The sequence below is a fragment of the Dokdonia sp. PRO95 genome (genome assembly GCF_000355805.1).
Lineage (GTDB): Bacteria > Bacteroidota > Bacteroidia > Flavobacteriales > Flavobacteriaceae > Dokdonia.
Window position 1 is genome coordinate 2416100 of the sequence record NZ_CM001837.1, and the last position, 115343, is coordinate 2531442.

At 37.0% G+C, this 115343-nt stretch carries 94 protein-coding genes and 1 tRNA gene; 56 read left to right on the forward strand and 39 right to left on the reverse strand.

The features are described from left to right. Positions 1 to 6324, reverse strand: a 6324-nt coding sequence (locus D017_RS15000; RefSeq protein ID WP_225969298.1) for an Ig-like domain-containing protein, incomplete at its 3' end; no start/stop codon positions are given. Positions 6325 to 6899: 575 nt separating this feature from the next. On the opposite strand from D017_RS15000, the gene D017_RS10955 reads away from it, so the two are divergent. Genes D017_RS10955 through D017_RS10970 form a run of 4 tightly spaced genes read left to right on the forward strand, consistent with a single transcriptional unit; the run spans position 6900 to position 10616 of the window. Continuing rightward, positions 6900 to 7679 carry a HipA family kinase gene (locus D017_RS10955; protein WP_035336527.1) on the forward strand — a complete coding sequence of 260 codons (780 nt, stop codon included), beginning with the start codon at positions 6900 to 6902 and terminating at the stop codon, positions 7677 to 7679. Then, positions 7669 to 8052: a DUF3037 domain-containing protein gene (locus D017_RS10960; protein ID WP_035336528.1), complete on the forward strand. Its 384-nt coding sequence runs from the start codon at positions 7669 to 7671 to the stop codon at positions 8050 to 8052. The genes D017_RS10955 and D017_RS10960 overlap by 11 nt, the downstream gene beginning before the upstream one ends. A gap of 50 nt (positions 8053 to 8102) precedes the next feature. Next, entirely contained in the window at positions 8103 to 8699 is a 597-nt protein-coding gene (locus tag D017_RS10965) for an NAD(P)H-dependent oxidoreductase (RefSeq protein ID WP_035336530.1), read from the forward strand. Between the two features lie 3 nt (positions 8700 to 8702). Continuing rightward, positions 8703 to 10616 (forward strand): monovalent cation:proton antiporter-2 (CPA2) family protein, encoded by a 1914-nt coding sequence (locus D017_RS10970; RefSeq protein WP_035336531.1) that lies wholly within the window; start codon positions 8703 to 8705, stop codon positions 10614 to 10616. A gap of 249 nt (positions 10617 to 10865) precedes the next feature. Here the strand turns inward: D017_RS10970 and D017_RS10975 are convergent, their stop codons facing one another. The 5 genes from D017_RS10975 to D017_RS10995 form a co-directional block, all read right to left on the reverse strand. Continuing rightward, the gene (locus tag D017_RS10975; RefSeq protein WP_035336532.1) at positions 10866 to 12287 is read right to left on the reverse strand and encodes an efflux transporter outer membrane subunit; all 1422 of its coding nucleotides are present in this window, start codon (positions 12285 to 12287) and stop codon (positions 10866 to 10868) included. Next, complete coding sequence (locus D017_RS10980; protein ID WP_035336533.1) at positions 12287 to 15430, reverse strand: efflux RND transporter permease subunit; 3144 nt, start codon at positions 15428 to 15430, stop codon at positions 12287 to 12289. Before D017_RS10980 ends, D017_RS10975 begins: the two co-directional genes overlap by 1 nt. A 23-nt stretch (positions 15431 to 15453) precedes the next feature. Further along, entirely contained in the window at positions 15454 to 16590 is a 1137-nt protein-coding gene (locus D017_RS10985; protein WP_035336534.1) for an efflux RND transporter periplasmic adaptor subunit, read from the reverse strand. A 6-nt stretch (positions 16591 to 16596) separates the two neighbouring features. Beyond that, complete coding sequence (locus D017_RS10990; RefSeq protein ID WP_035336535.1) at positions 16597 to 17100, reverse strand: transcriptional regulator; 504 nt, start codon at positions 17098 to 17100, stop codon at positions 16597 to 16599. A 297-nt stretch (positions 17101 to 17397) separates the two neighbouring features. Then, entirely contained in the window at positions 17398 to 19467 is a 2070-nt protein-coding gene (locus tag D017_RS10995; protein WP_051583879.1) for an ATP-dependent helicase, read from the reverse strand. Positions 19468 to 19485: 18 nt separating this feature from the next. On the opposite strand from D017_RS10995, the gene D017_RS15005 reads away from it, so the two are divergent. From D017_RS15005 to D017_RS11020, 6 genes are all read left to right on the forward strand, one after another. Further along, a complete protein-coding gene (locus tag D017_RS15005; protein ID WP_051583880.1) occupies positions 19486 to 20847 on the forward strand; it encodes a GIY-YIG nuclease family protein in 1362 nt (453 codons plus the stop codon). Between the two features lie 267 nt (positions 20848 to 21114). Continuing rightward, positions 21115 to 21237 carry a hypothetical protein gene (locus tag D017_RS15520; protein ID WP_262485441.1) on the forward strand — a complete coding sequence of 41 codons (123 nt, stop codon included), beginning with the start codon at positions 21115 to 21117 and terminating at the stop codon, positions 21235 to 21237. Between the two features lie 89 nt (positions 21238 to 21326). Continuing rightward, positions 21327 to 21803, forward strand: a complete 477-nt coding sequence (locus tag D017_RS11005; RefSeq protein WP_035336537.1) for a PA2169 family four-helix-bundle protein — start codon at positions 21327 to 21329, stop codon at positions 21801 to 21803. A gap of 67 nt (positions 21804 to 21870) precedes the next feature. Further along, positions 21871 to 22323 carry a BLUF domain-containing protein gene (locus tag D017_RS15010; protein ID WP_225969342.1) on the forward strand — a complete coding sequence of 151 codons (453 nt, stop codon included), beginning with the start codon at positions 21871 to 21873 and terminating at the stop codon, positions 22321 to 22323. A 164-nt stretch (positions 22324 to 22487) separates the two neighbouring features. Further along, positions 22488 to 22886 (forward strand): VOC family protein, encoded by a 399-nt coding sequence (locus D017_RS11015; protein ID WP_035336539.1) that lies wholly within the window; start codon positions 22488 to 22490, stop codon positions 22884 to 22886. A 65-nt stretch (positions 22887 to 22951) separates the two neighbouring features. Beyond that, a complete protein-coding gene (locus tag D017_RS11020) occupies positions 22952 to 23476 on the forward strand; it encodes a YetF domain-containing protein (protein WP_035336541.1) in 525 nt (174 codons plus the stop codon). Positions 23477 to 23542: 66 nt separating this feature from the next. On the opposite strand, the gene D017_RS11025 is transcribed toward D017_RS11020, so the two are convergent. The 3 genes from D017_RS11025 to D017_RS11035 are packed head-to-tail and all read right to left on the reverse strand — an operon-like array spanning position 23543 to position 25560. Further along, the gene (locus D017_RS11025) at positions 23543 to 24304 is read right to left on the reverse strand and encodes a patatin-like phospholipase family protein (protein WP_035336543.1); all 762 of its coding nucleotides are present in this window, start codon (positions 24302 to 24304) and stop codon (positions 23543 to 23545) included. A gap of 58 nt (positions 24305 to 24362) precedes the next feature. After that, positions 24363 to 25016 (reverse strand): uracil phosphoribosyltransferase, encoded by a 654-nt coding sequence (gene upp / locus D017_RS11030; protein WP_035336544.1) that lies wholly within the window; start codon positions 25014 to 25016, stop codon positions 24363 to 24365. A 43-nt stretch (positions 25017 to 25059) separates the two neighbouring features. Continuing rightward, positions 25060 to 25560 carry a hypothetical protein gene (locus D017_RS11035; RefSeq protein WP_035336545.1) on the reverse strand — a complete coding sequence of 167 codons (501 nt, stop codon included), beginning with the start codon at positions 25558 to 25560 and terminating at the stop codon, positions 25060 to 25062. Between the two features lie 138 nt (positions 25561 to 25698). On the opposite strand from D017_RS11035, the gene D017_RS11040 reads away from it, so the two are divergent. The 3 genes from D017_RS11040 (at position 25699) to D017_RS11050 (ending at position 27513) form a co-directional block, all read left to right on the forward strand. Further along, positions 25699 to 26268 carry a hypothetical protein gene (locus tag D017_RS11040; RefSeq protein ID WP_035336547.1) on the forward strand — a complete coding sequence of 190 codons (570 nt, stop codon included), beginning with the start codon at positions 25699 to 25701 and terminating at the stop codon, positions 26266 to 26268. 98 nt (positions 26269 to 26366) lie between these two features. Beyond that, a complete protein-coding gene (locus tag D017_RS11045; protein WP_035336548.1) occupies positions 26367 to 26666 on the forward strand; it encodes an HPF/RaiA family ribosome-associated protein in 300 nt (99 codons plus the stop codon). Positions 26667 to 26676: 10 nt separating this feature from the next. Then, complete coding sequence (locus tag D017_RS11050; protein WP_035336550.1) at positions 26677 to 27513, forward strand: universal stress protein; 837 nt, start codon at positions 26677 to 26679, stop codon at positions 27511 to 27513. A 75-nt stretch (positions 27514 to 27588) separates the two neighbouring features. On the opposite strand, the gene D017_RS11055 is transcribed toward D017_RS11050, so the two are convergent. Together D017_RS11055 and D017_RS11060 are read right to left on the reverse strand one after the other, a co-directional pair. Further along, a complete protein-coding gene (locus tag D017_RS11055; RefSeq protein WP_035336552.1) occupies positions 27589 to 28488 on the reverse strand; it encodes a DUF3298 domain-containing protein in 900 nt (299 codons plus the stop codon). A 160-nt stretch (positions 28489 to 28648) separates the two neighbouring features. Then, on the reverse strand, positions 28649 to 29053 hold the full coding sequence (locus tag D017_RS11060; RefSeq protein WP_035336554.1) for a hypothetical protein: 405 nt from the start codon (positions 29051 to 29053) through the stop codon (positions 28649 to 28651). A gap of 272 nt (positions 29054 to 29325) precedes the next feature. Between D017_RS11060 and D017_RS11065 the strand changes: the two genes are divergently transcribed. From D017_RS11065 to D017_RS11120, 12 genes are all read left to right on the forward strand, one after another. Then, positions 29326 to 30831 carry a PAS domain S-box protein gene (locus tag D017_RS11065; RefSeq protein ID WP_035338201.1) on the forward strand — a complete coding sequence of 502 codons (1506 nt, stop codon included), beginning with the start codon at positions 29326 to 29328 and terminating at the stop codon, positions 30829 to 30831. A 3-nt stretch (positions 30832 to 30834) separates the two neighbouring features. Continuing rightward, entirely contained in the window at positions 30835 to 31881 is a 1047-nt protein-coding gene (locus D017_RS11070) for a response regulator (RefSeq protein ID WP_035336555.1), read from the forward strand. 75 nt (positions 31882 to 31956) lie between these two features. Further along, on the forward strand, positions 31957 to 32763 hold the full coding sequence (locus D017_RS11075) for a universal stress protein (protein ID WP_035336556.1): 807 nt from the start codon (positions 31957 to 31959) through the stop codon (positions 32761 to 32763). A 71-nt stretch (positions 32764 to 32834) separates the two neighbouring features. Continuing rightward, positions 32835 to 33680, forward strand: coding sequence for a universal stress protein (locus D017_RS11080; protein ID WP_035336557.1), 846 nt, complete (start codon positions 32835 to 32837; stop codon positions 33678 to 33680). Between the two features lie 12 nt (positions 33681 to 33692). Then, complete coding sequence (locus D017_RS11085; protein ID WP_035336558.1) at positions 33693 to 34550, forward strand: universal stress protein; 858 nt, start codon at positions 33693 to 33695, stop codon at positions 34548 to 34550. Beyond that, positions 34550 to 35395, forward strand: coding sequence for a universal stress protein (locus D017_RS11090; RefSeq protein ID WP_035336560.1), 846 nt, complete (start codon positions 34550 to 34552; stop codon positions 35393 to 35395). The genes D017_RS11085 and D017_RS11090 overlap by 1 nt, the downstream gene beginning before the upstream one ends. 58 nt (positions 35396 to 35453) lie before the next feature. Continuing rightward, entirely contained in the window at positions 35454 to 36302 is an 849-nt protein-coding gene (locus D017_RS11095; RefSeq protein ID WP_035336561.1) for a universal stress protein, read from the forward strand. 63 nt (positions 36303 to 36365) lie between these two features. After that, on the forward strand, positions 36366 to 37217 hold the full coding sequence (locus D017_RS11100) for a universal stress protein (protein WP_035336562.1): 852 nt from the start codon (positions 36366 to 36368) through the stop codon (positions 37215 to 37217). Positions 37218 to 37305: 88 nt separating this feature from the next. After that, entirely contained in the window at positions 37306 to 38145 is an 840-nt protein-coding gene (locus D017_RS11105; RefSeq protein WP_035336563.1) for a restriction endonuclease, read from the forward strand. A 90-nt stretch (positions 38146 to 38235) separates the two neighbouring features. Then, positions 38236 to 38640, forward strand: coding sequence for a hypothetical protein (locus D017_RS11110; protein WP_035336564.1), 405 nt, complete (start codon positions 38236 to 38238; stop codon positions 38638 to 38640). Between the two features lie 135 nt (positions 38641 to 38775). After that, on the forward strand, positions 38776 to 39225 hold the full coding sequence (locus tag D017_RS11115) for a hypothetical protein (protein ID WP_035336565.1): 450 nt from the start codon (positions 38776 to 38778) through the stop codon (positions 39223 to 39225). Positions 39226 to 39271: 46 nt separating this feature from the next. Continuing rightward, positions 39272 to 39886, forward strand: a complete 615-nt coding sequence (locus D017_RS11120; protein ID WP_225969299.1) for a hypothetical protein — start codon at positions 39272 to 39274, stop codon at positions 39884 to 39886. A gap of 78 nt (positions 39887 to 39964) precedes the next feature. On the opposite strand, the gene D017_RS11125 is transcribed toward D017_RS11120, so the two are convergent. Together D017_RS11125 and D017_RS11130 are read right to left on the reverse strand one after the other, a co-directional pair. Further along, complete coding sequence (locus tag D017_RS11125; protein ID WP_035336566.1) at positions 39965 to 40189, reverse strand: hypothetical protein; 225 nt, start codon at positions 40187 to 40189, stop codon at positions 39965 to 39967. Between the two features lie 114 nt (positions 40190 to 40303). Further along, on the reverse strand, positions 40304 to 40723 hold the full coding sequence (locus D017_RS11130; RefSeq protein WP_035336567.1) for a CBS domain-containing protein: 420 nt from the start codon (positions 40721 to 40723) through the stop codon (positions 40304 to 40306). Between the two features lie 227 nt (positions 40724 to 40950). Between D017_RS11130 and D017_RS11135 the strand changes: the two genes are divergently transcribed. From D017_RS11135 to D017_RS15430, 12 genes are all read left to right on the forward strand, one after another. After that, positions 40951 to 43371 (forward strand): heavy metal translocating P-type ATPase metal-binding domain-containing protein, encoded by a 2421-nt coding sequence (locus D017_RS11135; protein WP_035336568.1) that lies wholly within the window; start codon positions 40951 to 40953, stop codon positions 43369 to 43371. A 1-nt stretch (position 43372) separates the two neighbouring features. Then, a complete protein-coding gene (locus D017_RS11140) occupies positions 43373 to 43762 on the forward strand; it encodes a hypothetical protein (protein ID WP_035336570.1) in 390 nt (129 codons plus the stop codon). A 178-nt stretch (positions 43763 to 43940) separates the two neighbouring features. After that, positions 43941 to 44147, forward strand: a complete 207-nt coding sequence (gene ccoS / locus D017_RS11145; RefSeq protein WP_035336572.1) for a cbb3-type cytochrome oxidase assembly protein CcoS — start codon at positions 43941 to 43943, stop codon at positions 44145 to 44147. Positions 44148 to 44158: 11 nt separating this feature from the next. Further along, a complete protein-coding gene (gene ccoN, locus D017_RS11150) occupies positions 44159 to 46363 on the forward strand; it encodes a cytochrome-c oxidase, cbb3-type subunit I (protein ID WP_035336574.1) in 2205 nt (734 codons plus the stop codon). Between the two features lie 4 nt (positions 46364 to 46367). Continuing rightward, positions 46368 to 46565, forward strand: a complete 198-nt coding sequence (locus D017_RS11155; protein ID WP_013751852.1) for a CcoQ/FixQ family Cbb3-type cytochrome c oxidase assembly chaperone — start codon at positions 46368 to 46370, stop codon at positions 46563 to 46565. After that, a complete protein-coding gene (locus D017_RS11160) occupies positions 46562 to 47506 on the forward strand; it encodes a cbb3-type cytochrome c oxidase N-terminal domain-containing protein (protein WP_035336575.1) in 945 nt (314 codons plus the stop codon). The genes D017_RS11155 and D017_RS11160 overlap by 4 nt, the downstream gene beginning before the upstream one ends. 11 nt (positions 47507 to 47517) lie before the next feature. Then, positions 47518 to 47814, forward strand: coding sequence for a hypothetical protein (locus D017_RS11165; protein WP_051583882.1), 297 nt, complete (start codon positions 47518 to 47520; stop codon positions 47812 to 47814). A gap of 4 nt (positions 47815 to 47818) precedes the next feature. Further along, positions 47819 to 49240 (forward strand): cytochrome c oxidase accessory protein CcoG, encoded by a 1422-nt coding sequence (ccoG, locus tag D017_RS11170; RefSeq protein WP_035336577.1) that lies wholly within the window; start codon positions 47819 to 47821, stop codon positions 49238 to 49240. Between the two features lie 34 nt (positions 49241 to 49274). Then, positions 49275 to 49409: a hypothetical protein gene (locus D017_RS15525; protein ID WP_261375735.1), complete on the forward strand. Its 135-nt coding sequence runs from the start codon at positions 49275 to 49277 to the stop codon at positions 49407 to 49409. Beyond that, positions 49406 to 49852, forward strand: a complete 447-nt coding sequence (locus D017_RS11175; protein WP_035336578.1) for a FixH family protein — start codon at positions 49406 to 49408, stop codon at positions 49850 to 49852. The genes D017_RS15525 and D017_RS11175 overlap by 4 nt, the downstream gene beginning before the upstream one ends. After that, the gene (locus D017_RS11180) at positions 49852 to 50559 is read left to right on the forward strand and encodes a sulfite exporter TauE/SafE family protein (protein WP_035336579.1); all 708 of its coding nucleotides are present in this window, start codon (positions 49852 to 49854) and stop codon (positions 50557 to 50559) included. The genes D017_RS11175 and D017_RS11180 overlap by 1 nt, the downstream gene beginning before the upstream one ends. Before the next feature lie 22 nt (positions 50560 to 50581). Next, on the forward strand, positions 50582 to 50728 hold the full coding sequence (locus tag D017_RS15430; protein ID WP_192816515.1) for a hypothetical protein: 147 nt from the start codon (positions 50582 to 50584) through the stop codon (positions 50726 to 50728). 222 nt (positions 50729 to 50950) lie between these two features. On the opposite strand, the gene hemN is transcribed toward D017_RS15430, so the two are convergent. After that, entirely contained in the window at positions 50951 to 52312 is a 1362-nt protein-coding gene (gene hemN, locus D017_RS11185; protein ID WP_035336580.1) for an oxygen-independent coproporphyrinogen III oxidase, read from the reverse strand. Positions 52313 to 52556: 244 nt separating this feature from the next. On the opposite strand from hemN, the gene D017_RS11190 reads away from it, so the two are divergent. The 8 genes from D017_RS11190 (at position 52557) to D017_RS11225 (ending at position 61471) form a co-directional block, all read left to right on the forward strand. Then, a complete protein-coding gene (locus D017_RS11190; RefSeq protein WP_035336581.1) occupies positions 52557 to 52973 on the forward strand; it encodes a response regulator in 417 nt (138 codons plus the stop codon). Continuing rightward, positions 52973 to 53515 carry a heme NO-binding domain-containing protein gene (locus D017_RS11195; RefSeq protein WP_035336583.1) on the forward strand — a complete coding sequence of 181 codons (543 nt, stop codon included), beginning with the start codon at positions 52973 to 52975 and terminating at the stop codon, positions 53513 to 53515. Before D017_RS11190 ends, D017_RS11195 begins: the two co-directional genes overlap by 1 nt. Next, a complete protein-coding gene (locus D017_RS11200) occupies positions 53508 to 55484 on the forward strand; it encodes a PAS domain-containing sensor histidine kinase (protein WP_035336584.1) in 1977 nt (658 codons plus the stop codon). The genes D017_RS11195 and D017_RS11200 overlap by 8 nt, the downstream gene beginning before the upstream one ends. Before the next feature lie 4 nt (positions 55485 to 55488). After that, on the forward strand, positions 55489 to 56619 hold the full coding sequence (locus D017_RS11205; RefSeq protein WP_035336585.1) for an FIST N-terminal domain-containing protein: 1131 nt from the start codon (positions 55489 to 55491) through the stop codon (positions 56617 to 56619). Continuing rightward, entirely contained in the window at positions 56620 to 57663 is a 1044-nt protein-coding gene (locus tag D017_RS11210) for an ATP-binding protein (RefSeq protein ID WP_035336586.1), read from the forward strand. 2 nt (positions 57664 to 57665) lie between these two features. Further along, the gene (locus tag D017_RS11215; protein ID WP_051583883.1) at positions 57666 to 57983 is read left to right on the forward strand and encodes an Hpt domain-containing protein; all 318 of its coding nucleotides are present in this window, start codon (positions 57666 to 57668) and stop codon (positions 57981 to 57983) included. Between the two features lie 38 nt (positions 57984 to 58021). After that, positions 58022 to 58741, forward strand: a complete 720-nt coding sequence (locus D017_RS11220) for a LytTR family DNA-binding domain-containing protein (protein ID WP_035338207.1) — start codon at positions 58022 to 58024, stop codon at positions 58739 to 58741. A 129-nt stretch (positions 58742 to 58870) separates the two neighbouring features. Next, the gene (locus D017_RS11225) at positions 58871 to 61471 is read left to right on the forward strand and encodes a T9SS type A sorting domain-containing protein (protein ID WP_035336588.1); all 2601 of its coding nucleotides are present in this window, start codon (positions 58871 to 58873) and stop codon (positions 61469 to 61471) included. A 452-nt stretch (positions 61472 to 61923) separates the two neighbouring features. Here D017_RS11225 and D017_RS11235 read toward each other — a convergent pair whose 3' ends face one another. Beyond that, positions 61924 to 62490, reverse strand: a complete 567-nt coding sequence (locus D017_RS11235) for a hypothetical protein (protein WP_192816516.1) — start codon at positions 62488 to 62490, stop codon at positions 61924 to 61926. A 229-nt stretch (positions 62491 to 62719) separates the two neighbouring features. Then, on the reverse strand, positions 62720 to 64741 hold the full coding sequence (locus tag D017_RS11240) for a tetratricopeptide repeat protein (protein ID WP_035336590.1): 2022 nt from the start codon (positions 64739 to 64741) through the stop codon (positions 62720 to 62722). A 1057-nt stretch (positions 64742 to 65798) separates the two neighbouring features. On the opposite strand from D017_RS11240, the gene D017_RS15530 reads away from it, so the two are divergent. The 4 genes from D017_RS15530 to D017_RS11255 all read left to right on the forward strand — a co-directional run bounded on the left by D017_RS15530 (position 65799) and on the right by D017_RS11255 (position 69066). Then, positions 65799 to 65933, forward strand: coding sequence for a hypothetical protein (locus D017_RS15530; protein ID WP_262485442.1), 135 nt, complete (start codon positions 65799 to 65801; stop codon positions 65931 to 65933). A 9-nt stretch (positions 65934 to 65942) separates the two neighbouring features. Continuing rightward, on the forward strand, positions 65943 to 67181 hold the full coding sequence (locus D017_RS11245; protein ID WP_035336591.1) for an oligosaccharide flippase family protein: 1239 nt from the start codon (positions 65943 to 65945) through the stop codon (positions 67179 to 67181). A gap of 342 nt (positions 67182 to 67523) precedes the next feature. Further along, a complete protein-coding gene (locus D017_RS11250; RefSeq protein ID WP_035336592.1) occupies positions 67524 to 67823 on the forward strand; it encodes a hypothetical protein in 300 nt (99 codons plus the stop codon). A gap of 40 nt (positions 67824 to 67863) precedes the next feature. Continuing rightward, complete coding sequence (locus tag D017_RS11255; RefSeq protein ID WP_021779323.1) at positions 67864 to 69066, forward strand: glycosyltransferase; 1203 nt, start codon at positions 67864 to 67866, stop codon at positions 69064 to 69066. Here D017_RS11255 and D017_RS11260 read toward each other — a convergent pair whose 3' ends face one another. From D017_RS11260 to D017_RS11270, 3 genes are read right to left on the reverse strand one after another with little or no spacing between them, the layout of a single operon-like run. After that, positions 69067 to 70581 carry a glycoside hydrolase family 2 TIM barrel-domain containing protein gene (locus D017_RS11260; RefSeq protein WP_035336593.1) on the reverse strand — a complete coding sequence of 505 codons (1515 nt, stop codon included), beginning with the start codon at positions 70579 to 70581 and terminating at the stop codon, positions 69067 to 69069. Further along, the gene (locus D017_RS11265) at positions 70578 to 71777 is read right to left on the reverse strand and encodes a hypothetical protein (protein WP_152023892.1); all 1200 of its coding nucleotides are present in this window, start codon (positions 71775 to 71777) and stop codon (positions 70578 to 70580) included. The genes D017_RS11260 and D017_RS11265 overlap by 4 nt, the downstream gene beginning before the upstream one ends. 38 nt (positions 71778 to 71815) lie before the next feature. Further along, positions 71816 to 74905, reverse strand: coding sequence for a membrane protein (locus tag D017_RS11270; RefSeq protein WP_035336595.1), 3090 nt, complete (start codon positions 74903 to 74905; stop codon positions 71816 to 71818). A 187-nt stretch (positions 74906 to 75092) separates the two neighbouring features. On the opposite strand from D017_RS11270, the gene D017_RS11275 reads away from it, so the two are divergent. Both D017_RS11275 and D017_RS11280 read left to right on the forward strand, forming a co-directional pair. Further along, positions 75093 to 75902 (forward strand): dolichyl-phosphate beta-glucosyltransferase, encoded by an 810-nt coding sequence (locus D017_RS11275; protein ID WP_035336596.1) that lies wholly within the window; start codon positions 75093 to 75095, stop codon positions 75900 to 75902. 57 nt (positions 75903 to 75959) lie between these two features. After that, the gene (locus tag D017_RS11280; protein WP_035336599.1) at positions 75960 to 76928 is read left to right on the forward strand and encodes a type I phosphomannose isomerase catalytic subunit; all 969 of its coding nucleotides are present in this window, start codon (positions 75960 to 75962) and stop codon (positions 76926 to 76928) included. Between the two features lie 338 nt (positions 76929 to 77266). Here D017_RS11280 and D017_RS11285 read toward each other — a convergent pair whose 3' ends face one another. From D017_RS11285 to D017_RS11310, 6 genes are all read right to left on the reverse strand, one after another. Further along, on the reverse strand, positions 77267 to 77902 hold the full coding sequence (locus D017_RS11285) for a hypothetical protein (protein WP_035336601.1): 636 nt from the start codon (positions 77900 to 77902) through the stop codon (positions 77267 to 77269). After that, positions 77892 to 78890 carry a YHYH protein gene (locus D017_RS11290; RefSeq protein ID WP_035336603.1) on the reverse strand — a complete coding sequence of 333 codons (999 nt, stop codon included), beginning with the start codon at positions 78888 to 78890 and terminating at the stop codon, positions 77892 to 77894. The genes D017_RS11285 and D017_RS11290 overlap by 11 nt, the downstream gene beginning before the upstream one ends. Positions 78891 to 79011: 121 nt before the next feature. Beyond that, a complete protein-coding gene (locus D017_RS11295) occupies positions 79012 to 79299 on the reverse strand; it encodes a hypothetical protein (protein WP_035336604.1) in 288 nt (95 codons plus the stop codon). Positions 79300 to 79615: 316 nt separating this feature from the next. Then, positions 79616 to 80308, reverse strand: coding sequence for an SCO family protein (locus D017_RS11300; RefSeq protein ID WP_035336605.1), 693 nt, complete (start codon positions 80306 to 80308; stop codon positions 79616 to 79618). Next, complete coding sequence (locus tag D017_RS11305; RefSeq protein ID WP_051583884.1) at positions 80286 to 80825, reverse strand: hypothetical protein; 540 nt, start codon at positions 80823 to 80825, stop codon at positions 80286 to 80288. The genes D017_RS11300 and D017_RS11305 overlap by 23 nt, the downstream gene beginning before the upstream one ends. A 75-nt stretch (positions 80826 to 80900) precedes the next feature. Further along, positions 80901 to 81671, reverse strand: a complete 771-nt coding sequence (locus tag D017_RS11310; RefSeq protein ID WP_225969300.1) for a YHYH protein — start codon at positions 81669 to 81671, stop codon at positions 80901 to 80903. A gap of 306 nt (positions 81672 to 81977) precedes the next feature. Between D017_RS11310 and D017_RS11315 the strand changes: the two genes are divergently transcribed. Together D017_RS11315 and D017_RS11320 are read left to right on the forward strand one after the other, a co-directional pair. After that, positions 81978 to 82916 carry a histidine kinase gene (locus tag D017_RS11315; RefSeq protein ID WP_051583957.1) on the forward strand — a complete coding sequence of 313 codons (939 nt, stop codon included), beginning with the start codon at positions 81978 to 81980 and terminating at the stop codon, positions 82914 to 82916. Further along, on the forward strand, positions 82913 to 83593 hold the full coding sequence (locus D017_RS11320) for a LytTR family DNA-binding domain-containing protein (protein WP_035336609.1): 681 nt from the start codon (positions 82913 to 82915) through the stop codon (positions 83591 to 83593). The genes D017_RS11315 and D017_RS11320 overlap by 4 nt, the downstream gene beginning before the upstream one ends. 106 nt (positions 83594 to 83699) lie before the next feature. Here the strand turns inward: D017_RS11320 and D017_RS11325 are convergent, their stop codons facing one another. The 7 genes from D017_RS11325 to D017_RS11360 all read right to left on the reverse strand — a co-directional run bounded on the left by D017_RS11325 (position 83700) and on the right by D017_RS11360 (position 104513). Next, complete coding sequence (locus D017_RS11325; protein ID WP_035336611.1) at positions 83700 to 84932, reverse strand: PepSY domain-containing protein; 1233 nt, start codon at positions 84930 to 84932, stop codon at positions 83700 to 83702. Positions 84933 to 84986: 54 nt separating this feature from the next. Next, positions 84987 to 87317 carry a TonB-dependent receptor gene (locus D017_RS11330; RefSeq protein WP_051583885.1) on the reverse strand — a complete coding sequence of 777 codons (2331 nt, stop codon included), beginning with the start codon at positions 87315 to 87317 and terminating at the stop codon, positions 84987 to 84989. Between the two features lie 625 nt (positions 87318 to 87942). After that, a complete protein-coding gene (locus tag D017_RS11340) occupies positions 87943 to 89526 on the reverse strand; it encodes a PfaD family polyunsaturated fatty acid/polyketide biosynthesis protein (protein ID WP_051583886.1) in 1584 nt (527 codons plus the stop codon). Between the two features lie 569 nt (positions 89527 to 90095). Further along, positions 90096 to 96803, reverse strand: a complete 6708-nt coding sequence (locus D017_RS11345) for a type I polyketide synthase (protein ID WP_035336613.1) — start codon at positions 96801 to 96803, stop codon at positions 90096 to 90098. A gap of 48 nt (positions 96804 to 96851) precedes the next feature. Then, on the reverse strand, positions 96852 to 99341 hold the full coding sequence (locus D017_RS11350) for an SDR family NAD(P)-dependent oxidoreductase (protein WP_225969301.1): 2490 nt from the start codon (positions 99339 to 99341) through the stop codon (positions 96852 to 96854). Between the two features lie 5 nt (positions 99342 to 99346). Then, a complete protein-coding gene (locus D017_RS11355) occupies positions 99347 to 103891 on the reverse strand; it encodes a type I polyketide synthase (protein WP_035336614.1) in 4545 nt (1514 codons plus the stop codon). A gap of 4 nt (positions 103892 to 103895) precedes the next feature. Next, complete coding sequence (locus tag D017_RS11360; protein WP_035336615.1) at positions 103896 to 104513, reverse strand: TetR/AcrR family transcriptional regulator; 618 nt, start codon at positions 104511 to 104513, stop codon at positions 103896 to 103898. Positions 104514 to 104632: 119 nt separating this feature from the next. On the opposite strand from D017_RS11360, the gene D017_RS11365 reads away from it, so the two are divergent. Beyond that, positions 104633 to 105274, forward strand: coding sequence for a 4'-phosphopantetheinyl transferase superfamily protein (locus D017_RS11365; RefSeq protein ID WP_035336617.1), 642 nt, complete (start codon positions 104633 to 104635; stop codon positions 105272 to 105274). Positions 105275 to 106166: 892 nt separating this feature from the next. Here D017_RS11365 and D017_RS11375 read toward each other — a convergent pair. Next, positions 106167 to 106240: transfer RNA gene (locus tag D017_RS11375), tRNA-Arg, on the reverse strand. 203 nt (positions 106241 to 106443) lie between these two features. Here D017_RS11375 and D017_RS11380 point away from each other — a divergent pair. Further along, positions 106444 to 106956, forward strand: a complete 513-nt coding sequence (locus tag D017_RS11380; protein ID WP_035336620.1) for an adenine phosphoribosyltransferase — start codon at positions 106444 to 106446, stop codon at positions 106954 to 106956. Here the strand turns inward: D017_RS11380 and D017_RS11385 are convergent. Genes D017_RS11385 through D017_RS11395 form a run of 3 tightly spaced genes read right to left on the reverse strand, consistent with a single transcriptional unit; the run spans position 106953 to position 110697 of the window. Continuing rightward, positions 106953 to 109247, reverse strand: coding sequence for a TonB-dependent receptor (locus tag D017_RS11385; RefSeq protein WP_051583887.1), 2295 nt, complete (start codon positions 109245 to 109247; stop codon positions 106953 to 106955). The genes D017_RS11380 and D017_RS11385 overlap by 4 nt on opposite strands. After that, positions 109240 to 110139 carry a FecR domain-containing protein gene (locus D017_RS11390; protein ID WP_035336621.1) on the reverse strand — a complete coding sequence of 300 codons (900 nt, stop codon included), beginning with the start codon at positions 110137 to 110139 and terminating at the stop codon, positions 109240 to 109242. Before D017_RS11390 ends, D017_RS11385 begins: the two co-directional genes overlap by 8 nt. A 39-nt stretch (positions 110140 to 110178) precedes the next feature. Further along, on the reverse strand, positions 110179 to 110697 hold the full coding sequence (locus D017_RS11395) for a sigma-70 family RNA polymerase sigma factor (protein ID WP_035336622.1): 519 nt from the start codon (positions 110695 to 110697) through the stop codon (positions 110179 to 110181). Between the two features lie 95 nt (positions 110698 to 110792). Between D017_RS11395 and D017_RS11400 the strand changes: the two genes are divergently transcribed. After that, entirely contained in the window at positions 110793 to 112796 is a 2004-nt protein-coding gene (locus D017_RS11400; protein ID WP_081804682.1) for a LamG domain-containing protein, read from the forward strand. Positions 112797 to 112984: 188 nt separating this feature from the next. Here the strand turns inward: D017_RS11400 and D017_RS11405 are convergent, their stop codons facing one another. The 3 genes from D017_RS11405 to fahA all read right to left on the reverse strand — a co-directional run bounded on the left by D017_RS11405 (position 112985) and on the right by fahA (position 115276). Further along, a complete protein-coding gene (locus D017_RS11405; protein ID WP_152023893.1) occupies positions 112985 to 113497 on the reverse strand; it encodes a DUF3575 domain-containing protein in 513 nt (170 codons plus the stop codon). Between the two features lie 280 nt (positions 113498 to 113777). Beyond that, positions 113778 to 113969 carry a hypothetical protein gene (locus D017_RS15280; RefSeq protein ID WP_152023894.1) on the reverse strand — a complete coding sequence of 64 codons (192 nt, stop codon included), beginning with the start codon at positions 113967 to 113969 and terminating at the stop codon, positions 113778 to 113780. A 14-nt stretch (positions 113970 to 113983) separates the two neighbouring features. Beyond that, positions 113984 to 115276, reverse strand: coding sequence for a fumarylacetoacetase (gene fahA / locus D017_RS11410; protein ID WP_035336626.1), 1293 nt, complete (start codon positions 115274 to 115276; stop codon positions 113984 to 113986). Positions 115277 to 115343 lie beyond the last annotated feature (67 nt).

Here is a 115343-nt window from a genome sequence, read left to right on the forward strand (position 1 = left end):
TGTAGAGTCGTTTGTGGTTTGCCCAGTAACCGTTGGAGTGGTAGGCGCAGTTACGTCAATGACTAATTCATCTGTAGTAGTATCAGCAGCAGTATTTCCAACCGTATCTTCCACCGAAGCGCCTACATCATAAGTTCCATCTGGTAGTTCGCTTCCATCAGGTATTTGTAGTGACCAAGTATCATCACCGTTATCAGTGAGGTTTGTATCACCTTCGGTGTAGGTTATTCCGTTTACAATTACCGTCAGCTCATCATCGGAATCTGCCGTTCCTGTAATCAGCGGCGTAGTGTCATTTGTAGTTTGTGCTATAACCGTTGGGTTAGTTGGCGCAGTTGCGTCAATGGTTAATTCATCAGTTGTTGAATCCGAAGCAGTATTTCCAACCGCATCTTCCACCGAAGCGTCTACATCGTAAGTTCCATCTGGTAGTCCGCTTCCATTCGGTATTTGTAGAGACCACGTATCATCATTATTATCGATTAGGTTTCCATCACCTTCAGTGTAGGTTGCACCATTTACAATTACTGTTAGCTCATCATCAGAGTCTGCTGAACCAGTAATCAGCGGTGTAGTGTCGTTTGTAGTTTGTGCTATAACCGTTGGAGTCGTTGGGGAAGCAGAGTCAATGGTTAATTCATCTGTTGTAGTATCAGAGGCAGTATTTCCAACCGTATCTTCCACAGAAACCTCAACATCGTAAGTTCCATCTGGTAATTCGTTTCCATCAGGTATTTGTAAGCTCCACGTATCATCTCCATTATCTATGAGGTTTGTATCACCTTCGGTGTAGGTAACTTCATTTACAATTACCATCAGCTCATCATCAGAATCTGCTGTACCTGCAATCAGCGGAGTGGTATCGTTGGTGGTTTGTGCATCTACCGTTGGAGTTGTTGGCGCAGTTGCGTCAATGACTAATTCATCTGTGGTTGTATCAGAAGCAGTATTTCCAACCGTATCTTCCACAGTAACATCAACATCATAAGTTCCATCTGGCAGTTCACTTCCATCAGGTATTTGTAGAGACCAAGTATCATCACCATTATCGATGAGGTTTCCATCACCTTCGAAGTATGTAACACCATTTACAATTATGGTCAACTCATCATCCGAATCTGCTGTTCCTGTAATCAGCGGTGTGGTGTCGTTGGTGGTTTGCGCAGTAACCGTTGGAGTCGTTGGCGCAGTCGCATCAATTACTAATTCATCGGTCGTGTTATCAGAAGCAGTATTTCCAACCGTATCTTCTACCGAAGTGTTTACATCATAGGTTCCATCTGGTAGTTCGCTTCCATCCGGAATTTGTAAGCTCCAAGTATCATCTCCGTTATCGATGAGGTTTCCATCACCTTCGGTGTAGGTGATTTCATTTACAATTACCGTCAGCTCATCATCAGAATCTGCTGTTCCTGTAATCAGCGGAGTGGTGTCGTTGGTGGTTTGTGCATCTACCGTTGGTGTCGTTGGCGCAGTCGAATCAATGACTAATTCATCTGTTGTAGTATCAGAAGCAGTATTCCCAACCGTATCTTCCAAAGAAACATCAATGTCATAGGTTCCGTCAGGTAATTCGCTACCATTAGGTATTTGTAGAGACCAAGTATCATCACCATTATCAGTGAGATCCGCTCCAGTTTCAAGATAAGTAACACCATTTACAATTACCGTCAGCTCATCATCAGAATCAGCAGTACCTGTAATCAGCGGAGTGGTGTCGTCTGTGGTTTGCGGATTTACTGTTGGAGTAGTTGGAGCAGTAGCGTCAATTACTAATTCATCTGTAGTAGTATCTGAGGCAGTATTTCCAACCGTATCTTCCACAGAAGCATCAATGTCATAGGTTCCGTCAGGTAATTCGCTACCATTAGGTATTTGTAAGCTCCACGTATCATCCCCGTTATCTGTGAGATCCATTCCAGTTGTCAGATAAGTAACTCCATTTACAATTACTGTTAGCTCATCATCAGAATCTGCTGTACCAATAATTAGCGGAGTGGTGTCGTTTGTCGTTTGTGAAGTAACCGTTGGCGTAGTAGGCGGAGTAGCGTCAATTACTAATTCATCTGTTGTATTGTCAGAAGCAGTGTTCCCAACCGTATCTTCCACCGAGGCGTTTACATCATAAGTTCCATCTGGCAGTTCGCTTTCATCAGGTATTTGTAAAGACCAAGTATCATCTCCGTTATCTGTGAGGTTTGTGTCACCTTCGGTGTAGGTTACTCCGTTTACAATTACCGTCAGCTCATCATCAGAATCTGCTGTTCCTGTAATCAGCGGTGTGGTGTCGTTTGTAGTTTGTGCTGTTACCGTTGGAATCGTTGGGGAAACAGAGTCAATGGTTAATTCATCAATTGTATTGTCAGAAGCAGTGTTTCCAACAGTATCTTCTACAGAAGCATCTACATCATAAGTGCCATCTGGTAGTTCACTTCCATCCGGTATTTGTAAGCTCCACGTATCATCACCGTTATCTGTAAGATCAGCTCCAGTTTCCAAATAAGTTACTCCATTTACAATTACTGTTAGCTCATCATCAGAATCAGCAGTACCTGTAATCAGCGGAGTGCTGTCATTCGTAGTTTGTGCATTAACCGTTGGAGTCGTAGGTGCAGCTGCGTCAATTATCAACTCGTCTGTTGTAGTATCAGAAGCAGTATTCCCAACCGTATCTTCCACCGAAGCATCCACATCATAGGTTCCATCTGGTAGTTCGCTACCATCAGGAATTTGTAAGCTCCAAGTATCATCACCGTTATCTGTAAGATCCACTCCTGTTTCCAGATAAGTAGCACCATTTACAATTACTGTTAGCTCATCATCAGAATCTGCAGTACCTGTAATCATCGGAGTGGTGTCATTCGTAATTTGTGCAGTAACTGTTGGCGTAGTTGGAGAAGTAGCGTCAATGATTAGTTCATCAGTAGTAGTATCAGAAGCAGTATTTCCAACCGTATCTTCCACAGAAGCACCTATATCATAGGTTCCATCTGGTAGTTCGCTACCATCAGGAATTTGCAGAGACCAAGTATTATCACCGTTATCGATGAGGTTTCCATCACCTTCGGTGTATGTAACACCATTTACAATTACGGTCAATTCATCATCCGAATCTGCTGTTCCTGTAATCAGCGGAGTGGTGTCATTCGTAATTTGTGCAGTAACTGTTGGCGTAGTTGGTGCAGTAGCATCAATTACTAATTCATCAGTAGTAGTATCAGAAGCAGTATTTCCAACCGTATCTTCCACAGAAGCATCTACATCATAAGTGCCATCTGGTAGTTCGCTACCATCAGGAATTTGTAAGCTCCAAGTATCATCTCCGTTATCAGTGAGATCTGCTCCAGTTTCAGGATAAGTAATACCATTTACTATTACAGTCAGCTCATCATCAGAATCTGCTGTACCAGTGATTAGCGGAGTGGTGTCGTTTGTGGTTTGCTGATTTACTGTTGGAGTAGTTGGAGCAGTAGCGTCAATTATTAGTTCATCGGTTGTGGAATCAGAAGCAGTGTTTCCAACAGTATCTTCCACAGAAGCATCTACATCATAAGTTCCATCTGGTAGTTCACTACCATCAGGTATTTGTAAGCTCCATGTATCATCTCCGTTATCTGTGAGATCCGCTCCTGTTTCCAAATAGGTAACACCATTTACAATTACAGTCAGCTCATCATCAGAATCTGCTGTTCCTGTAATCAGCGGAGTGGTGTCGTTGGTGGTTTGAGCAGTAACCGTTGGCGTAGTAGGCGCAGTCGCGTCAATTATTAATTCATCTGTAGTAGTATCAGAAGCAGTGTTTCCAACAGAATCTTCCACCGAGGCATCTACATCATAGGTTCCATCTGGTAGTTCGCTACCATCAGGTATTTGTAAGCTCCACGTATCATCACCGTTATCTGTAAGATCTGCTCCAGTTTCCAGGTAAGTAACTCCATTTACAATTAGCGTCAGCTCATCATCAGAATCTGCAGTACCTGTAATTAGCGGAGTGCTGTCATTCGTAGTTTGTGCATTAACCGTTGGAGTAGTTGGCGCAGTAGCGTCAATTATTAATTCATCTGTAGTAGTATCAGAAGCTGTATTTCCAACTGTATCTTCTACCGAAGCATCTACATCATAAGTTCCATCTGATAATTCACTTCCATCAGGAATTTGCAGAGACCATGTGTCGTCTCCATTATCTGTAAGATCCGCTCCAGTTTCCAAATAAGTCACACCATTTACAATTACAGTCAGCTCATCATCAGAATCTGCTGTACCCGTAATTATCGGAGTGGTGTCGTTGGTGGTTTGAGCATCTACAGTAGGAATGGTGGGATTGTCAATATCTACCGTGTAAGCCTCACTATCAATAGCTGTGGCAGTACATAATGTACCGACAACCGTTATCGAAGCGTCAATGGTTGAATCTGCGTCAAGTACTAATTCAGCACCTGGAATGTCTCTAGCAAAGTTTAAACCTGCATCCAATAATGTAGTGTACTCTGTATTATTTACAGTGATCATTACTTCATCATTTTCTTGAGCATCTCCCGAAACTGTACCAGTAATGGTGATGTCATTATTTTGCTCAATACTATTTATAGTATCATCGGCTGTAATATTCTCTGTAAGATTTATAGAGATATTAGGAGTGTTTGCAAGAATAATAGAGACTTGTCTTAAATCGCCAGGACTATTCTCACAGCCAGTAGCTGGTTCTGTTGTAGAAATAAATATATTATCAGGATTGTTAGCATCATTTAATCCAGTTATTTCAAGCTTGCTATCATTGATTACGTAAACGATTCCATCTGCAGTAAGCCCATTAGTAATCTCTACATTTTTATTAGGATCAAAGTAATATTTGAAGTCATTTGAGATCGTACTTGACGGTACAATCTCTAGTACTTCAAGTAAACATATGGCAGTATCAAAACCTGCTACTAAGATATCTGAAGATTTTGGAGTAGGGTTAATTGTTACTAAAACTGGAGTTCGTACAGACGCTACAGTACATCCATTTGCCGTAGCAGCGGCATAGAAAGTGGTGCTTTCTGTCAATGATGAAGTGGTAAATGCCTCACCACTATCTACCGTAGCTAGTAAATTTCCACCTTGCTCTTCATCATACCACTCTTTTTGTGAGTTTGTAGTATCAGTAGTAGCAATAAGTTCTGCGGTGCTATTTTCACATAAAGTGATATTTTGAGAAGCTGCAGCAATTTCAGGAATGGCAGGAGTAACGGCTACATCGTATAAATCAAGTCGCTGACTTAATGAAGTGTTCAAGAGTGAGGAATAACTAACGACAATTCTATCTACAGGCGCAGATACATCAAGGCCAATGTCTACAGGAGTATTACTTTGTAATAAATTTATCAATTCCAGATTTAATAAGGACCCTAAGTCTCTCGATGCAATTAGATTTGAACCGTTATATGCTTCAAATTGGATATTATTTGCCACTCCAAGCGCTAATAAACTAGGATCGACAGCAAGTCTAATTTTGAAATCTTCTGTAGGTTGTGAAGCATTCTGAAAATAAATTACCTGCTCTACAGTCGCCGCTACAGATAATACACCTAAGCTTAACTCTGAGAATGTAGCGAGATCTCCATCAATTGCATTTTCAATATTTGTAACCCCAGCGCCTCCTAGATTTATTAAATCTAGATTAAGCCCAGTCCCGTCAAATGAGGTAAATGAAGGAGTGTTACAAATAGGTGCATCTGCCCCATAGAAAGCTCCATAAACTTTTAAAGAACGTTCTTGATTTAATCCAATTAAGGAACCTATACTATTTGTAATTTCTATACTGCTATATGGTTGGTCTGGTGTGAGTGCTATATAATAATCTCCCTGTGCATCGGTCACTATTTGTGTTCTAGCACCGCTAAATGTATTAGGGTCTGATGATACTGCACTTAGCACGGTAGTATTACCATTTAATGCCTTTACAGTAAATTCTTGATTACCTATTAGTACAATCCCCAATACATCTGCAAGTAAATTACCGAGACTACCGCCTAATAAGGATGGTAACAAATCATCTTCTGTTTCTATTTTAATGTATGATGTTGTATTTGCAGGCAGTAGTTCTCCATATGATAACTCAAGAACACCATCATATGCACCAAAAAAAAGTGTTCCAGAATTTGCTCTAACCTCGGCGAAATCTGTTAAATCTTGATTGGTAGCCAGATTGGCATCATCAACATTTTCTTGATTGGTTATAGTTGTCGCAAAAGTTTGTTCTTGCGCACTGACAGAAAAGCAGGCAAATAATAAAATAAATAGAAAGCCGCTCAGGGATGATGGAAAAGTAATTTTTCTCTTCATGATAGTAGTCTTAAATTATTTTAATAAAACATCTAACTAATGAATGTCGAGTACACATCATTAAAAACAATAAAATTGCAATTTGATTAATCGTATAAGAGTCCGCTTAATCAAAGTAATACCAGACTTCAGTTTTGTTTAGGACTGTTGTGAGGTATTTTAGTAATTAAGAACTTTTACTTGTATAAAATTGGTTGTAGATCGTTGATTTATACAAGTTTAATATGTAGGAAAATTATTGAAATGATTTCTTATTAGCAAGACTAAATACAACTAATGTGAATTAATTAACACTTAAACGTTATAAATTAGCATTTGACAGAATTTTACAAGTATAAAGCAATAGCATCAGTCACTTAAATTTAACCTATAGGTAATAAACTTTGCTTTCGCGAAAGCGTAATTAAACAAAATTGTTAAAATACAATTGTTTGTTTATCAAATTGTACTTGTATAAAAGTTGATACACATCATTTATAAGTTGAAAATGATCCATAATATTAGTAGATAAGACCAATAAGTAATCACTTAAATTTGCAGTAAGAGGAAAACCTCAGAAAAGAGAATACTGTACTATGGATATGCTACAATTAAGAACTGTAAATGTTGTGCAATACTTGCAACCTTTACGAGAAGGAGGATCACTTCCAGCTTTAGTCAAGGCAGACGATGATTATTTATATGTGCTCAAGTTTAGAGGAGCTGGGCAAGGAAAGAAAGCACTTATAGCCGAACTTCTAGGAGGCGAAATAGCCAGAGCGATAGGACTTCATGTTCCTGAGCTTGTTTTTATGAATCTAGATGATTCTTTTAGTAAAACAGAGCCAGATGAAGAGATTCAGGATTTATTGAAGTTTAGCGTAGGGTTAAACTTTGGGCTTCATTTCTTATCAGAGGCGATTACTTATGATCCCCTGGTGAGTACTGTGGATGCGCTTACAGCATCAAAAATAGTATTACTAGACTGTATTATCAGTAATATAGATAGAACCGCAAAAAATACAAATCTCCTGCAGTGGCATAATGAGATATGGGTGATAGATAATGGTGCGAGTTTTTATTTTCACCATGACTGGAAAAACTGGAAAAATCACCTAGAGCGTACTTTTCCGCTTGTAAAAGATCATGTATTGCTAGAGAAAGCAACACGCTTACCAGAAGCGGCAACTGCAATCAAAGAGCTATTAACGCAAGAAAAGCTAGAAGATATTATAGCACATATTCCAGAAGACTGGTTAATATCTGAGTTTGATACGATGATTCCAAATGATATGAGAGCTGCCTATCTTGAGTTTATAAATTCTAGATTATCAAAAATTGATATCTTAGTAAAAGAAGGAGATGATGCAAGATAAATATACCTTTGAGTACGCCACCATTAGAATTGTGCCTAAAGTAGAACGAGAAGAGTTCTTCAATGTAGGTGTTATTGTCTTTTCAAAAAAGAAAAAATATCTAGGAATAAAGTTTCATATATGTCCAGATAAGTGGAAAGCCTTCTGTACAGATGTAGAGATTGACAAGTATCAAGCATATCTAAAAGCTTGGGAACAGGTGTGTAAAGGAGCACCTTCCGGAGGTCGCATAGGCGCTATGGAACTATCAGACAGATTTAGATGGCTTACTGCTTGTAGAAGCACTATTATACAAAGCTCCAAAACGCATCCGGGTTTATGTGAAGATCCAGCGAGTATGCTAGAAGAGATCTTTGCTAAAAACGTGTTGTAACCTTATAAATCTTTTTAGTTGGCTTTCGCCAAAATTAACGATACCCACCCATGAAGAAAATACTTGTATTATTCTCGCATCCTAAATTTGAAAAATCTAGGGCAAATACGTCACTAGTATCACACATTCAAGATATGGAGAGTGTTACTTTTCATGATCTTTATGAGCAATATCCAGATTTTCATATTGACGTAGATGCCGAAAAGGAGTTGCTTGCTGCACATGATATCATCATATGGCACCATCCGTTATACTGGTATAGCTGTCCACCTTTAATGAAGCAGTGGATTGATATGGTGCTAGAATTTGGGTGGGCATATGGACCAAATGGTAATGCCCTTAAGGGAAAAACTTGCTTAAATGTGATTACCACAGGTGGATCAAAAGAGGTGTATTGTGCTCAAGGAAGCAATAGCTTTACCATCAATGAATTTTTAAGACCCTTTGAACAGACAGCAATCTTATGCGGGATGCAGTATTATCCACCATTTGCAGTCATGGGTACGCACCAATTGAACGACAATCAATTAGACACTCACTCAAGAACTTACAAATCATTATTAGAGTTACTGCAGAAGGAAGCTGTTGTACTAGGCGTAGATAACTGCGTATTTTTAAATGATTTACCAGAATTAAAAACTCACTAAATTATGACAGGAAGTATTCTTTTTGAAGCGATAGTATTTCTTGCGGGAGCAATAATTTGTGTGTCTATCGCAAAGCGACTAGGGCTGAGTTCTGTAATAGGTTATTTACTAGCGGGTGTGCTCATAGGTCCTTATGTCTTAGGTTTTATAGGTCAAGAAGGAGAAGATATATTACACTTTGCAGAGTTTGGCGTAGTTGTAATGCTCTTCCTGATAGGCTTAGAAATTGAGCCTAAGAATTTCTGGAACATGCGCAAGACCATCTTGGGCATGGGCGGACTGCAAGTAGGAGGGACTATGCTCTTAACATATTTCTTATTTACCTTCTTAGGTTACGACTGGAAGGTGTCTCTTGTAATTGCGATGGCAGTAGCACTATCATCTACCGCGATAGCCTTACAAACTATCAAGGAGAAAGGAATGATGGATACGACCTACGGAGCCTCTTCTTTTTCTATTTTACTTTTTCAAGATATTATAGTGATTTTCATGCTGGGAGCATTGCCATTACTTTCTACTGCGACCACTGTTGCAGGTGGTGAAGGTCATGGAGCATCTGAGAATTTACTGGATGGTTTGCCTATCGCTTTTCAAACCCTAGCAATTATACTATCTGTTGTAATTATTATCGTTGCTGGTAAGTATTTAATTGTACCTATGCTGCGTAAAGTGGCAAAAACTGGAGTGCGCGAGCTTCTCATCGCAGCTGCACTATTGATTGTATTCTCTATATCCTTTTTAATGGAATACGTAGGTCTCAGTCCAGCGCTGGGTGCATTTTTAGGCGGAGTGGTATTATCAAACAGCGAATTCAAACATGAGCTGGAGAGTACGCTAGAACCTTTTAAGAATCTACTGCTAGGTTTGTTTTTCATGGCAGTGGGAGCCTCTATCAATTTTATTGTGATTGCTAAAAATCCGCTAACTATTGGTGGGATATTAATTGCTATTGTAATCGTAAAGGCGATTGTATTATTTATTACTGGTTATATTTTTAAGCTAAAATTAGATCAGAAATTGCTACTAACTTTTAGCCTATCACAGATAGGAGAGTTTGCCTTTGTCTTGCTTTCTTTCGCGTTCAGTTTGCAATTATTAGAGCAAGATCAAATGGATATGATGCTCGTGATTACGGCACTTACCATGTCACTTACACCTATCACAGGGATGATCAATGAGCGATTTATATTGCCAAGAATAGGAACCAAAGAATCTATAAAACGACCTATGGATCACATCGCAAAGTCGCAAAATGTGATACTTGTTGGTTTTGGACATTTTGGGAGTACGATAGGGCGCTTTTTAAGATCTCATGGAGTAGAGGCGACTATATTAGATCAAGACTCAAATCGTGTAGATTTTCTTCGTAAGATGGGTTTTGAGGTGTATTATGGAGATGCCACGCGCATAGACTTACTAGAATCTGCAGGAATCGCTCAGGCAAAAATTCTAATTTGCGCCATAGATAACCCTACAGTAACCACACAAGTGACAAAGCTTGTCAAAGAAAAATACCCACACGTAGAACTCATGATACGTGCAAAAAATAGAAATGACGCCTATGACTTACTCAACTTAGGCATAGAAAATATTTACAGGGAGTCCCTAGATACCTCGCTCAGTATGGCCAGCGATGTATTGCATAAACTCGGTTTCAGAAAATATACCCTTAATAGGCAAGTGCAAAACTTCATAAAATATGATGAAGCTATTTTAAGACGTCTTGCCAAAGAACCTAAGAGAGGCACAGACAGTTATATTTTTGTCGCCCGTCAAGAATTAGAAAAGCAAGAACGCTACCTCAATGAAGATTTTAATCGAGGCATTGTTGCATATGATAATCACTGGGACAGTGAGCACATAAGAAAAACACTTGAGGAGCAGCAGCATGACGAAGATGAGGATCCTCAGATTTAAGGTCTAACCTTATTTAAATAAAAACTGCTCAAAGCTCCCTTTCGGGAAAATTTGAGCAGTTACTATTAATGCTATTAAAATGATTTAGTTCTTTTGGTTCTATTAATTGTCACAACTGGGATACGCATCAATCACATTGGTCAATATGAGTGCCGAAAAGTAGACGGCTATTTACAATCCTAGGATGTAACTTTCTATATTATTAGAAACCTGAACGATAAACCACAAAAGCAACCTAACGGTTACTTATTATCTCCATCCGCCACCTAAAGCTTCATATAAATCAACAATAGATACAAGTTGCTTTAGTTTACTGTCGATAACGTTAAGTTCGGCATTAAGAGCACTTTGTCTAGCCGTAAGTAAATCTAGATAAGTTGCATAACCGTTTTTTAAGAGCTCATCAGAATTTGCCTCTGCTGCGCGTAATGCAGTAACTTCTTTATTAATAAATTCGAATTTTTTAGTTTCTGCTTCATATTCAAATAATGCATTTGATACTTCAGTTCCCGCAACGAGCAATGTCTTTTTAAATGCTAGTAAGCTCTGTTCTTGTTGAGCAATAGCAACCTCACGCTGCGTTCTCAACTTTCGCTGATTCAAAAGTGGTTGTGTTAATCCGCCTATGACTGTTGCAAATAATGAGTTTGCACTCAAAAGCTCATCAATTTCAAGACTCTGGAAACCTCCTGCTGCAGTTAATCTTAATGAAGGATATAAGTTACTCTTTGCAACATTAGTTAGCTCAAAAGATTGAATCAGATCAAACTCGGCTGCCATGACATCAGGTCTATTAGTTAATAGTGATGCGGGTACTCCTAGTTTTAATTCTTCATCAAGTATTTGACTATCTAATGTGCTTCTCTCAAAGCGTTGTCCAGGTTTACCCAGTAAAATACTAAGGATGTTTTCAGTTTTAAATAGTACTGTTTCAAGATCTACTTGTAGCGCTTTTGCATTGTTATACTGTGCTATATTCTGGTCTACAGCAACCTGTGTAACCTGTCCAGCATCTTTTAAGGCTTTTATAGTTTCTACACTACGTTCTCTAGTTGCAACCGTTTCTTCTGTGATGGCTATCTGAGCATCTAGAGCAAGTAAGTTATAATAGGTGTTTGTAATACTTGCAACAAGCTGTGTTTTTACAGCTTGGTGACCCGCTACACTTTTTAAATATGCTGCTTGCGTAGCTCTTTGGTTACTTCTTATTTTTCCCCAGATGTCTGCTTCCCAAGATAGATTTGCTGTGATATCAAATTGATCTGTAGCTCTGTTGGTTAAAAACTGACCAAACTGCGTGTTCTCAGAGAGTACTTGGTGTGTGAAATTTGCTCCCACATTTACGGTAGGTAAATAACCAGCCTTTCCTTGTTTCGCGTAAGCTTGTGCAGCAACCATCTGTTGTATAGCGATGCGCACATCCATGTTATTTTCAAGTCCTTCTTGAATGTAAGACTGCAACTGCTCATCTGTAAATAAGGTTCTCCAGGATACATTTGCAATAGAAATACTATCTGTAGGAAGGTTATCTGTTCTATACAGTGCCTCTGTCTCAGCAGTAATATCTGGCTGTACATAGTCTTGCGCTACAAAGCAACTTTGAAATATGACAGCGACTACTAGCAAGAGTATAGGCTTGCTTATACTTTTATAGGTGATAGGTGATTTCATTATTCTTGTGTTTCAATAGTTTGTATTGCTGGTTTACTAGAAATGCGTTCTTGTAACCACTGAAAAAATATAAATAAGATTGGGATAACAAATACTCCTAAGATGGTTCCTATGAGCATTCCGCCTACGGCTCCTGTACCTATAGAGTTGTTTCCTTCAGACCCAACACCTTTAGCTAATACCAATGGCATTAATCCTAAAATAAAAGCAAAGGAGGTCATTAAAATAGGTCTTAGTCGAGATTTTGCACCGTTTATGGCGGCACTCACGATGTCCTCGCCATTTTTGCGCCTAGCGAGGGCAAACTCAACAATAAGAATAGCATTCTTAGCGAGTAGGCCTATCAGCATGATCAAAGCAATCTGGAAATAGATGTTGTTCTCTAGACCAAATAATTTGGTACTTATGTAGGCTCCAAAAACTCCAAATGGTAAAGAAAGTATTACCGCAAATGGCAATAAGTAACTTTCATATTGCGCACTTAATAAGAAGTACACAAAGAGAATACTCAACCCAAATATAAAAGCGGTTTGATTTCCTGCATTTACCTCTTCTCTTGTAAGACCAGAATATGCGACAGTATAGTTGTTAGGTAGCTTTGCAACCTCTTCATCTATTATTCTAATAGCGTCTCCAGTACTAAAACCTTCATTTGTAGCACCAGTGATAGAAGTAGAATTAAATAGGTTAAAACGAGTAACAGATTGTGGTCCATACACACGTTCTAAGTTTACAAACTGTGTGATAGGAGTCATCTCTCCAGAGTCTGTTCTTACATACATACTATTTAAATCTTCAACGCCAGCTCGATCATCAGGTAGAGCCTGAATATAGACTCTAAACTGCTTCCCAAACTTAGAAAAATCTGATGCATAAATACCTCCTATATATCCTTGTAATGTGGAGAAGATACTATTAATAGGCACTCCTTTTTCCTTAGCAAGAGGGACATTTATCTCCATCTCATACTGTGGATATTCTGTGCTAAAAGAGGACTGGGCATATTTAATTTCTGGATGTGACATTAATGCTGCAGCAAATTCTTTATTGGCAATGTCTAAGTCTTTAAACTCACCTCCAAACTTGTCTAATAAGTTTACTTCAAAACCAGATGAGTTACCAAATCCTCGAATACTAGGAGGAGAGAAGAAAATAATCTTAGCCTCAGGAATGTTTGCAACTATACCAAAGAGTTTACCTGTAATAGCAGTCGCAGATAGTGAAGGATCTTCACGCTCATCCCAATTTGCTAGTTTTATAATTCCAAAGCCGTAGTTACTTCCTGCACCATTTATTAAACTTCTACCTTTAATAAAGTTGACACCCACAACGCCTTCTAAGCTATCAATTCTATCATATAAGTCTAGCGTTACAGCATTTGTTCTGTCTAGTGATGATCCCGCTGGAAGTTCAATATTTGCAAAAATTATCCCTCTATCTTCATTAGGTACAAAACCAGTAGGAGTTGTTTTTGATGCCCAAACAATACCTACGATAGCAAGTGCTAATAATAAGACAGGCATCCATTTTTGTCTGTATAAGAATGAAAGCGAGTGACCGTATCTAGTTACTGTAGCGTTAAAACCTCTATTAAATAAGGTATAAAATCGCTGTAAAGGTCCTTTTCCTTTGAGTTCCTCATCATCTTTGTGTGACTTTAAAAGTAACGCACACAACGCTGGACTCAGCGTCAAAGCATTTACCGCCGAAATAAGTATAGATATAATAAGTGTAACCCCAAATTGCTCATAAAATACTCCCGTAGGTCCTGTAACAAAGGTAACTGGGATAAATACTGCTGCCATTACTAAGGTGATTGATATAATCGCCCCAGAGATTTCATTCATGGCAGTAAGTGTCGCTTTTTTAGGATCTTTTTCCCCTTCATCCATTTTAGCATGCACAGCTTCTACTACTACAATAGCATCATCTACTACAATCCCAATGGCGAGTACGAGAGCAAACAGGGTAAGTAAGTTGATAGAGTATCCAAAAACACTTAAAAAGAAAAACGTACCAATAATAGAAACAGGTACCGCAATGGCTGGAATAAGTGTAGATCTAAAGTCTTGTAAGAATAGAAATACTACTAAGAAAACTAATATAAAGGCTTCTAATAAGGTCGTAAGTACTTTATCTATAGATGCATTTAAAAATAAACTAGTGTCGTAAGGAACAAAAACTCCTAGCCCTTCTGGTAGATCTTTTTCTACAGATGCTATGGTTACTTTAATATTCTCAATAATCTCTCTTGCGTTAGATCCCTTTGTTTGGAAAATTCCCATAAAAACTGCAGGATGTCCTAAACTCACTGCATTTGATGCGTAAGATTGTGCATCTAGCTCGATCGTTGCTACGTCATCTAGACGTAAAAACTGTCCGTTCCCTAAAGCTTTGATGATAATGTCACCATATTGCTGTTGATCTTTAAAGCGGCCACTATATGTTAGTGTATATGAAAAAGCTTCTCCATTATTTTCTCCTAAAGATCCTGCTGCAGCTTCCAAGTTCTGTTCTTGTAATACCGCCTGTATATCTGATGGAATTAGTCCGTATGATGCAAGCTTCTCTGGCTTTAACCAAATACGCATTGCATAATCCTGTTGAGAAAATAAACTTACATCACCTACACCGCTTATTCGCTGCATCGCTGGAATTACGTTTATTTTTAAATAGTTCTGGATGAATGTTGCGTCGTAATCTTCACTTTCAGAATACATGGAGATAAACATCAAAGCACTTGTTTCTTGCTTTTGTGTAGTAACACCAGTTTGCACTACTTCTTGTGGCAGTAGTGGTGTAGCTCTAGAAACACGGTTCTGTACGTTTACCGCTGCAATATCTGCGTCAATCTCTTGATTAAAATAAACTGTAATCTCGGCAGTACCATTGTTTGATGCAGTAGAGGTGATGTAGGTCATCCCTTCTACACCGTTAATTTGTTCTTCAATAGGGATAATTACACTTTCTAATACTGTTTCTGCATTTGCTCCTGGATAAGAAGCAAGTACTTTTATGGTAGGTGGTGCAATATCTGGGTATTCTTCTATAGGTAAGCTAGTTATGCTTATAGCACCTAGTACCACTATGATAATAGAAATTACCGTTGAAAGCACGGGTCTTTCAATGAATGTTTTTAACATGTCTTGTGTTTTTTAAGTGTAACCTAGTTCTTAAATAGCGTTTGTATAGGCTTAGTAGCTTCCTCAAATGGAACTTCTTGCGGTGTGATAGTCATACCGCTTCTTAATTTTCCTACACCAGAAACGATGATAGTATCTGTGAGCTCGATACCTGATTCCACAACATATAGGTTGTCTACTATCGCTTTTACTTTGAGTATTGAAGTAGCTATTTTATTCTCATTGTCAACTTTAAAGAACATGATATTTCCTTGTTGTTCGTAGGTAGCTTCTTGAGGAATAACAATGGCATCCTCGTATATCGTTGGGATTTGAATTTTACCACTATTACCGTTTGTTAGTAATTGGTTAGGATTGTCAAAAACTGCTCTTAAACTTACGGTACCTGTACGTTGATCAATTTGACCGCTACTAGTTTGTATAGTTCCTTTCTCAGAATAGGTTGTACCATTTGCAAGTATTAAACTCACATCAGAAAAGTTTGCAAGCTTTTCGGCGAGATCTTTTCCTTCTGCTTGTTGTAAGAAGTCTAAGTACTGTTTTTCATTAAGACTAAAGAAAGCATAAACCTTACTTATATCACTTACAGTAGTGAGCGGTTGAGGATCTGCAGGACTAACCAGCGAACCTTCTCTATACGTAATGGCACCTACAAATCCATCTACAGGGCTTGTGATAGTTGCATAACCTATGCTTGCTGAGATACTGCTATAATTTGCTTTTGCTTGCGCTAGATTTGCTTTTGCAGTTTCTAATTGTACGGCACTTATGATATTCTTTTCTACCAGTGGCGTCAATTTATCAATTTCAACCTGAGCAACATTTACTCTTGCTTTTGCTGCACCAGCATCTTGATTAAGTGATTGTGTCTCAAGTCTAAATAATACTTGACCCTTACGTACTTTTTGACCTTCGTCTACTAGTACTTTCTGAATATATCCAGATACTTTTGCTCGTACAGCACTATTTACAATTCCTTCTAGACTTGTAGGGTATTCTTGGTAAGCGGTTACGGTTTTAGGCTCTAACTTCATTACTGGAAATGGAGCTGGAGGAGCTTGCTGTGCTGTAGCAGCGGTATCTTCTTGATTACCTCCACAACTTATTGTAATGAATAGCACAACAAGTGCAAGCAGGGTGAATGATGTATATTTTTTCATAGTACTTTATATTTCAAATTTGGCGTCTGTTAACTTTGTTCTTAGTATTTCTATAGAAGCGGTGGCTTCATCTAAAAATTTGATGTAATCATTATGAAAATTCAAATCAAACTTTTCTGCATCGTCACCATCATTTTGGAGATTTATTGTTTCCTTATAAGTCTTTATCTCTTCATGTAACTCTCGTACTTCTTTCCATTCATTCATGAGATTATCTACATGGTGTACTACCATATCCTTATTGATAATAAAGTACTTCTTACGATCACCCGTTTTTGTGAAATACTCTATTTTATTAAGGTCTTGTAGGTGATTGAGGTGTGTTGAAATCGTACTCTTACTAGCGCATAGTATATTAACCATGTCCTCAAAAGTGCTTCCTTTTTTTCCTGTAAGTATCGTATATGATAGTATGCGAGCTGCTACTGGAGCTAGTTGCTCTCGCTTTTCGATATGTACACCTAGTTTTTCAACGAGGGACATTTTTTCTTTACAAATTTTGTCTGTCATTATTCCTTCATTTATTCTCATCGCTCTATTGAACAAACAGATGAGATTCAAATACACGGCAAAATTAACCGTTAGTTCGGAACAAACCGAACCAATCGAAGTTAAAAAAAACATAATTAATATAGCTTTCGCGAAAGCGTAACAAAAACAAGGATATGTACCTTTTAAAAGAACAGCACAGCTCTGCAATCACTACATGTAGTTGGTACTAATTATTGAAATGTACCCAAATAGGTAAGCCATCCTCTTGAGAAAAGGACGGTACAGCGTGAATTTGCGGAATAGAACAGTAGAAGATTAGCTAAAATCCATTCCCAAATCTAAGTCAATATCATTTTTTACAGCAGTATCTTTATGAGCTGTAAATGTAGATTTTGGGGAAGTTTGAGTAGCAAGATGATCTGGAAGTTCCTCTAGAAAGTAGGCGCTATTTTCTCCTAGTTCTTCTTGCGTATCTGTTTTATGATGAAAGGCGTTAATGGATTCCGTAGCTCTTGTGATAATGAGTTCATTTTTTGCTCTGGTGAGCGCTACATATAGCACACGTCTATCTTCTTCTACTTCATCTAGATTCCCTAGACTGTAGGAGGAAGGGTAGGACTTAGGTGATACATTAAGAACAAAACAAACGTCTGCTTCAAGACCCTTAGCCGAGTGTACGGTAGAGATGGTGACGTGATCTTGATGATCTGTAGTAGTTAATTTACTGCCTTCTAAAGTGTTTTGACCTGAAACATGTGCAGCATTATCTAGAATCCCTTCTGAGATAAAAGCACCAAGCGTCGCATAGTTTTCAGAAAGCATTTCTAGTACAGGAAAATCTCCTTTGCGCTTTTCTGTCCAGTCTTTGCTGTACTTCATAGCAAGATCAAACTCCATAGCGTTGTACAATTCTTTGATGGCTTGTTTTACATTTCCTTTATTATCAAAAACTGTTTTGTAAAACTTAGATACTTTTTCTCCTTCGGTTCCAGAGATGATAGAGGTGAAGGTATCTGGTCTTATATCTTCTGGTGCGATTTGCATCACCTCCGTCATATAAGACGTTGCTTTTACAGCGCCAATACCGTGAATAAAAGTAAAAAAGCGAATCCACGCAATCTCATCTAGCGGATTATTAATCACTCTCAATACCGCTACTAAATCTTTTATGTGAGCAGCTTCAAGAAACTTCCGTCCGCCGAAGGTTTGATAAGGAATCTTCTTTTGCAGAAACACGGCTTGCAGTGGTCTTGTGTAGTATTGCGATCTGCTTAAGATTAGAAAATCAGAAAAGGAGCTTCCGCCACTAGAAAAGGCTTCTAGAATTTTATTGGCTATATAATTTGCTTCTTCAAATTGGTTATTCACATTCAAAATCACAGGCACTTTCCCAGGTCCTCTGCTTGAGATTAATTTTTTATTGTACTGTACAGGTGATTTTTCTAGTAACCAATTTGAGATATCAAGAATCTCCTGTGTAGAACGATAATTTTTGTCCAGCACTTTTACCGTCGCATCTGCTACGCGTTCCTTAAATAAGTGAACATTCTTAAAATCTGCGCCACGGAAACTGTAAATAGATTGGGCATCATCTCCCACGCAAAAGAGATGACAGATATGCTCAAAAGGCTTTAATAAAAACCATTGCAGCGGATTAGTATCCTGCATCTCATCAATCAAAATATGCTCGTAGGAGGAAGCCAGAATCTCTCTTGCTTTTTCATCTTTATTCAATCTATTTGCTATAACAAGCAGTAAATCGTCATAATCAAGGTACTGCTGTCTCTTCTTTTGTAGCTGGTACTCTTTAATAAGATGCTCAAGTTGTGGTCGCAGTGTGGCGATATCTTCGGTTACTTGGGGATCATCTTTTCCCTTATAAAGCAACTTACGTATGGTATCTGTGAGATTACTTCTTGTGTTACGTGCAAAGGAGAAGATATCGAGAATTTGCTGCGGCTTGATTCTTACTTTTCCATATTCCTCACTGGCATTACCGCATGCCATTTTCATCAAACTTAACTGATCATCGGGATCAATTACCGTAAAACTTGCCGCACCAAAGAGATTTGGGAACTTCACAATAAGCTGGTTACACCAGCTATGAAAGGTGCTACCATTAATCGCGCCGCTTGTACCAGCAGGTAACCCTGCTTTTACACGCTCTACAATCTCGCTCGCAGCTCTCTTTGTAAATGTGAGTATCTGTATCTTTTCTGAACGCACGCCAGATTTAATGAGATACTCCGCTCTACCTACAATAGTTTTAGTTTTACCAGTACCTGCTCCTGCAAGTAGGAGTAAGTGTTTACCATCAAAAGTAATGGCCTCACGTTGCTTAGTGTTATATGAATCTATAATAGCAGTTTTTTTATTTTCAAAGATAGGAAATTATTCATAATTTTGGATTTTATCCTACACTTCAATATATTGAGAAGAGCCTTCTTAGATCTACAAACTAACAGCAATAATTTAAAAATAGCGAGCGCTATTGCATTTTCTGTGGTCGTTTTTGATGATGAAGAGGAGCTGTATTATCATGAAAGCCTTATTAAACCGCTTCAAGTACTATCTCCAGATCAGGAATTCACTTACGGAATCACAAATAAAGCACTTAGAAAAGCGCCGTCTTTTATAGATATCGCGAGTTTACTCATCGAGAATTTAGAGGATTGTGAGATTGCATATTTTGATAATTTCTCACAGCAGTTGTTACGCAAGTGTTTTAGGGAGATTGGCTATCCACTAGGGAAGTCATCTCTTATTTTTAATGGGACTTCCTCCAGAAAGAGTAGCAGCGCTGCACAACTATCTTTTGAGGAAACTGCAGCTGTTCATTCGGTGGAATATGATTCTTCTAAGCCCGGTATGAATGCTAGAGGACTGGCTCAATTGTTTCAAATTAAGGCTGGTGTAGATGATAATGAGAATTACGCTTTCGCGAAAGCGGGAAATAACACCATCGCTACCACAAGCCTATATGACCATTTACCTAAAACAAGTGGCGTGTACTACTTTAGGAATGTAAACAACGAGGTGATTTATGTAGGAAAAGCAGTCAACTTAAAAAAGCGAGTGATTTCGCATTTTAAGAGCAGGTTAGTTTTTGAAAAGACCCTATGCAAGGAAACCGTCGCTGTAGAATATGTAGAAACTGGAAACGAATTAATTGCTTTACTCAAAGAGTCGGCAGAGATTAAACAGTTGACACCGATTTATAATTCGCAACAGATAGAGACCAACAACCCTTGGATTGTGGAATCTAAAATAGATGCCAAAGGAATCTTGAGAATTGTACCCACAGAAAAGAACTACACAGACTCCTGTCATACCGTTTCTTTTAATAGGAATTCTGTAATCCAGCAACTCAAACTATTACAAATAATGCATGCGCTATGTCCAAGATTTATGGGTGTAGAACGTACTGCTGGTTCTTGCTCTAGCAAAGCTTGTAAAGGCGTATGTAGGGGAGAAGAACCCAAGGAAATATACAATGCAAGAGTGTATAAAGCGCTGGAAACTCTCACAAGCAAAGAAGAAACCTATTACCTAGATCTCATAGGAAGAACCAGCAACGAGCGATCATTTGTGCTTGTGGTAGACGGGATTTATATGGGATATGGATATATTACAAATCAAGAGACGGTAAATACCATAGAAGACCTTGAGGCGTATCTTATTCCTCAAGAACACACCTATTATACGAGCAGGAGTATCCTTACTCACCTTAAAAAACGCGGAGTTATTAAAAATTTCTTAAGATAGCGCGCTTCAATTCCCATCATCTACTGACTTTTTAATGCGTTTATGTTCATTAAAAGGCACTTTTTTTATTTCGCTTATCTATTTGTTAGCATTAGCTACTAGTAGTTCACGCAAGATTTATTGCCTGTTGAACCCCTCTTTTTCTTTCCTCTTAATTAATCATATTTAATTTTTTTAAGCTTTAAGAACGCTCTAACACATGGCGTTAAATAAGATTAAATGTCATTTTTAAAGAAGGCATCCCTTGTAATTTTATAAAAAAAAGAGATGGAAAAGGATACAATAACGAAGACAGACATAAAGGATACAGATGAACGTCCTAACGGATTAGGGTATGGCGGAAGAGATAAACCATCATCCAAAGATCTTAATCAGAACGAGGAAGAGTAGCAAGAGTAATGGCTACAATGTACCGATAACGTACACATATTAACTAATCATGTGTTTCTCTTAACGAGACACTTTTAAAACTAAGAATTATGAAACAGACAACAGCAGAAGCAGCAAGAGAACAATCTCACATAGATATCGTAAATAATTTACAAAGTATTCTAGAGAAGAATTACGATGCAGAAGAAGGATATAAAGAAGCAATGCTCAAGGCAGATAATAGCTACTTAAAAGACTACCTCAAAAATAAAGCAGCAACAAGAGCAACATTTGCCACAGAGATCAGTGATATTATTTTAAAGCTCAATGAAACTCCAAAAGCTTCTGGAAGTACTACAGGAAGTATACACAGAACATGGATGAATATTAAGGATGCCTTTAGCTCAAACTCAGACGAGGGAATCTTAGAAGAGTGTATCCGTGGAGATAAAGCGAGTATAGATGAGTATAATGAGGTGATGGAAAACCAAGCATTTCCAGTTGAAATTACAAGCGTACTTACAAATCAATTGCTACAGGTAAAAAAATCTGTAAATGATATTAAGAAGATAGAAGACCTATTTTAAACCCTATCAAGTAAGAAAAAAGCCACCCTAGGGTGGCTTTTTTTTTGCTACCTTGGGTAGCAATATGATGTTTGGCAAATTTTTTAAAAAGATTAGTCGTTCCCAAAAGAGGTTCAAAACTGTGTGCTATATAAGCGAGCATACATCTGATTTAACTCATATGGAAATAAGTGCTCTTCTTAAGAAATCTCAAAAATACAATCTTGCTCACGGCATTAACGGTGTCCTTATAAGTGCGTCAAATAGATTTTTTCAAATCTTAGAAGGGGAAGAAAAGGATATTAATGCACTGTTTGAAAGAATACAAGCAGATGCTCGTCATACAAATATTATAAAGCTTTTCAATGCCAAGGTTAATCGGCCATTTTTCTCATCGTACAATAGTTCTTTTAGAGTAGGTCTAGGGAGTGATGAGATTACTGAGATAAATAAATACCTTTCGATTACTTCAAACCATCCCTTTGAAGCAAATGTTGTAGGTATTCTCAATTCTATGGCGCTATCTGCAAGAATAGGATAGAGGGATGAAGGTGGTGATTTAAACAGACACAGCTTTAATCAAACTGTTAATAATCATGGCTACCTTAACACTTCTCTTATTTCCCGTTAAAATATTCTTTAGGTTGTTATAATGTGTATTGAGACAATGCTTTGTGTTTTTAAATTTATATAAAACCAATTATTATGAAAGCACAAGCATATTTATCATTTGACGGAAATTGCCAAGAGGCATTAAATTTTTATAAAGGAATTCTAGGTGGAGAGGTAGTAAACCGCGAGACTTGGGAAGGAAAGGAAACAGATATTCCAGAACATTACCGCAACAAGTTGCAACACGCAGAACTTAAAGGAAAAGGATTTCACTTTATGGCGTATGATGCAGCACCAGATACACCGCTTACTTCAGGTAATAAGGTGTGTATGAGTCTAGATTTTAACGATACATCTGAGGCTCAATCTACATTTGAGGCGTTAAGCGCGCAAGGAAAAATTAATTCACCATTCCAAGAAACTAGTTGGAACGCTCATTATGGACGTTGCACAGACCAGTTTGGAGTAGAGTGGATGGTAAATGCCAAATAAATCCACAGAAAAAGCAAAGTAAAGCCCTCACTAGAGGGCTTTTTTAATCTTAAAAATAAAAATACATGGAAAACTGGATAACCGCATCAATGCCCATTTTAGGTAAAGTATTAATATCAATAATAGCCATATTTACAGTGATGATTATCATCACGCGCATTTCTGGCTTACGCACATTTGCAAAGATGTCAAGTTTTGACTTTGCATCAACTATTGCTGTAGGTTCTGTACTTGCATCCATTATTCTCAACCCAGACCAATCACTTCTTAAAGGAGGAATCGCATTAGCGGGTATTATTGCTTTTCAAACTTTATTTGCCTTGCTAGTAAGAAAAAGTTCATTCTTTAAAAATCTTGCTACTAATGATCCATTGCTGTTGATGAAAGATGGTAAGATTCTTTATAAAAATTTAGAAAAATCAAACGTAGGTGAAGGAGACCTCATTGCAAAACTAAGAGAAGCAAACGTGCTTGACTACAGTGAGGTAAGAGCTGTTGTGCTAGAAAGCACAGGAGATATGTCTGTACTTCACGACGATGGAGATAACAAGTTAAATGATAGTCTTTTAGAAGGGGTGAGGATTTGCTAGAAGTATCCGGTGTAGTTATTACGCTTTCGCGAAAGCGTAACTATATCCTTACAACGTCTGTAATATCTACTTGAACAGTGTTGAATTTTCTAGCTGTTTGCTCGCCTCTTCATAACCTATCTCAAATATTGCAGGAATACTACGCATACTGAAAGTACCAAACTTGGCTAACTTTTCTGGGCATATCAACAAATCACAATCCTTAAATTTATTGAGGCCTCTATGATGGAGATTAATCTCATACGCCCTGTTAAGAACTTGGTATGAATATTTTAGATTCTTCATAGTTATTGCCTCGAGCGGATTTACATAGCTACCTATGATAACATCACATTGAGGAACTAGAGGTTCTATAGGGAAGTCATCTATCACACCGCCATCAAAGTAATGAACGTCGTCTATCTCTATGGGAGTGAAAATCCCCGGAAAAGACGCCGAAGCAATAACAGGATTTATTAAAGGGCCTGAGTCAAAGGTGCGCAGTTGTCCAGTGAGTACCGTAGTAGCCGTAATGGATAATGGAAGCTGTAAAGACTCAAAACTATCTTCTATAAAATATGCCGATAAGTCCTTGTGAAACAGTGCAGAATCTAAAAAGCCTGGTTTCCTTCTCGCAAACCGCTTTATTGAGAAAACAGGCGTCGTTTTAAAAAACTCATATATTTTTTCCCAATCGTGACCAGCGGCATATAACGCACCTACAATAGCTCCAGCACTAGTACCAGAAATATGAGTGGGTTTAATGTTATGTTCAGACAGTGCTTTGAGCACTCCTAGGTGAGCAACACCTTTAATACCACCTCCAGAAAAGGAAAGTCCTATATTCATTTTTGAACTATTATAATGCTAAGATAGTAAACCTTTTAGCGGTTTATATCAATAGAATTTACAACTTTGCGCCATAACTCAAATCACCAGCATCACCTAGGCCTGGAATAATATATCCTTTTGAGTTAAGCTTATCATCAATAGCCGAAATCCACAAGTGGGTGTTGTCTGGAAATTCATTTTGTACATACTCAACTCCTTCTTGAGACCCTATTACAGCTATTATATGAATCTGTGCTGGTGTACCATGAGGTTTTAATGCCTCTAGTACATTTTTGAGGGTCTTGCCTGTTGCTAGCATGGGATCTATAAGAATCAATGTCTTTCCTTCAAGTGAAGGAGCAGCTAGGTAGCTCACGATTACCTCAAACTCATCATCATTATTAGGATGCTCTCTATAGGCAGATATAAAAGCATTTTCTGCACCGTCAAAATAATTGAGCAGTCCTTCATGTAATGGTAATCCCGCACGTAATATAGAACACAACACAATGTCTTGTTGTGGTAAATTCATTTCCTTTTCGCCTAATGGAGTTTGTACTTTCTTAGTTTCAAACTTTAATGATTTACTCATTTCATAGGCTAGAATTTCTCCTACACGTTCAATATTTTTTCTAAAGCGCATCGTATCTTTCTGAATATCATGGTCTCTCAACTCATAAATAAACTGATTGAGGATAGAATGGTCTTTAGAGTAATCGTGTATGTGCATGTCAATAATATTTTATGAGAGATAAAGATATAGAAAGGCTGGCTTATAAGAGCTTATTTAACACCGAGTACAAAAAGGATTGCAGTTTGTACATTTCTGTTTTACCAGTCTTTTTTCCTATACTTCCTGCAATATAAAGACCTATCCAAACAAGAAAAAGAAGTATCATTCCTACTAATGGAAAAGTATAAGATAATGTCAATGTGATATTTGTGTACAACCATACAGCACTTGCCATAAATAGAATGAAAACTATAAAATGAAAAAACATAAATAGCGTCCAGACTGTGGGGCTAGGTCCATAAAGTCCTCTTATAACTGTAGGTTGTGTTTCTATTTTATAAATCTCTAGATGTAATTGTGGAGACCAGAAATGCTGCTCCTTCTTGGGTAAACTTATAAAAATATGATCATCTGAGCGATGCACTAAAAAGTCTCTGGAGATCGCCCCTGCATTTTCGTAAGCACGTAAAATTGTCTCTGGAAGTATAGCACACTCAAGCTTGAAGCGCGGTCTTAACACAATATCGTTAGAAAGTTCCATAAGCTAGTTTTATTAGAAGAGCGATGTATTTTATAAATATAGAGCTATTGCTAAGTACTGTACTATGATTAATATCATGATATATCCTCTTAATACCCAATAACTTTGAGAGGTAATCTTTCTTCACAATCAGGGTATATGAAATGTTTTTTTCAACTACTATTATTAGGCTTTACAATATCTAGCTATGCTCAAGTCTGGAGTGTAGAATTACGACCCACATTACATATCCCTACTCGTGAGGTAGTAAATCAAAAGTTGCGCATAGGAAATGGACTAGAAGTAACAGGGGTTTTATCTATAGGTAAACATACAGATGTATATGGCGGGCTTATCTGGAATCGCTTTGATACAGATGAAAGTTTTGAAGAGTCTGATATAGAATTTATACAAAAAGGTTTCCTCTTTGGAGGGATGGTGTCGTTCTCTTTACTTGAAACGCAGAAAAATCCATTTTATGTAAGAGCAGGCTTAACACTAATGACGGTAGACGCAGAGCATACAGAGGGAAATTTGATTATTAAAACAAATCCCGCAATTGGTACCCATCTAGGCCTAGGGATGAAAATCATAAGTTTAGGAAACTGGCATGTGCTTCCAGAAGTGCGATACGGAAACTCTTCACACAGATATCAAGAAGCAGGTGAATATCGCCATATCTCCTTTGGTAATTTTTCTATTACAGCAGCTTTAAGAAGGAGCTTTTAATAGGATTAATGATGATAAAAAGTAAGTATACAACAGCTGATAATTATCATAGTATAGACTGCTCTTTCTTTCTAGATTTACGGTAAACACAACATATTATGACAATTACATTTCAATACGTAAAAATTCAAGAGAGTGAAACGTTAAGTGCTGCTACGGTTGAGCACCTCAATAAACTCAATAAAAAGTACCCAGAACTTATAAGAGCTCAGGTTTACTTTAAGGTAGAAAATACTTCTGCAGCTGCCCACCAAATATGTGAGATAGAAATAAGTGCTCCTGGGCCTAGAATATTTGCCACTACGACTGCTGTACACTTTGAAACAGCAATGAAGGAAACCATCGCAGAACTAGATAAACAGCTCAGTAAGCGCAAAGGAATATTAAACACACACTAAACCCATTGTTATGAAAAAGATATTAGTACCTGTAGACTTTTCGGCGCATTCAGAATATGCACTTGAGACGGCTTCCGCTTTCGCGAAAGCGCACAACGCAGAGATTATATTGCTCCACATGTTAGGCTTATCAGATAGTATTCTTCCTAAGGATGAAAGCGAAGGAGTAAACCAAGCGGTGTTCCATATGAAACTTGCCGAAAAACAGTTTAAAGAGTTTAGAAACAAACCTTATATGAAAGGTATTACAGTCACAGAGAATGTCCAAAACCATACCGTTTTTCAGGATATTAATGAGCTGGCAACGGAACAAGAGGTAGATTTAATTGTAATGGGTTCGCATGGAGTCAAAGGACTTAGAGAAGAGTTTATTGGGTCAAATACTGAGAGAGTAGTGCGTAGCTCATCGATTCCTGTGCTAGTTGTCAAAGAAAAAATGACCTCATTTATACCTAAAAATGTTGTTTTTGCCTGTGATTTTAAATTAGAAAATGTTAATGCATATCGAGAAGCTATTCCACTATTTGAAGAGATGGAAGCTCGTATACATCTTGTATATGTAAACCTCCCTACAGATCGCTTTAAAAGCACCAAGGAGATAGAAGAAACTATGACAAATTTCATGCATGCAGCCGAGTTTGGGACAGGGTTACATCAAGAAGATCTCGTGATTGTAAATGGTTACACCATCGAAAGTGGTTTATATGAATATGCAGAAAAGGTGGGAGCAGATGCACTTGCAATGCCTACGCATGGGCGTAAGGGGCTTGCACATTTCTTTGCAGGGAGTGTAGCAGAAAATGTAGCAAACCATGCAAAACTTCCCGTATTTACATTTAAAATGTAGGTAACAGGTGGAAGTAAGAAAAAGGGTGAGTTTCTCAAGAAACTCACCCTTTTTTATGCTCGGCTTTAAGATGGATTATCTTGAAGCTAGTAGTAAAGGTTGTTGATAGCGTTCTATAAGATGCATAATTTCTATGAGCGGAATCACAACGCTATATTGGCCAGTGTATGAAGGGCAAATGATACAGTCATCAAAGTAAAACTCAATAGCGTTATCGTTAATTACAAAGTTATTTTTATAGGCTTTAAAGTCGGTATCAGATATTTCCCAGCAGTCATAAAACATTTCGCCAGAGTGAATTTGGTCGTAAATGGTTTGATTAATTATATCAAATACTTTCTTCTCGGCTCCAGCGATAAAAAAGTCGTCAAAATAGATGAACTCCTCCTTATCTACATTGTAATTAAGACAGTCAAACATGTAAGTAGAGTGTAACATACCAGAGTAATAATTTTCTTTGTAGAGCAGTATACTTACAAGATTTCTATCATTTGCATGCAGTTTAAAATCTATAATTCGCTTATCTCTATAACGTTTAATACTCAAGGTATCGCATAGCAGTTCTTTATCCTCGAGAATCTCATTTACGGTACGCTCCACATTTAAGTAACTCTCTGTCATAAATGCGTTAAATGTCTTGTATTTAGGGTCTACAGTCTCATTAAGATAAGGATAGGTGTAATCTAGAAGATAATCATCTGTCTCTTTATGTAGTTTTTTTGACTCCACGACGGCTTTTAAAATCGTGCGATCATCTGGTATTTTCATCAACGCTTCTTTTTTTGAAAGCTGATTTTTAGCCTGTATTTCCATGATGTCTTTATCTGTGAGGTACAGAGAATCTGCAGAGTCTGGGTCTAGTAATCCAGCCTCTTTTTGAGGTTTGGTTTTAGAGGGTTGTATTCTTAATTTTTCTGTAGGTTCTTTACAACCAGCAATAATTAAGAGCGCTAAGACAAAGATGTATGCTTTCATGATATGGTTTTAGTGAAGTAAATGTAGTTTGGATAGCGCATCTCTACTATGATATTCATCAGTTTTCTCAATTGAAATGATCTTAGGAGTATGTAATGTTTTGTTACGCTTTCGCGAAAGCGTAGTACATCACTCTATGTTTATTATCCTAGTAGAATGGCTAGTGTGAAAGTGCAATTTCTAATTTACCCAGCATGACAAGTTCTGCCTTGTTAACGCCAGAAAATGAACGAGCAACAGACCATGCCGTTTGAATTATTATATTTTTAACTTCAAGCGTAAAAAAAAGAGGATGCTCATTTTTATAGTTAATAAAAGCATCATACATATCTTGTGGATCTTCATTAAATGCCTCTACACCTTCAAACACGATAGAAATTAAATGCGCAGCATCATGACCCAAGGAATCTTTAAGATTATCAACTTCTAGCCAGTAATCTAGTATACATTTTTTAAGCTTAGAAAACTCTTCATTTCTTACAACCTTATCGCTAGCAGCGACGGCATAAAAAAGCTTGCCTAATTGTACATAAAAGAGCGTGTTTTTGTTATTTGTGTTGGTCATAATTATAGTGTTTAATCAAATTTAGAAGATTGATAATCTGTAATCTATGATTAATATCATTATATAGGGTCGAACGTTTTTTAATTGAGATAAGTATTTATGAAAGATGTTATATTTTTCAATGTGTTATTTAGTTTTTATAGCGATTGTAGCCACTACATTTAATTAATAGAGATGGTTAATTTGTTAAGAACTAGTCTATCATTTTTTAGAAAGGTTATTTTCTGTATTTGCTGCTTTCTACTCTCTATTATTCTTGTACTTTTATGGGTATGGAATTTTTTGAAGAAAGTATTGAAGAAGCATTTATGATTCTCTTTGAGGGAGCGTCAGAAGGGATTGTAGTAGTAAATGAAGCCCAAACGATTGTGGCGACAAATCAATCTGCTCGTGATATTTTTGGTTATGAAAAAAAGGAGCTAGAAGGCAAGCCACTAGACACGCTTATCCCTATGCGCTTCCATAAGAGGCACGGTGGTCATTTTGACAAGTTTATGAATCACAGTGATAAGCGCGAGATGGGTATGGGGCGTGATTTATATGGCCAGTGCAAAGATGGACGGCAAGTTCCTGTAGAAGCGGGTCTCAATCCTTTTGTTTTACATAATAAGAATTATGTAATGGCGCTAGTAACAGATATTACCGTGCGTAAAAACGCAGAAAAGGAACTTAGACAATGGGCAAACATTTTTAATGAGTCGCTCAATGAGATTTTTATTTTTGATGCGACAAGTCTAAAGTTTATCAATGCAAATCTAGGAGCGCAAGAAAATATAGGGTACACCCTTGATGAGCTCACATCAATGACTCCTGTTGATATAAAGCCAGAGTTTACAGAAACTCAGTTTCGTGATTATATCGCTCCATTACTCAATGGAGTAGAGAAGAAGTTAATTTTTAAAACAACGCACGAGCGCAAGGATGGTAGTCATTACCCAGTAGAGATACATTTACAACCTTCAAACGCTGACGATACTAATACGCTTGTTGCAATTATACTTGATATTACAGAACGAGTACATTATACCGATAAATTAGAAAAAACGGTAGTAGAGCGTACACACCAACTAGAAGAGGCACTGCGCACGGAGATTGAGCTTAATGAGCTTAAAACTAAGTTTTTGTCATTAGTTTCTCACGAGTTTAAAACACCGCTAAGCGGTATTTTAACATCGGCTACACTAGCAGGAAAGTATACAAAAGAGGAGCAGCAAGAGAAAAGAGTAAAGCACTTAACAACCATACAGAATAAAGTAAAATACTTGAATACTATTATAGATGATTTTCTCTCTATAGAAAGACTCGAGACTGGAAAGACTAATTATGCTTACACAACGTTCCCTCTTAGTAAAGTGCTTAACGAAGTGATTTATGATGCAAATATGCATCTTAAAGATGGACAGAGTATAAAATACCCTACAGATGCAGATGAGTATATTATAGAGTTTGATGAAAAAATAATGGAGCTAGTACTTAGTAATTTACTTTACAATGCTATAAAATATTCATCTGAAGGAACTATTGTAGATATACAACTCAAAAAAATGTCTAGCGAACTTGAAATCAAGATTATTGATCAAGGGATAGGTATTCCAGAACATGAACAAAAATTCATTTTTAATCGATATTTTAGAGCAGAAAATGCGTTATTAAATGCAGGAACTGGTATAGGGCTCAATATTGTAAAAACGCATCTAGAAAACCTGGGAGCCTCCATAAGTTTTACTAGTGAGTTAGATAAAGGCTCTATATTTACAGTGATAATCCCAACTTCTTAATTTATGAAAAAAGTACTATTAATAGAAGATGATATGGCTTTGCGTGAGAATACTGCAGAGCTGCTAGAGCTATCTAATTATGATGTGGAAACGGCACCTAATGGTCGTATAGGGATAGAAATGGCAAAAGCAAACCCTCCGCAAATTGTAGTATGTGATATCATGATGCCAGAAGTAGATGGATATGGAGTACTTGAGGCACTGTCTAGCGATCCTGCTACTAGTCATATTCCTTTTATTTTCCTTTCGGCAAAGACAGAGCATAAGGAGATTAGAAAGGGAATGGATATGGGAGCAGATGACTATCTCACAAAACCTTTTGAAGAAGAAGAACTCATAAGTGCCATAGAAAGTAGAATAGCAAAGGCCATGATACTTAACAGCACTACTAAGGATGACGCGCCAGTTCTAGAAGAAGATTCATTACGAAGCCTTAATGAACTTAAAAACTTTTTTGATGATGAGGGTATAGAATACTCATTTAAAAAAGGAGCCTTAATTTACAAAGAGGGAGCTCACTCTAATATGATATATCTTATCTCAAGAGGTGTGGTAAAAACCCATAAAATGGATGAGAATGGAAAAGAATTAATTACCGCTCTTTTTAAGGCAGATGATTTTTTGGGCTTTACCTCATTTGTAGATAACATTGCTTATCAAGAGTCTGCTACAGCTATAGAGGAAACTGCAGTTGTAGGCGTGAGTAAGAATGAACTCAAAGACGTGCTTGAAAATAGTAAGAATGTTTCTTTGCAATTGATGGAGTTACTTACTGATAATCTCGCAGAGATAAAGGGGCAATTATTACAAATGGCATATAGCTCTGTGCGTAAAAAGACAGCACAAACTATCTTGCAATTTGCTGCCATTCTCAATAAAAAACCAGAAGAAGGAATCAGGATAGCTCGCAATGATCTTGCTAGTGTTGCTGGTATCGCTACAGAGAGTTTAATAAGAACGTTATCTGGCTTTAAAAAAGAAGGACTTATAGAGATAGAAGGACGTAACATTAGACTACTAAATGTCGAAGGTCTTGCGATGATTGATTAAAATATCAATAACTGACTTTTATCATATTTTACACGCTGCTCGTAAAATACATTTGTACTATTATATATAGTACTCATGAAGCATATTCTTATACCTGTAGATTTTTCAAGCCAGTCATGGAACACAGCCTTATGTGCAATAAACTTATATAAAAGTCCTAGAGTGCACTTTTATCTCTTTTTTTCTGAAGAGCTTGATTATAGTGCAGATCATGAGACAACAATCTGTGAACCTCCTACGCAGCAGCTCACTTCTTGGGTAAAAAAGTTGGATAAAGTAATAGCGGGAGGACAAACAATTATACCACTTACCTGGAAGAGTGACTTTATAGGTGGTATGCGTAAGGCGGTAGCAGATAATCACATAGACCTTATTGTGATGAGCACAAGCTACCCTAATATTTTTAGTGAATTTTTACAAGGAAGTCATGTACGTGAAGTTATCACTCGTTTAAAGTGCCCAGTACTCATTGTGCCTAGAGAGTTTTATTGTAAAAGTCCAGAGCAAGTGGTATTAATCACAGATTATAATTTTAATCATAGAGCAGAGCCCACTTCTATCATTAATAATTTTGTTCAAAAGGCAGGTGCACACCTCAATGTATTACAATTATCAAAAACGGGTAATGCACTGAGTGAAACCCAGCAAACCAATAAATCCTTTTTACAGTCGGCATTTGATAGTATTCCTCATAGTTTTCACTTTGTGATGGAAAAAACTATGGATGAGGCGTTACAATTTTTTATAGATATACAGAAAGTTGATATTGTAGTCTTATTCGCAAAAAACATCAATCTGTCTGAGAATATCTTGTTCTCTCCAGCTCTTACAGAAGAGAAGGATTACCATAAAAACATTCCCTTTTTAATAGTACATGAATAACCTGCAAGCTGATAAAAGTCATAGTTTGCTTACTGTTAAGTTTCTAGTTTTGAGTATAAACACTTACGACTATGAGAGTTATTATCGTACCTACAGATTTTTCAGAAAATGCTTTTAATGCGCTTAGCTGCGCACAACAGTATTTTAATTATGAAAAAAGTAAATTCATACTGGTTCATACTTATGCAGATGAGGTTTATGAAAATAAGGATGTGCTCTCAAGAGATATTCTAGAAGAATATAAAGCAGTTAAACATAAAGAAACAGAAGAATCTCTAGCCTTGGTCTTAGAGCAAGCGATGGCCCAAGAGCCTAACCCGCGGCATGAATTAGTATCTCATGCGATATTTGGAACCTTAGTTGATGAGGTTAATAGTCTTGTAAACAGCGAGAATGCAGATCTTGTGATAATGGGGTCTCAAGGCAAGACAGCAGATCGTAATATCACGTATGGCAGCAATACTCTACAAGTAGTAAAATATGTAAAATGCCCTGTTCTAGGTATTCCGTTAGGGTACAAATATGAGCGACCAGAGCGTATTTTATTCCCTTCAGAATTATTGATTCCTTTTAACAATAGAGAGCTAAAGCTCATAAGCTGTATGGCAAATAGCTTCCGTTCTGAGTTGCACTTACTTTACATATCAAACTTTGATAGATTATCTCTTAGACAAGAAGATGTCAAGAGTGGTTGGGAATACCGCTTTCGCGAAAGCGAACAACTCTACACACGTCATGACGAAGGAGATATTGCTCAAATTATAAATGAGCACATAAGTAGCCATAAGATCGACATGGTGGTGCTGGTAAACTCAAAGCACACTTACATGGAAACATTGTTACATACTTCTACCATTGATAAAGTAGGTCTCAATACCAAAATTCCATTTTTAATTTTACAGAATCTCTCACGCTAAACTATCTTTTTTATGAAACGTATCCTTATACCAACTGATTTTTCTGAGGCATCCTATAATGCACTAGAGTATGCCGTACAGTTATTTATAAACGAAGCTTGTACTTTTTATGTTGTAAATACATATACACCAGTTGCGTTGTATACAACTACGATTTATGATAGTCATACATCACTTAATGTAGACTTAGGCGAGATGTATAAAAAGGCATCTCTTGAGAATCTCGACAAGATTATAACCAGAGCAACAGATGCCTACCCTAACAATAAGCATACATTTAACCCAATTTCTAGTTATAATGTGCTTACAGTAGAAGTAAACGAGATAGTCGCAACCTTAAAGATAGATGCCATTATTATGGGTACTAGTGGAGCTTCTGGTCTCAAGGAGGTATTTATAGGATCACAAACTATGCAGGTTGTAAAAGATGCAAAAGTACCGGTGATAGGAGTTCCAGATAACTATAAGTTTAAGGCTCTCAAGGATATTCTATTTACTACAGATTATCGTTCTGGCACTAATCAAGTAGGACTCTCTTTGCTAGAAGGATTATGTAGAAAACACATAGCTAGGCTTATTTTTTTAAATGCTTATTATGGTATTGAGTTAGATAGGGAACAGCTAGAAAACAAAGAGTTGCTTGATGAGTACTTTGAGAGAGATGCACACCTTAACGAAGTTGCAGATGGGATGGATGTACTAGAAGCTGTAGCAGACTTCCAGTCTAAACATAAGATAGACTTACTTGTGCTAGTGCATAACAAGCATAGCTTTTTTGAGAACCTCTTGTTTACACCAGTAGTGCGCAATATAGTGCATCACGCTTCTGTACCTTTTATGATTTTACCTCCATCTAAAACTACCTTATAATGTTGCATATTTTAATACCTACAGATTTTTCAAATAATGCACTCAATGCGCTTACCTACGCACAGTATTTATTTAAGGGTAAAGAAACAACATTTACACTCTTTCATGCTTATGAGCCATCTGCATTACAGTTATTAGCTAATAAAAGTCCGCTGGCGCTTTCTAAGATTTACAGGGATTTACAAGACGAGTCAGAAGTACGCTTATCTGTATTTCTATCAGAAATTCTAAGTAGGGATAAGAGTACGACTTTTTATTATAAAACGTTGAGTTACTCGGGACATCTCAAGGAGGGTATTAGCTCGCTAGAGAGTCAGGCTTATGATTATATAATTATGGGAACAAAAGGCGCCTCAGGTCTTAAAGAAATATTTATGGGCAGTACTACCTATGAGATTGTCTCCTTGAAACAGAGAATACCATTACTTATAATTCCAGAACAAGCCGCTTTTGTAAATCCAGAAAACATAGGCTTTGCCACAGATTTTAAGAGAGGATATAGTAAAGAAGAGCTGGAGCCACTCATTACATTAACTAAGCTATGGAAGTCCACCATACGCATGGTTGAGGTGTACAAGAAAACAACGCTCTCTCCTGATAAGAAAGCACATTTGCAAGAGTTAGAAGATTTACTAGCAGCGGTAGACTATAGATTTCATGTGGTTCCAGAATTTTCATCATTAGAAAATTGTATCAATATTTTTGATAACGAACTTGACATTGATTTACTTGTGATGATTGATTATCCTAAAACATTTTTTGAAAGTCTCATGCGTGAGCCAGTTGTCAAGAAAATGTCTTTTCATACCACTTTACCGTTTTTAATATTGCCAGCTCAAAACTGATTATTGTCATAGAATAGGAGGTGTTTAGATATTAGTTTAGACCTATAAAACTATTACTATGGCACATATACTCGTACCTACAGATTTTTCTAAAAACGCTCACAACGCATTATGCTATGCAACTAGATTGTATCCAGATGAGAAGTGCACCATAACACTAGCACACTCATTTGAACATCTATTCTCTACAAATACAAGTCGTATAGACATAGGTAGAAATGAGCAATTATATAATGAACTAGAAGCCGATAGTTTAAAAAAGCTAGCCGCTATAAAAGATAAAATCATTGTTGATAGCGATAGCATTGAGCTAGAAGTAAAACTAGTAACTGGAGCACAGTCATTATATAAAATGATAAACAAAAGTATCATTAATGACGCTATAGATATAGTTGTGATGGGTACAAAAGGATCTTCTGGAGTACAAGAGATTTTCATAGGGACGCAAACGGTAAAGCTCATAAATAATGTAAAACCCATTCCTGTTGTGGTAGTGCCACAACAAGCAACTCCTAGTAGGCCTACAGAAATAGCTTATGCTACAGATCTTAAAATTAATTATGCTCAGTATCCACTGGAAATCATTAAGGAACTAGTAAGAATTCATAACTCAAAACTGTACATCACCCATGTGTACAGTCAGATGAGTCCTGGTGAGACTGTAGAGACTAATTATAGAAAACTCAAGAATAAACTAGAAGATATCTCTTATACTACACACTGGTTGTCTAGTACCACTAAGATGGAAGATGCACTAGGCGTTTTTATTAAGGAACACAATATTGATTTATTAGTGTTGATGTACCATAAAAGTGGCTTTTTAAAGAAACTTTTTAAAAAATCGTTTGTAGATAAGTTAAGCTTCCACTCAGAAATACCCTTATTGATATTACCAGAATCGTTCTGATATATATCATAGTTTTTATAATAGTACTCCTGTATTTTTATTTCATAATCAAACACTTACACGATGAAAAAGAAAATTCTAATACCTACAGATTTCTCAAAAAATGCTTGGAACGCGCTCACCTACTCAGCCGATCTTTTTAAGAATGAAGAATGTTCTTTCATTGTTCTCAACACCTATAGAACTAAAGGTTATAACTTAGGCGATTTGATGGTTCCAGAACCTGGAACACCGTCTTATGAGAGTGCAAAAACATCATCAGAGAAGCACATGGCTAAGCTGGTGAGTATGATAGAATTTAGAGATACAAACCCTAAACATGAATATGAGATTATCACAAAATTTGGTGGTCTTATGGAGGTAATGGAAGCTATAATTGAGCAACGAGACATAGAGCTAGTGGTGATGGGTACTAAAGGAGCAAGTAATAGTAGGGGAGCTCTTTTTGGTACAAGTACCATTCTCGCGATGGAAAAACTACGCAATTGCCCTGTGATGGGAGTGCCTCTCGATGTACGAGTAGCCAGTCTCAAAGAGATTGTAATGCCTACAGGATATAAAACTCATTATAAACGCAAAGAGCTCAGCAATCTCACAACGATTGCAAACCTTCAAGACGCAAATATCTGTGTGCTTTATGTAAATCCAGATGAAGAACTGAGTAAACAACAAGAAGCAAATAAAGAGTTGCTGGCAGAGTGTCTAGAAGATGCATCATTTAGTTTCCACCATCTGAGTGGAGTAGATGCTACTATTGGTGTGAGAAATTTTGTAGAGAGCCGTGACAGTGATATGGTCGCAATCATTAATAGAAAACATGCCTTTTTTGGCAGTGTTTTTACTACACCTATGATTAAGGAGCTTGGTATGTTCAGTAAAGTGCCATTATTAGTGATGCATGATTTACGTAATTAAAATTGTGATTAATCCGCTTTCGCGAAAGCGTAACCTTTAAAATAACATAAAAATACATTTATAATTAGCTCTAAAATCAGTTCACCTCGTGGTAAGAAAATCTATTAAAATAAAGAAATATTCTGGTGAAGAGGTAGACTTTTCTATAGATAAACTTAGGGCTTCATTATTATGCAGTGGTGCGAGCGAGGAAGATATTTCTCATATTATACAGATAGTTTGCGATGAGTTATACGAAGGGATTTCTACTAAAGAAATATTTAATCGTGCTTTTACTTTGCTTAAAAAAAAGAAGTCTGTATTTGCATCTAAGTATAAATTAAAAAAAGCAATTTACGAGCTCGGTCCAACTGGATTTCCCTTTGAAAGATTTATAGGGCAGATATTCAAGTATAGTGGCTTTGATATTGAGGTAGGTGTCGTGGTAAATGGAAAATGCGTACAACATGAAGTGGATGTGATTGCAAGTAGCGAAACGCAAACATTGTACATAGAGTGCAAGTTTCATAAGGAGAAAGGAAATAATTGTAATGTGAAAGTCCCACTTTATATTCATGCGAGATACAATGATATCGTTGCAAGTACAAAAACCAAAGTATCTAAAAGTACTGAAGGATGGGTGATTACTAATACTCGTTTTAAAAAGGACGCTATAGATTATGGTACCTGCGCAGGACTTGCTTTATTGAGCTGGGATTATCCTAAAGGTAAGGGGTTAAAAGAGCATATTGAAGCACTGGGTTTATATCCCGTTACCGTCTCTACACTTCTTACAAAGAGAGAGAAAAACTTCTTACTAAGTAGAGATATAGTGCTATGTAAACAATTGCTGGGAGATAGCTTTTACCTAGATCATTTAGGAATTTCTGAGACTAGAAAATCAAAAATTTTAAAGGATATACAATTTTTGTGTAACGTAGGTGAGTGATATTTATTGCTCGATAGCTGATAATTGTCATAGTTTGATTAGATATAGTGAGCTATTTTTGAGTTAGTTAACACATAAAATTCTTTTAGTATGGAAACGACACTGCCACTTACAATAGACCAGTTTCATCAAGATGTAAAAGTCTGGAAATCTAATATAGCACTCGCAAGTGATGAAATTCACTTTATAGAAAATCTAATCCATTCTTACATCTTTGAGCCTAGCTCACCTAATCTTTTTGAGAGGTTAGAGCAGTATAAAACAGAGGTTTCTAAAATTAAAGTGCATCTTAAAAGCATCCAGACGCTTCTTGTTAAACATGATGCAGAGTTAAGTGGGATGCTAGAGTGCGATACGGTTTCCTGTGATGTTTTTTTTCAAGAAAAACATCTAGCTATTAAAGATCAATACAGACAATTTATTGATAGTTACAATAAAACTAAGAGTGAGATTTTTAATTACTGCGGTAATATTCTTAAGACAAAAAAGAAATAAAGTATAGATATATAATTCTTCATTTCAAATGGAGATTACATGGAGAGCCATCTCCTGGTTAAAGGGGAATCAGGAGTGGTTTTTCTACGCTTTCGCGAAAGCGTTTTTTCTATATTATCAAAACCCTAGGCTATTATGAAACATTCATTCTTTAACCAATATAAGTTTAAATACCTTGAGTGGAATGATGCTCAGTTGATACACGAGGTCACATTACAGTGGAAATCACAAGTAGAATTTACACGTGTAGAACAAGGATTTCTTGCAGAATTACTAGCAGAGCATACACTCATGCTTCTTGACGATAATGCTTATGAACACGCAAAACATCTCGTTGTAACACTTAACAGCCTAGAGCAAGAAATAGCTAAAATACAAGATAGAATTTCCACACATCTCAACGACATCAAGGTCCTTACTGATGGTAAAGACGATTTTGAAACAGAGCGTACATTTCAAGATGCACACCTATTGCTTGAAATGAAAATTGAGAGCTATTTAGAAAAATACAACCTTCTTAAAAAAGAAGTTTTTACTACAATGAAATCAGTATTTGCAAAAAGTAAACACAAACAAATTAAGTAAAATGAAAATGATGAGATCCCTAATACTATGCGCAAGTATTTGTCTAATGAGTTTGTTACAAAGTTGCAATAGCTCTGAGCTTATAGAAAACTGGAAAAATCCAGAAATCGATGTTTTTAAAGCAGAGAAAGTACTAGTACTAGCAATGACAAATGATGTAAAAAATCGAGAGCTTTTTGAAAAACGACTAGTAAACCAGCTTAAAGACAAAGGGGTAAATGCAGTAAAAAGTGATGTATTCTTTAACTCAGACTTCACGTCCCGTCCGCGTACAGAAGAGGAGCTAGGAGCGCTAGAGAGAGCTATGCTTTCAAAAGGGTTTGACGCCATTCTAGTCTCAAAAGTGTTAGGAGCAGAGGACAAGGTGACGCTAGTACAATCTTACCGCAGTTGGGATAAAAGTTTTAATGGTTTTGAAGATGATTATTACTCAAGTCAAGGGCTTTATGTAGAGGACGAAGAGATGCAAAAATATACCGTATATCATGCTGAGAGCGCATTATATTGTATTTGCCCTACAAAAGAACGTGAGATTATTTGGAAAGGTGCTATAGATGTTACAGAGCCAGATAATGATCGTAAAGCAATCAAAGATTATATAAGTATGCTAGTCTGGGCGCTTGAGGATCAAGAACTATTAATTATAGGAGCTCCTGATTAGTAAGGAATCATAGTAATTGCGCTATCGTGTTGTAAATTATGACTACATGATAGCGCATTTTTATAAGAAAAATAAACATTAAGAGCGTCCTCGTTGTGGGAAGTCTTCATACCTATCCTCAAAGGTTTTATTTGTAACATAATTGTCTTTGAGTACTTTGTAAACCATTACAACCACAGACGCTTGACCTAGCATTGTGATATAAAATACCCAGTTAAAAGCTAGATTCATTGTGGCAAAAATGGTGACTGTGATCAAAAGTAGGGTAGTAATCGCTACCCAATGCATCGCTGTAATTTTCATAGTTATCTTTTTCTACTAAATATAACGATTTTTGTAACTATTTAAAAATGAGCAAAGAAAAAGAGGATAAGTGCATGTAGCAATATCCTCTTTATAATTTTATAATGCTATGTTCTAAAATTGCTCTAGTAAAAACTGAATTAAATCTGTGGTAGTAACAATCCCTACAAGCGTACCGTCTTGCAATACTGGAAGCGCGTGAAATTCCTTATTAGCCAGAATTTCTGCCACTTCTTTAATGGTTGTTTCTGGAGTAACACTTACAAGTTTTTTTGCCATTACTTGCTCAATGGTAAACATATTATAGACAACGGTATCAACCTCTTGTTCATCTTCATCTATTGCATCTGCAAAGCTTATTCTTAATAAATCTGTATAGCTCAACATCCCAATGATATGCGTTTCTGCGACAACGGGAATGTGTCTTATTTGATGCTCTTTAAAAAGTTGCTCAGCATGCTCTAAGGAATCTGTTGTTTTTAGAGTAACCAGATTCGTGGTCATAATGCTAGAAATAGGAGTGCGCTTTTTCATTGTTGTGGGTTTATTTATATCCCAAAAGTAACCGAATCATAAAGTGTAAAAGATGATATTAATCAGCTTTATAAATGATTAAGGAAGTTGTTTATTCCCTCAAAAATGAGGTGTACACAGCCTTAAAATAATCTAAAGCTGATATTTATCATAATTTAAAAACCAACATAATCTCAAATTTGCCATAGGTATAATGGACTTCTTGTAAGTCTGAGCAAATTAGAATTATGGATAATTGTTTCCATTGTGGTGATCCCTGTACAACAGTGATACACCACCATAAAAAATCCTTTTGTTGTCACGGCTGTAAGACGGTATATGACATCTTGAGCGATAATGATATGTCGTATTACTACGACCTTGAGAATACACCAGGTACGTCTCCGCTACTTCAAGAAGGTAAGTTTGACTTTTTAGAAAATGAACAAGTAGTTGCCCAACTTTTAGAGTTTGATGAGCAAGGAACACAAGTGGTGTCTTTATTAATCCCTACTATACATTGCAGTTCTTGTATCTGGGTACTAGAAAATCTAAACAAATTGAATCCTGCGGTCAAAACCGCGCAGGTAAACTTCCCTAAGAAAACCATAAGAATCACCTACTCATCTAGTGAGCTGTCACTACAAGATCTAGTAATCCTTCTAGCGAGGATAGGCTATGAACCTTACATCTCACTTGAAGATACCACAAAGAAGAAAAAAACAGTAGACAGAAGCTTGACATATAAGCTGGGTGTTGCAGGTTTTGCTTTTGGAAATATAATGTTCCTTTCTTTTCCAGAGTATTTTGAGGTAAGCGAGTTTTGGCTTGATAAATTCAAGTACATTTTTAGATGGTTGATGTTTGCCTTTGCAGTCCCTGTAGCGTTTTATTCTGGCCGTGACTACTTTGTATCTGCATACAAAGGGCTTCGATCAAAGATTTTAAATATTGATGTGCCCATAGCTATAGGTATTTCGGTACTATTCATACGTTCTACAGTAGAAATCGTCATGGACTGGGGAACAGGATTTTTTGATAGTATGGCGGGACTTGTATTTTTCTTGTTGCTAGGTAAATTCTTTCAGCAAAAGACCTATGCATATCTCTCTTTTGAGCGAGACTATAAGTCGTACTTTCCTATTGCTGTAACACGATTGTATAGGGATGATAACGCTTTCGCGAAAGCGCAACCTTCAAGAAAAGAGGAGCAAACACAAGTATACGACCTTAAAAAAGGCGACCGAATTCTAATACGCAACAGTGAGTTATTACCTGTAGATGGCGTCTTGATTAACGGAAATGCACTCATAGATTACAGCTTTGTCACAGGAGAAGCCGAGCCTGTAGCCAAAAAATCTGGTGATCAGTTATTTGCTGGTGGAAGGCAACAAGCCGGATCCATAGAAGTAGAAGTGCTCAAGCCAGTGGCACAAAGCTATCTCACGCAATTATGGTCTAACGAAATATTCTCAAAAGGAAGACAGACCGTTTTTGAAACGCTCACAGATAGTATAAGCAGGCGTTTTACGGTGAGTTTGCTCATTATTGCAATAGTAGCAACTAGTTGCTGGTTATTTATAGATACATCAAAAGCACTTCAGGTATTTACGGCAGTTCTCATTGTGGCTTGCCCTTGTGCTATCGCACTGGCGGCACCATTTACATTAGGAAATGTGCTTCGTATTTTTGGTAGACATAAGCTATATTTAAAAAACAGCGGTGTTATTGAGCAGCTTGCTCACATAGACACGATAGTTTTTGATAAAACGGGAACGCTTACTACGAGTGCAAAAAGTGTAATCACTTATGAAGGAGTGGCGCTTACACCAGAAGAGGAAGCACTGTTAACAAGCACACTGAGAGCTTCAAACCATCCCTTGAGTAGATCTCTTTATGACTTACTCGAATCTCATGATATAAAAACGCTAGACTCATTTACAGAAGAGGTAGGGCAAGGAATTACAGGAACGCATAACAATCACACCATTAAGGTAGGATCTTATGGTTTTGTGGCGACTAATCATGCTACTTCACCAGCAGCTGGCGCCCAACGTACTGCTGTGCATATAAGTACGGATAACGAGTACAAAGGATGCTATATTTTTTACAATGAATATAGAGAAGGTGTACAATCGCTTTTTAGTGAGTTAAAAAGTAATTATGACTTAATAATACTTTCTGGTGATAATGATGGAGAGCGCACTTTTTTATCACAGCTATTACCAGAAAATGCAACACTACTTTTCAATCAGAAGCCTGGAGATAAATTAGACTTTATAAAAAACTTACAAGAGCAAGGTAAGAATGTGCTCATGGTGGGTGATGGGCTTAATGATGCTGGAGCACTTGCGCAGAGCCACGTAGGTATTTCTATCTCAGAAAACGTCAACGTTTTTTCGCCAGCCTGTGATGGGATTCTAGACGCTTCAAAGTTTACAGATATTGTTACTTTTTTAAATCTTTCTCACAAGGGAGTGCGCATCATTAAGTATGCTTTCATATTCTCATTATTCTATAATCTTATAGGCTTAGGCTTTGCAATTACGGGCAATCTTGCTCCCGTAGTTGCCGCTATTTTAATGCCCCTTAGTTCCATTAGTATCGTCTTATTTACAACGATTGCTACTCATTTTATGGGTAGAAATCTCACATCAAAAAAACTATAATATGAATAGTATTACTCATATACAGGCTACACATCAACTAGCTCAAATTGCATTTAAAAAACAATCTTACACAGAGCGTGATCTTATGGGATTGTTCCATAAGTCGGCACATAAACGAGCAGATCAATCGGTTTTTGATACCTGGGCACGAGATACTGAAAAACAAATTTATAGTTTGCAAAATGGCTTAAATGGGGTGTCTTGTGTATGTAGTACAGTAGGCTTAAGTATTACAACAATGTTACATATGTATGTAAGAGTAATTACTCGTTTTGAACAACAGTTCATGATGAGTTGTCCATGCGCCACTACTAGTGCAAGCCCTATACTCAATAGACTTAAAAAAATATCGAAGAGTGCGCAAGAAACACTCATATCTGTGGGGGTTTAATTATCGCTTGCATTATGACTAGTCACGTTTGCCAAGATTGTTCTACATCTAAAAGGAGATGCTTTATGGGAACGCAATTTTTCGCGTAAGCATATCTAAAACTATTTATCCAAAACTGACAATTGTCATAATTAGAAAAAAACTTCAATCTTAATTTTACACCATAAATCAGGTAGGTATGAGTATTATTTATATGCTTCTCGCAATTAGTGTTGTTGTTGCTCTCGTCTTCTTTTGTGCATTTGTAATATCTGTGCAAAAAGGACAATATGACGACACCTACACGCCATCTGTGCGTATGCTTTTTGATGATGAATTAGTCAAAGATAAAAGTACCGATACCACACCTGAGCCAACTGAAAAATCCATCCAAATAAAAGAGTAACTAATCAAACTATGGAAGTACAACAATTCTATTACGATAATAAAATCGTACGAAAATTTATAGTGGCTACAATGTTCTGGGGCATCGTAGGGATGAGCATAGGGCTACTTCTAGCCTTTATGTTTTTATTCCCTAATGTAACAGACGGCATCTCGTGGTTAAGTTTTGGACGTTTACGTCCTTTACACACTAATGCAGTCATCTTTGCCTTTGTAGGTAACGCTATTTTTGCGGGTGTCTATTATTCTTCACAACGTTTGCTTAAAGCTCGTATGTGGAAAGACTGGCTCAGTAATTTAAACTTCTGGGGATGGCAAGCCATTATCGTGGGAGCAGCAATTACACTTCCGCTAGGGTTTACTACATCAAAGGAATATGCAGAGCTAGAATGGCCATTTGATATTGCCATTGCTCTTATATGGGTAGCATTTGGAGCCAACTTGATAGGTACTATCCTTAAAAGAAGACAGCGACACTTATACGTTGCTATCTGGTTCTACCTAGCAACCTTTGTTACTGTTGCGGTACTACATATTGTAAATAGTATGGAGCTGCCAGTAAGTGCTCTTAAAAGTTACTCAATGTATGCCGGTGTACAAGATGCGCTAGTACAGTGGTGGTACGGTCACAATGCGGTAGCATTTTTCTTAACCACTCCTTTCTTAGGATTGATGTACTACTTTGTACCTAAGGCAGCAAATAGACCTGTGTATTCTTATAGGCTTTCTATTGTACACTTCTGGTCACTTATATTTATCTATATCTGGGCGGGACCTCACCACTTGTTGTATTCTGCACTTCCAGATTGGGCACAGAATCTTGGTGTAGCATTCTCTATCATGCTTCTAGCACCTTCATGGGGAGGAATGATAAACGGACTACTTACACTACGTGGAGCTTGGGATAAAGTACGTACAGATCCTGTTCTTAAATTTATGGTTGTTGCGATTACTGGTTATGGTATGGCAACCTTTGAAGGGCCTATGCTCTCGCTTAAAAATGTAAATGCGATCGCTCACTTTAGTGATTGGATTATTGCTCACGTACACGTAGGTGCACTTGCTTGGAATGGTTTCTTCACATTTGGTATGGTGTACTGGATGGTTCCAAAATTATTTAAGACAAAATTATGGTCAAATAAACTAGCTAACTTCCACTTCTGGATAGGAACATTAGGTATCATATTGTATGCACTACCTATGTATGTTGCAGGTTTTGTACAAGCATTTATGTGGAAGCAATTTAATCCCGATGGAACGCTTACCTATGGTAACTTTTTAGAAACAGTAAGTGAGATTATCCCTATGTACTGGATGCGTGCAATAGGTGGTAGTATGTTTATTGTAGGAGCACTTATAGGAGTGTATAACCTGATCATGACTGCTCGTGCAGGAAATAATGTTACAGATGAGCTTGCAGAAGCTGCACCTTTATCTACAGTAACTAAAAAACGTACCTCAAAAGAAGGATACCATACATGGTTAGAAAGACGCCCGGTAAAACTTACCATTTTTGCAACTATCGCAATTCTTATTGGAGGTATGGTGCAAATTATACCATCGCTTATTGTTGATGATTATATTCCAGTGATATCAAGTGTGAAGCCATATTCACCACTAGAGCTACAGGGTAGAGACATTTACATACGTGAAGGCTGTGTAGGGTGTCACTCTCAAATGGTACGACCATTTAGAAGTGAGGTAGAGCGCTATGGAGAATACTCAAAAGCGGGAGAGTATGTGTATGATCACCCATTCTTATGGGGAAGTAAACGTACAGGGCCAGACCTTATGCGTGTGGGAGGAAAGTACAGTGATAACTGGCACTTGAATCACTTCTATGACCCGCAGAGTACTTCGTCTGGTTCTATTATGCCATCCTACAAATGGTTACTACGTAGAGAGCTTGACAAAGATCTTACAGAAGAAAAAATGGAAGCCATGGTTACGCTAGGCGTTCCATATAGTCCAGAAGATATTGCAAATGCGCAAGAGTCTATGACCGCACAGGGAATAGCGATAGAGAAGAACCTCTACTCAGATCCAGACTTTGCCAAAACTTACGAGGCAGATAAAAAGTATGCCGAAGAAAACGGTGAAGACTTTGTAGAGATGCGCAACCGTGAGGTGGTAGCTCTTATAGCATACATACAGCGACTAGGAACAGATATTAAAGTTAAAAACGCAGATGGTACTACATCCATCTTAAACGACTAGCACCATGTTTAAATTTATAAAAGGAAACTTAGAAAATATAGATGGAGTGGAGATCTATCCTATAGTATCATTACTCATATTTTTCATCTTTTTTGCTGCACTATTCTTTTGGGTATTTACAGCAAAGAAAGCACATATCACAGAGGTAAGTAACATCCCGCTTAATGATGATACACTCAACGTAAATACTATAGAAGAATGAGAACGACTGCATCATTTTTAAGAATATTAGGTTTTTCACTATTAGGTTATTTTCTAATTGATTATGTGGGGACTACAGGTGAGACCTCTATATTTCTAGAGCAACCGTGGGTCTGGGCTATATTAGGTGTAATCATGCTTTTTTATACTGCAGGAGAAGTAAGCATGGCTGCGCTGCGCAATGTCCTTTACAGAACGCTTAAGCCAGAAGCACAAGCCAAATTTGATAAAGAAGAGGCACTTGCAGAAGCAAATCAGTTTAAATGGATTAAAGAAAAGTATAAAGCATCTCTAGGAAGTAAAGAGATAGCTCAAGAGCATGAGATTATACTGGATCATAACTATGACGGTATACAAGAGCTTGATAACAACTTGCCACCATGGTGGGTATATATGTTTTATGCTTCGATAGTCTTTGCAGTTATATATCTGGTACGTTTTGAAGTACTAGACGACTATAACCAAGCCGAAGAATATGAAGTTGCTGTGGCCGAAGCAAAAGCAGAAATAGAAGAATGGAAAAAAACGGCAAAAGATCTTGTAGATGTAAATACGGTAACACTGCTTACAGATGCGAGTGATATCAGTGCTGGTAAAGCCATTTTTACAAATAACTGTATTGCTTGTCACAAAGCAGATGGAGGTGGAGGTATAGGACCTAACCTCACAGACCAACACTGGATACTGGGTGGAGGAATCAAAAATGTATTCAAAACTATATCAGAAGGTGGTCGTGATGGTAAAGGTATGATCTCATGGAAATCAGAACTTAAGGCTGCAGAGATGGCGCAGGTAGCTAGCTTCGTGTTAAGCTTACAAGGCACTACGCCTGCAGAGTCTAAGGAAGCAGAAGGGGAGTTATGGATAGATCCAGATGCACCAGCCATGCCGGTGAAGGATGTTGTTACAGATAGCACAGCAGTGCAGTTAACTAGTAACTAAAGTTCACGCAGATGATACAAGATATAGCGATTGCATTAAGCACAAGCACTACTCCAATAATACAGCCTTATTATGAAAATGATAAGACTAAAATTATAGCAATAGGACTTAAAAAGGATGTGGTGCTAGAAAAACATACAGCACCTAGCAAAGCGCAAATCTTGATCATACAGCGAACGGTCACTTTTAGAACAGCGACTTTCTCAAAATCAATAAATACCTATGAGACGTATGAAATACCACTAGAGGTAGAGCACGAGGTCATAGGTGATGCAGATAGTATTTTTCTGTTAATCTTATCTAAGTAATAATATGGCAGAGCAAGGAAAAGATAACTTTAGAGATACCATGGGGACCCTTGATAAAGAAGGGAAGCGCGCATGGGTATTTCCTAAGAAGCCTAGTGGAAAATGGTACGAGTACCGTAAGTATGTGAGTTATTTATTACTTGCTATTTTACTTAGTTCACCGTTTATAAAAGTAGGAGGGAACCAGCTGTTCATGTTTAATGTGCTGGAGCGTAGATTCAATATTTTTGGATACCCATTCTGGCCTCAAGATTTTCACCTCTTTGTAATCATGATGATCATTGGGGTAGTATTTGTAATTCTATTTACGGTAGCATTTGGTAGAATATTTTGTGGCTGGATTTGTCCTCAAACTATTTTTATGGAGATGGTTTTTCGTCGCATTGAGTATTGGATAGACGGCGATCGAGGTAAGCAAATACGCTTAGATAAAATGCCATGGAATAAGGAGAAAATCAAAAAGAGAGTTTTAAAATGGACTATATTTTTTATCATCTCATTTCTTATTGCAAATGTATTTCTTGCTTACCTCATAGGTAGCGACCAGCTTATTAGGTATATCACAGATGGACCATCAAAGCATGTTAGTACGCTAGTATCACTTCTCATATTTACTGGAGTTTTCTATTTCATATTTGCATGGTTTAGAGAGCAGGTTTGTATTATAGCTTGCCCCTACGGAAGATTGCAAGGAGTCTTGCTAGATAACAAATCTATTATCGTTGCTTATGATCATAAACGTGGAGAGAAGGAAGAAGGAAGAGCTAAGTTTAAGAAAAATGAAGACAGACCATCTACTGGAAAAGGAGATTGTATAGATTGCTTCGCATGTGTGCATGTATGCCCTACAGGGATAGACATACGTAACGGTACACAGTTAGAATGTGTAAACTGTACCGCTTGTATAGATGCTTGTGATCATATGATGGAGGCGGTAGATCTCCCTAAAGGTCTTATACGCTATGCTAGTGAAGATAATATTGAAAAGAAAGCGCCATTTAAATTCACACCTCGTCTTAAGGGGTATGTTGCCGTACTAGGTATTCTTACTGCGGTACTCATAGGGATGTTGTTTTTACGTAATGATGTAGAAGCTCGCATTCTCAGATTACCAGGACAGCTTTATGAGCACAAAGACAATAACATGATTAGTAATGTCTACACCTTTAAGTTGGTTAATAAAACGGTAGAGGAGATAGAGGACGTACACTTTGAGCTACGCTCTCACAAGGGAACCATAGAAGTTGTTTCTGGTAATGAATTTAGTGTAGACCCACAAGGACTAGCAGAGGGAACGCTATTTATAGAAATCAATGCAAGCGGTATTAAAAGTGATAAAGAACGTTTGGAAATAGAAGTTTACAGCGGTGATCAATTAATTGAGACTACAACAACGGCATTTTTAGGCCCTAGAAGTTATAAGTAAGAGTACGCTTTCGCGAAAGCAAAACAAAAAAACTATGAGTACAGAGCATAAAAAATGTTGTGACGGTTGTAAAAAAGGACAGCCAGGAACTAACGAAGCATGCAGCGCAAAGTTGATGATGGAAGCGCTGAAGAATAATCAAGAAATCACTAAAACACAAGAGTTATGAAATGGAACTGGGGAAAGGGTATTGTAGTGGCGATGGCTTGTTTTATGGGCTTTATTCTGTATATGGTTATCACGATGAGTACAGATGATAATTATAGTCATGATCTTGTGACAGAAGAATATTATGCCAAGGAAATGGCTTATCAAACCGAAATAGATGCAGAGACCAATGCGCGCAATCTCGTAGGTGAGATTAGCGGAAAACGTACGCCAGAGGGATGGTTACTTACCTTCCCAACGTCTATCTCAAAGAGCACAAATAAAGGAAAAGTGTTTCTATACAGACCGTCTAATCAGCAACTTGATTTTGAAGTGCCTATGGTTATTTCAGGGTCTAATTTGCTCATACCTGACAAACAGCTGATAGACGGTCGATGGAACATTATCATAGAGTGGACAGACGGGGTAGAGGAATACATGTATAAAAAGTCAATCGTTTACTAATGTTGTGGTCTGCACTCATATTTGGTCTTTTGGGCAGTTTCCACTGTGTGGGAATGTGTGGTCCCATTGCATTTATGTTACCCGTAGATCGTAAAAGCCCTGTAAAAAGAGCTTTCCAATTAATGAGTTACCACGCTGGGCGTATACTTACTTACAGTGTTCTGGGCTTAGTATTTGGGATTGTAGGTAAAAGTTTCAATCTCTTTGGTATCCAGCAGCAACTATCTATAATCATAGGTGTACTCATGATTGTAGTTATTCTCATACCCACTAAAATTTTCAATAAATACAACTTCTCAAGACCGTTATATAAGGCAGTTGGGAAAGTAAAGAGCTCCATGGGAACCGCTCTTAAGAAAAAAGATCCAGGTACGTTTTTTACTATAGGATATCTCAACGGACTGTTGCCTTGCGGACTTGTATATATGGCGATTTTTGGCGCACTTGCTTCTGGTGGTGCTTGGGAAGGAGGATTGTATATGGCAGTTTTTGGGCTAGGTACTATTCCATTAATGACTACTGCTATCTATTTAGGTAATTTTTTAAAAGGAAAAGCAAAGCAGCGCATCGTTAAGGTGATTCCTGTTTTTGTAGTCATTGTAGGAGTCTTATTTATAGTACGCGGCCTTGGTCTTGGTATACCATACGTATCACCATCAAAGATGGTAAGTGTAGAAAAAGTAGCTGCACAACATTCTTGTCATTAATAACAACCAAACAATTATAATTATGGAACAATTTTTAATACTTCTCGTAAACTGGGGAATGGGAGCACTACTCATAGGAGTATTTGCCTTAGTTTGTATTACACTGATACTTATTGTAGTAAATATGATTAAAGCAGACTCAAAAAAATCTAAAACCGATGAAAAATAAAGGTTTACAATTCATAAAAGAATACACAAGTACTTTATTAAACATTATAATTTTTAAAGGTCTCGACCTATTTATATCATTGCAATGGCTTTTAACTTACAAGAGAGATCGTATTAGTTCACATAGATAATCAAGGACTTACTGATGTCTTACAATCTTCAAAAGCGTAAAAAAAAGGGAAGCAGTAGTGCTTCCCTTTTTTAGTATATGTTGAGGTGACTTTTAAACCGTCATAGAAAATAACTGAGTCTCCGGCTTATTGCGCTGTAATCTCATATCAAATGGAAGACATATATTTCTCACAAATGGACGTCCCTTTTCTGTAACAATTAATTTTCTTGCATGTATTTCTAGAAGTCCGTCGCTTTCTAATTCCTTTAATTTTATAAGTACATCTGGAAGCTCTGCAAAATTTCCTTGATCATCACCCCATGAAGTCTCAAATGAGCACATCAAATTAAGAATATGTTGTCTTATGATAAGATCTTCTTCAGTAAGGATGTGACCTCTAAAGATAGGTAGAATTCCATCCTCAATAAGTTGTTGATACTCTTCTATATTTTTTACATTCTGAGCAAAACTATACCAGCTGTCACTTATAGCAGAGACTCCTAAGCCTATCATTACTTGGGTTTTGCTAGCGTTATATCCCATAAAGTTACGATGTATAGTTCCCGCTTGCTGGGCTTCAAATAGTGCATCTGTTTTAAGTGCAAAGTGGTCCATACCTATCTCAACATAGCCTGCTTTAACTAGCATCTTTTTACCTATCTCATACTGCATTCTCTTTTGGTCTGCACTAGGTAAATCTCCATCCTTAAAGCCTCGCTGCCCATTACCTTTTATCCATGGTACATGAGCATAGCTATAAAAAGCGATACGGTCTGGATTAAGGGATATGGTTTTATTTATAGTATTTATAACATCATCTTGCGTTTGGAAGGGTAGCCCATAAATGATATCGTGCCCTACGGAGTTATAACCCGTGGCACGAGCATTTTCTGTAGCGCTTTGAACGTGTGCGTATGGTTGTACACGATTTATAGCTTTCTGTACAGTTGTATTGTAATCTTGAACTCCGTAACAAACTCTAGTAAATCCTTTATTGTACAGTGCTTCAAGGTGTTCTTTTGTGGTATTATTAGGATGCCCTTCAAAGCTCAGTTCAAAAGTGCTAGCTTTTTTTGTAAGTGCAAAAATCCCATCCATAAGACGTTCAAGGTGCGCTGGTGAGAAAAAGGTAGGCGTTCCTCCGCCTAGGTGTAACTGTTTAATCACCGGTTTATCTCCTAGTAACGTCACGTACATCTGGAGCTCCTTAAGAACAGATTGTATATAAGGAATCTCAACATCATGATTCTTTGTAATACGCTTATTGCAACCACAAAAAGTACACATACTCTCACAATAAGGTAAATGCACATAGATACTTATTCCTTGTGAAGTTTTGCTTTCGCGAAAGCTTTTTTGTAAAGTGTTCTTCCACTTTGTTAGTGTAAAGTTATCTTGATCCCAGTAAGGAACAGTAGGGTAACTTGTATATCGTGGTCCTGCCACATTGTACTTAGATATAAGGGTACACATTGATTTTGAATTTTTTCAAAATTAACGTTTGATAAAAACAGAGAATATGATGAATATCAGCTTTTGAGAAAACACTATTTAATGACGGATATGGAAGTCCATTTAAAAATGATAAATTATACATGTAAATTACCACTCGTCGACACTTAAACGTCATCCGTCTACAGTAAAGGACTCGTTAAGCTAATTTTTGGAGGTATTTTGACATTTAATCACCAACTTTGGAAACATAAAGATCAATACTTTGGGGACAAGAAAATTAAGAATACTGCTCGTTGAGGACGATGCCATTGAGGTAATGAAACTCAAGCGAGCCATAGCAAAGCTAGACATGAACCATGAGCTCATTGAGGCAAAAAATGGTGAGGAAGCACTTGAAATACTTAAAGACCACTCGGTCTTACCAGATGTGCTGTTTCTCGATCTTAATATGCCAAAAATCAACGGCATAGAGTTCTTGAAGATTTTGAAAAAAGATGAAGTTTTACGATTTTTACCTACAGTCATGCTTACTACTTCAAGTAATCGCAAGGATATACTTGCTTGTTACGATACGGGAGTCGCAGGTTATATTATTAAACCTTTAAAGTACGATCACTACGTTGAGAAAATAAAATCGGCGTTAGAGTATTGGAGTATGAATGAATTAATCAAAGCATAATGAAAGGAATTGTATTTACAGAGTTTTTAGAACTTGTCGAAACAAAATTTGGCTTAGAAATGGTGGATACCATACTTAATGAATCTGAGTTACCTTCTAATGGTGTTTATACAGCAGTAGGAACCTATAGCTTTACAGAAATGGTGAGCTTACTTACTAATTTAAGTAAGGAAACGGGACTTGTAATTGATGATTTATTGTTGGTATATGGAGAGCATTTTTTTACGGTAGTAGAGAAGAGCTACCCATCATTTTTGAAGCAATATACAGACCCTATAGAGATGCTTTCATCTATAGAAAATCACATACATGTAGAGGTTAGAAAAATTTATCCAGATGCAGAGTTACCTACTTTTTCAATAGAGGAGAAGACTCCAGAGAGTCTTGTAATGATCTATAAGTCAAGCAGAGCCATGCATGCCTTTGGTCGCGGATTAATGAATAAAACTTTTGAGTTTTTTAATACAAAAGCAACTATCTTAGTTGAAAAATTAAAAGAAAACGGAACCGAAGTAAAATTCAGCATAGCAACATATGAGTGACCCCAAAATCAAGATGTATGAAAGAGCACTAGCACGTGAAAAAGCAGCTAGAAAAGAAGCCGAGCGTATTCTTGAGGAAAAGTCATTAGAATTATATCACAAGTCTGAGGAGTTAAGAGTTTCAAACTCAAAACTAGAAGATATTATAAAAGAACGCACTTCTGAACTTGAGGGAGTGTTTGAAAACATAGTAGATGCCTATGTAGTTATGGAGTTATCTGGTAATGTTATCAAGATGAATGATGCTGCCATGACACTCCTTGGGTATAGCCTAGAAGATAACTTCAATCTTTGGGATATTGTCCACCCAGATGAAAATGACAAAGTTGTTGAGGGCTTTGAGATCCTAACATCTAAAGGTGCAATAACAGATTTTCAAATAAAAATTATCATCGCTTCAGGAGCTATTAAGTTAGTTCATATTAATGCAAGCATTGTCTTTAATGCAGATGGTAAGCCTATAGCAGCCCAAGGTATTGTAAGAGATATTACACAAGTAAAGGAAGCAGAGCAGCGTCTCATAGATTCAGAAAATCGATTATCTGCACTTATTTTAAACCTAGAAAGTGGTATTCTCCTAGAAGATGAATATCGCAATATTGTAATCACAAATAATCGCTTTTGCAATTTTTTCAATATTACTGCTACTCCAGAACAACTTATTGGAGTAAACTGTGAGAATGCAGCCATAGAAAGCAAACATCTTTTTAAAGACCCAGAAGAATTTTTATCAAGAATAAATGCGCTTACGCGAAAAAAGGAACAGGCACTATCTGATGAGCTTAAATTAATAGATGGACGTATTTTAGAAAGAGATTTTATTCCTATTTATGAAGATGGTGTTTATAAAGGACACCTATGGACGTATAGAGACGTTACCTTGAGAAGAAAATTTCGCGAAAGCATAGAAGCAGAACGCCAAAAATATAGTGACATTATTGCAAATATGAACCTAGGCCTTACCGAGGTAAATCTTGATAATGAAATCTTGATGGCCAATAATAGTTTTGAGTTATTATCTGGTTACAAGGAACAAGAGATACTTGGCAAAAACGCAAAGGAATTATTACTTACACCAGCATCTCAAGAAAAACTTGCAAGACAAAAAAAGAAACGATTAAAGGGAATATCAAATTCTTATGAAGTAGAAGTTATCACAAAGAGCGGCGAGTTAAAACACCTATTAATAAGCGCGGCACCTAATTATAATATTAATGGTAAAGTAATAGGTTCTATAGGAGTTCACCTTGATATTACAGAACTCAAGAGTCTAGAGTTGGAGAAAGAAAACCTCTTAAAGAAACTTGAAAAACGTAATGATGAGCTACAGGAGTACGCACACGTAGTTTCTCATGATCTTAAAAGTCCGCTTAGGAGCATTAATGCGCTTGTAAACTGGATTAGAGATGATAATGAAGACGTTTTTACAGAAGAGACAAAGAGTCATCTAGAGATGATAGACACTACGCTAGAAAAGATGGAACAGCTCATTTCTGACGTGCTAGAATATTCAAGCGCAGGATCTGAAAATACAGCTTCCCAAAGAGTAAACTTGCAAGAAGTACTAGCAGATATAAAAACTTTGCTTCACTGTCCAGAACATATTACATTGAGTATTCATCCAGATTTACCTACCGTAAATGGAGATAAAGTCAAGTTACAACAGTTGTTTCAAAACTTGATGAGTAATGCGATACGTTATTGTGATAAAGACAAAGGTCTCATAGAGGTAGGTTTTACAGAAAGTAAAACACATTATACCTTTACGGTCAAGGATAATGGAATCGGGATTCCTAAAGAGTACCACGATAAAATATTTAAGATTTTTCAATCACTTAATAACCATAAAGACTCTACGGGTATAGGACTTTCTATTGTGAAGAAAATAGTAGACCTATATCAAGGAAATATTTGGCTAGAAAGCACCGTAGGGGAGGGCACAACGTTCTTCTTTACATTACAAAAATAACACAATGAAAACTGTACAATTACAACGCGACTCGTCTGGCTCATGGCACTATTTAAGTGAATCAATAGCACTTGATAATCCGCTGGTGCTTATTCTAGGTAACCGATTTTTACTAGAGAAAGAAGGCGTTTATGAGGAAGTAAGAGACTTATTTCCTTCGGGGCATCTTGTATTTGGATCTTCTAGTGGTGAGATTGTGGCTGGCGCTGTAAATGATAACCACATTACAATAACCGCAATAGAGTTTGAAAAGTCCTCCTTTGAGATTCAGACTTTTAATATTCATGAGGTAGGAGATGATAGTGAGAAAGCAGGATCTACAATTGTAAATAAGTTAACAGAAGAAGGTCTTAAGCACATATTTGTATTATCTGAAGGAAGTTTTGTAAATGGATCTGCTCTAACTAAAGGGATGCAAGAGGCGTTGCCTAAAGTTCTAATCACTGGCGGACTGTGTGGAGATGATGCACGTTTTGAAAAGACACTAGCCTCTTATAATGAGGCGCCAAAGGAAGGCGAGATTGTAGTCATAGGTTTTTATGGAGAAACCTTTGAAGCGTCATTCTCAATTTATGGTGGGTGGACCCCTTTTGGGCCAGAAAGGCTTATCACAAAATCTGATGGTAATATCTTGTACGAGATAGATGGTAAACCAGCATTAGATTTATACAAGACATATCTAGGCGACAAAGCAGAAGAACTACCAGGCTCTGCGCTTATCTATCCGCTCAATGTAAAAAGTGCAGAAAACGATCAGTCATTTGTACGAACTATTTTAAATATAGATGAAGAGAAAAATGCGATGATTTTAGCTGGCGATGTACCGGAGCAATCTAAAGTACAACTCATGATGACTAATATGGATAGTATCGCATCGGCATCAGAAACGGCTGCATTACGAGCGATGGAAGGAAGAAATAATCCTCCACAATTAGCCTTGCTCATAAGCTGTATAGGACGTAAGCTAGTACTAGATCAACGTATAGAAGAAGAGGTAGAGGAGGTAATGAGTGTGATAGGTGATGATGTCGTGATAGGAGGGATGTATTCTTACGGTGAGATTGCCCCTTTTTACGGAGAACGTAGTTGTAAATTGCATAATCAAACGATGACTATCACTTTAATAAGCGAATAGATGAACCCACTCTTAAAAAGACAAATACGTAAATATCTTCCTGATGATTTAAAAGATCGTGAGGATATGCAAGTCTTTTTTGATGCCGTGGGAAGATCATATGATAATTTTGACAATCAATTTAAGATGACCCAAAGGGCTATGAAAGTAAGTTCAGACGAGCTTTTTGAAGCCAATAAACAACTAAGAGAAGAGTCTCAAAGACAACAAGGGTTATTGATACGCTTACAGTCTGTAATTAATGCAGTGCAACCCTTTGGAGAAGATCAAGATGAGGGTATAGATATAGGCGATGCAAATCTAGCCGAATATATAAGCCAGCAGGCAGAGCAGCTCATCCTAGTAAACAGAGATCAAGAATTACTGGTAAAGGAACTAGCATTGCAAAACCAAGAGCTCAATGATTATGCACACATTGTATCTCATGACCTCAAATCACCATTGCGCAGTATTGAAGCGTTAGTAAGCTGGCTCAAAGAAGATTATGGAGACGCGATAGGCGAGGAGGGAAAAACGCAAATAGGGCTCATTGTAAATCATTTAGAAAAAATGGACGCCCTTATTACAGGTATTTTAAACTACTCATCTATTGATAAGGAGGTTCGCACAGAGCGACAAATAGATTTAAATGTACTCGTAAAAGAGACGGTAGATCTCATGCATTTACCAGAGCATATTACTATAAAAGTACATAAAATGCCTACTATTCTTGCAGACCGTTTTAAAATACAGCAGTTATTTCAAAACTTGATAGGCAACGCTGTAAGCAGTATAGATAAGCCCCAAGGACTTATAGAAGTTATTGCACGAAATCTTGATGACGTTTTCCAGTTTGAAATAAAGGATAATGGTAAAGGAATTAATCCAGCCTATTTTCATAAGATTTTCCAAGTATTTCAAAAGCTAGAAAATGATTCTGAAAGTACGGGAATCGGGTTATCAATCGTAAAGAAAATTGTACACTTTTACGACGGTAAGATTTGGTTAGACAGTACTGAAGGCGTCGGGACCACATTTTACTTTACGCTACCTCAAACTACATAATTATGGAAAAGCCCAATCTCAATTATATCAAAGAACTTTCAGGGGGAGACGCAGGTTTTGAAAAAAAGCTGATAGGAGTGGTACAAGCAGAATTACCTCAAGAAATTGCCGAATATGAAGGTAATATGAAGGATTCCGCTTTCGCGAAAGCGGCCGAAAACGTACATAAGATAAAACATAAACTAGGAATCGTAGGATTAGAAAAAGGATACGAGCTCGCTATTGCCTATGAAGATGAGCTTAAGGAAGGAAAGTCTACCTTGAAAGAAGAATTTGATAACATTCTAACCGCCGTAATCCATTTTATAAAAGATTTATAATCTGTAAATTGCATATTAAATCATAAAATTTTTAAATGTTGAACTGTATTATTGTAGATGATGAAACTGCGGCACGTACAATCGTATCGCATTTATGTAGCCAGGTAGATGAACTCAATGTAATTGATGAGTTTCCTAACGCGATGCAGGCAATCAAGTTTTTAAATAAGAACGAGATTGACCTCATTTTCTTAGATATACACATGCCAGATTTTACTGGTTTTGACTTTATAGATTCGCTTAAAAATCCGCCAAAGATTGTTCTCACCACGTCAGATCGTGACTTTGCGATTGAGGCTTTTGAGTATGATTGTATTGTAGATTACTTAGTAAAGCCTATAACCCTGCCTAGATTTCTTAAGGCAATGCAAAAGGTTGAAAGTTTTAAAGCTCCTAAGTTGCAAAAAGCAACTCCAGATGCACAAGAAGCAAAGCAAGAAGAGTCAGAAAAGGAGATGTATGTAAATATAGACAGGCGTCTCATTAAGATTGAGTTTGATAAAATCTTTCTTGTAGAAGCAAAAGGTGACTACGTACTAATAAAAACAGAAGGAAAAAATTACACCGTACACTCTACACTTAAAAAAATAGAAGAAAAACTACCAGATAGTCTTTTCTTAAAAATCCATCGCTCCTATATTATTAACATTAAAAAAATAGTTGATATTGAGGATAATAGTGTCCTGATAGCTAGAGATGTAATACCAATAAGTCGTTCTAACAGACCTGAACTTATGAAGCGTCTTAACTTGCTATAAAACAACAAATTCCATTCGTCTACAGTAAATTACCACTCAACGATACAAGTATCAGTGCGGTCGAATAAATTGAAAATCAGGATATAAACAGCCTAATTTTGTTTCTATAATCACATCAATAGAAGCAATATGAAAGCAAATTTCTACTCTCTTACAAGACAATTAATCGCACTAAGCTGCTTGTTGTATTCATTTACCGCCAGCGCACAAGATGTACCTTTTAATTGTGATTACAGCGCTTATTTGTTTCAATACAATGATGTGTATGCAATTGACCTTGCTTCTGGAAACTCTTTTCTAGCAGCAAAGGATATCACAACAGGAAACATAAACGCAGCAGCATATAATCCAGCAGATGGTTACATCTGGGGATACTTATCAAGCCCTGCAAAATCTATTGTTAAAATAGGCAAGAACTTTGAGACTACTACCATCACTATTGATGCATTACCTACTGGCAATAAATATGTAGGTGATATAAGCGCTACAGGACAATATTACTTTAAAGCTGGTGGGAGCACATACTACACTGTAGATCTTGATCCAGCATCAGAAACATATACAGAACTTACTGCAACTGCATCATTATCACAAAATTTAAGTGTACATGACTGGGCTTTTAATGCAGTAGATAATCAGCTGTACGCCGTTGAGAAAGGAACAAACATCTTGTATAGAATCAACCCTGACAATGGCCAGGTGCAGGCTTTAGGCGTCGTACCTATTTTATCAGGACTAAACTATACCTATGGAGCTGTATATTTTGATGCTTCAGGACGATTCTACATATCTGCAAATCAAACAGGGACTATCTATGTAATACAAAGTGTTCAAGACCTTGATGGGATAGGAGTTATAGATTCAAACCTCTTTGCTTTTGGGCCATCAAGTGCTAGTAATGATGGCGCTCGATGCCCTACTGCACCTGTGTTACAAGAAATATGCGATAACGGAATTGATGATGATGGTGACGGTCTTATAGATTGTGAAGATCCATCATGCTCAGGATACGGGATGTGTGCCACTATAGATCCAGAAGCATCTACAGGAAATAAAGGAGGATTAGAAAGTAATAATAGACTCTCTAACGCTATTGCAAAACGTAATTTTAACCGTGCAAAAGAGAGCTATGAGTTTAATAAAGACCTTGCACCACTTGTAGGTAAGAAGGATAGCTATGCCGTAAGAACTGCTCAAACATTTACGCTTGCAGATCTTATCCCGCTTGAAGAAATTAGCGAAGATTATGTAGTTGAATCTACACCTGCAGATCTGGTAGGTATTACAAATGCAACCGAAGTATATGCTGTAGACTATATAAAAGGAGAACTCTCAACCGCATCTATACTTGCTCTTAAAACAGAAAATGGCGTATATGAGCATACAAAGTATATCTGTGATCGTTTACTAGGAGCAGAGCTTACCTCTGTGTCTACCATAGAGATTAATGGACAGCAGTTTATTAAATCTCTAATAAGAAATATAGACGGCAGTGTAGAATTTGTTTTAAGCCTTTCGGCGAAAATGGTAAACAATGAGACTGAGTTTATTGTAGAAAGCCACTGGAATCTTGATCGTTATGAGGATGATGTCACTTTTTACAACTTCCAAATATGGGCAAACTCAATAGATGATTTACACAAACTAGGACAACAAGTTTTGAATCTTCTAGAAGTACAGAAGCCAGTAACTTCATATAATACCTCGACACCACCTACCGTATTTGTAAAAAAAGGAAACTATAACAACGGAGCGTTACAACTAGAAATCATCAATACAAATGCAACCGAGAGTGTAACATTTGATGCAGGAATAAGAGCAACAGAAACAAGCGAGATAGTAACAACCACATCGAGCATCTCACTTGGCGAAAATTACATCACAGAGGTTACTATTGACACAGGATATTTATTTGACATAGGCTTTAGAATAGGAGATGGTATAAACACACCAGATGATTTATTTCTATCTGACGGGCCATGGGGAGTAGATGCATCTCAAGTAGGGACAGATGTAGTAACCTATGAGATTTCAGAAAATGAAGAAACATACGGAGATGACACCTATGCTATAGAACGCAACTTGTCACTCACAGCAACAACAAATAGCTATGTTGCGGCATATAGAGCACTTACACCACGTTTTCAAGCAGTAGATGTAAGTATGTTTAATGCATTACAAATGACAGCAAAGGGAACAGGAAACTTAGAAATAACCTTTGTAAAGGAAAGCATAGAAATCTGGGAAGATCAGTACAAAGCAACGATAGCACTTACAGACAACTCTCAAGATTTTGATATTTTATTTGACAACTTTACAAGTCCGTCGGGAACACCGTTGTTGCTTAATGATCTCGTAACTGTGGTATTTACCATGGTATCTCAAGATGGAACGATGGTTACAAAGGAAATGGACATTAATGAGATACAATTTGCAAACTCAGAAGTACTCTCAACCGAAGAGAATATCATGGTAGCAGATGCATTAATAAATTACCCTAACCCATTTATATCGCAGACTACAATAAGATTGCCACAAGCAAGTGCAACGGTACAAATTACAGTAGTAGATATGTTAGGACGCATAGTAGACACGCAAGATATAACAACAAATAATGGAGGGTTAACAGCTGTATACACAGCTCCAAACCTACAGACAGGCATCTATACCTATAAACTAGTAGATAGTGCCTCACAACAACACAGTGGCAAGTTTGTCATAAAGAGATAAGTAAGTAGTTTTTTTGATTTGATTTGATGTTTGGCCATCACCGGGGACGGTGGTGGCTTTTTTTGTGGGTGGGAGCGTGTTTTTTTTGACTTGCTAAAAATGATTAAACTTATGTCTTAGTAATGACCTTCACTATTTTATATATGAGATGTTTTATCTGGTGTTTTAGCTCTGTTTACTACAGTAATACTTATAATTTGGATAATTCCGTAAATACATAAATGTACGATTGGAAATAGAATACCATAAAATAATACCACTAATGAGCCACCACCTTTGAAATTTTCTTCACCACTAGAGATATAAACCATAAAAGCTGTGTAAAGTAAAAATACGAATAGATGTAAATAAAAGATTCTTTTTTGTTTAAACCATAAACCTAATAGAATTAGCAAGAATACAATGCCATAGCTCAAATACATTATCGTAAATTCAATATCCGTTGAAATCAATTATTCTCGTTTTTTAAGTTCAGTCATTAATTCAATACGCTTGTGCTTGATACTCCTACAAACTTTATTAAAGCTCTCACTCTTTTCGTCCGATATGAGTTCCGTAATTAGCAATTTAATTTCATTAATGCTCAATTCGTTTGGCTGTTTGAAATACAAATTCGTATCAAATGCAGCTTGATTGGTTTTTTCATTTTCGAGTTGATTAATTCGTTGGATTGGCTTTTCAGTGATGACTTCAGTAAGTTCATAATCAGCTTTTGGTAATTTAGTCTTTCTGATAATTTGGAGATACTCACTTAAAATTCGTTTTTCTACGTAGATTTTTCCTCCGTCGAATTTGTGACGATCAGTCATATCTTTTTTAACACCTGAAATCCAATATTCATCTCCATTTTCCAAGTCATAATAATTTCCGTTAATTCCCAGCCCGTTAAGACTCTGAAATGCCTTACCGTTAAAGTAAATTGTCTTTCCGCTTTTTGAAAATGAAACAAGACCAATCCAGGCATTTTCATTATTTGAAAGCCTGCTTTTCAATTCTATATATTTTATTTCTGCCTTCAAAGTTTTTTTTGTAAAACAGTGGCATTCCACAACGGAATTTATCCTCTAGATAGTAAACAAACGTGATTCCAGTCGTGTTAGTTTGACCTAAATATACAATGAATATTTTAGTTCTATGCTTCTTAAAACTAACAGTATACTAACTCTATGAAGAAGTATAATCTGTATGTTATAACAAAAAAAAACGCCCAGCTGGGCGTTTTTTTAATATCAAATAGCGTCTTAAAGATTACATCTTTATAATTCCTTTTTCAAGTACTTGCCATCTCAGCTTTAAACCTACTTCCATAAACTCAAATCCTGCTGCGGTTGCAGAGGCAATGTTACTGTACTTACCGTAAGCACCCATCTGGAAGCGGTTTGATATCGCATACTGTACTCTGGCTTCTACGCGAAAAAGTGTAGAAGCCTCATCCTCTTCTACTACTTGTAAACCTCCTGCAGCGTTTGCTGCATAGCTCCACTTTCCTGCTTGACCAGTAAGATCTAAAAACAACTCAACTGCTTGGTATTTTGATGGGCTAAAATATAACGTAGGTACTTGATCCTTAAAACCTACATACTGGTAATTGATACCACCTTTAAGCGTTGGGTTTTTTGTAAAGTTGTAGTATAAAGAAGTGAATAATAAGTTACGAGAGTTTCCATCTGTTTGCTGCGTGTGCATTAAACCAGTATACCAACCTAGATTTATGTTTGTTCCCATATTGTAGTTAAGGGAATAGTTATTCATAAATATCTTTTCGTCTAGTAATGCGGCGTTAAAATCTTGTAACGTCCTGCTGTAACCCACCTCTAAAAACTGAAGCGGAAAAGGTCTTGACTTTACAAAAATAGATCCGTTTACATCTGTATACTCATTTGCATCTGCATCTGCTTTTACAAACCCTAATGTACCTTCTAGCCAGGTATTATTTATGACTCTGTAATGAGCTCCAAGGCTTGCATTTGTGTTATAAGCCATCGTGTTTGTGGTCATATTTTCGGTAGTACGGTAGTTGTAAGAAAATATAGCCTTAAACCTACTTGTAAATGGCAAGGTAGCGGTCAGACCAGCCGAGTATGCTTGGTTATCACCATTATCTTTGGTGTATGCAGCTCGTTTTTCGATCACGGGAGCGAGGCTACTTTCTATTGTTTTCATTAACCCAGTAGCATCTTTCTGGTTTGGGTAGAAGGTTAAGGTATTTTTCGCGAAAGCGTAAGCCTCATCTAGATTACCCTGTGCACGGTACGCATTTGCAATCCCGAGATTTCCGTCAAAAGAGGCGCTGTCCTTCTCAAGGATACCGTTATACACCTCGATACTCTTTTTAAAAGTCCCCGTGTACATTCCTAAAGTTGCCTTAAGTGCAGCCACGCGCGCATTAGTCGGGAAGGTGCTTTTAAGATCTGCAATGGCAGTTCTTGCTGTGGCATATTTTCCGTTCCAGATGAGTGCTTGTATGTAGCGCTCGTTTGCAGTAATGATTTTTGTAGTGTCCGCTTTCGCGAAATTAATACTCTCCTGCGCCAGTGATAATGCGAGCTTGTCGTCCTTCTGTAAGTGAGCAACTAATGATTTACCCACTTGCGATGTTAAGGTATCTGAAAGCTTACTGTACATCGTGTTTGCGTTGTCAAAATCCTTCTTTGCGATATAGGTATTTGCAAGCGCGCTTATGATTTGCTGATCGTTAGGCATATCCTCAAGAGCACTTTTAAGTAATTGTATTGCCGCATCATATTGAAAGGCAGTTGTTAGTTGGTTTGCCTTACCTAAACGCATAAACTTTTTTGACACCGCAGCATTTGCATTACCAGGTTGTACGGTAAGTGCCTTGTTTACATAAGCGATTGCCGCGTCATATTCTTTAAGGTTAGAAAGCGTGTTTGCATAGCCGAGTAGGGCAGAGAAGCTTGTACTATCTTTGGCAACGAGGGTTTCATAAAAGTCTTTTGCAGCGCTAAAATCACTATCCCATAAAAGAGACTCGGCATAGTTTAAGCCCACTTCAAAATCTGTAGGGTAGTCTGCTTTAAGGTTTGTAAAAAGTGTTCTTGCTTTGCCACTCTCACCACTCAACCCTAGAGCACGACCGTAACAGAGTCTTGCCGTTTTATTATCTGGGTAGTCTTCAAGCACATCTCCAAAAAATGTTTTTGCCTCCTCATATTTCCCAGTTTCTAATAAAGTGAAACCTGCAGACATATCTTGGCTGTATGCTGTTGCACCTAGTAGGAAAAGAATAATATATGTTAGTTGTCTCATTGCGTATGTTTTACAAGTGCAAGTTATGGCAATATACAAAGGATTCAATCTTAATGTATCTGCAATTCGTCGACACTTATCGTCGACTGGTGGAGGTTGCCTAAAGTGTGAATGGAGTTTTGAGGGAAGTGAGCTGTGAATATCTCCCCAAGGTTCTATTTATTGTTCCTAAAGTCACTTGCCTCCAACATCTCCCCAAATGGGCCTTTCTTCAATTTTTAATATCACCACCGCGAACATCTCCCCAACCCCTCTTCGAAGAGGGGCTTCTTTTTTCACTCCTCCTCTTCGAAGAGGAGGCTGGGTGGAGATGTTTTTGCGTTTGAGTAAGAAGATAGCTGCCAACATCTCCGTAAAGGTGCCTTCCTCTCATTGATACTTCACTCGTCGGAAGCAATTTCAAAGAGGGGCTTTCATCTTTGTGTACTCCTCCTCTTTGAAGAGGAGGCTGGGAGGAGATGTTTTGAGTTTGAGTGAGAAGTTAGTAGCCAACATCTCCCCAAATGTGCCTTCCTCTCGTTCATACTTCACTCGTCGGAGGCAAGTTCAAAGAGGGGCTCCAAGTTGTCACTCCTCCTCTTTGAAGAGGAGGCTGGGAGGAGATGTTTTTTCGTTTGAGTGAGTAATATATAAATGCCAGAGGAGATGTTTTTCCGTTTGAGTGAGAAGATAGTTACTAACATCTCCCCAAATGTGCCTTCCTCTCGTTCATACTTCACTCGTCGGAGGCAAGTTCAAAGAGGGGCTTTCTTCGTTGCGTGCTCCTCCTCTTTGAAGAGGAGGCCGGGAGGAGATGTTTTTGAGTACGAGTGAGTAATATATAAATGTCTAGGAGGAGATGTTTTTGCGTGTGAGTAAGAACCACACCCCAACTCCCCAAAAACCACTCCTTATATAGTATCACATTAAACTTTCGCGAAAGCATTATTACACCAATATATACTTTAAAGATAAAACACGACCACTCGTCTACAGTAAAATTCTACTCATCGAAATTTCAACCGAAAGCCTCTTAATTGCTCGCATATTTGTACCAGAAACAAACAACAAAACAATTATGGGACTTACAGTAATAAATAACTCAAACACATTAAGAGTAGTACACAACGCTAGAAATACACAAGCTAGTAATACATTAAGTGTAGTACACAGAAAGGTAGATAAGCCGGTTATCCAGTTAATGACTTATTAATCATTAGTTATGATCGCTATACAACACAAAATCAAAAAGATACTCTCTCCCGAGCAAATATTTATGCTCAGTGCCTTTGTGGTAAATGGAGGAAACTACCTCTATAATTTAGGACTGGGTAGAGTACTAGGCCCTGGCGCCTTTGCAGATGCTGCTATACTTATCACCTTACTACTTGTATTATCATTTGTTGCAATGACTTTTCAGCTAGCAGTTGCAAAGTTTACAACGGAGTTTGACAAGTCAAAACAAGAAGCATTTGTACAAAGAGCTTATAAACAAGCTACCACCTTTGGAATCATATTGGGTGCGGCAATTGTAGTTTTTGCAGGATCGCTGCAAACACTTTTTCAAACAGAATCTTCTGTAATGTTTACCATTTTTGGAATAGCAGTCCCACTTTATTTCATAATGAGCGTAAACAGAGGAAATCTTCAAGGACGTAAATCCTTTATTGCATTATCTATCACCTACCAATTTGAAATGGTATGCAGACTCGCACTTACTTTTGCATTATTACTTTTCTTCAATATAGAATCGTCTGTCGCGGTAGCTACAGCAATCGCAATCTCTTTTATAGCAGGTGTATTTCCATTTAAAAAGTTAACGTCTAAAAAGGCAGTGCAATCTGCCCTTACCTCAAAAGAGAGCAAGGCAGTTATGAACTTCTTTGTACTTACTGCGTGCTATGAGCTTACCCAGATCATTTGTAACAACAGTGATATACTCTTAGTAAAACACTATTTTCCATCTTATGATGCAGGATTATATGCATCTCTAGCCCTTATAGGTCGTGTAGTTTACTTTGTAACCTGGATGTTTGTGATGTTACTATTACCTACGGTAGTATCTATGCGCAAGGAAGGTAAGAACTCTGTACCTGTACTTATGAAGTATGTAGGGTACATCACAGCCCTTGCTAGTGGTATCGTGTTATTTACATTTCTGTTTCCATCATTTGCAGTACAAATATTATTTGGAGAACAGTATATGTCTATTGCTCCATTATTAGGTTGGTATGCACTTGCGACATCTTTTTTTGCCCTATCAAACATTTTTGCCTACTACTATCTATCCCTAGATCATTATAAACCTATTGTAATTGCTGCCATTTTTGGAGTGTTACAAATAGTGTTAATCATATTATTCCACGATTCATTGTTTGAAGTTGTTTTAGCCCAAGTAGTTGCAATGGGAAGTTTACTCATTGCTCAATTACTTTATTTCTGGAAGATGCAAGTAAAGTAACAGTTTCCCCAAATTGTAGTTGCCCTCTTACATAAGCATTTGCTTTTGTGAGAGGGTTTTTGTTTTGACTAACTGAAGCCTATTAGGGAGGTCTATAATATCCTTTTATATACTCCTTATCTATATCAAATCTCTATCTAGTGATATCTAATCTTAGCAGCTGCAGTATAGTAACTTAGCCTATGTAAGCTGTAATTGTAAGAAAGTGCAAAATCGTTTATCGAAGGTCAAATACCATTCGTCTATACTAACGGTCGAGTAAACGTTTTTCGTCCGCTTTCGCGAAAACAAAGCCCCATATTTGTACTATCAAAAAAACATAACTACTTAAAAACAAATATTATGGCACTAGAAATAAACAACATTTACGGAGTAACTTGTATCAAAGGAAAAGTATCAAACACACACGTACAAGAAGTAAAAGGATACTTTAAAGCACTATTATCTGTAGAAGATAATGTCATCATAAATTTATGTGAGGTTAAAAAAGGAGCTAAGAAACTAGTAAGAGTTTTAGAAAGCTTACAAGCCGAAATCTCAGAAGAAAAATCACTTAAGTTTTTCAGCTATCCAGAGCCAGCAGTTGCCGAATTATATGCGCAAATTAATAATCAGTCTAACTATTACCAGGCAGCAGCATAAGACTACACAAATTACTATAACAACATCAAATCTATATATTATGAAACTAGCAATCGTAACGGCCTATCCACCGAGCAAAGTAACTTTAAACGAATATGCATACCATTTAGTAAAGCACTTTCGTCAAAACCAAGAAGTAACAGAACTGGTACTTCTTACAGATGTAACTCCAGACCAAGCAGATATCACTTTTGAAGAAGATGGATGCGAGATTACAGTAAAGCAATGTTGGAAATTCAATAGCTTAAAAAATGTATTCTCTATTGCAAAAGCCGTAAGAGCAACACAACCAGATGCAGTACTTTATAACCTACAGTTTATGAAGTTTGGAGATAAGAAGGTAGCTGCAGCGCTAGGATTGTTTTCTCCTTGGGTATCAAAAATGATGGGAGTAAAAACAACGGTATTACTTCACAATATAATGGAAACTGTAGATCTTGATAGTGCAGGTTTTACAAGTAATAAATTAAAAATAAAGGCATATAACTTCATAGGCGAGATGCTTACTCGTGTGGTACTTAAAGCAGATACAGTAGCGCTTACCATCAGTAAATATGTAGACATACTAGAAGAGAAGTATAATGCAAAAAATTGTGTACTGATCCCTCACGGTACCTTTGAGATTCCAGAAGAGCCATCTTATGATGTAGCACCAGGTCCTTTAAAAATAATGACGTTCGGAAAATTTGGAACCTACAAGAAAGTAGAGATACTTATAGAAGCTGTTCAAATCGTAAGAGAGCAAACCGGTCGTGATCTTGAGATTGTAATTGCTGGTACAGATAGTCCTAACACACCAGGATACCTAGCAGAAGTTCAAGAAGTATATAAACACGTTCCTAATCTTACATTTACAGGTTATGTAGAAGAAGAAGATGTACCTGTAATCTTTTCAGAAAGTGCGATGGTTGTTTTTCCATACACATCTACTACCGGAAGCTCAGGAGTGTTACACCAGGCTGGAAGTTATGGTAAGGCAGTAGTAATGCCAGACCTAGGAGATCTTGGTATTCTTGTAAAAGAAGAAGGATACAGAGGTGAGTTTTTTAACCCAGAGAGTTTACATAGTCTAGCTACAGGAATCCAAAACCTTGTAACAAACGACGCTTACAGAACAGAAATAGCAAAAGCAAATTATCAAGCAGCAACAGCATTACCTATGAGCCGTATTGCTCAAATGTATATAGATGTTTTTAATGGCACATCAAGAAGAACAAAAAACACCACATTAATGGCAGCATAATTACCGGTTCTTAATGATCAAATAGGCATCGTCTTTCACCCCAAGTGTATTAACAATTCCAAAAAAAGCCTGTTTGTTCTTTCGCCACGGTAATCTACCAGCCACTTCACTCGGTATATCCCTAAAATCATAAAGTGTCCAAGAGAGATAGTGTATACTATCTCTTTTCTGGGTTTTATAAAACTCAGTATAATAAGCAGCTTGATCTTCTTCATCTGGACCTATGGGATTCCATAAACCGTGATAAGCGGCAAGACCAAATTCTTGTAAAACCACAGGTTTACTAGTTACATCTGTTATTAATTTGTGAGCAGCACTTAGGTCCTTGAGGTCTTTGTAATAATGATAAGAGATAATGTCTACTTTATTTTCTAGATATAATGCGGCCTCTGGCGAAGACCAGCCTATAGTTACTGGGTGTGTATTATCTATAGTCTTGAGATAATCTATCGTTTGACTCAGCCAAGATAAAACTTCACGTTGCCCGCGACTTTCAAAATCTAGATTAGGCTCATTTTTTATATCCCATCCTAATAAAGCAGGATGGTCTTTTATATGTGTCACGATACTATATAGATGAGCATTTGTAATAGTCCAGTCTTGTATGCGATAATCTCCATAAAAGTCAAAAAGGGTGACCACAACCTTAAGATTTGCTGCTTGTGCTTCATCTAGAAGTGATGTGAGTTTCTCAAGCTTTTCTCGCGGAACACGCGCTTTGCCAAAATCCTCAAACCCCACAAAGACTCTTATAGAATTAAGCTTAAGATCATTAATAATTTTAAAATCTGTGGTGAGGGTATCTTTACTAAACGTAGCTCCAAAGGTATCCCAAGGGCTCCCTTGTGGGTAATAGTTAATTCCTTCTAGCATTGCAAGATCAATCGGGATAGTCTCTTTTTGAGCATCATCTACTGGATGTGAGGCTACTTTTTCAAAATGTCGCACTCTCCAGAAGCCATCTTCTAGTAATAGTATGATTTTATAATCATCATTAAAAGAGCGCTCTACTAGAAATTGCTCATTTTTAAAAACACGTTCTACACCTGTGACATTGCGATCTGTAAGTACAACCAGTGTACCGTCTGCACTATAAAATTCTAGCGAGAGGTGATGGGTGAGGGTCGTACTTTCTATATATACGTTTGCCTCATTATTTAATGTGATTAAGTCCTCAACCTTTCCGCGGGCTTGCTCTGTAAAATGATCAAAAACTCCAGCATTTTCACCTGTGTAAAAAGCTCTATTCTTTACATACCAAGCGTCTAGATAATCTTCTTCTATGCTTTTAAGATTTGCTTCTTCCATAGGTCTTCCAGGATTTTCAATAGACTCCCACTTCACCTGGGGTACATAGTGACGCTCTTTTGTTTCATCTAGGTGAAGCATCTTACTTCTGTCTGCACCCGTGTTTAAAAAAGCAATCACCTGACTTATACCATAGAGGATACCCGCATTTATGAGAATAAATCCAGCCAAAATTAAGATACGATATAGCGTTTTATTGGTTTTCAATCTGTAATTGTGATTTTGTATGTAGCCTCGAGTCCTAGGGTCTCAATGTTTACAACATATGTTCCTGCGGGATAGTCTTCTTCTTTGAGATAAAAGACGGCAGATCCATTTTTTGTTAAGCCGTTGTAGGTGTTATTGTTTATAGTAATTTGAACGTCTATTCCATTTTGCACTAGCTGGCCTAGGTAGCTCGTAAGTGGGCCTACAGTTAGATTTCTTTCGGTGATTTGTGGTGCTGGGATGCTGTCTATGATAGCTGTAAACTCTTGAGTAATGGTTTTGCTCTGTGCAATACCTGTCGCTGCTGCCCGTACACTCCAAGTGGTAGGGAAATGTGGGTGTAACGCTTTCGCGAAAGCGTACCCATTTATAGTACTCGCTGTAATCTGCCAGTGGGCACCTCTAGCATTTGTCATAAAAAAGGTGACGAGTGTCCCGTCTGTCATTACATTACCGTGTGCATCGCGTATTTGCGAACTTTTAAATGTGATGATTTCATTACCATCTGCATAGTTGTGATTACTACTTGCGGTGATAGTAAAATCTTGAGCAACATCTGGAAATACATCTGCAACCAACTCCTTAGACGATATATTTTCAATCGTACTTCCCGTACTTACTCGGCCGGTCTTAAGTGGAGCATAAATGCGTTTCCATACAAAGCCAGATGTAACCCCGTGAGATGTAGTTGTAATGTTAGATTTAAACTGCGACTTGAGAGCCACTTCTGTATTATCTGGCAGCGTGTTATCTAGTGTATCTGTAGGGATACTAACTAGCATCGTGTAGTCACGCACATTTGCAACAATACTACGTGGCCCAAGATAAGTTTCTACAGTGCCTAGTTGAGTAGCATTGGGCAGTAGTCTAAAACTTCCTTCTTGCGTAACCTTATCATTAAGATATAGGCTATAATTTACCACACCACTACGTTTTGTAAAACTAGGAGGAATATAAAACTGTGGTGTATTATTAATTGCTTCGGGCTCTATAACAATCGTAGCATAGGTACTAGAGACAATGAGATAAGCCTGTCCCGTGGCAATAATAGTGTCACCCATCGTGGTAATGTAGATTCCCTTTTCTGTAACTGTAGTATCCTCTATGTCATTTATAGATAGTGTTATAGGCGTAGCTGTTACTTCAAAGGGTTCTTCTTTACAACTAGACATACCGAAGCATATGAGTATACTCATATATAAAAGTAAATGCGATATGTGGGTGTGGCGCTTCATTATTTTGGATTACCTACATAGTTATTTGTGATGATGGTGATATATGCATACGGCATACCTGCTACAGGTATAAACGTACGGTTAGTCCCAGCATCATTCCGTTGAGGCACCACCTTATCAGAGATACTCTGGTTAGGTAGTCCATTTACAGAGGCCGTAGCTAGTCCAGACGCAACCTCTTTAGGTAATGCATCTGTATAAAGTACTTCAGAAAAAGGGCGTTTGCGTTGCTGGCGCACACTCTCATCTATATATCTGCTTTCTACCCATAGCAACTCCTTGTCTTCATTATAGTAGCCTATGAGTAGTTGTGGTATGGTCGCTTCTTCTATACTTGTATTAAAGAGAAAACCATTTAAGGTTGTGTCTTTTTGTGTGACATTAAAAAGGTCTGCAGCTTGGTAAAGATCTGTAGTTGCTACGTTTGCACTTACTTGTACCTCAAAGTTTACTGGGATGTCTGTAAGATCTACCTCTGTAAATGTATCTGGCTCGTAGGTAGTGGGCTTTTCTTCTAGCGCAGATGCCCAAGCAATACCCTCAAAGTTTATACGATATAGCGTTGTTTCCTTAGGCAGTAGTTTATGCTTTACTACATCTTTTGCATTAAATCTTGCCAGCTCCTCATTTTCTTCATTATACAAAGCTCCTGTCACAGAGATATCTGCAGGGATATTATCTACATTCTGTATTTCGCCTACAATAGCATAGGTTGTGTCTAGCTGTACCAGTCTTGCAGAGAGTACCTCTACAACGGGTTGTTTAAGTACATCTTCGTGAAAGGTTTGCTCTGAGGTGACGGCACGCTTACCGTGATTATAATATCTAGTGCCACTTTGTATGAGTAATTGCTCTGGTGGGATGTCTGGATCTACCTTTTGAGGTATAATGTACCATTTGCTCTTCTTTTTAATGAGCTCTAGCTCATCTTGAGTTTGTATCTCCTTGAGTGGTGTAATCCAGGTGGCATCTACAATACCTTGTGCAGTTGTGTCTGTCTTAGGTGTTATATCTATGTGCAAGCTATCTAGCTTTGCATATGAACTTAACAGGCCATCTGAGACCGATATCTCAAGCATAAACTGTGAGAGTTTTTTATCACTCTCTGGATCAAGATAAGAGTGCGCACGCTCAAATTCTTTAAAATCTACAGCATCATAATAGGCCGTGACCACATTTCTTGCAGAGAGTTGTGTGGTGTTTTTTACATAAAATAGATATCCTGCATAGGCTATAATAATGAGTAAAACAATCGTCCATAATATAGAAGCCCAATATAATAAGGAGGGCGCTCGCTTGTATTTTGCAGCAAATGCAAAATATAAGGGAAGCTCATTTTTTCTATTAAAAGATCGCGTCCATAAGGCACCTAGATGCAATAGTATTGCGAGTATTACTGTTGAGAATGGAATGATGCCCCACATAAGTTTTAAAACTAGCGGTGCATCTTCTCTAGGCAGCACACTAGGTAAGGGAGCAATACCTGCTTTTTCCCAAACCATAATACCGTTTTCTAGTAAGCTCAATCTGTGCCAGCCAGCAAAGTAGAGTAGTGGGTCATAAAATTTATCATTAGAAAACACATATTTTAAATGATACTTTTCTGGTACCGTAAGAAACTGCTGTAGCGAGCCTATTCCTTCTATACCTCTATATTTTGAGTTTTCGAGACGCTCTACCGCTCGTGTGGTAAGCTCTGGCAGCCTTCTAGCAGAGTGGTAATCTCCATCTACCGTGGTTGCCTTAGTTTGTGCAGAGAGCCACGCCATCTGGTCTCCAAAACCTAGTGGTAAGTATCGCCATTTATAATGCTCATCTTCATTTAAGAAGTTTACAATAGGCGTCATCTTAATTACATCTGGCTGGCTCGGTCTAAATTTTCCTAGGGTAATTGTAAAAATGGCAATAAAAATAAATAGTAGCGATAAAAATGCTCCAGATGCTCTATGCACCAGCGTTCCCCATTTTTCTTGCAAGTAATCCTTATAATCTCCCTCTACAAAGCGGTAACAAAATTCGCCAAAAACCGGCAGTGCCATTATAGATGCCCATAATGTAAAGCGGTCTAGTGTAAGGATATTAAAGGCATTTTCGCCTAGCATTGCCAGCGGAATAGGTGTAGTACCCCCAGTACCCAAAATAAAAAGTAAGGTAAATGAGATGCCAAAAAATAGAAGGCGCTTGCTATAATATCTATAAAAGAAATAAGGAAGCAAGAACATTAAAAGTCCCCAAGGGATCACAAAAAACACCAGTCCAGAAGAGAGTACTTCAAGAAAGCTGTCACGCGACCCGTGCGGTATAGGCACCTGCGTGATCGGATTATTTTTAGTATTTACCCAGTACGGTAAGATGCACGTGATGATAAGAAACAAGGAACATCCTCCAAATATGATGATGCGTCTTAGGTGGGTCCATACCGCTTTCGCGAAAGCGATAACAGTCACCTCCTTTGTACTATTAACCTTTTCTCTCGCAGCATCCATTACCACCATTCCTAACAGTGGGAATATGAAGAAAACCATACCAAAGATAGGAGTCACGTGATGTGAAGTAACCGTTACCGAGAGTAATGCCAGTGCTTTAAAGAGGTGTCGTTTACGCGCAGTTTTTACCCAGAGATATATCTCCGGCAGGCAATGCATTAATACAGAGATACCTATAATGCTAGGAAGTTGCCCAAATATATGGAGCGTTTCTACAAAGGAAGAACTAAATACGGCTAGCACCGCAGCATAACCAGCGACCTTTTTATTAGGTATAAGCACCATCGTAAAGCGATACACTCCAGTAATAAATAGTACGACTCCCGTGAGGGCGACAGTAAACATCCCAAATTTAAGACCACCTATATAAGAGAGTGCTCCTATAGTTTGATGCACTAGTGGTGGGTATCCCATTACTGTAAAGCCAGTATACCAGCTATAACTCCAAGGCTCAAACCAGTTAGTCGCATAGTGATTTGCAAAAAACAGGTGTATAAGAGCGTCATAAGTGCGCTCTACAGTAAAAAACATAGCCGTCCCGTGGAAAATCATTCCGAGGAGTACGGCACTTACTAAATATTTGTTAGTTCTAGACTGTTTCATTTGGGAGTGAAAAGATACCCTTTTTAATATTCTGATTCAAAGATAGTTCTTTCGATGAATGGTTCATCCTTCGACGAATGGTAACCGTCGATACAAAGAATCCAGCCATCGAAAATTCAAAAAAATAGCTGCAATCTGGAGGTATGTTTGTCTTGTAAAACAATAACAACACACAAAAACACACATTATGAAAACTGGAATAATCATCCCTTGCTACAACGAAGAAAAGAGACTTAACACAGAAGCATTTGTAAAATTCATTAAAGAAAACCGCGATTACCACCTATGTTTTGTAAACGATGGAAGTAAAGATAAAACGCTAGAGGTTCTTTATAGTATGAAAGAACAAGCGCCTAATGCAATAAGCATTGTAGATGTAAAAAAGAACTCTGGTAAAGCAACCGCTGTAAGAGCAGGAGCTAGATTCTTATACAGCAAGTCTACTATCTCTACGATAGGATTTATGGATGCAGACCTTTCTACAGACTTCAGAGATTTTAAGGACCTCGTTAAAACTCTGAAGACTGAGGGAAAGCTCGTAGTTTTTGGTTCTAGAAACGCTTTAGGAAGCGGTGAGATAGAGCGTAACTTTATGAGAAATATGTTTTCAAAATTTGTGAAGCAGTTTATCTTATTAATCTTAGGATTACCTATAAGAGACACGCAGTGTGGAGCAAAAGTATTTACAAGAAGCATCGTGCCTGTAGTATATGACAATGCTTTTACTAGCAGATGGTTGTTTGATGTTGAGATCTTCTTACGTCTTAAGAGCTACCTAGGAAAAGAAAATACAATGACGAACATCTTTGAGCAGCCACTTATGAGATGGGTACACGTAGATGATTCTAAGTTAGGAATGAAAGACGCTTTACAAATCCCAATGAATCTTACACAAATCTGGATGAACTATGCTTTTCAAAGCAATACAGCAGCCAGCGCAATCCCTACAGAATTTGCACTAGACACTATGTCTCAAGAATTTTCTATAGCAGCATAATAATTACTGTTTCCTAGTCCCCATAAAACATCATTTATCCACATCAAATCTACTATTATGAACATCTATCCTATAAAATTTGAGCCTATCCTTCAAGAAAAAATCTGGGGAGGATCTAAACTACAATCGGTACTTAATAAGAAATGTACTAGTGATACGACTGGTGAGAGCTGGGAAATATCTGGAGTAGAAGGAAATATATCACAGGTAGCAAACGGATTATACGAGGGAGAATCACTGGTTTCTCTTTTAGAAAACCACACCAGTGAGTTTGTAGGAGCTGCAAATTATGAACGATTTGGAAATGAGTTTCCGTTGCTTATAAAGTTTCTAGATGCAAAGACAAATCTTTCTGTACAAGTACACCCAGATGATGAGATGGCACAAAGAGATCATAACTCATACGGTAAAACCGAAATGTGGTATATCATGGACCATGAAGAAGAAGCAGAAATTATATTAGGTCTTAAAGATAAAAACGCAAATACAGAAATCTTACGTGATGTGACAGGAGATAATGTATATGACGTATTTAATAAAGAAAAAGTAACAAGAGGTGATGCATATTTTATTCCTGCAGGAAAGATACACGCCATAGGAGCAGGTGTACTGGCAGCAGAGATACAGCAAACCTCAGATATCACCTATAGAGTATATGACTGGGATCGCACAGATAAGGAAGGTCAAAAAAGAGATTTACACCTTGACCAGTCTGTTGCAGCTACTAAGGAGTTTACTGAAGAATGTAAGAAAGAATGTAAAGTAAATAGTAATACCTCGTCAAATGTTGTTGCCTGTGATTACTTTACCACAAATGTGCTACGAGTAAATAAAACTTTTGAGAAATCTTATGCAAACCTTGACTCTTTTGTAATCCTTATGTGCGTTGAGGGTTGTGCCTCAGTAACCGTAAATAATAAGACAGAGATTGTATTTAAAGGTGAAACCATCTTACTTCCAGCAAATTCTAAAGAAGCTTTTTTCTTTGCAAAGGATGCTCAATTTCTAGAAGTATATATTGATTAATAAATTAAATCTGTACGCAAATCCCTAAGTAAATCTAGGATGTACGTTGTTGTTATTGTTACTTCTATTAGATTAAGCAATACTAAGGTTACGTATAGATTATATAATAAATCCTCATTGTCACTTGACGATGAGGGTTTTTTGCGTTATCATAATTTATTAGAAAGATCCTGAGTGATTATATGAATTAATAATACTTTTAATAGTTACGCTTTCGCGAAAGCGTACCACGATTATACAATAGTCTTATATACAGAAAGACAAAAGCCCCATACAACATACGGGGCTCTAACCAAATAAACAAACCAATCAATCAATCATTCAATAATCATTTCTTTTTAAGGGTTAATAGTACTCTTTCTGCGCACTAGTGCAATAAACAGTAGTCCAGCAATGAGTATGAAAACAAATGCCATAATAGGCGGAAATAAGCTAGCACGATGTGCTGTTACTTCAGTAAAGTTTTTACCATCTACTCGCAGTGATAAGGTGTGATTATTATCATCATTAAGTACAAAGTGTTTCTTATTAAACCCTTCTTTGAGTAGGATTAATGCACTCTGGCTTTTGTGAATATCTACAAAAGCTGTGTTTTCTATAACTGCACTTTGTATAGTGGTAGGCACTCCAATCACTTTAAAAACTACCTTAGTTTCATGTCCTAATTGTACAATGCCGTTTAATAACAATACTTCTTTATTCTCGTCAAAACGTATATGCAAGTTGTTCTTAATATGAGTAAGAACCATTTCTTTAAACTCCTCTGGAGTGGTATAAGGCGTGTCTGAAAAATGCGTGTTTATCTCTTGCTGAAAAGCAGTGAGAGATGCACTCACTTGTAGCACCCATGTTTGATCTTCTTGCTGCACTAACATTGTAGTGGAAGCATCTGATTGATGTGCAAGTGCTTTAAAAGAAAAACACAATATGCATAGAACAATCAATAACGATTTCAGTTTTTTTCTAGTTTGCATAAGCTCCGTTTAAACAGTTGATAAAGTTATTTGCTCCAGCTGCATCTACATGGTAATGATATCCTCTCACATCATCCTCATGACCTCTACAAGCATCTAGGTCGCTAGGCTCGTTACCATCACTATTAAGTTGTGCATATAGCCCATGCCCATCAATTGCATAGCCTATCATTGCAGCATGTCCATCTTCTTGGGCTAGCTGGGTAGTAACTCCTGTAGCTGCATGATAGTGATAACCTGCGTTAAGATTGATGTGACCTCCAGCATCATCAAATGGTGCTAGTGTATATGCTCCTAGTATTGCATCTGTAGGTGCTGGTGCGTCAAAAACTACTCCATTAAAAGCTACACCTCGCTGTGATGGGCCGTTTCCTCCCATAGGACCTCCGCCACCAAAATTAATGGAGCTAGAAACTCGTTGAGGTGTTACAGGGATGAGGTACGTTCTAGTGAGGTCTGCCACATAAGAGGGCAAACATTCTACACAAAAATTCTCATATTCTTCTCCCACGTTTGGGTTTGCGGCATTTGCACAGTCTTCTAGTGAGTCTGTTGTATAAATATCACCATTGTCGTCATACATAAGCCATGTAGTGTCATTGTAAAAGGAAGCCATATTTTCAATAAATGCTCCATCTACATCATATACTTGACCGTTTTCTAGCCAGATTCCTCCTGCCTCAGCATCATCTGCAATATTATCTGGACACCATGGACCCATATTGTGATCTGCTGGTGTACTTGTAACAACAAGTTCGTAGCAATCTGTAGTTACTCCGTTAGATAAAGTACAAGGAACCGTAGTAATAGTAACAGAATTGTCACTAGTATAAAAGAGTGATGCATCTACATCTATTACGACACCATCTGTATCTGTAGTTTCTCCTGTTTGAGTTGCATTATCATCGTTTGAGCAAGAGTTGCATCCTATTAATATCATTGAGGATATAAATAATCCTATGAGTGGTAATTTTGAGAAGTATGACATTTTTTTTTGATTTTATTGGTTGAAGTTTTTTGAAGTTAGATAGGAGTGATGTTTGTTTTTAAAAGCTCTGTGATTACTCACAGAGCTTTTGGCTAATTAAAAACAATTCACTTTTTACATATTACTTTTTTTCTCTGCGTTGTGGTTTTGGTGCTTTTTTAAATTCTTTTTCAGAGATGAAACCATCTTCGTTTGTATCTACTTTATCAAAGTCATTTTTTAGTGGACCTTTCATTTCAGATTTTGCAAGTTTGCCATCTTCATTCTTATCCATTTGCTCCAATAGTTCAGCATACGTAGGTGGTTTTTTTCTATCGTTTCCTCGTTGTGCCTGTGCCATTGAAACACTTGCAAATGCTACACAAAATATAGCCGTTATTACCGCCGTTTTAAATTTCATAGTTTTCATATTTCTAGTTTTATGTTACACTTATTTGACATCAAATGTAATAGGTAGTTTAATGGTTATGAGTCACTTTAAGTGAATGGGCGCTAGTTTTCTGTGAATGGCATTATCTAGCCTTTTTTTATAATTTGATACTGTGTAAATGCGATTATTCTAGCCTATAATAGCTATTCATAAAGGTTTCTTTAATTTGTTGGATGCGTTGTTTTCTTAGATAAATAAGTTGAATTAGCGCAAAAAAAAGCTGGGTAATGTTTTCTCATTACCCAGCTTTCTATAAATGTTTTGTTGCTCTTTACAAAGAGCATGTTTCAGTAAGTTACTCGAGTTTTAACGTCTTTATATCAGTAATAAGTTGAGCAATAGATGATCTATTTAAACCATTATATATTCCTCTTATGTGCTTATTACTATCAATGAGGAGAAAATTTTCTGTGTGAAGGAAGTCGTCTATCGTTTTTTCTTCTCCTAAGTCATTTTCTACAAAATAGAAGTCTCTTCCTAGTGAGTATATATCCTTCTTATCTCCAGTAACGAGATGCCATTTATTATCTATAACACCATTGTCTTCGGCATACTTTTTTAATACATCGACAGTGTCTGAGGTAGGCATCACGGAGTGAGATAGCAATACTACGTTTGGGTCGTCTTTAAATGCTTCTTGCACCTTGAACATATTATCTGCCATTTGCGGGCAAATCCCTGGACACACAGTAAAAAAGAAGTCTGTTACATAAATCTTATTATCAAATGTTTTTTGAGTAATAGTTTCCCCTAGCTGATTAGTAAGCGTAAAATCAGGAATTGTATGAAAGTCTTTTTCCTCTTGTGATCCTGGTACAATCCAGTTAGGTGTAAATGACTTCTCATTATAATAGGGTAGATACTCTGTTCTACTAGTTTCTACTACTTTGACGTTTTCCTTCTTTACTTCTTGATTACAACTAGTGATAGTGATAAGTACCAGAAGTAACAAGAGGCTCATTAGTTTATTTTGTGATAATAACTTCATCTTCTAATTTATAACAGGAGTTAGCTTTTCTCATTCCAAAAATTCGCCCATCACGAGCTTCATAATTCACGTATAATGTTCCGTTCTCAAGCCAGGCTTTTTGCAAACCGCTTTCTTGTCCATTGTCTAATTTCCTTTGCTTTGCAAGTACGCCAGTAGCATACCATTCTCTTTCAACACCTTCCTTCACTCCTTTAGTGTAATTGGATTGAGAAGCCAGAACTCCATTTTCCCACCAGCTTTTATAAATACTATCTAGCCGATTGTTTTTATAGTAAGATTCAATACGTAGTGTACCATTTTCAGACCATTTTTGAGCTATTCCTTCTCGTTTACCTTGGATATATCCTATTTTCTCGGCAAGTGTATCGTTAGGATAAAACCTTAGTGAGTATCCAGAAAATAATTCGTTATTATAATACCAAGCACCTTCTAGCGGATTCAAAACCAGCTCTTCTTTTAATACCTCTATATCGCTGATAGTTCTAGGTTTATCAGAATGTATAGCAATATCCACTTCCTGTAACGAATTGTCATTACAGGAAATTAATAGGATGCTTAGTATGATAATAAATGATCTAACACACATGATTTAGTATCCTTGGTAAGGTCCAGCAAAAGCAATGTATGAGCCCGTGTTAGAATATAATTCATTAATAATGTGGTAGTGATATTCCTCATCTCCTTGTGTAAATTGTGTGGTAGTCGTGTGACCTCCAGATGCATCTAAATCTGTAGGATACGTTCCTGTAGCATCACATTTTCTACCATAAAGGAAAACACCGTCTAGCAATACACCTACAAGGTTATCATCGTCATTTGTAAATGCTTTTGGTTCTAGGTGATAATGATATACTCCAGGCCCTATGTGAGCTCCTGTCCAATCTAAACTTGCTGCAGCTTGATCTAGCGCACCGTTTCCTTCTTGATCATTAAATATTGATGCACCACTCACTGCAATACCAATAGTATTTAATTGAGTCACAACAGTGCTACCAGTTAGGTTAGGCGTACCATCTACAGTAATAGTTGTTGCATTATTATTACTAGTCATAATAGAAGGCGTCACGGCAACGTCTGGCTCTTCTCTATACAAGGAATTGCCTTCTCCCCAGTATACGGTCTCGTGGTTAGGTAAACCAGTAGTCTCAATCACTACGTTAGATCCATCAATGTAAATGGTAGTTGCTTCTGTATCAAAAGCAGTGTATGCCTGGTGAAGCTCTGTGAGTGCAACTTCGTCATCATTATTTGATGCTGTTGTCACATCTCCCTCATCACTATTACATGCTAGAATTGTGAAAGCAGTAGTTGCTACGATTACAGATAGCGGGACGATTTTGTTCATTAGATTTTTTTTCATCACAAATGGAGTTTTAGCTGTTATCATTAAATCTGAATCTTCGAAAAAATCATTACATAAAATTCTTAAATTCAGTCTTTTGTTGAGTTAAATGTACGTCTTAAAGAGATTTCGATTTGCTATCATTCAGCGAACCAGCGTAAGTTTTAAGTGAATGACCGTAATTGATAGTTGAGTGCCGATTCTAAGCACTCAAAAATGGCTTATATTGAGAAATGTTACTTGAGAATAGCTTTAATTTGCGGTATGAAAAGAGCATCTTACATTCTAATACAGATTATATTTTGGGCCGTCGTTTGGTACCTTATGAGTCTTAATCAAAGAAATACTAGTCAGTTTATTCTTGATACAATACCTACATTTCTATTTCAAATAGGTGCGATAATCTTTGCTACTTATTATCTAATACCACGTTTTCTTTTTACTAAGAAATACCTCTATTTTTTGGCAATCTCCGTTCCTTTATTATTAATTTTTGCCTATTTATCTTCTCTTTTTATTAATCCTATAAACCCTGAAGATATAAGGCCTATGGGTCCAAGAAGGCCTTCGCCAGTACTGTTACATTTTCTAGCAATCGCCTTGGCATTTATATTTAATATTCTCATTGAAACCTTTATTTACGTACAAGAAAAGGAGAAGATGATCGCTTTCGCGAAAGCGGAATTATTAGAAAATGAGCTTAAAATGCTTAAGATGCAGATCAACCCACATTTTCTATTTAATGCGCTTAATAATATTTATGCACTCTCTGTAACAAACTCAGATAAAACCCAAGAAAGTATAAGTACGCTTTCTGAAATGCTGCGATATGTCATTTATGATTGTGAGCGACCGAAGGTAACTTTACAGAAAGAGGTGGAGTATATTGAAAATTACATTGCTCTTTTTAAGTTGAAAAGCAGCAAACCTTTTAATATTTCGTTTGAAAATAATGTGATTAATGCGGGAATGTTTGTAGCTCCTATGTTATTTATACCTTACATCGAGAATGCTTTTAAACACAGTGGTATAGAAAAAGGACAGGAGCGATTCATTAATATTGCTCTTACTACAAGTGATAACCAGATTGAATTCATAGTAGAAAATAGTATTCCAGAAACGCCACAGCATATCGATGGAGTAGGAGGAATAGGATTGCAAAATGTAGAAAAAAGATTAAACATCTATTACCCAGGGAAGCACTCACTACATATTGAGACAACTCCAAATTATAATGTACACCTTAAAGTAACCGTACAATGAAGAAATTGAGATGTATCATCGTAGACGATGAGGAACTAGCAAGAACACTACTCACGACTTACGTCGCTAAGGTTGCCCATATGGAACTACTGGCTTCTTTTGAAAATCCATTACATGCATTATCATATCTCAAGGAAAATGAGGTAGACCTAGTGTTTATGGATATACAGATGCCAGAACTTAAAGGAACCGATTTTGCCGAACTTATCATAAACGATAATATAAAAGTAATATTTACTACTGCATACTCAGAATATGCTCTCAAAGGATTTGAGCTTAATGCACTAGATTATCTAGCTAAACCCATCACTTTTAAACGTTTTGTAGCAGCAATCAACAAGTTTCCTGTGGTAAGCAAGGAAGTAAATACCTCGCTAGTAATAAAATCTGGTTATGACTTGCATAAAGTACTTTTTCAAGACATTCTATACATAGAAAGCGATAGTGAGTATGTAAATTATCACTTTGAAGATGGTAAGAAGATTATGGCAAACCAATCTTTGCGTAAATTATTAAATGAATTGCCTTCTCAATTTATAAGAGTGCATAGGTCATATATTGTAAATAAGAACAAAGTCACTAGTCTTAAAGGTAGGTCTCTTATGCTTTCTACTGCAGAGATTCCTGTAAGTGATAGTTATTTTGAAACAGTAAAGAATACTGTTTTTAATAATTAAATTTACTAGGTGTATGGTACTAAATTATGGTATATAAAAGGCTCTTTAAACAGTAATTTCAAAGAGCCTTTTTATTATCAGTATATCTTGTGAAGATATGTTTATTTTATATTCTAGTTGCTCTTATTTTCTCTATAATCATTATTACAAGAACAGAAAGTCCAAATAGGGGGAATAGTATTCCTAACAGAATTATAAGTCCTATCACAATTATAGAAGGGTTAAAGGTCTTAGGGGTTTTAGGTACAATCCATTTCCCCTTAGGTTTTTTAGAGAAATAGGAGAGTATAGCTGCGGTACTTGAGATAATTAGTAAAAGCGCCACACAAAGCATCAAATACCAATTCCATTGTCCAAATTGGCCTTGATGAAAAGCCATAACCCACATACGACCTCGCATTAATATTCCCACATCACTCCATTGTTGTGATAAAAGCTGTTCACCTGTATATTGATTAAAATGAAATTTCTGTTGCTTTTGTAGGTCTTGATAATAAGTATTACCCACACTGTAAACACCCGCAGGTCCTTTTGGGAAATCAAGTGTTATTATTCCTTCTATGGGAAGCGTAGCAGCTTTTTCAACCATAAGGTCAAGTGCTATTGTTTTGTCACTTGAAGGCTTACCAATACCTATACCATGCCACGAGATAGGAAATCCTGTATCTGTAATTTCTTGAAGAGTTTTGAAGTTTTTCCCCACAATATTTGTCCAAGGAAAAGCACCTGCCAGTACGAGCAGTAAAAGTCCTGAGATCCAAAAGGCTATAATAGCATGTAAATCTCTCAATAATACTTGTTTTCCTTGTTTCCATCTCGGGATAAAAAAACCATGTAATTTAAATCCACGAGCAGGCCACCAAATAAAAATACCTGTGATGAGAAGAACTACCATCCAGCTTGCAATAAGTTCAACGGCAAGTGTGCCTGGAGTTCCTATAAGTAACTCTCCGTGTAACTTACGCACCTTATACATTATACCATCACTCGCGGCAATCATTCCGGTTTGTGTATTGGTATAAGGGTTTATAAAAATACTTCTTTTATGACCAAATCTTCCAGAAACAAATTCTGTTGCCAAAGAATCACTAGTAGGTATAATCATAGCATTATGAGGTTTACCTAAAATAGCATCTGCTGTTTTACGTTGCTCTTCATAACTATATCTATAATTACTAGGGGAAACAACAGTAATACGTTCTTTATGTGACTTTTCATACTTCTCTTTAAATAAGTAAATTCCTCCAGTAATGGCAAAGAGTATTATAAATGGAGTAGCAATTAGTCCGGCAATAACATGCCATTTCCATAACCACTGATTAATTTTTTTGTTTTTCATATGTATTGATGTATCTGCCACTTGTATGAAGTGACAGATACAGTTTATAGATTATTAAAAATGTAATCGACCACCTATGTGAAAGGCTCGAGGGTTTCCAATAGTATAACTATTCTCACCGCTAAATTGGTTGAAAGAGGCTCTAGCGGCATATAAATCATCAAAAATGTTGAGTGCTTGTGTCCAGACTTCAAAATTTTTGTACCTGTAGGATATCAAAGCATTAAAAATATTATGTCCATCATAAGTAGCTGTACTTAGCTCGTCATTATCACCTATTACTTGATTTTCAAAACTTGTATTATAACTACCCACAAGCTCGTGCTCTAATGCTATACTAAAGTCTGCAAAGGGTGTATAGGTAACTCTTGTTGATCCAAGTAAATTAGGAGCTGTTTCTCTATCGGTATCTGAGTAATCGATGGCATTATCAAAGAAACGTACATATCTGTGTTTTGCATAACTCCCATTATGTGTAAAAGATATCTTTTCAGATGGCGTATATGTAATTCCATACTCAATACCATATGATCTTGTTTTACCCGCATTCGTATTAAAAAACACATCCTGATCATCTCTTAAAGTAATAAGCGTATTTTTACCTTCTAGTAGATAGATTGCACCATCAAATTTCCACTCATTATTGATCTTGACATATCCTCCTATCTCATAATTGTCATAGGTACTAGGTTTAATATCTCTTAACTCATTGCGATTGCGATATAATGTTGAAACCTGTGGAGGAGTAAAACCTCTAGAATAGTTGATGTATAATCCTTTATTATTCTCAAAATTATAGTTTAGACCTATTTTAGGAGCCCAGTTATCATATGTGTCTTTTGAGGTTGATATTGCGGCATCTGCTATGTTATTACTATAATTATATTGAAATCTATCATATCGAAGTGCGGCTGTTGCTTTGAGTCTCTCAAGAAGGTTGGTTTCAAACTGAAAGAAACCAGCATAGTTTAAAATATCTGCATTGTAGTTTAAGATAAAGTCATTTTCATTAATTGTAAAATTAGTGTTTTGACCCGTATCTTGATTTACACTTACAGACGTGCTCAAAGCTTTATAATCTTGTGGTGAGTAGTCTAAAGTCCCACCTACAATTAATGATGAGTTGTTAAACTCAAAATTAACTTTATGTTGTGCCAGAGCCATGTAACTATTGAAAGCATTCGTATTAACCTCACCAGAGCCAGCACCATTTAGCTGCCCCATATTTCTAAACTGTCTTATTCTATAAGAAGGGTTTTGATCCATTGTGTTATCTCTAAACACTATATTGAAAGTGGTGTTATTATTTTCATTCCATTGTGCAGCAAGTGTACTTCTATATCTAAAAGCAAGCGCATCTCTTTCAGTAAATGTTTGATCACTTTCAAAGTTACCTCCCGTATAATCAGCCTCAGATAGTGACCCTGTCATATCTGATCTATAATCTACTAAGCTCAGTACATTTGTCCATTTAAACCTATTTGAAAAATCATAGACAGTCTTTAAGGTAACAGCAAATTTTTCATAATCACTATGCTCAATAGGGCCGTTATTACGTGTCACGTAGTGTGCTCCTAGATAAAATCCAAACTTATCATTAGTATAATTAGACAACTCCAGCTCATAACGACTCAAGCCTACATCATTTACTTGATAACCCAAGGTTCCAGAAAGCTCGGGAGTAGGAGATTTTGTTATGAAGTTAAAACTTGCACCTATAGCCTCGCTACCATATATACTAGAGGCAGGTCCTTTCAAAACTTCAACTCTATCATAAGTGAGATCATTTAATTCAAGTAAGGCATTATGATTAAAAACCGATGTAGGACGCAGTTGTAATCCGTCTTCAAGATATAAAAACAGTGCCCTAGTAGATATAGGACTTCTTACAGCCATAAAGTGTTGTTCATTACTTGCTGCTCTTGATGTAGACATGTAAACACCAGGAATTTGATTTACTAATTGATCTATTCCTACTGCTTTAGTTTCATCTATAGAGGCTCTATTTAGGATACCGATTGCTGCTGGAACTTCAGATCTAAGTTGGCGTTCACGACTAGCCGATACTATGACCTCGTCTAGTTTAGATTGATCCTCTATAAGTTTAATAGACAAGTCTAGTATGTCATTTTGATTGTTTATCGGTATCGTTTTTGAGACGTATCCTAAGTAAGTAATATATAATTTGTGAGTACCAGCTTTAAGATTTAAGGAAAAACCACCACTTTTATTTGTAGTGGTACCAATATTTGTATCTAGAGCTATAATATTAACGTCTTCAAGAGCTTTACCACTTTCGTTTGTAATGGTACCTGTTATTTTTTGCGCAAGGCATAGCTGCGCACTGAGGCAAAGCCCAAGGGCTGCCAAAAATACTTTATTCATTAGATTGTAATTAATTGTTGGCCTATACAAATAGGCATAAAAAGTCTAGGGTCTCATAAAATAAGACCATGTCAATTTTTATATAATCAATTACACACGTGGAGGGTGAAAAACATCCCAAGACTTTAGCATACCATAAAAGTTTGTATACGAAGAGAAGTTGTCTTGTTTTTGGGATATTAAAATATTGTGTGTTACGCTTTCGCGAAAGCTAAAAACCACAAATTCGTATTTACTGAGAACCAGCTGAGGAAGCTCCTTTTCTTGTTTAGATTTTTGATCCTCTAATTGAAGCATCAAATAACACTTACCATTACAGCTAAGCTTAGGCTTTTCTTTATTTATACATAAAAACTCCTTTATATACTCTTGGTTAAGTAAATAATCTCCCCATATAGAAATGTTAACCAATGGTTGCACGTGGAGGCAAATGAGTAATATGATGGTGCTTAAGCGCTGCAAGTAGCAATTTTTGGGCAAATATATATATTACTTACCGTGTAAGTAGATTAAAACTAACATAGTATCGAGCTCATGTTAAGTTATTTTTTTTTAAGAAAACTAAAATTCCCATCACGATAATATACGTTTTGAGAATTTTAGTTGTGTTTTGAGCTACTAATATCTAGTTATGATTAACAGGTAATTGCAATAACTCAAGTGGTAAATCTACCCCTTGATCTTTAATCGTGTTGATTCTATGTAGATAAGCTGCACCTTCTAATAAATGAGTAGCAACATCTGCTACTTTTCTATTTTTGACCTCGCTTAGATATGAGTCTTTTGTCCACTCATTAAAAGCACCCATCGCTGGGCCACACCATATTTGATAATCCATTACTCTATCTGGAGTTCCTGCATTTGCCCAGTTTGAAGACAAGCCTAGGTACCAACGGAAAATCAAGGCCATTTTACGCTTTGGATTTCCTTGTGCTTTTTCTATTTGTTCTGGATCTCTTTCTTGAAAGAAGCTCACACAGCCATTCCACACCTCTTCTAATGACATTTTAAAAGTTTTAGTCTCCAGTTTAAGTCGTTCTTCTGCTGGGATATCATCAATCCCGTCATAACGTGTGTAGACCTCATAAAGTTTTTTTGCTCTAGCACCGAAAAGTGTACCACGCTTTAACACTTGTAATTCTACACCAAGTTCAAACATATCTGATGCTGGAGCCATCGTGACATCTGTTGAGGCTACTTTAGAAAGTAATTCCTTTACAACATCAGAAGTTCCAGACTCTACACAGGCCTGATTAATCGATCCAGTCACTACATAAGCAGCTCCCATAGAAAAAGCGGCTAGGGCAGAGGCTGGAGTTCCTATTCCTCCTGCGGCGCCCACTCTAATTTGTTTTTTGTAGTTATATGTTGCCTGTATTTCATCTCTCAGTTGTAAAATGATAGGAAACAACACCACTAGAGGACGATTATCTGTATGCCCACCAGAATCTGCCTCTACCGTAATATCATCTGCCATGGGTACTTTTTGAGCGAGTTCGTATTGTTGCTGGGTGATTTTTCCAGCAGCCAATAATTTATCTAAAAACTGAAGCGGAGCAGGGGACATAAAACGTTGTGCGACTTCTTTTCTAGAAACTTTACCAATTACTTTGTTGCCAATCACAATTTCGCCTTGAGCGTCAAGACTCAAACCTACCGCTCTATATTTTACAATTTGCTCAGATAAGTTCATATATGCCGAAGCTTCTACCACCTTTACACCATGTTCTATATACAAGTTTACAGCGCCTTCTTCTAGCGCCTTTTCTATAGGACTGTGGATAAGGTTACACGCATAAGCTTGCGTAGGTAAAGCAGTCTGAATGGTTGCAATGGCTTCTTTTACACGAGCAGGAATCATCCCAGCAGCACCAAAAGAACCTATCATCTCGTTCTTTCCTAAAGCGATTACCATATCAGTTGACGCAATTCCATTTGCCATAGCGCCTCCTTTATAAGCGTATTTTAACTGGTAATCTTCTTTAAACGAAGTGTCCCCAAAATCGGCAGCAGTAAATGCGGGTACGATGGCTTTTAAAAACAACCCCTTTCCTTCAGACTGGATAGTGCCAGTATTTGTAACGCCAGTGCGACCTGATAAATCCTCAACAATGTAACAAGGAGTGGCAGTGTTTTTCAATTTTTCAGACATTCCTTGGATGTCAAATGAAATCTCTCTCGGAGATCCTATCCATTTTAAGTCAATCATTTCTTATTTTTTATTTCAGCACTTTCGTGAAAATCTTAGATTTTTTGAAGCACTGTGTTGTTTTAAAATTTAATCATCGAATAAGCATTCCCCAACCCTAAAGGGCGGCTTATTCTTCACTTTTGATTTTTGCTCCCTTCAGGGCTGGGGAATCAAAAATTTAATCATCGAATAAGCTTTCCCCAACCCTAAAGGGTGGCTTATTCTTCATTTTTGATTTTTGCTCCCTTTAGGGCGGGGAAAGCAAAAATCAGTTCTATATTTTATTTTTTTTACGCTTTCGCGAAAGCGTACTCAAACTACTAGATTCCGAATAGGCATTCCCCAATCCTAAAGGGTGGCTTATTCTTCATCTTTAATTTTGCTCCCTTTAGGCCTGGGGAAACAAAAATTTAATCAGTGAATATGCTTTCCCCAAGTCTAAAGGGTGACTTATTCTTCACTTTTGAATTTTGCTCCCTTAAGGGCTGGGGAAACAAAAATCGGCTCTACGTCCTTTTGCTCCCTCTAGGGCAATATATGTAGCTCCTCCTCTTTGAAGAGGAGGCTGGGAGTAGATGTTCACTTACCTACCCCTCTTGAATCCCCAAGGCCAAATCTGTCAATTGGTAAATTCTCGTTCCTTCATTCCAGAGATATGCATTTGCAATTAATACCAGTGTATCTCCTCGTTTTTCGATGTTTTTAAAATGCACTTCTAGATGCATATTTTCTACATTCACTTTTATTTGTCCACGGTATTTCCATTCGGTTTTATTGTTCTCTACTTGTACAAAACGCGGATTTTTAAAATCCTTACCTAAATCTTGTTGTAACGCAAATAATTGCATCGCTTGTGAGATTGCTTCTACACCTAAAGACCCTGGCATTACTGGGTCAGAATAAAAATGACAGGTAAAGAACCAGTCGTAGGTATGTATTGCTTTAGAGCAATGAATGTAGCCTTTGCCAAACTCTCCTCCGTTTTTAACTACCAAACCACTATCTAATAGATCTAATTGATTTTCGGCTAAGCGGAAGGTGTTTACTTTATCATTTTCTTTATACAATTTCATTTTTGCATAAAGAGAATCAAGCTTGATTTGGAAGTAATCTTTGGTGGTCAAGTTGTTTTGCACATACCAAGCTGCAACATCCTCTCCTTTATCGAGACCGACTTGCTGCGCTAAGGCTTCCTTAGGGAAGAATCCAAAAGAAGAAAACCCTTTATAAAACACGTGCCCGTCTACCGATACTTCAAACAAGTATTTCTGAATCACAAAACCTCCTAATGAGGTAGAAGACGTTAAAGTCGATTTATTTGCGATTACTTTTCCTCTAAAATCTGTGCCAGCTGGCAAGTCAAACATTTCTCCATCACCATCCAGATTTCTAAAGTATAAATCTTTATCTGGAAACTGTAGCGTGCTTCCTAGATATGCACCTAGTAATCCACAAGGTTGTAAGGCAATTTCCATCAATACCGCATACGGCATTGTCATCGAGGTATTTTGCTTGTAATACCAAGCATCTCGAGGCACATCATATTCTGTCCAGATATTTGTTGGCTTTGAAAAATCAAAACGCTCTCCGTCTATTTTTATCACACGACTTACCACTTGTAAGTCGGTATTAGGTTGGCGCGATAATGATCTGTTATCATACACCGCATATTCTGGACCAAAACAATCTGCAAGTCTACCTAAAGCAAACGTTTCAATATCATTCTCGTTTAAAAGTACATTCTCGGTTATTTTTTTTGGTTGCTCTAAGTATTTTGGATTATCTTTTTCTCTTAACTGCAATCCTAGATTTTCAAAATGTACGGTAATCACACCATCTACAATAATCTCTAAATCTCCTATCACATAAGGGTCAGGTAATAACCCGATATCTTTTATGACTAAGCGGTACACTAGTTTTTTATCAGTAGGCGTCACCTCTTTTCTACATCGTACTTTTTGCTTTACTCCATAAATAGGTTGGAAACGCGCATCTTTTTTGAGACGTTGTAGTCCGAGCATCATCATGAAGAAACGCAATAAGTTACCGCCGCCCTCTGCTTGCAAAGAACCTGCTAGCACTTGGTCATCTCTAAAGTGACAAGGAAAATACCAATCGTCTGGACTTAAGTCTTTTTCGGCTATAATTTCTCCTAATCCATAGGCGCCTCCGTGCACATCTGCCTTGGTAATGCGATCTAGCATCAACATTTTTTCTGGAGCTAGACGTATAGATTCATTTCTACCATTTGGGAAATATGAAATATCATCAAAACATTTATGCGCATCTCCATTGATGAGATGTCTTAAATCTTCTATGTCAAAAGCAGTTTTTTTGGTGGTCAAAAAAGGAATGAATTTTTTCTTTTCTACACCTGCCAGTACTTTCCTTTCACTGTCTGTGTATACCACTCCGTTTCCTTTACTTAATTCTTCATCAGTAAAGAAACCAGCCACACCATTGGTCATTTTTAAGACCATACGATCTTCTACAAAACACTCGTAGCTAAAGAAAAACAGCAAGTTTCCACCATTTCTTACAAATGAATTGATAGATATATCATAGCGTAATGTTTGTCCTTCAAAAGGTAAATCGTCTAGAAAAGTAAGCGTACAATCTAGAAGACGGTATACATACTCTCCTTTATTTTCAAGATCAATTCCCAGATAAGAAATCAACATTAAATCACACTGCCCAGACTCTACAGAGACTGCCCAAGGAATTTGGGTGTCTGTTGCATAGCCAGAATTGTATGGGATATCATATTCGGTTTGCATTGTAGAAGGCTTGTATTCTCCTAGTTTTGCATCAAGACCTGTTACTCTACTCACCAATAAATATGGGTCCATAGGTAACATTACTCGCCTTTTATACTGATCAATCACATTGTATTCTGCTCCAAAAACATTACCTATTTTTCCTTCAGAAAATTCAATAAGATCATCTTTGGTGAAAATGATGTTCTTATCTTTTAGATGATTTGGATCATTGTAATCTTGTAATTTCAAACCATTTTCTCCGATTTTAGTCGCAGTTTTTGGCTGTTCTGTATCTATCATACTAGCTATTTTTTCTACTCTATGTGTTGTGGTGGTTGGTTTTACGCTTTCGCGAAAGCGTATACTTGCATCTCCAGTTGTTTCTAGAGAGGCTACTTTTTCTTTTCGTTTGATCGTGGTAAACTGTTGCCTCATCTCCTCAGACAAGAGCACGTCATATACTGGCGTACCACCTGTTTTTACTTTTTTAGTGAAACGTTTTTTAGTGGGGTCTTGGTTGTTATTAGGATATAGCAAGCTCAAATCAATGTCGATCCCGTTTGAGATTAATTGCGCTAGACACTCGTATAAAGACTGTATAGAACTCGTGCCTTTTTTATCAATCGCACAAGCGGCGTGATTGTTTTGATCTAGTGTATCTTTTATCCAGCCAGTACACGTACTATTAGGACCAAGTTCTACAAACGTGCTAAATCCGTTGCTAGACATTTTTTTCGCGAAAGCGGGAAAATCAACAGTCTTATAGCACACTTTTGTCGAATTCTCTGCTATTTTCAGCGAATCCATAGGGATTTTCTCTCCTGTTAAGCTAGAATAAAAATCAATTTCCGGCTTTTTTTCTAATGGGAAATTATGCATTTCAATTAACCCATCGTACTCTTTTTTACAGAACTCATTATGGATAATATTTTGAAAAGGCACTAATACCGATGGACAATTAAGCGCAGCAATCAATGCTTCGCACTGGCTTTTATCACCAGAAACGATTAATTCTTTTTCAGAGTTTACAAAAGTGATGGACACTTTATCAAAAGCTGAGATTTGTGCTGCTACTTTTTCTTTAGTTTCTAATAAAATCCAACTTTGCCATCTGGCTTTTGCTTCTTCTGAGCTGATATCCCATTCTTCGGCTAAGAGTTCTAGATTGCCAGAAAACTTGTTTTTAAAAATAGGGGAGTTGCGGAATACTTTTGTTCCCTCACCTGGATTCCAAATACCAAAGGAGTACCACATAGAGCTACATTCTCCCATAGAATAGCCCATCGCAGCTTTGGGTTGTACACCAAAGTAGGTCGTCAATATGTGCGTGTATAGGGTCGAGTACAATACTCCTGCAGACATCATGGAGATGGCATTTTCTTGTATGTTGGGCGAAGGCGTAGCACTATCTTGCTTTTTTGGGAATAAATAGTCTAAGCCAAAGAAGTCTTTCAAGTTGGCAATACGATTCTCAAAATCACTTAGCAGATTAGGGAAAAACTGAAATAAATCTTGCCCCAAGCCTTCATAAGTAGTTGCCGAACCTGGATATACAAACGCCAAATCACCTTTTGTATCACTGGGGTTTGGGCTAAAGAAAGAACCGCTAGGTAATTTTATATCTGTATTTTCTGCAAAGGATTGCTCGAGTTTTTTATTAATAAAAACGATGTCTTGCGCTATCGATTTTGGGGTTGACGCAATGAGAACAATGCTGTAGGTTGCTTTTGTGGTTGCTGCTTTATCAAAGCAAGCTTGTGCAACAAAAGCTAAGTCATGAGTAAGTATTTCCTCATTAAGTTTTTGTAACTGTTCCTTAAGTGCTGCTGCTGTATTTCCTTTTAAAACAAATAAATGCTTGTTCAAGAAATTGTCAATGTTGTGAGGTTTAGGTTGTGTACATTCTGATAATTTTACACGAGAATGTGCGCTCAAATTGACTAACGCTTGCCTGGGTTGTTCTGTTTCATTAACCCAAGGTCGTGATAGGCTAGGGAAGTAGTAATTACTGTTTTTGAAAGCATCATCCTTTGCCGATTGCCAATTCGGAATTCCAGGAATAAATTGATGATATACACATAAGGCTGTTTTTACAATAGAAGCGAGTCCAGCCGCCGCAAACGTATGGCCAATGTTTGTTTTTACAGATCCTAAGGCAATTTTTCTGGCAGGATTAATAGCTAATAGCTGTTCTTGTTCCAACTGATCTTCTTGGTCAAATCCAGAAGCAACTAATTCTTGTAAGGCGATATTCTCTGTTGTCGCGATATCTCCTACGGCTTCAATTTTTGCAAAGACCGTATCGTTCTCATCAATGTGTTCACTTGCTTTCAATACAATCGCAGATGCTCCTTCACCAATTAACCATCCATAATCATCTATATTAAAAGATAAGCTAGGTTTTTTATTTTGATTTATGCTAGTAGCTAGATTGCGCAACAGTACGGTTTCCATACCAGCCGAAAAATCAACAGCTCCCACAACCACAGCATCTACTTCGCCTAGAGAAAGTATATTTTGTGCAACTTCTAGTGCTCTCGTTGTTCCGTTATCACCGTTTGTAATCGTAAATGAAGGCCCATTAAAATCCCATAAAGCAGAGATACGACTCGACATAATATTCCCCACAAAACTGGTGTGCTGACTAGGCGTTTGTACGTTGCCTATCTGGTATAATATATTGCGACACTCGGCAAGTAATGTTTCTTTTTGTGTTTCTTCTAGTGCAATACCCGCACTGTCCAGCGCCTTGTCTAATTGCCACTCGCTATCCCAACGAGCAAGATAATGATGTATCGCAAGCTCAGGATTCATAGCAATTAGTACGGCTACGTTTTCTCCTCTTTGTAGATTAGATTTCTGAATGGCTTGATCTGCAACTTTTAAAATAAGGGCCTGTTGCGGCTCCATTGTACTAATCTCATTAGGCTGGATTTTATAGCGCATTAAATCCATATCAAAATCCTCTATAAAATTTCCTTTGATAGGGTTTTGAGTATCCAAACCAAACGTATTAAGCAGCTCTTCATTTTTCTCAAAGCCCTTCCATCTCGTAGTTGGCATTGCAGAGAAGTGCTGCTTTCCATTAAAAATGGATTGATAAAATGTTTCCAAATTATCACAGTCTCCAAAATGAACTTCCATGCTTGTAATGGCCATTTCCTTTAGAGAGACATCCGTGTGTGTGTTAGTTTCCTTCGGTTGATGACTTTCAACAACAAGGTGTGCATTAGTCCCCCCAAAACCAAAAGAATTTACTGCCGCTTGTTTATCATTTGTCTTCCATGCTAGCGGCTCTTCTATGATTTGATCTTGTGTAAACCAACCATTTTCAGATTGGATTGCCGTTTCCATATTAATGCCAGGCGGAATGCTATTATGCTCCATAGAAAGCAATACCTTCATCAAGCTAGGCATTCCTGCCGCCGTAAGCATATGCCCCATATTTGACTTTACAGAACCTAGACGTACTTTCTCTGGATTGTCACCAAAGAAGGTTTCGAGCGAATTGATTTCTGTAACGTCACCCAGTGGAGTGCCCGTTGCGTGACATTCTATGTAAGAAGTGTCCTCTTTTTTAATGGTGCCATTATACGCTCTTTCATAAGCGAGTGTTTGACCTTTTGGGTTCGGACTCAATAAGAATTTACCTGCGCCATCGTTTGATAATCCTATTCCAGAAATAACACCTATGATATTATCTCCATCTCGCTCTGCATCAGATAAACGTTTTAATAGAATCATTCCAGCACCTTCAGAAGATACGAGTCCAGCAGAATCTTTATCTAGTGGCGAGTATTTTTTATCGTGTGCCGCATAGGCGTGAAAAATTGAAAATCCCATATGGATAAACAACTGATCAGAGGAGCAAACAGCTCCTGCGAGCATCATATCTGCCTTTCCTGTCAATAGCTCATCACACGCCATTTTTATGGCATATAAAGAAGAAGCACACGCAGCATCGAGATCAAAATTGGTTCCTTTTAAACCAATGGTATTCTTCACTAATTCTGAAACATCACCCTCTATCGGATTGTTTTTTGGAATTTCATATTCGGTAGAAGGAATTTTGAAACTATCATCTTTTAATAGTGTTTTGATTCCTTTTTCAAGTGTTTGTGTATAGACGGGAGCAAGAATTTTGTGAGAAGACTTTGTGGGAAATGATAAGTTCCCGAAAATCACACCACAATTTTCTAATGCTTGTGTTTTTTCCCAATAGCCACCATGTATCAAAGCATCTTTAGTCACCTGTAAACCCCATTGATACATCTGGTCTAAGTCACTCAAATCTTTGGAGCCAAAATCATCGCTATTAAAGGTATAATCACGTATGTAGCCTCCTCGCAAGGAGTAACAGCTGTCTATAACACCCTTATTTTTATTATAAAAGAGTTCCGGGTCTGCGCCAAAATCATCTTTTGTTGCCATACCGGTTAAGTCCTTTTTATCCATAAGGTTATTCCAAAACCCTTGAAGTGTTTTAGACCCAGGAAAAAGGGATGACATCCCGATAATTGCTATTTTTTCTTTCATTCTTTGTAGCTACTTAAGACGATTATTGCAATAGATGAGAAATAACTTTTACCAAACTAATTCTCTTGAAACAGTTAATCCGGCACCTTCTGTAAACAAAATAACATCTTCGTTATCGTCATAAACGGTGCAGTCTGCAATCATTTTTGTCTCTGTATTTTCTCGGATTTTTATGTGTACGTAGTAACTTTTATTAGCTTGAATTTCTCCGTAAACTATCCCTTTAGAAGTCTGTAATGGCAAGCTATTTGCTCCATTATGAATCTTCTGCACCCATACAACCATTCCTTGATATTGAATATCTAAGAAGAAGGCATTTAAACTAGTACTAGGGAACTGACCTTGATCTTCATAAGAAACCGCTGGAGCTTTACATTTTAATAGTACTTGCGATTCATCCATCGCAATAACCTCCTCTATGCCTTGGTAAAAAGCACCGTGGAATAACGAACCATCTTTATAAAAAGTAGCTCCGTCTATTTTATTCTCAACTAGTTGTGGAGCCTTGAATGTAGGGGATTCAGTACGCTTTCGCGAAAGCGTAACTGTAGCTCTATAATGATTGAGTGGTAGTTTTGCTCCTTTACTGTACACGCTTATCTCACAGACGATGGTGTCTGCTGTTTTTAGTTGTTCTTTCACTTTCGTGAAATACACCTCTTTTTCAGTCCCGTCAAACACAATCCCTTTGAAAAGTTTTACATCTTCTATACTTGCCAGTTTATAATCTGGAAATAATTTCACACAAGAATCTGCCATCCAAGCCGTGGCATTCACCATAGGTAATACAGGACTTCCTTGAATTACGTGATGTTGTAAAAACGCATTCTCTTTGAGACTCAAATTTCTTTGAATGGTATGCGTTTTTAGGTCTCCAGAAATATCTGAAATACCAGCTGGTAATGTACCACCGATGATCACTTGAGGTTGGTTATGATATGCTCCGTTTAATTCTTGCACAAAACGAGCAGCGCCTCCAGAGTGATTTACTAAAGAAACACCAGCCTCTTCAAACATTTTTTGTAGCTCTGGACTCACCATGCCGCCTTCCCAAGCTCCCCAGTTTATTGCGGTAACTTTAGTGTTAGGGTGGTTTGTACTAAATAAATGTGCGGCGGTACTTAAAATTTCGTTTGCCATTGCATAATCAGATTGTCCTACGTTTCCATAAAAACCAGCTACAGAGGAGAACATAATGAGATGTTTCAACTCATTGATATTAACCATTTTTAAAAGGTTTAATAATCCGTCCAATTTTACGGAAGTGACATTATCAAAAATTTCTTCTGTTTTATCTTGAATCAATTTATCCGCTAGTCGGCCAGCACCGTGAATGATGCCTGTGATTTTACCCCATTGCTTTTCAATCTTTAGCAATTCTGGCTTGATGGTTAAGTTGGTCACATCACCAGCTACATATATGGCATCTCCACCAGCCGCTTTGATGGTAGCAATGGTTTCTTCTATCTCTTTTTTGGCAACATATTTATTGAATAGACTGTTTAATCCTTTGATAGAAACTTTCTCTCCGCTAGCTTTTAGATCCTGCATAATGGCGTTCTTTAGCTTGGCAGGATTATTTTCTTTTAACGCATATGATGGTAATTCAAAATCTAAAGAAGATCTTCCCAATAAGATAAACTTAGACTTGAAAGCTACGTTCATTTCCTTGATGCAGGTTGCTGTAACACCTCTACCACCACCAGCAACTAAGAAAACATCTTTATCTGTAACTGTTTGCTGGTAATCATCTGTCGCAGCAACTTCATTAGGAGTAACCTCGTAAGTCATTCTGCCTTTTTCATTAATAGCTACATCTACATAACGCACATCTGCATCGTGTAATTCTAAAAATAAATTATCGGCAATTTCATTAGGTGATAGTTCTGGCTGAGCATCTATGGCTCTACAGAAAACAGGAGACCATTCTAAGTTCATACACTTAGTTAACCCTGACAATCCTCCTGCGATGATAGAAATATCTGAACGCTTGTCCATCCCAAATTTCCCATCTAAACGAGAAACCGTCATAAAGGCTGTGCGCTGTGTTTTGCTCGTTGCATTTAATGGAGCTTGTAAATGCTTTGCCAATAAGAAAGTGGCTTTTAATAAGGTACGTTCTACCTCAAAATGCTGAGTGAAATTATGACCAGAAAAGGTGAAATGTGGATGCAAGTAGATAAAAGCGCCAATTTCATTGTTGGCTAAGATGGTATCTACAGCATTCTTAATATTTTGATCGTTTATTTCGGCAATCGAAATTCCATCTTTAATAGATGTATTCTTTTTAATTGTGTCAAATTGAAGTACAATCACTTGATGTCCTTCACTTTCTAATTTGGTTTTTACAGCAAGTGTCAGAGGACCTCCTTCATCTGTGATGACAACAGCTTGTAAAGCAGAAATATCTTGTACTAATACATCTACTCTAGGAATAAATTTTAAACCAATTGATTTTCTTGGTACACCATGAAAGTTAGTAGGTAAGGAGAATTCCTGTTGTGGTGTATTCTCCTTACTTACTATGTTATTTTGCACTTGAGTTACGCTAGGCTCAGGCTTTTTTTTTTACTTGAAATACCTGCTTTTGCAGAGATGTAGTCTACAATTTCTTGTAGGGTCCTAAGCTCTGTTAAGTCGTTAGGATTGATGTTTGAAAGCTTATCAGATTGCTCAGTAATCGCTCCAAATATTTCTACACGTTTAATAGAATCAATCCCTAGATCTGCTTCCATGTCCATGCTTAATTCTAACATCTCTGCTGGGTATCCTGTCTTATCTGCGACTACGCTTAACATAAGGTCTAACATTTCAGAATTACCTTCGGTAGCTGCTGTTGTCTCAACAATAGGAGTAGAGAATAAATCGGTGCCAACTACTTCTTGAGAAGCTGTGACTGATGCTTCAACTGGTGTATCCCTTGTACTTATTCCAGCTTTTGCAGAGATATAATCTACAATTTCTTGTAGTGTTCTAAGCTCTGTTAAGTCGTTAGGATTGATGTTTGAAAGTTTATCAGATTGCTCAGTAATGGCTCCAAAAATCTCCACACGTTTAATGGAATCTATCCCTAGATCTGCTTCCATATCCATGCTCAGTTCTAGCATTTCTGCAGGATATCCTGTTTTATCTGCTACTACGCTTAACATAAGGTCTAGCATTTCTGAATTTCCAGCGATTTGTGTCGTTTGTGCTAATGGGGCAGCAACAGGAGCTGCGACTACTTCCTTTACTGTAGGAGAAACAGGAACTGTTGTTGCACTTATTCCAGCTTTTACAGAGATATAATCTACAATTTCTTGTAATGTTCTAAGCTCTGTTAAGTCGTTAGGGTTGATGTTTGAAAGTTTATCAGATTGTTCCGTAATAGCTCCAAAAATCTCCACACGTTTGATGGAATCAATTCCTAAATCTGCTTCCATATCCATGCTTAGTTCTAACATCTCTGCAGGATACCCTGTTTTATCTGCTACAACGCTAAGCATAAGATCAAGCATTTCTGAATTTCCAGCGATTGGTGTCGTTTGTGGTAATGGGGTAGCAACAGGAGCTGCGACTACTTCCTTTACTGTAGGAGAAACTGGAGCTGCTGTTGCACTTATTCCTGCTTTTGCAGAGATATAATCTACAATTTCTTGTAGTGTTCTAAGCTCTGTTAAGTCGTTAGGGTTGATGTTTGAAAGTTTATCAGATTGTTCCGTAATAGCTCCAAAAATCTCCACACGTTTGATGGAATCAATTCCTAGATCTGCTTCCATATCCATGCTTAGTTCTAGCATTTCTGCAGGATACCCTGTTTTATCTGCTACAACGCTAAGCATGAGATCAAGCATTTCTGAATTCTCCAGTGCAGGAGCCGTAGATTGAACAGGAGTTTGTGTTACTTGAATTTCTGTTTCTTCAGGTTGAGATACTGAAGCCGCAGTTGCCACAGGATCCGATTGTGTTTTCATGTCACTTTTTCCCGAAAGGGTATTTTCTGATAGCAAGGCAATTAACTGTGCCGTTTGTTTGTTTTGCTCCGTTAAAATATTTTGGAACATATCTAATGCTTTTGATTGATTTTCTTTAATACCTTCAACAGCACTTTTAATTACATCTATCATCATATTTTCTTCTGTGTCTTGTTCTGAATTAACTTGGTTTAAAGTGGTAGGAACTTCCTTTACCACCTCCTTTATAACTTCTACGGTTTTAATAATTTCTGTAGATCCACTTACTTTAAACCCATTATTTAAAACGTCTTTATATTGTTTTTGAGTTGCTGGACTCACATAATTATTTCCCGATATTTTCACAGCTATTTTAGGCTGTTTTGCTGGTTCCATAGCTGCTCGTGCGTTCTTGTCTATATCACCTAATGTACAACCCAGTACTTGTAATTGTATGGCAGCTTCTCTAATCTGTAAATCACTGTTTTGACTAGACTTAGGATTAGTAGCTATCGCATAATGTTCCTTGTCTGAAAGGATGTCTTTTACGAGATTAGTAAGAATAGATTTAGGTCCAAATTCAACAAAAACTCTAGCCCCAGCAGCATACATATTTTCAATCTCGCTCTTGAAGTCAACTGAATTTAAAATATGCTGTCCTAAAATTTTCTTAATCTCAATTGGATCAGTTGGATAAGAATTTCCAGTAGAATTTGAGTATACCGGAATGGCAGGGCTATTAAATTTTATATTCTCTATGCTTTCTTCAAAAGGCTTTTGTGCATGACCCACACAGTCTGTATGGAATGCAGCAGAAACAGGTAATACAATCGAGCGGTATTTTTTACTATCTAATAATGTCTTAGCTTTAGTAATACCTTCTGTGGTGCCTCCTAATACGATTTGACTCGACGAGTTGATATTGGCAATAGAGACATCTGGTATAGCGGTAATCAATGGTTCGATTTCTGAAGCCGAAGCTTTTACAGCTAGCATTGTACCCGCGTCACCACTTGTATTATTCCTTGCCATAGCTTTACCACGTGCGATAGCAAGTGCTATATAATCATCTTGACTTATAACTCCAGAAGCACAAAGAGCTGTGAGTTCACCAAAACTATGACCAGCGACCATATCACTTACAAAACCGGCATCTTTGAACACGTTATAGTACCCTAAACTAATAGCTCCGATTGCGGGTTGTGCAAACTCGGTATTTGTAATATTCTTTTCTAAAATAGCTTTGTCCTCCTCTGTAAATACAGGTTTTGGATATATTTTATTAGCTAGATCATATCCTTTTTTGGCATCAAAAGCTGCTATTGTTTGTTGTATGCTATCAAAGCTACTTGTCGCTTCATTTGCCATATTTACATACTGAGCCCCTTGACCAGAAAATAACGATGCGATTTTTGTAGTGCTGTTAATTCCATTAGGTCTAAAGAAAATACCTTTAGGATGAGACCAAGTCTCTTTGTTGTTTTCTAGCTGTGTTACTGCTATTTCCAATTTAGAAATGCAGTCTTTCAGGCTTTCTGCTACAAAGCCTACACGAGCTTCGTTTTGATTTGCAATACCTGCTTTAGAAGCTTGTTTTAAGTTATGAAAAGCAGCACTTGATTCACTTGAAGACAATGCAGTAATTTCACCCTTAATAATCGTTAGTAGGTCGCTTGTGTTATTTGCCTTTATAAAAATACTGTGGAAGGACTGGTGCATTCTATCATTAAATGAGGCTTTCTTTTCATATTCTTCCATGGCAAAATGAACGTTTACACCACCAAACCCAAAAGCAGACAATCCCGCTCTACGGGGAACACCATTTTTAAACCAAGGTCGTGTTTCAGAGTTGACATAGAAAGGCGAATTTTCAATCCCAAATTTGTTATGTGGCTTGGTTACATTAATCGTTCCCGGAAGTACTTTATGATACAGAGCCAAGGCTGCTTTTATCATTCCTGCTGCACCAGCTGCAGCTTTTGTATGACCTATTTGCGATTTTACAGAACCGATAGCAATATGATTTTTTGAAGAATTATTCTTCCCAAAAACAATGGACATAGATTCAAATTCGGCTGCATCACCAGCACCGGTTGCAGTCCCGTGCCCTTCAATTAATTTAACGGTAGATGCGTCATAACCTGCCTCATCATAAGCTCTTTGCATCGCTAGCGCTTGTCCTTGAGGGCGAGGCGCATAAACCGATTTATAACGACCGTCACTAGAAGAACCTACACCAGTAAGTAAACCATAAATTCTATCTCCATCACGCTCTGCATCCTCTAATCTTTTTAAGACTAACATTCCAACACCTTCTCCAATCAACATGCCATCAGAATCGGTGTCAAAAGGGCGAATACTTCCCTTACGAGAGAATGCTGGCGTTTTAGAAAAAGACATGTACATAAAAGGAGAATTGTCTGTGTCGACTCCTCCGGTTAACATCATGTCACATCTTCCTTCTATTAATTCAGAAACAGCCATTTTTACAGCTGAAAGTGATGCAGCACAAGCAGCATCTACCACGGAGTTGATGCCTCCTAAATCAAAACGATTTGTGATGCGACCAGAAATGACATTACCTAGCATTCCTGGGAAAGAATTTTCATTCCAGCCTATGTATGCTTTCTTCATTTTATCCACAATATGCGGTATATCTGTATCTGAGATACCACTGCTTCTTAAAGCAGCTTCCCAGATAGGAGCTTGCAATCTAGAGGTAAGTGGAGTGATTAGTTTTTGTCCACCACCTACACCGAGAATAACCCCTGTTTTTTCCTTTAGTAATGCTGTAAATTTTTCTGACTCTCTGCCATATCCAGCATCCTCAAAAGCATCTCTAGCGGCTATTAAAGCAAGAAGCTGTGAGGCATCTGTAACTTCCAAAATGTTAGGAGGTAACCCAAATTCAATTGGATTAAAGTCTACATCTGGAATAAACCCCCCTTTTTTACAATAAGTCTTATCTGCAGCCATGGGATCTGCATCATAGTAATCATCAATATTCCAGCGAGATTCTGGAACGTCAACAATGCTATCTTTTTGACTAATAATATTGTTCCAAAACTGTTCTACATTGATGGCATCTGCAAACATGGCTGATAGACCAATGATTGCTACAGGTGTTTTCTTAAGCGAACTATTAATAGTATCCATATCTTTAGTCTATATTTAAATAAAGGTGCTTGTGCTTTTCAACTTCAACAAGACCTTTGTCAGTACATAACCCTCTTAAGTAAGCAACCATAATACCTTCGGTGAGCCTAGCTTTAGAATAATGTTTAGATGGGAAAATCTTTGTGTTATTGCATAATTTTAAAAGAGTTTGAACGGTGGCCATTGTTACCTCTGGATCCAAGTCTTTTCTGAAAAACCCATCTTTTACACCCCATTTAGATAAATAGAGTAACTCTCTAAAAGCGAATTCTGCATTTTTCTTATAAGAGTCTTTTAAGATGCTAGGGTAATATTTTAATACTTCTTTATAAAAGTGAGCATTACTATAATTTGCTCTTATTAAAATTTGTTGCTGAATCATTCCCATAGCTTCAATAGCAGAGCTAGAGCTATTAATGATATCATCGTTCTTGGTTCTTATACTAGCCAGATATTGTTCTACACAGGCTTGCATTAAATCAGTTTTATCGATAAAATGATTGTAAATGGTACGTTTAGAGGTACTCAATTCCTTGCTGATATCTGCTATGGTAACAGCCTTAACTCCATTTTTTAAGTACAATTGAGTGGTTATCTCTATAATGTGTTCCTTGGTAATCATATTGTTTTCCTAAATTTGGCCAACTGGTACCGAGTAGGTTCTTGTTGGTACCACAAAAAACGGAATTATAAATGAGACTCATAGGCATTTAATCATAAATGTTTTTCAATTGCACTAAAATGAAAGAAATTTGGATTGTTTGTTTGTCGAAGGAGCTTAAAAAATATACCGATGATCAATTATTGAAATATTTGCCTGATTCTATTGTAAATAGGGCTCTTAGGTATTTAGATAGAGGTGATTTTTTAAGCTTTGTCACTGGAAGGTTACTGTTGAGAAAAGCCATTTTAGCAAGTGAATATTCAAAATTTTCGATAGAAGATATTACCTATTCTGAGAATGGAAAACCCAGTATTGATGGCTTTAATTTTTCAATTTCGCATAGTAATGGGTACGTAGTTTTAGTTTTTGGTGCCAATATTCAAATCGGTATTGATATCGAAAAAAGAAAAGATGTCGATTTGAAGTTCTTTAAGTATCTCTTCACAGATTTAGAGTGGAATAACATTATTCAAAATAAAATTCCACTAGACAAATTCTATTGGTACTGGGTTAGGAAGGAAGCTCTGCTTAAAGCAGTAGGCTGCTCGTTAAAAGAGTTAAAGGAACTAGAGGTATACGATAATTACGGTATCTATAAGGGGCAAAAATACTACTTAAATCCCTTTACATTTGATACTGAATTTAATGGTATGATAGCTGTAGATAAGGAAGTTGATTTTACTTGTAAGTATATTACACTGGAAGCGCTTTTGCGATAATCAAAAAAGTATTTCCTAATGTAGATGTACTGATTTTATCAGGCTCGATAGTATAAGATTGATTGTACTGGAGGACTTAAGTTTTTCTCAAGAACTATGATAAGAGGTGTTCTATATTATCTTACTATTGAAATGTTGTGCAGAAAGTGTACACCAAAGATAGGTCACCCATTCAGTCATTTACGTAACTGTATGGGTGAAAATCTTTAAAAAATGGAAGTGAAAACTGCTTATGTTCAATTTCCAGAGCCCAATGTATTTTACTTGATTATATAAAGTGTCTATTTGAAATAACCATCTTTATATAGAAGTATACCTAATTGAAACGAGGTTTTAGCTTTGTAATTTTTTTTCAGCTTCATAATTAATTTCTCAATGTGAGAAGTACTAGCTGGTGATTGGTTGTTTGCAGTTAGCTTCTTAGAGATCTCCAAGTGTGTCATGCCTTTAGACATCAATTTTAAGATGTTCTTATCGGCCTTGCTCAGTACGATGTTCGTATTGCTCATTTTGATAATGTGTTAAGGGTTTGCAATAGCAAATGTATTCAAATCTAATTATAGAGTTGACTTTAAGAAATTATATTCGAGTTATCGATATTTTATTTTAGAAAACACTACGGTCAAGTTAAAGATAGTAGTTGTTAATTAAGCGGTTATATTTTGAAATTCAAATTTACATTTAATTATTTAAAATTCTGTAAATCAGTAATTAAGAGAAGTGAGGGTGAGCTAATTCTTTTGGGTAGAATTTCAATTTTGAGGTAAGTGTACTCATAAGTTAATGAGATTGTAGAATATCATTAAATGATATTAAACGAAGCCATATAAAATAAAAAACTGCGCTAATCCTAAGATTAGCGCAGTTATGGTGCTTTTTGAAAAGCTTTTCGTGACCTCGACAGGATTCAAACCTGTAACCTCTTGAGCCGTAATCAAGTGCGCTATTCAGTTGCGCCACGAGGCCTAATTGAAAGAACAATTACTAGTTCGTTTCGGGGTGCAAATATACAATTGTTTGTTTCATTTAAACAAATAAAATCAACAAAATATTACAATTATTTTGTAATATTTTTCTATTAATCTTTAAGTCAAATAATTACATAAATTGTATGTGATAAATATTTTTTAAGAATTAAAGTGTTTAATCCAAAATGGTAACTTTACGGCATGCAAATTTCAGATTACATAAGAGATATTCAAGATTTTCCTAAAGAAGGAATTACTTTTAAAGATATTACTCCATTGTTGGGTGATGCAAACGCTTTCGCGAAAGCGGAAGAGATTTTATACACACTCGTTCCAGAAACAGATATTGATGTTGTAGTAGGAATAGAGGCTAGGGGTTTCTTTTTTGGTACGTTGCTTGCCAAAAGACTAAACGCTGGATTTGTGCCTGTAAGAAAGCCTAATAAATTACCTTATGATAGGATATCTCAGGAGTACGCGCTTGAATATGGTACAGATATCCTTGAGATGCATAGCGATGCTATCAAGCCAGGAGATAAAGTCCTATTGCATGACGACATATTAGCCACAGGAGGAACAGCTGCAGCTGTAATTGCTCTTGTTGAGCAACTAGGAGGAGAAGTAGTGCAATGTAACTTTCTTATCGAGCTAGACTTCTTAAAGGGCAGAGATAAATTAGTTGGAAAGCACGTAGCCGCCGCAATTACTTACTAAAAGTTATATTGAAAACTAAGGTTTGGTGTAAAGCCCAGTGATTTTACAGTCATTTGCTGTACTTCATTATCACTATCAACTAGATAATAGGTGTTAAGGATATTGTCGCTATTAATCAGATTCCAGATAGATGCGCCTATTTGAGCATGATTATTAAGCATTTTGAAATTGTATATGGTAGAGATGTCAAACCTCAGAAAGCTATCTGATAATGAAGAGTTAGGTCTCTCATAAACAATCTGATTATTCTGTAGAACACTTTGATTTTGTGGGCGTGTAAATGGTGTGCCAGAACGCCAATTAAATCCTAGTGAAAGTTTAAAACGCTCAAGATTATATGAAGTTCCAGCGCTTATAGAATGTCTTATATCATTGTTATTTGGAAATCTTTGACCGTTGTTTAAAGTATTAAAAGTGTAGTTGTTTTTTGAATAAGAATAACTTAGCCAGTTGGTAAAGGATTTAAATCTTTTTCTGGCAAGAAAATCCATGCCTATAACATTATAGGATCCTGTAGCATTTACAAATTGAAATTGATTTTGAAATCCTTGACTTCTCGAGCTAATGCCCGCGACATCTTTTACATAACCTTCTATACTAAATAACCATTTACTTTTAGTGTAATCAAGACTTAGTGAGGCTTGTTTACTTCTTAAAATGGGTAGATTTTCATTATTTGCTGCAACCCATCTTCTTCGTTCAAGTCCTAAAAAATCATTGGGTTGATCTATAATTTGGAATACAGATTGGTTTTTAAACTCACCTAGAGCACTTACCTTAAAGTAATTTAAAAACCGCTGACTAAAACGTAGTCTAGGCTCTATAATAAACTTCTTAAAACGTTCTAGGTAGCTGGCTCTCGTGCCTGCAGTAAATTGGGTGGTTTTGTTATTTGAGAGAAAAGAAAGCTCTGTAAATAGCGCTTGTGTGCGAGTGATGTTTTTTTCATTACTAAAAAATAACGGATTATTAGTTTGTGCGAGATTTCTAGTTCCTATCTCTGTAAATTGATATCCATTTTCCCATCTTAAATTATTACTTAGCCTTAACTGTGTGTTTAATTTGAGACCTATGTCTAGAACTTCGTTTTCTTGGTCAAGTTGTTGGTTATTTTCTATATTAAAATTACGTGCCCTTAGATTATAGTTTGAGGCATACATATTAATATCAGTCTTAAGTTTTGCATTCCACTTTCTTGCATAATTTATTTTTAAAGCACTATTTCCTTGATCAATGCCACTGCGTGCAAAAACTCCTGTCGCAGTAGTGTTTTCATCATATTCTAGCTTATTAAACAGCGTGGTGGCGCTTATACTTAAGTAATCACGATTGCTTATGTTGTATATGTATTTTGCACTTATATCGTAAAAAAAGAAATTAATATTTGTTGTAGAAATGGGAAGGTTATTTCTCATTTCCAAATCTGTATCTTGAAAAATACGATCTGAATAACTGCGATATGTAGGCGTATCAGTTATATCTGTGTGAGATCTTCTAGCAGATAGGAGTACAGTTGCTTTTTTTGTGAGTGGTAGTCTCGCAAATCCCTTTACATGCAATAAGTTGCCACTTATGCTACCGCTTTTCTTGTTAGAAATACTGTCTTCTAAACCTATTTTGAGTACACCTGATACACCGTCACCATAGCGAGCGCTTGTGCCATTTTTTATAATTTCAACTTGTTTAGTTAAATAAGGATTAAAAGCAGATATAAGACCAAAGAAATGTCCAGATTGGTACATTTTAATACCGTCCCAAAGTATTAAATTTTGATCGTTTGTACCGCCACGTATATTTACGTCAGAAACGGTCTCGTTTGTGCTTATAATTCCAGGCAATGCTTGGACTGTTTGTAAGACATCCGGTTCTATAATACCAGGAAGAATGCCAAATTGCTTTGGTGTTATTATTGTGATACCAGAACTAGATTTTGAGATTCCAGAAGTAAGTAAGGAAGCAATGTAAATATTATCTAGCTCATGAATTTCGCTAGGATTATTGAGATCCCTTAAAACAATAAATCGATTATTAAGTTTGTTAAAATCAAAGCCCGTATAGTTTGTGATAAGAAGTAGCGCATCATCAAGACTTTTATCTGTTGAAATGCGTGGTATTTTAATAGAGGAAACGAGTTCATCTACATAAGAAAATCTCACGTCATACCTTGTCTCGATGCTTTTTAAAACAGCAACCAGAGATATTCTTTCACTGTTATTTTCTTGAGATCGTAAATCAGAAAAAAATAAAAAGAATAATAGAAGAAAAAGTATTGAGAAAACTTTCTTAATCACGAGCTAAAGTTACCTTATTTTCCTCTTTGGTATAGGTTAAATTAAAAGGTAGACTTATAGATTTTAGAGCAATATCTAGATTGTCATGGGTAAATGTACCTGTAAATAGTTCTTGAGAAAATACTTCGTTTACATCAACTTGAACTTGATATTGTCTTTCTAGTTCTGCAATCACTTCTTTTAAAGGAGTTTTTTCAAACGAACTTTCATTATACGTCCATGACGGTGTTTTGGGAGTATTTGTGATTTTAGTTCCTGCTATGAGTACGCTTTCGCGAAAGCGGTCTCCAGCTTTTAATATTACTTCCTGTGCCGCGGTTGTAACTTTTACAGAACCTTCATAACACACTACGTCAAAGTATTCGTCTCTATTTTTGATATTAAACTGTGTTCCTAATACCGTTACAGTCCCATTTGTAGTCGTAACGTTAAATGTAGTTCCCTTAGACACTTTGAAATATGCCTCTCCTTCTAGAGATACATTGCGTTGTGCTTCCCAAGTATTTTCATCATAAGAAATAGAAGACATTGCGTTGAGCATCACTGTAGAGTTGTCGGGCAATGTGATGGTTTCTTTTTGGGCAATATGAGTGTAGTGCTCAATACTAGTAGATCTTTGTGATACAGCAAAGTAAACACCTACAAATAGGATAAGTACTGCTGCGATACGAAGAAAAGGTTTTAGCCAAATCACTTTAGATTTCTTAGCCTCTATACGTGCCTGCAACACCTCAAGTTGAGTGTCTATATTGTAAGTAGGGATTTCTAGGTTCTTGACAGTATCAGAAATACGGATATACTGATCATATTCTTCAAGATTTTTAAATGCTTGAAGCTCACTCTCGGTAAGCTCATTATCGAGCCATTTACGTATTAATTGTTCTTTTTCCATAGCGTTACTGTATATGTAACAGGGTTATTGTTGTTTCTCCTACCTGAGCTCTGCAATTTCTACCTTTAATTTTTTTAAAGCTCCGTAAATTCTTTTTTCTACTGCCTTTGTAGATATACCTAAGAGCGCTGCAATTTCCTTGTGTTTTTTTCCTTCTACACGGTTTAGTAAAAAAGCGGTTCGTTGCGCCTCTGTGAGATTTGCAATCGCTTTTTCAAGTTTTTGTTGGTATTCTTGTTCCTCAAGTACAAATTCTGGAGTCTCATTTGTATATCCTTTGGGGATATTCTTTTTAAATTTTAAGACCACCTTCTTGTGTGCATAGGCATTAAGCGTGAGGTTATTTGCTATGGTAAATAGATAGCTTTTTGCTTTCTCTTCAGAAACTTTTGAGCAGTTTTCCCAGAGCTTGATAAATGCCTCTTGTACTTTATCTTCGGGATTATAGTCGTTCCCAAATTTGTAGTAAAGAAAATTATAAAGATTTTTAGAATGCGCTTTAAAGACCCTATTATAGATAGTTTCGTGGCAAACACCTTTGTTGTCTCCTTTCTTCATTGGGTGCAATAATAGAGAAATGTATATAATAACTTAAAAGAGGTAGGAGTTTTTTATTTAAAGTTGTTTTATTATTGCAGTACTTTAATAAAACTATGCAAATCATAGCATCCTCATTCTTAAGACATTTACAGCGACCATTGTTATTGATGCTATTATGCATGACAATAGGGTGTCAAGATGATCTTAATGAACAAAGCTCAATCGAGGGAGGTGTAGAAGACAATGTGAACGCACAGTTAATGCAATTAATGCATAATGTCGCTCTTAATGATGGGTCTCATGATGATATTATTGATAGGGCATCTTGCTTAGAGCTTGTCTTGCCAGTTACTGTCACTATAAATAATGCAGATATTATAGTAAACCACACAGGCGATTTTGAAACCATAGCAGCACTTTTTGAGCAACAAGGAAATGCAGATGATTATACTATTGATTTTCCTGTCACAGTTATAACGTCTACGCATGATCAAGTTGTGGTTGCATCACAGATAGCCCTCAATGAACTCGTAGAAGCTTGCGGACAGACTACACAAAATGACGCAGATATAGAATGTGTTGATTTTGTATACCCTTTTGGCTTTAGCACTTTTGATCCAGAATTTACTATTGCAAATGTAGTCAGTGTACAGAGCGATAGAGAATTGCTATCCTTTGTAAATACTGTACAAGGAAGTAATCTTGTAACAGCTATTAATTTTCCTATTGTTATGAGAGCTCATGATGATACAACGCAGGAGATGTCAAGCCATAGTACGTTATCATCTGCGCTGGTAGAAGCTTCTTCGAGTTGTGAGGAAGATGATACCTATCATTTTGAGGAAGATGTATGTTTGGAGAGTGAGGTAAACGATTTTCTCATGAGTTGTTACTGGCAGATAACTTCTTACAATAATGAAGATACGCTTAGTAATTATGTATTTTCTTTTGGTACAAATAATTACCTTTTATATTTTGACACTAATATTATAGCAGAGGCAACATGGTCTACTTCTGCAATAGCTTCTGGTGTTAGACTTAGCTTTTTAGATCTTCCTGTTTTACATACAAATATTGGTGGTAACTGGACGGTAACACAATGTGATGAAGAGACCCTTTTATTAGAGAAAGGCGATGATATAATGACGCTTGAGCGAAACTGCTTTCAAGAGCCATTAGATTGTTTTGTTAGTGCTGTACTAAATGTATGTGATAATGGTCAAGAAGGTGAGGCTACCTTTGACCTAACAGAAACACTTCTAGACTGCGACACCTCAGAAGTAAATATTGCATATTACTACACCCGAGAGGATGCTAGCAACCAAACAAATGCGATATCAAACCCTACCAATTATACTACAACTACTAGTCCAGAGCAGCTATGGGTGCGAGCAACACTTTTAAGTGATACAAGTGAGTTTAAAATATTTTTTATCAATCTTACTGTAGTAGATTGTTGCAGTAATCCACAAGATTATCTTAATGATCTCGTGATTTATATGCCTTTATCTGAATATCCCGTAGAGCTTATAAGTGGTTATGTAAACAGCGCTGCTATAAATGAATGTGTCGTAGATAGAGATGGCTCCGATCACTGCGCAATTAGTTTTAATCAGGATTCATTTACAATACCTGTTACTAGAGAAAATAGTATTGTACAAGGGGATCAGTATACTATAAGTGTCTGGTTTAAAATGCAAAATACAAACTCCGGAGATGTAGAAATTATATTTCAAAAGGGTACAGATGCAAGTCAAGAAGGATTTGCTCTAGGTGTGACTAACTTTAATACGCCAACTTTCTTTACAAGTGATTTTCAAATTGTAGATGAAGATTGGAGTAATGAAGCAGATGTAGAGTGGATGAATACCGACTGGCATCATCTAGCAATAACCGTAGATGGTGCAAACACTGTGAAACTTTACAGAGACGGTATTCTTCGTAACGAGGTTATTAATGCCGCACTTGACATAGGTAGTACTGCATTAAATGAATATACACTTGGCCAGAATTTCTTAGGTCACGTGGATGATCTTAGAGTGTACAAGAATGCATTAAACGCCACCGAAATTCAGCAACTCTTTGCTCTAGGAGGTGATTGCTATACCTGCTTGTAGATCCCTTAATACCAGACTATATCAATAAAAAAAGGCTAGCCATGTAGCTAACCTTTTTTTTGTTTTATACGCTTTCGCGAAAGCGTGATGCTATAAAGTTGATACCCGCGGCATGCATGCTATTGTAAAGTGAATAGTATACATCTAACATAGAGGTACTTTTTTACAAGCATTGTTTTCAAGTTATATTACTTGAAACGATAGCCTATACTAATTCCCGCTCTACCACTCACTTTATCTTGGTTGGTTTCAAAAACGTTTCTTCCCATTCCAAAATTTGCTTGTAAAATGATTCCTTCTTTTGAAATCCACTTGTAACCTACACCTAAACCTATAAGTAGATTATTATCTGTATCTGGTGTAGTATAAGGCTCAAGGATTTTGGTACTGTGAAACATTGTAAAACCTTCAACAAAAAGTCCGCTAGCATATTTCTTGCTCAAATAGCGTCTATAGAAACCAGTGATTCCACTGTCATATTCATATTGAAATGCTGCGCCGGAGTCATTAAAAGTGGTAAATAATGATGTCCCAAAAGAAGAGTTCTCATTAATTGTTCTTTCAAATTCTACGTCAATTGTACCTAAGGCGGTAGAGAGCCCGTTTAATTTTAATTCTGAAAAATTTGATTTTTCAAACTGTTCTTGTGCAAACATAGTAGTACAAAATAATAGTAATGATAAAGTGATTAATTGTCTCATGATGAATGAATTATAAAGTTAGTTATAAAGTCAAATCTATACGGTTTTCCTTCTTGAGATAGTTAAGAATTTGGTAAATAACATAATGCATAAACTATTTAACTTTTAATTATGGCACTAAGAATTTTGTCGTTGTACAAGAAATCTTTGCTTTAGAAGGTGATTGCCACACCTGCTTGTAGATCCTTCAATACTAGGCTTTATCAATAAAAAAAAAGGCTAGCCGTGTAGCTAACCTTTTTTTGTTTTATACGCTTTCGCGAAAGCGTGATACTATAAATTAAAGCAATCTTGCTCTTCTTTTCTTTCTAAAGTCTCTCACAAAGTACCATGTGGCACAACTTAAAATGATAACGATACTTACAGTGTTACCAAAAATAAGTGTAAGAAGTAAATAGCCTAAGTAAAAGGCGCTAGCATAGAAGGCCACCGCTAGTAACATGACTAAGTATAAAGCAATCGTTTTAATCATTTATAGACGATTCACTATTTAGTTTTAGGCTCAAATACAGGAAGTAATTTTGTCGAAACCTCGCCAAAACCTATGCGTGGATAATCCTTTGTTTTAGAGTAACCACGTATAATTACTGTGTCATTATCTTCAATAAACTTACGATCACCACCTTCTTCAAGTTTGACAGGCTTTTCTCCTCTCCATGATAACTCGAGCATAGATCCGTAAGAATCTGGTGTTTTTCCAGATAGTGTACCGCTTCCCATCATATCTCCAGCATTTACAGGGCATCCATTTACAGTATGGTGCGCTAGTTGCTGGCTCATGTTCCAGTACATATACTTAAAGTTAGATTTACAAACCGTAGTCTCTTTCTTTCCTTCTGGTTGTAATGCTACTTCAAGATTGATATCAAAACTTTTCTTTCCTTCATATTGTAAGTAAGGAAGTAATTCTTTTTTAGGCTTAGGGCTTTCAACGCGGAAAGGCTCAAGTGCATCAAGAGTTACAATCCAAGGAGAGATTGAAGAGGCAAAGTTTTTTGCAAGAAATGGTCCCAGTGGCACATACTCCCATTTTTGAATATCTCGAGCACTCCAGTCATTAAAGAGTACAAGTCCAAAAATATTTTCTTCGGCATCTGCCGTAGTGATAGATTCACCTAGATTATTTGCATCTGTAGTAATAAAAGCCATCTCTAGTTCAAAATCTACTAATCTTGATGGGCCAAAAATAGGCTCTGTAGCTCCGTTAGGTAATTTCTGACCGTTAGGACGGTGTACCGGAATTCCTGATGGTATTACAGAAGAACTTCTCCCGTGATATGCAACAGGTAAATGGAGCCAGTTAGGCATCAAAGCATTTTCCTCACCGCGGAACATGGTTCCTACATTTGTAGCATGCTCTATACTTGAGTAGAAATCTGTATAATCACCTATTTGTACAGGTAATTGCATCTCAACTTCTTCCATTTTGAAAATTACAACTTCACAATCTTTCTTATTATTACGTAAAGATTCGTTTGTTTCCTCAAAAATTTCGGCAATGCGGTTACGTACTAATCTCCATGTTTTACGGCCATCTGCAATAAAATCATTGAGTGTGTCTTGTAAAAAAATATCATCTGTAAGTGGGATACCTTCAAAGTAACCTAACTGGTGTAAAGCACCAAGATCTATTGCGTAATCACCTATACGCGTCCCTATTGTAATAACGTCATCACGCGTTAAGAATACACCAAAAGGAATGTTCTGTATTGGGAAATCTGTATTTTTTGGCGTTTCGAGCCAAGTTTTTCTAGAGGGATCGTTAGCAGATAGTGGCATTGTCTATTATTTGATAAGTTGTTTGTAATTCTCTCTTCAAATATAGGATTTATAGCACTCTTAAAAA

Excerpts from the sequence above, each read along its gene's own strand:
- D017_RS10955 (WP_035336527.1), top strand. The coding sequence starts at position 6,900 with ATGGATATGCTACAATTAAGAACTGTAAATGTTGTGCAATACTTGCAA.
- D017_RS10960 (WP_035336528.1), top strand. The coding sequence starts at position 7,669 with ATGCAAGATAAATATACCTTTGAGTACGCCACCATTAGAATTGTGCCT.
- D017_RS10965 (WP_035336530.1), top strand. The coding sequence starts at position 8,103 with ATGAAGAAAATACTTGTATTATTCTCGCATCCTAAATTTGAAAAATCT.
- D017_RS10970 (WP_035336531.1), top strand. The coding sequence starts at position 8,703 with ATGACAGGAAGTATTCTTTTTGAAGCGATAGTATTTCTTGCGGGAGCA.
- D017_RS10975 (WP_035336532.1), bottom strand. The coding sequence starts at position 12,287 with ATGAAATCACCTATCACCTATAAAAGTATAAGCAAGCCTATACTCTTG.
- D017_RS10980 (WP_035336533.1), bottom strand. The coding sequence starts at position 15,430 with ATGTTAAAAACATTCATTGAAAGACCCGTGCTTTCAACGGTAATTTCT.
- D017_RS10985 (WP_035336534.1), bottom strand. The coding sequence starts at position 16,590 with ATGAAAAAATATACATCATTCACCCTGCTTGCACTTGTTGTGCTATTC.
- D017_RS10990 (WP_035336535.1), bottom strand. The coding sequence starts at position 17,100 with ATGACAGACAAAATTTGTAAAGAAAAAATGTCCCTCGTTGAAAAACTA.
- D017_RS15520 (WP_262485441.1), top strand. The coding sequence starts at position 21,115 with ATGGAAAAGGATACAATAACGAAGACAGACATAAAGGATACAGATGAA.
- D017_RS11005 (WP_035336537.1), top strand. The coding sequence starts at position 21,327 with ATGAAACAGACAACAGCAGAAGCAGCAAGAGAACAATCTCACATAGAT.
- D017_RS15010 (WP_225969342.1), top strand. The coding sequence starts at position 21,871 with ATGTTTGGCAAATTTTTTAAAAAGATTAGTCGTTCCCAAAAGAGGTTC.
- D017_RS11015 (WP_035336539.1), top strand. The coding sequence starts at position 22,488 with ATGAAAGCACAAGCATATTTATCATTTGACGGAAATTGCCAAGAGGCA.
- D017_RS11020 (WP_035336541.1), top strand. The coding sequence starts at position 22,952 with ATGGAAAACTGGATAACCGCATCAATGCCCATTTTAGGTAAAGTATTA.
- D017_RS11025 (WP_035336543.1), bottom strand. The coding sequence starts at position 24,304 with ATGAATATAGGACTTTCCTTTTCTGGAGGTGGTATTAAAGGTGTTGCT.
- upp (WP_035336544.1), bottom strand. The coding sequence starts at position 25,016 with ATGCACATACACGATTACTCTAAAGACCATTCTATCCTCAATCAGTTT.
- D017_RS11035 (WP_035336545.1), bottom strand. The coding sequence starts at position 25,560 with ATGGAACTTTCTAACGATATTGTGTTAAGACCGCGCTTCAAGCTTGAG.
- D017_RS11040 (WP_035336547.1), top strand. The coding sequence starts at position 25,699 with ATGAAATGTTTTTTTCAACTACTATTATTAGGCTTTACAATATCTAGC.
- D017_RS11045 (WP_035336548.1), top strand. The coding sequence starts at position 26,367 with ATGACAATTACATTTCAATACGTAAAAATTCAAGAGAGTGAAACGTTA.
- D017_RS11050 (WP_035336550.1), top strand. The coding sequence starts at position 26,677 with ATGAAAAAGATATTAGTACCTGTAGACTTTTCGGCGCATTCAGAATAT.
- D017_RS11055 (WP_035336552.1), bottom strand. The coding sequence starts at position 28,488 with ATGAAAGCATACATCTTTGTCTTAGCGCTCTTAATTATTGCTGGTTGT.
- D017_RS11060 (WP_035336554.1), bottom strand. The coding sequence starts at position 29,053 with ATGACCAACACAAATAACAAAAACACGCTCTTTTATGTACAATTAGGC.
- D017_RS11065 (WP_035338201.1), top strand. The coding sequence starts at position 29,326 with ATGGAATTTTTTGAAGAAAGTATTGAAGAAGCATTTATGATTCTCTTT.
- D017_RS11070 (WP_035336555.1), top strand. The coding sequence starts at position 30,835 with ATGAAAAAAGTACTATTAATAGAAGATGATATGGCTTTGCGTGAGAAT.
- D017_RS11075 (WP_035336556.1), top strand. The coding sequence starts at position 31,957 with ATGAAGCATATTCTTATACCTGTAGATTTTTCAAGCCAGTCATGGAAC.
- D017_RS11080 (WP_035336557.1), top strand. The coding sequence starts at position 32,835 with ATGAGAGTTATTATCGTACCTACAGATTTTTCAGAAAATGCTTTTAAT.
- D017_RS11085 (WP_035336558.1), top strand. The coding sequence starts at position 33,693 with ATGAAACGTATCCTTATACCAACTGATTTTTCTGAGGCATCCTATAAT.
- D017_RS11090 (WP_035336560.1), top strand. The coding sequence starts at position 34,550 with ATGTTGCATATTTTAATACCTACAGATTTTTCAAATAATGCACTCAAT.
- D017_RS11095 (WP_035336561.1), top strand. The coding sequence starts at position 35,454 with ATGGCACATATACTCGTACCTACAGATTTTTCTAAAAACGCTCACAAC.
- D017_RS11100 (WP_035336562.1), top strand. The coding sequence starts at position 36,366 with ATGAAAAAGAAAATTCTAATACCTACAGATTTCTCAAAAAATGCTTGG.
- D017_RS11110 (WP_035336564.1), top strand. The coding sequence starts at position 38,236 with ATGGAAACGACACTGCCACTTACAATAGACCAGTTTCATCAAGATGTA.
- D017_RS11115 (WP_035336565.1), top strand. The coding sequence starts at position 38,776 with ATGAAACATTCATTCTTTAACCAATATAAGTTTAAATACCTTGAGTGG.
- D017_RS11120 (WP_225969299.1), top strand. The coding sequence starts at position 39,272 with ATGAGTTTGTTACAAAGTTGCAATAGCTCTGAGCTTATAGAAAACTGG.
- D017_RS11125 (WP_035336566.1), bottom strand. The coding sequence starts at position 40,189 with ATGAAAATTACAGCGATGCATTGGGTAGCGATTACTACCCTACTTTTG.
- D017_RS11130 (WP_035336567.1), bottom strand. The coding sequence starts at position 40,723 with ATGAAAAAGCGCACTCCTATTTCTAGCATTATGACCACGAATCTGGTT.
- D017_RS11135 (WP_035336568.1), top strand. The coding sequence starts at position 40,951 with ATGGATAATTGTTTCCATTGTGGTGATCCCTGTACAACAGTGATACAC.
- D017_RS11140 (WP_035336570.1), top strand. The coding sequence starts at position 43,373 with ATGAATAGTATTACTCATATACAGGCTACACATCAACTAGCTCAAATT.
- ccoS (WP_035336572.1), top strand. The coding sequence starts at position 43,941 with ATGAGTATTATTTATATGCTTCTCGCAATTAGTGTTGTTGTTGCTCTC.
- ccoN (WP_035336574.1), top strand. The coding sequence starts at position 44,159 with ATGGAAGTACAACAATTCTATTACGATAATAAAATCGTACGAAAATTT.
- D017_RS11155 (WP_013751852.1), top strand. The coding sequence starts at position 46,368 with ATGTTTAAATTTATAAAAGGAAACTTAGAAAATATAGATGGAGTGGAG.
- D017_RS11160 (WP_035336575.1), top strand. The coding sequence starts at position 46,562 with ATGAGAACGACTGCATCATTTTTAAGAATATTAGGTTTTTCACTATTA.
- D017_RS11165 (WP_051583882.1), top strand. The coding sequence starts at position 47,518 with ATGATACAAGATATAGCGATTGCATTAAGCACAAGCACTACTCCAATA.
- ccoG (WP_035336577.1), top strand. The coding sequence starts at position 47,819 with ATGGCAGAGCAAGGAAAAGATAACTTTAGAGATACCATGGGGACCCTT.
- D017_RS15525 (WP_261375735.1), top strand. The coding sequence starts at position 49,275 with ATGAGTACAGAGCATAAAAAATGTTGTGACGGTTGTAAAAAAGGACAG.
- D017_RS11175 (WP_035336578.1), top strand. The coding sequence starts at position 49,406 with ATGAAATGGAACTGGGGAAAGGGTATTGTAGTGGCGATGGCTTGTTTT.
- D017_RS11180 (WP_035336579.1), top strand. The coding sequence starts at position 49,852 with ATGTTGTGGTCTGCACTCATATTTGGTCTTTTGGGCAGTTTCCACTGT.
- D017_RS15430 (WP_192816515.1), top strand. The coding sequence starts at position 50,582 with ATGGAACAATTTTTAATACTTCTCGTAAACTGGGGAATGGGAGCACTA.
- hemN (WP_035336580.1), bottom strand. The coding sequence starts at position 52,312 with ATGTGTACCCTTATATCTAAGTACAATGTGGCAGGACCACGATATACA.
- D017_RS11195 (WP_035336583.1), top strand. The coding sequence starts at position 52,973 with ATGAAAGGAATTGTATTTACAGAGTTTTTAGAACTTGTCGAAACAAAA.
- D017_RS11200 (WP_035336584.1), top strand. The coding sequence starts at position 53,508 with ATGAGTGACCCCAAAATCAAGATGTATGAAAGAGCACTAGCACGTGAA.
- D017_RS11205 (WP_035336585.1), top strand. The coding sequence starts at position 55,489 with ATGAAAACTGTACAATTACAACGCGACTCGTCTGGCTCATGGCACTAT.
- D017_RS11210 (WP_035336586.1), top strand. The coding sequence starts at position 56,620 with ATGAACCCACTCTTAAAAAGACAAATACGTAAATATCTTCCTGATGAT.
- D017_RS11215 (WP_051583883.1), top strand. The coding sequence starts at position 57,666 with ATGGAAAAGCCCAATCTCAATTATATCAAAGAACTTTCAGGGGGAGAC.
- D017_RS11225 (WP_035336588.1), top strand. The coding sequence starts at position 58,871 with ATGAAAGCAAATTTCTACTCTCTTACAAGACAATTAATCGCACTAAGC.
- D017_RS11240 (WP_035336590.1), bottom strand. The coding sequence starts at position 64,741 with ATGAGACAACTAACATATATTATTCTTTTCCTACTAGGTGCAACAGCA.
- D017_RS15530 (WP_262485442.1), top strand. The coding sequence starts at position 65,799 with ATGGGACTTACAGTAATAAATAACTCAAACACATTAAGAGTAGTACAC.
- D017_RS11245 (WP_035336591.1), top strand. The coding sequence starts at position 65,943 with ATGATCGCTATACAACACAAAATCAAAAAGATACTCTCTCCCGAGCAA.
- D017_RS11250 (WP_035336592.1), top strand. The coding sequence starts at position 67,524 with ATGGCACTAGAAATAAACAACATTTACGGAGTAACTTGTATCAAAGGA.
- D017_RS11255 (WP_021779323.1), top strand. The coding sequence starts at position 67,864 with ATGAAACTAGCAATCGTAACGGCCTATCCACCGAGCAAAGTAACTTTA.
- D017_RS11265 (WP_152023892.1), bottom strand. The coding sequence starts at position 71,777 with ATGAGTATACTCATATGCTTCGGTATGTCTAGTTGTAAAGAAGAACCC.
- D017_RS11270 (WP_035336595.1), bottom strand. The coding sequence starts at position 74,905 with ATGAAACAGTCTAGAACTAACAAATATTTAGTAAGTGCCGTACTCCTC.
- D017_RS11275 (WP_035336596.1), top strand. The coding sequence starts at position 75,093 with ATGAAAACTGGAATAATCATCCCTTGCTACAACGAAGAAAAGAGACTT.
- D017_RS11280 (WP_035336599.1), top strand. The coding sequence starts at position 75,960 with ATGAACATCTATCCTATAAAATTTGAGCCTATCCTTCAAGAAAAAATC.
- D017_RS11285 (WP_035336601.1), bottom strand. The coding sequence starts at position 77,902 with ATGCAAACTAGAAAAAAACTGAAATCGTTATTGATTGTTCTATGCATA.
- D017_RS11290 (WP_035336603.1), bottom strand. The coding sequence starts at position 78,890 with ATGTCATACTTCTCAAAATTACCACTCATAGGATTATTTATATCCTCA.
- D017_RS11295 (WP_035336604.1), bottom strand. The coding sequence starts at position 79,299 with ATGAAAACTATGAAATTTAAAACGGCGGTAATAACGGCTATATTTTGT.
- D017_RS11300 (WP_035336605.1), bottom strand. The coding sequence starts at position 80,308 with ATGAAGTTATTATCACAAAATAAACTAATGAGCCTCTTGTTACTTCTG.
- D017_RS11310 (WP_225969300.1), bottom strand. The coding sequence starts at position 81,671 with ATGAAAAAAAATCTAATGAACAAAATCGTCCCGCTATCTGTAATCGTA.
- D017_RS11315 (WP_051583957.1), top strand. The coding sequence starts at position 81,978 with ATGAGTCTTAATCAAAGAAATACTAGTCAGTTTATTCTTGATACAATA.
- D017_RS11320 (WP_035336609.1), top strand. The coding sequence starts at position 82,913 with ATGAAGAAATTGAGATGTATCATCGTAGACGATGAGGAACTAGCAAGA.
- D017_RS11325 (WP_035336611.1), bottom strand. The coding sequence starts at position 84,932 with ATGAAAAACAAAAAAATTAATCAGTGGTTATGGAAATGGCATGTTATT.
- D017_RS11330 (WP_051583885.1), bottom strand. The coding sequence starts at position 87,317 with ATGAATAAAGTATTTTTGGCAGCCCTTGGGCTTTGCCTCAGTGCGCAG.
- D017_RS11340 (WP_051583886.1), bottom strand. The coding sequence starts at position 89,526 with ATGATTGACTTAAAATGGATAGGATCTCCGAGAGAGATTTCATTTGAC.
- D017_RS11345 (WP_035336613.1), bottom strand. The coding sequence starts at position 96,803 with ATGAAAGAAAAAATAGCAATTATCGGGATGTCATCCCTTTTTCCTGGG.
- D017_RS11355 (WP_035336614.1), bottom strand. The coding sequence starts at position 103,891 with ATGGATACTATTAATAGTTCGCTTAAGAAAACACCTGTAGCAATCATT.
- D017_RS11360 (WP_035336615.1), bottom strand. The coding sequence starts at position 104,513 with ATGATTACCAAGGAACACATTATAGAGATAACCACTCAATTGTACTTA.
- D017_RS11365 (WP_035336617.1), top strand. The coding sequence starts at position 104,633 with ATGAAAGAAATTTGGATTGTTTGTTTGTCGAAGGAGCTTAAAAAATAT.
- D017_RS11380 (WP_035336620.1), top strand. The coding sequence starts at position 106,444 with ATGCAAATTTCAGATTACATAAGAGATATTCAAGATTTTCCTAAAGAA.
- D017_RS11390 (WP_035336621.1), bottom strand. The coding sequence starts at position 110,139 with ATGGAAAAAGAACAATTAATACGTAAATGGCTCGATAATGAGCTTACC.
- D017_RS11395 (WP_035336622.1), bottom strand. The coding sequence starts at position 110,697 with ATGAAGAAAGGAGACAACAAAGGTGTTTGCCACGAAACTATCTATAAT.
- D017_RS11400 (WP_081804682.1), top strand. The coding sequence starts at position 110,793 with ATGCAAATCATAGCATCCTCATTCTTAAGACATTTACAGCGACCATTG.
- D017_RS11405 (WP_152023893.1), bottom strand. The coding sequence starts at position 113,497 with ATGAGACAATTAATCACTTTATCATTACTATTATTTTGTACTACTATG.
- D017_RS15280 (WP_152023894.1), bottom strand. The coding sequence starts at position 113,969 with ATGATTAAAACGATTGCTTTATACTTAGTCATGTTACTAGCGGTGGCC.
- fahA (WP_035336626.1), bottom strand. The coding sequence starts at position 115,276 with ATGCCACTATCTGCTAACGATCCCTCTAGAAAAACTTGGCTCGAAACG.